General features: G+C 62.5%; 108 protein-coding genes and 1 tRNA gene (1 of these 109 only partly in view). 78 read left to right on the top strand and 31 right to left on the bottom strand.

Annotated elements, in window-relative coordinates; all coding sequences use genetic code 11:
* Positions 1–393: the 5' portion of a hypothetical protein gene (locus AC0L28_RS08760; protein ID WP_473476813.1), read on the bottom strand. It extends 342 nt beyond the left edge of the window; 393 of the gene's 735 nt are visible here — the first part of the coding sequence; the start codon lies at positions 391–393; its stop codon lies beyond the left edge, outside the window.
* Between the two features lie 369 nt (positions 394–762).
* Between AC0L28_RS08760 and cckA the strand changes: the two genes are divergently transcribed.
* Together cckA and AC0L28_RS08750 are read left to right on the top strand one after the other, a co-directional pair.
* A complete protein-coding gene (gene cckA, locus AC0L28_RS08755; protein WP_128169037.1) occupies positions 763–3,333 on the top strand; it encodes a cell cycle histidine kinase CckA in 2,571 nt (856 codons plus the stop codon).
* Positions 3,334–3,520: 187 nt separating this feature from the next.
* Positions 3,521–4,231 (top strand): purine-nucleoside phosphorylase, encoded by a 711-nt coding sequence (locus AC0L28_RS08750; protein ID WP_128169038.1) that lies wholly within the window; start codon positions 3,521–3,523, stop codon positions 4,229–4,231.
* On the opposite strand, the gene AC0L28_RS08745 is transcribed toward AC0L28_RS08750, so the two are convergent.
* Entirely contained in the window at positions 4,228–4,533 is a 306-nt protein-coding gene (locus AC0L28_RS08745) for a ribbon-helix-helix domain-containing protein (protein WP_077384009.1), read from the bottom strand. The two genes, AC0L28_RS08750 and AC0L28_RS08745, sit on opposite strands and share 4 nt — an antisense overlap.
* A gap of 257 nt (positions 4,534–4,790) precedes the next feature.
* Here AC0L28_RS08745 and AC0L28_RS08740 point away from each other — a divergent pair, with 257 nt between their 5' ends.
* From AC0L28_RS08740 to AC0L28_RS08730, 3 genes are all read left to right on the top strand, one after another.
* Positions 4,791–5,186 (top strand): VOC family protein, encoded by a 396-nt coding sequence (locus AC0L28_RS08740; RefSeq protein ID WP_473476809.1) that lies wholly within the window; start codon positions 4,791–4,793, stop codon positions 5,184–5,186.
* A gap of 79 nt (positions 5,187–5,265) precedes the next feature.
* Positions 5,266–5,814: a gluconate 2-dehydrogenase subunit 3 family protein gene (locus AC0L28_RS08735; protein WP_473476806.1), complete on the top strand. Its 549-nt coding sequence runs from the start codon at positions 5,266–5,268 to the stop codon at positions 5,812–5,814.
* Between the two features lie 46 nt (positions 5,815–5,860).
* Positions 5,861–7,432, top strand: a complete 1,572-nt coding sequence (locus AC0L28_RS08730) for a GMC family oxidoreductase (RefSeq protein ID WP_473476803.1) — start codon at positions 5,861–5,863, stop codon at positions 7,430–7,432.
* Positions 7,433–7,500: 68 nt separating this feature from the next.
* Here AC0L28_RS08730 and AC0L28_RS08725 read toward each other — a convergent pair whose 3' ends face one another.
* Entirely contained in the window at positions 7,501–7,896 is a 396-nt protein-coding gene (locus AC0L28_RS08725) for a hypothetical protein (protein ID WP_023801150.1), read from the bottom strand.
* Between the two features lie 292 nt (positions 7,897–8,188).
* Here AC0L28_RS08725 and urtA point away from each other — a divergent pair, with 292 nt between their 5' ends.
* The 6 genes from urtA (at position 8,189) to AC0L28_RS08695 (ending at position 14,629) form a co-directional block, all read left to right on the top strand.
* On the top strand, positions 8,189–9,499 hold the full coding sequence (gene urtA / locus AC0L28_RS08720) for an urea ABC transporter substrate-binding protein (RefSeq protein ID WP_473476800.1): 1,311 nt from the start codon (positions 8,189–8,191) through the stop codon (positions 9,497–9,499).
* A gap of 124 nt (positions 9,500–9,623) precedes the next feature.
* A complete protein-coding gene (gene urtB, locus AC0L28_RS08715) occupies positions 9,624–11,240 on the top strand; it encodes an urea ABC transporter permease subunit UrtB (RefSeq protein WP_128169043.1) in 1,617 nt (538 codons plus the stop codon).
* Positions 11,237–12,481, top strand: coding sequence for an urea ABC transporter permease subunit UrtC (gene urtC, locus AC0L28_RS08710; protein ID WP_473476797.1), 1,245 nt, complete (start codon positions 11,237–11,239; stop codon positions 12,479–12,481). Before urtB ends, urtC begins: the two co-directional genes overlap by 4 nt.
* Positions 12,482–12,484: 3 nt before the next feature.
* Positions 12,485–13,231, top strand: coding sequence for an urea ABC transporter ATP-binding protein UrtD (urtD, locus tag AC0L28_RS08705; RefSeq protein ID WP_128172373.1), 747 nt, complete (start codon positions 12,485–12,487; stop codon positions 13,229–13,231).
* A 70-nt stretch (positions 13,232–13,301) separates the two neighbouring features.
* Entirely contained in the window at positions 13,302–13,997 is a 696-nt protein-coding gene (gene urtE, locus AC0L28_RS08700) for an urea ABC transporter ATP-binding subunit UrtE (protein ID WP_023801155.1), read from the top strand.
* 455 nt (positions 13,998–14,452) lie between these two features.
* Positions 14,453–14,629 (top strand): hypothetical protein, encoded by a 177-nt coding sequence (locus AC0L28_RS08695; RefSeq protein WP_473476794.1) that lies wholly within the window; start codon positions 14,453–14,455, stop codon positions 14,627–14,629.
* A gap of 31 nt (positions 14,630–14,660) precedes the next feature.
* On the opposite strand, the gene AC0L28_RS08690 is transcribed toward AC0L28_RS08695, so the two are convergent.
* From AC0L28_RS08690 to AC0L28_RS08670, 5 genes are all read right to left on the bottom strand, one after another.
* Complete coding sequence (locus AC0L28_RS08690) at positions 14,661–15,467, bottom strand: DUF72 domain-containing protein (RefSeq protein ID WP_473476791.1); 807 nt, start codon at positions 15,465–15,467, stop codon at positions 14,661–14,663.
* Between the two features lie 201 nt (positions 15,468–15,668).
* Positions 15,669–18,590 (bottom strand): excinuclease ABC subunit UvrA, encoded by a 2,922-nt coding sequence (uvrA, locus tag AC0L28_RS08685; protein ID WP_473476788.1) that lies wholly within the window; start codon positions 18,588–18,590, stop codon positions 15,669–15,671.
* 1,104 nt (positions 18,591–19,694) lie between these two features.
* On the bottom strand, positions 19,695–20,300 hold the full coding sequence (locus AC0L28_RS08680; RefSeq protein ID WP_473476786.1) for an ATP-dependent Clp protease proteolytic subunit: 606 nt from the start codon (positions 20,298–20,300) through the stop codon (positions 19,695–19,697).
* Positions 20,301–20,321: 21 nt separating this feature from the next.
* A complete protein-coding gene (locus AC0L28_RS08675) occupies positions 20,322–20,816 on the bottom strand; it encodes an SRPBCC family protein (RefSeq protein ID WP_473476783.1) in 495 nt (164 codons plus the stop codon).
* Between the two features lie 35 nt (positions 20,817–20,851).
* Positions 20,852–21,166, bottom strand: coding sequence for an ArsR/SmtB family transcription factor (locus tag AC0L28_RS08670; RefSeq protein WP_287214918.1), 315 nt, complete (start codon positions 21,164–21,166; stop codon positions 20,852–20,854).
* A gap of 235 nt (positions 21,167–21,401) precedes the next feature.
* On the opposite strand from AC0L28_RS08670, the gene AC0L28_RS08665 reads away from it, so the two are divergent.
* On the top strand, positions 21,402–21,920 hold the full coding sequence (locus tag AC0L28_RS08665; protein ID WP_091593708.1) for a single-stranded DNA-binding protein: 519 nt from the start codon (positions 21,402–21,404) through the stop codon (positions 21,918–21,920).
* Between the two features lie 131 nt (positions 21,921–22,051).
* Positions 22,052–22,477 carry an OsmC family protein gene (locus tag AC0L28_RS08660; RefSeq protein ID WP_287214922.1) on the top strand — a complete coding sequence of 142 codons (426 nt, stop codon included), beginning with the start codon at positions 22,052–22,054 and terminating at the stop codon, positions 22,475–22,477.
* Positions 22,478–22,564: 87 nt separating this feature from the next.
* Here AC0L28_RS08660 and AC0L28_RS08655 read toward each other — a convergent pair whose 3' ends face one another.
* Together AC0L28_RS08655 and AC0L28_RS08650 are read right to left on the bottom strand one after the other, a co-directional pair.
* Positions 22,565–23,194 carry a MarC family protein gene (locus AC0L28_RS08655; protein ID WP_287222143.1) on the bottom strand — a complete coding sequence of 210 codons (630 nt, stop codon included), beginning with the start codon at positions 23,192–23,194 and terminating at the stop codon, positions 22,565–22,567.
* A 78-nt stretch (positions 23,195–23,272) separates the two neighbouring features.
* Positions 23,273–23,809 carry a hypothetical protein gene (locus AC0L28_RS08650; protein ID WP_473476780.1) on the bottom strand — a complete coding sequence of 179 codons (537 nt, stop codon included), beginning with the start codon at positions 23,807–23,809 and terminating at the stop codon, positions 23,273–23,275.
* Between the two features lie 85 nt (positions 23,810–23,894).
* Between AC0L28_RS08650 and AC0L28_RS08645 the strand changes: the two genes are divergently transcribed.
* Together AC0L28_RS08645 and gyrA are read left to right on the top strand one after the other, a co-directional pair.
* On the top strand, positions 23,895–24,749 hold the full coding sequence (locus AC0L28_RS08645) for a helix-turn-helix transcriptional regulator (RefSeq protein ID WP_473476778.1): 855 nt from the start codon (positions 23,895–23,897) through the stop codon (positions 24,747–24,749).
* A 192-nt stretch (positions 24,750–24,941) separates the two neighbouring features.
* Entirely contained in the window at positions 24,942–27,752 is a 2,811-nt protein-coding gene (gene gyrA / locus AC0L28_RS08640) for a DNA gyrase subunit A (protein WP_128168116.1), read from the top strand.
* Between the two features lie 75 nt (positions 27,753–27,827).
* Here the strand turns inward: gyrA and AC0L28_RS08635 are convergent, their stop codons facing one another.
* Positions 27,828–27,980, bottom strand: coding sequence for a hypothetical protein (locus AC0L28_RS08635; protein WP_128168117.1), 153 nt, complete (start codon positions 27,978–27,980; stop codon positions 27,828–27,830).
* 325 nt (positions 27,981–28,305) lie between these two features.
* Here AC0L28_RS08635 and coaD point away from each other — a divergent pair, with 325 nt between their 5' ends.
* The 21 genes from coaD to glpK all read left to right on the top strand — a co-directional run bounded on the left by coaD (position 28,306) and on the right by glpK (position 49,356).
* Positions 28,306–28,806 carry a pantetheine-phosphate adenylyltransferase gene (gene coaD, locus AC0L28_RS08630; protein WP_027151950.1) on the top strand — a complete coding sequence of 167 codons (501 nt, stop codon included), beginning with the start codon at positions 28,306–28,308 and terminating at the stop codon, positions 28,804–28,806.
* A gap of 74 nt (positions 28,807–28,880) precedes the next feature.
* Entirely contained in the window at positions 28,881–29,471 is a 591-nt protein-coding gene (locus AC0L28_RS08625; protein ID WP_128168118.1) for a peptidylprolyl isomerase, read from the top strand.
* Positions 29,472–29,500: 29 nt separating this feature from the next.
* Positions 29,501–30,013, top strand: coding sequence for a peptidylprolyl isomerase (locus AC0L28_RS08620; protein ID WP_091593716.1), 513 nt, complete (start codon positions 29,501–29,503; stop codon positions 30,011–30,013).
* A complete protein-coding gene (locus tag AC0L28_RS08615) occupies positions 30,010–30,408 on the top strand; it encodes a hypothetical protein (protein ID WP_128168119.1) in 399 nt (132 codons plus the stop codon). Before AC0L28_RS08620 ends, AC0L28_RS08615 begins: the two co-directional genes overlap by 4 nt.
* A 12-nt stretch (positions 30,409–30,420) precedes the next feature.
* Entirely contained in the window at positions 30,421–31,533 is a 1,113-nt protein-coding gene (gene queA / locus AC0L28_RS08610) for a tRNA preQ1(34) S-adenosylmethionine ribosyltransferase-isomerase QueA (protein ID WP_473476773.1), read from the top strand.
* Positions 31,530–32,660, top strand: coding sequence for a tRNA guanosine(34) transglycosylase Tgt (gene tgt / locus AC0L28_RS08605; protein ID WP_473476771.1), 1,131 nt, complete (start codon positions 31,530–31,532; stop codon positions 32,658–32,660). Before queA ends, tgt begins: the two co-directional genes overlap by 4 nt.
* A gap of 180 nt (positions 32,661–32,840) precedes the next feature.
* Positions 32,841–33,077 carry an Lrp/AsnC ligand binding domain-containing protein gene (locus AC0L28_RS08600; protein WP_027151945.1) on the top strand — a complete coding sequence of 79 codons (237 nt, stop codon included), beginning with the start codon at positions 32,841–32,843 and terminating at the stop codon, positions 33,075–33,077.
* A 418-nt stretch (positions 33,078–33,495) separates the two neighbouring features.
* A complete protein-coding gene (locus tag AC0L28_RS08595; protein ID WP_473476769.1) occupies positions 33,496–34,908 on the top strand; it encodes a circularly permuted type 2 ATP-grasp protein in 1,413 nt (470 codons plus the stop codon).
* A 215-nt stretch (positions 34,909–35,123) separates the two neighbouring features.
* A complete protein-coding gene (locus AC0L28_RS08590) occupies positions 35,124–36,065 on the top strand; it encodes an alpha-E domain-containing protein (RefSeq protein ID WP_473476767.1) in 942 nt (313 codons plus the stop codon).
* Between the two features lie 61 nt (positions 36,066–36,126).
* A complete protein-coding gene (locus tag AC0L28_RS08585; RefSeq protein WP_287062681.1) occupies positions 36,127–36,921 on the top strand; it encodes a transglutaminase family protein in 795 nt (264 codons plus the stop codon).
* Positions 36,922–36,953: 32 nt separating this feature from the next.
* Positions 36,954–37,685: a proteasome-type protease gene (locus AC0L28_RS08580; RefSeq protein ID WP_023801179.1), complete on the top strand. Its 732-nt coding sequence runs from the start codon at positions 36,954–36,956 to the stop codon at positions 37,683–37,685.
* Positions 37,686–37,740: 55 nt separating this feature from the next.
* Positions 37,741–39,150 carry a pyridoxal phosphate-dependent decarboxylase family protein gene (locus AC0L28_RS08575; protein ID WP_473476763.1) on the top strand — a complete coding sequence of 470 codons (1,410 nt, stop codon included), beginning with the start codon at positions 37,741–37,743 and terminating at the stop codon, positions 39,148–39,150.
* A 125-nt stretch (positions 39,151–39,275) separates the two neighbouring features.
* Positions 39,276–40,043, top strand: coding sequence for a DeoR/GlpR family DNA-binding transcription regulator (locus tag AC0L28_RS08570; protein WP_128172387.1), 768 nt, complete (start codon positions 39,276–39,278; stop codon positions 40,041–40,043).
* A gap of 139 nt (positions 40,044–40,182) precedes the next feature.
* Positions 40,183–41,709 (top strand): glycerol-3-phosphate dehydrogenase, encoded by a 1,527-nt coding sequence (gene glpD, locus AC0L28_RS08565; RefSeq protein ID WP_473476760.1) that lies wholly within the window; start codon positions 40,183–40,185, stop codon positions 41,707–41,709.
* 28 nt (positions 41,710–41,737) lie between these two features.
* Positions 41,738–42,820, top strand: coding sequence for an ABC transporter ATP-binding protein (locus tag AC0L28_RS08560; RefSeq protein WP_287306975.1), 1,083 nt, complete (start codon positions 41,738–41,740; stop codon positions 42,818–42,820).
* Positions 42,821–42,832: 12 nt separating this feature from the next.
* Entirely contained in the window at positions 42,833–43,903 is a 1,071-nt protein-coding gene (locus AC0L28_RS08555) for an ABC transporter ATP-binding protein (protein ID WP_023801184.1), read from the top strand.
* Positions 43,904–43,905: 2 nt separating this feature from the next.
* Positions 43,906–44,772: a carbohydrate ABC transporter permease gene (locus AC0L28_RS08550; protein ID WP_473476756.1), complete on the top strand. Its 867-nt coding sequence runs from the start codon at positions 43,906–43,908 to the stop codon at positions 44,770–44,772.
* Between the two features lie 43 nt (positions 44,773–44,815).
* Complete coding sequence (locus AC0L28_RS08545; RefSeq protein ID WP_084833813.1) at positions 44,816–45,694, top strand: carbohydrate ABC transporter permease; 879 nt, start codon at positions 44,816–44,818, stop codon at positions 45,692–45,694.
* A 2-nt stretch (positions 45,695–45,696) separates the two neighbouring features.
* On the top strand, positions 45,697–45,978 hold the full coding sequence (locus tag AC0L28_RS08540) for a DUF2160 domain-containing protein (protein WP_023801186.1): 282 nt from the start codon (positions 45,697–45,699) through the stop codon (positions 45,976–45,978).
* A gap of 71 nt (positions 45,979–46,049) precedes the next feature.
* Entirely contained in the window at positions 46,050–47,774 is a 1,725-nt protein-coding gene (locus AC0L28_RS08535; protein ID WP_128172390.1) for an ABC transporter substrate-binding protein, read from the top strand.
* Positions 47,775–47,862: 88 nt separating this feature from the next.
* Positions 47,863–49,356: a glycerol kinase GlpK gene (gene glpK, locus AC0L28_RS08530; RefSeq protein ID WP_473476752.1), complete on the top strand. Its 1,494-nt coding sequence runs from the start codon at positions 47,863–47,865 to the stop codon at positions 49,354–49,356.
* Positions 49,357–49,438: 82 nt separating this feature from the next.
* On the opposite strand, the gene AC0L28_RS08525 is transcribed toward glpK, so the two are convergent.
* Entirely contained in the window at positions 49,439–50,005 is a 567-nt protein-coding gene (locus AC0L28_RS08525) for a BA14K family protein (RefSeq protein ID WP_287228640.1), read from the bottom strand.
* 263 nt (positions 50,006–50,268) lie between these two features.
* Between AC0L28_RS08525 and AC0L28_RS08520 the strand changes: the two genes are divergently transcribed.
* Positions 50,269–50,344, top strand: a tRNA-Lys gene (locus tag AC0L28_RS08520).
* A gap of 117 nt (positions 50,345–50,461) precedes the next feature.
* Here AC0L28_RS08520 and dprA read toward each other — a convergent pair.
* The 4 genes from dprA to AC0L28_RS08500 form a co-directional block, all read right to left on the bottom strand.
* Positions 50,462–51,586, bottom strand: a complete 1,125-nt coding sequence (gene dprA / locus AC0L28_RS08515; RefSeq protein WP_128168131.1) for a DNA-processing protein DprA — start codon at positions 51,584–51,586, stop codon at positions 50,462–50,464.
* Complete coding sequence (gene plsY / locus AC0L28_RS08510; protein WP_287376476.1) at positions 51,583–52,170, bottom strand: glycerol-3-phosphate 1-O-acyltransferase PlsY; 588 nt, start codon at positions 52,168–52,170, stop codon at positions 51,583–51,585. Before plsY ends, dprA begins: the two co-directional genes overlap by 4 nt.
* A 146-nt stretch (positions 52,171–52,316) precedes the next feature.
* Positions 52,317–53,603 carry a dihydroorotase gene (locus AC0L28_RS08505; RefSeq protein WP_473476748.1) on the bottom strand — a complete coding sequence of 429 codons (1,287 nt, stop codon included), beginning with the start codon at positions 53,601–53,603 and terminating at the stop codon, positions 52,317–52,319.
* Positions 53,600–54,565 carry an aspartate carbamoyltransferase catalytic subunit gene (locus AC0L28_RS08500; protein WP_128168134.1) on the bottom strand — a complete coding sequence of 322 codons (966 nt, stop codon included), beginning with the start codon at positions 54,563–54,565 and terminating at the stop codon, positions 53,600–53,602. Before AC0L28_RS08500 ends, AC0L28_RS08505 begins: the two co-directional genes overlap by 4 nt.
* A gap of 158 nt (positions 54,566–54,723) precedes the next feature.
* Here AC0L28_RS08500 and AC0L28_RS08495 point away from each other — a divergent pair, with 158 nt between their 5' ends.
* Positions 54,724–56,352, top strand: coding sequence for a DNA alkylation response protein (locus tag AC0L28_RS08495; protein WP_473476746.1), 1,629 nt, complete (start codon positions 54,724–54,726; stop codon positions 56,350–56,352).
* Between the two features lie 487 nt (positions 56,353–56,839).
* Positions 56,840–57,151 (top strand): DUF6105 family protein, encoded by a 312-nt coding sequence (locus AC0L28_RS08490; protein ID WP_128168136.1) that lies wholly within the window; start codon positions 56,840–56,842, stop codon positions 57,149–57,151.
* Here AC0L28_RS08490 and ruvX read toward each other — a convergent pair.
* Complete coding sequence (gene ruvX / locus AC0L28_RS08485; protein WP_128168137.1) at positions 57,118–57,603, bottom strand: Holliday junction resolvase RuvX; 486 nt, start codon at positions 57,601–57,603, stop codon at positions 57,118–57,120. The genes AC0L28_RS08490 and ruvX overlap by 34 nt on opposite strands.
* 100 nt (positions 57,604–57,703) lie before the next feature.
* Between ruvX and AC0L28_RS08480 the strand changes: the two genes are divergently transcribed.
* The 5 genes from AC0L28_RS08480 (at position 57,704) to AC0L28_RS08460 (ending at position 61,277) form a co-directional block, all read left to right on the top strand.
* Positions 57,704–58,411, top strand: a complete 708-nt coding sequence (locus AC0L28_RS08480; RefSeq protein WP_473476743.1) for a metal-dependent hydrolase — start codon at positions 57,704–57,706, stop codon at positions 58,409–58,411.
* 38 nt (positions 58,412–58,449) lie between these two features.
* On the top strand, positions 58,450–58,866 hold the full coding sequence (locus tag AC0L28_RS08475) for a hypothetical protein (protein WP_128168139.1): 417 nt from the start codon (positions 58,450–58,452) through the stop codon (positions 58,864–58,866).
* A 92-nt stretch (positions 58,867–58,958) separates the two neighbouring features.
* Positions 58,959–59,246: an Asp-tRNA(Asn)/Glu-tRNA(Gln) amidotransferase subunit GatC gene (gene gatC, locus AC0L28_RS08470; RefSeq protein ID WP_128168140.1), complete on the top strand. Its 288-nt coding sequence runs from the start codon at positions 58,959–58,961 to the stop codon at positions 59,244–59,246.
* A gap of 7 nt (positions 59,247–59,253) precedes the next feature.
* The gene (locus AC0L28_RS08465; protein ID WP_023801201.1) at positions 59,254–59,712 is read left to right on the top strand and encodes a GNAT family N-acetyltransferase; all 459 of its coding nucleotides are present in this window, start codon (positions 59,254–59,256) and stop codon (positions 59,710–59,712) included.
* On the top strand, positions 59,712–61,277 hold the full coding sequence (locus AC0L28_RS08460) for an amidase (protein WP_128168141.1): 1,566 nt from the start codon (positions 59,712–59,714) through the stop codon (positions 61,275–61,277). The genes AC0L28_RS08465 and AC0L28_RS08460 overlap by 1 nt, the downstream gene beginning before the upstream one ends.
* Before the next feature lie 188 nt (positions 61,278–61,465).
* Here AC0L28_RS08460 and AC0L28_RS08455 read toward each other — a convergent pair whose 3' ends face one another.
* Positions 61,466–62,221 carry a DUF599 domain-containing protein gene (locus tag AC0L28_RS08455; protein ID WP_023801203.1) on the bottom strand — a complete coding sequence of 252 codons (756 nt, stop codon included), beginning with the start codon at positions 62,219–62,221 and terminating at the stop codon, positions 61,466–61,468.
* A gap of 161 nt (positions 62,222–62,382) precedes the next feature.
* On the opposite strand from AC0L28_RS08455, the gene AC0L28_RS08450 reads away from it, so the two are divergent.
* The 4 genes from AC0L28_RS08450 to AC0L28_RS08435 all read left to right on the top strand — a co-directional run bounded on the left by AC0L28_RS08450 (position 62,383) and on the right by AC0L28_RS08435 (position 65,873).
* Positions 62,383–63,786 carry an L-serine ammonia-lyase gene (locus AC0L28_RS08450; RefSeq protein WP_128168142.1) on the top strand — a complete coding sequence of 468 codons (1,404 nt, stop codon included), beginning with the start codon at positions 62,383–62,385 and terminating at the stop codon, positions 63,784–63,786.
* 122 nt (positions 63,787–63,908) lie between these two features.
* Entirely contained in the window at positions 63,909–64,346 is a 438-nt protein-coding gene (locus AC0L28_RS08445; protein ID WP_023801205.1) for a DUF1489 family protein, read from the top strand.
* 97 nt (positions 64,347–64,443) lie between these two features.
* Positions 64,444–65,175 (top strand): VWA domain-containing protein, encoded by a 732-nt coding sequence (locus AC0L28_RS08440; protein WP_287174278.1) that lies wholly within the window; start codon positions 64,444–64,446, stop codon positions 65,173–65,175.
* Entirely contained in the window at positions 65,172–65,873 is a 702-nt protein-coding gene (locus AC0L28_RS08435; protein WP_198032858.1) for a DnaJ domain-containing protein, read from the top strand. Before AC0L28_RS08440 ends, AC0L28_RS08435 begins: the two co-directional genes overlap by 4 nt.
* 44 nt (positions 65,874–65,917) lie before the next feature.
* On the opposite strand, the gene AC0L28_RS08430 is transcribed toward AC0L28_RS08435, so the two are convergent.
* On the bottom strand, positions 65,918–67,240 hold the full coding sequence (locus AC0L28_RS08430) for a D-alanyl-D-alanine carboxypeptidase (RefSeq protein WP_287174276.1): 1,323 nt from the start codon (positions 67,238–67,240) through the stop codon (positions 65,918–65,920).
* Here AC0L28_RS08430 and AC0L28_RS08425 point away from each other — a divergent pair.
* The 7 genes from AC0L28_RS08425 to clpA all read left to right on the top strand — a co-directional run bounded on the left by AC0L28_RS08425 (position 67,218) and on the right by clpA (position 75,341).
* A complete protein-coding gene (locus tag AC0L28_RS08425; RefSeq protein WP_280809885.1) occupies positions 67,218–67,343 on the top strand; it encodes a hypothetical protein in 126 nt (41 codons plus the stop codon). The two genes, AC0L28_RS08430 and AC0L28_RS08425, sit on opposite strands and share 23 nt — an antisense overlap.
* 334 nt (positions 67,344–67,677) lie before the next feature.
* Entirely contained in the window at positions 67,678–68,007 is a 330-nt protein-coding gene (locus AC0L28_RS08420) for a phasin family protein (protein WP_023801209.1), read from the top strand.
* 144 nt (positions 68,008–68,151) lie between these two features.
* The gene (locus tag AC0L28_RS08415; protein ID WP_473476737.1) at positions 68,152–69,219 is read left to right on the top strand and encodes an ABC transporter ATP-binding protein; all 1,068 of its coding nucleotides are present in this window, start codon (positions 68,152–68,154) and stop codon (positions 69,217–69,219) included.
* A gap of 115 nt (positions 69,220–69,334) precedes the next feature.
* On the top strand, positions 69,335–70,360 hold the full coding sequence (locus AC0L28_RS08410; RefSeq protein WP_128168145.1) for an extracellular solute-binding protein: 1,026 nt from the start codon (positions 69,335–69,337) through the stop codon (positions 70,358–70,360).
* Positions 70,360–72,081 carry an ABC transporter permease gene (locus AC0L28_RS08405; RefSeq protein WP_473476735.1) on the top strand — a complete coding sequence of 574 codons (1,722 nt, stop codon included), beginning with the start codon at positions 70,360–70,362 and terminating at the stop codon, positions 72,079–72,081. Before AC0L28_RS08410 ends, AC0L28_RS08405 begins: the two co-directional genes overlap by 1 nt.
* Positions 72,082–72,542: 461 nt before the next feature.
* Positions 72,543–72,869, top strand: a complete 327-nt coding sequence (clpS, locus tag AC0L28_RS08400; RefSeq protein ID WP_023801212.1) for an ATP-dependent Clp protease adapter ClpS — start codon at positions 72,543–72,545, stop codon at positions 72,867–72,869.
* A 6-nt stretch (positions 72,870–72,875) separates the two neighbouring features.
* The gene (gene clpA, locus AC0L28_RS08395; protein WP_023801213.1) at positions 72,876–75,341 is read left to right on the top strand and encodes an ATP-dependent Clp protease ATP-binding subunit ClpA; all 2,466 of its coding nucleotides are present in this window, start codon (positions 72,876–72,878) and stop codon (positions 75,339–75,341) included.
* Between the two features lie 84 nt (positions 75,342–75,425).
* Here the strand turns inward: clpA and AC0L28_RS08390 are convergent, their stop codons facing one another.
* The 4 genes from AC0L28_RS08390 to AC0L28_RS08375 form a co-directional block, all read right to left on the bottom strand.
* Entirely contained in the window at positions 75,426–75,860 is a 435-nt protein-coding gene (locus AC0L28_RS08390; protein WP_023801214.1) for an HIT family protein, read from the bottom strand.
* Between the two features lie 118 nt (positions 75,861–75,978).
* Positions 75,979–77,196 carry a GNAT family N-acetyltransferase gene (locus tag AC0L28_RS08385; protein WP_128168148.1) on the bottom strand — a complete coding sequence of 406 codons (1,218 nt, stop codon included), beginning with the start codon at positions 77,194–77,196 and terminating at the stop codon, positions 75,979–75,981.
* 41 nt (positions 77,197–77,237) lie between these two features.
* Entirely contained in the window at positions 77,238–77,966 is a 729-nt protein-coding gene (locus AC0L28_RS08380) for a glycerophosphodiester phosphodiesterase (protein WP_023801216.1), read from the bottom strand.
* Between the two features lie 7 nt (positions 77,967–77,973).
* Entirely contained in the window at positions 77,974–78,438 is a 465-nt protein-coding gene (locus AC0L28_RS08375) for a RidA family protein (RefSeq protein WP_128168149.1), read from the bottom strand.
* Positions 78,439–78,575: 137 nt separating this feature from the next.
* On the opposite strand from AC0L28_RS08375, the gene AC0L28_RS08370 reads away from it, so the two are divergent.
* The 17 genes from AC0L28_RS08370 (at position 78,576) to lpxB (ending at position 95,529) form a co-directional block, all read left to right on the top strand.
* The gene (locus AC0L28_RS08370; protein ID WP_023801218.1) at positions 78,576–79,403 is read left to right on the top strand and encodes a cell envelope integrity EipB family protein; all 828 of its coding nucleotides are present in this window, start codon (positions 78,576–78,578) and stop codon (positions 79,401–79,403) included.
* Positions 79,404–79,502: 99 nt separating this feature from the next.
* A complete protein-coding gene (locus AC0L28_RS08365; RefSeq protein WP_473476731.1) occupies positions 79,503–80,801 on the top strand; it encodes a hypothetical protein in 1,299 nt (432 codons plus the stop codon).
* 101 nt (positions 80,802–80,902) lie between these two features.
* Positions 80,903–81,181, top strand: a complete 279-nt coding sequence (locus tag AC0L28_RS08360; RefSeq protein ID WP_027151900.1) for a DUF4031 domain-containing protein — start codon at positions 80,903–80,905, stop codon at positions 81,179–81,181.
* The gene (locus AC0L28_RS08355; RefSeq protein WP_287174260.1) at positions 81,178–81,789 is read left to right on the top strand and encodes a LysE family translocator; all 612 of its coding nucleotides are present in this window, start codon (positions 81,178–81,180) and stop codon (positions 81,787–81,789) included. The genes AC0L28_RS08360 and AC0L28_RS08355 overlap by 4 nt, the downstream gene beginning before the upstream one ends.
* 176 nt (positions 81,790–81,965) lie before the next feature.
* Positions 81,966–82,763 (top strand): 30S ribosomal protein S2, encoded by a 798-nt coding sequence (rpsB, locus tag AC0L28_RS08350; RefSeq protein WP_027151898.1) that lies wholly within the window; start codon positions 81,966–81,968, stop codon positions 82,761–82,763.
* Positions 82,764–82,880: 117 nt separating this feature from the next.
* Positions 82,881–83,804: a translation elongation factor Ts gene (tsf, locus tag AC0L28_RS08345; protein WP_473476727.1), complete on the top strand. Its 924-nt coding sequence runs from the start codon at positions 82,881–82,883 to the stop codon at positions 83,802–83,804.
* A gap of 320 nt (positions 83,805–84,124) precedes the next feature.
* Entirely contained in the window at positions 84,125–84,847 is a 723-nt protein-coding gene (pyrH, locus tag AC0L28_RS08340) for a UMP kinase (protein WP_023801221.1), read from the top strand.
* A 123-nt stretch (positions 84,848–84,970) separates the two neighbouring features.
* Positions 84,971–85,525, top strand: a complete 555-nt coding sequence (frr, locus tag AC0L28_RS08335; protein ID WP_077384157.1) for a ribosome recycling factor — start codon at positions 84,971–84,973, stop codon at positions 85,523–85,525.
* Between the two features lie 32 nt (positions 85,526–85,557).
* Complete coding sequence (locus tag AC0L28_RS08330) at positions 85,558–86,289, top strand: isoprenyl transferase (protein ID WP_023801223.1); 732 nt, start codon at positions 85,558–85,560, stop codon at positions 86,287–86,289.
* Complete coding sequence (locus tag AC0L28_RS08325; RefSeq protein WP_128168155.1) at positions 86,286–87,116, top strand: phosphatidate cytidylyltransferase; 831 nt, start codon at positions 86,286–86,288, stop codon at positions 87,114–87,116. Before AC0L28_RS08330 ends, AC0L28_RS08325 begins: the two co-directional genes overlap by 4 nt.
* A 116-nt stretch (positions 87,117–87,232) precedes the next feature.
* Positions 87,233–88,375 (top strand): RIP metalloprotease RseP, encoded by a 1,143-nt coding sequence (gene rseP / locus AC0L28_RS08320; protein ID WP_023801225.1) that lies wholly within the window; start codon positions 87,233–87,235, stop codon positions 88,373–88,375.
* Between the two features lie 217 nt (positions 88,376–88,592).
* Positions 88,593–90,938 carry an outer membrane protein assembly factor BamA gene (bamA, locus tag AC0L28_RS08315; RefSeq protein WP_473476722.1) on the top strand — a complete coding sequence of 782 codons (2,346 nt, stop codon included), beginning with the start codon at positions 88,593–88,595 and terminating at the stop codon, positions 90,936–90,938.
* 180 nt (positions 90,939–91,118) lie between these two features.
* Positions 91,119–92,177 carry a UDP-3-O-(3-hydroxymyristoyl)glucosamine N-acyltransferase gene (gene lpxD / locus AC0L28_RS08310; RefSeq protein ID WP_023801227.1) on the top strand — a complete coding sequence of 353 codons (1,059 nt, stop codon included), beginning with the start codon at positions 91,119–91,121 and terminating at the stop codon, positions 92,175–92,177.
* Between the two features lies 1 nt (position 92,178).
* Positions 92,179–92,637: a 3-hydroxyacyl-ACP dehydratase FabZ gene (gene fabZ, locus AC0L28_RS08305; protein ID WP_023801228.1), complete on the top strand. Its 459-nt coding sequence runs from the start codon at positions 92,179–92,181 to the stop codon at positions 92,635–92,637.
* Between the two features lie 13 nt (positions 92,638–92,650).
* Positions 92,651–93,484, top strand: a complete 834-nt coding sequence (gene lpxA, locus AC0L28_RS08300) for an acyl-ACP--UDP-N-acetylglucosamine O-acyltransferase (RefSeq protein ID WP_023801229.1) — start codon at positions 92,651–92,653, stop codon at positions 93,482–93,484.
* Complete coding sequence (locus tag AC0L28_RS08295) at positions 93,471–94,373, top strand: LpxI family protein (protein ID WP_473476719.1); 903 nt, start codon at positions 93,471–93,473, stop codon at positions 94,371–94,373. Before lpxA ends, AC0L28_RS08295 begins: the two co-directional genes overlap by 14 nt.
* Positions 94,363–95,529 (top strand): lipid-A-disaccharide synthase, encoded by a 1,167-nt coding sequence (gene lpxB, locus AC0L28_RS08290; RefSeq protein ID WP_473476718.1) that lies wholly within the window; start codon positions 94,363–94,365, stop codon positions 95,527–95,529. Before AC0L28_RS08295 ends, lpxB begins: the two co-directional genes overlap by 11 nt.
* A 144-nt stretch (positions 95,530–95,673) precedes the next feature.
* Here lpxB and gltA read toward each other — a convergent pair whose 3' ends face one another.
* Together gltA and gltX are read right to left on the bottom strand one after the other, a co-directional pair.
* Entirely contained in the window at positions 95,674–97,002 is a 1,329-nt protein-coding gene (gltA, locus tag AC0L28_RS08285) for a citrate synthase (RefSeq protein ID WP_473476716.1), read from the bottom strand.
* Between the two features lie 178 nt (positions 97,003–97,180).
* A complete protein-coding gene (gltX, locus tag AC0L28_RS08280; RefSeq protein WP_473476714.1) occupies positions 97,181–98,605 on the bottom strand; it encodes a glutamate--tRNA ligase in 1,425 nt (474 codons plus the stop codon).
* Positions 98,606–98,708: 103 nt separating this feature from the next.
* On the opposite strand from gltX, the gene AC0L28_RS08275 reads away from it, so the two are divergent.
* A complete protein-coding gene (locus AC0L28_RS08275; RefSeq protein ID WP_128168160.1) occupies positions 98,709–101,165 on the top strand; it encodes a ComEC/Rec2 family competence protein in 2,457 nt (818 codons plus the stop codon).
* On the opposite strand, the gene lexA is transcribed toward AC0L28_RS08275, so the two are convergent.
* From lexA to AC0L28_RS08245, 6 genes are all read right to left on the bottom strand, one after another.
* Positions 101,159–101,896, bottom strand: a complete 738-nt coding sequence (gene lexA / locus AC0L28_RS08270) for a transcriptional repressor LexA (protein WP_128172416.1) — start codon at positions 101,894–101,896, stop codon at positions 101,159–101,161. The two genes, AC0L28_RS08275 and lexA, sit on opposite strands and share 7 nt — an antisense overlap.
* A gap of 104 nt (positions 101,897–102,000) precedes the next feature.
* The gene (locus AC0L28_RS08265) at positions 102,001–103,206 is read right to left on the bottom strand and encodes a molybdopterin molybdotransferase MoeA (protein WP_473476712.1); all 1,206 of its coding nucleotides are present in this window, start codon (positions 103,204–103,206) and stop codon (positions 102,001–102,003) included.
* Positions 103,206–103,703 (bottom strand): cyclic pyranopterin monophosphate synthase MoaC, encoded by a 498-nt coding sequence (moaC, locus tag AC0L28_RS08260; RefSeq protein ID WP_473476709.1) that lies wholly within the window; start codon positions 103,701–103,703, stop codon positions 103,206–103,208. The genes AC0L28_RS08265 and moaC overlap by 1 nt, the downstream gene beginning before the upstream one ends.
* 66 nt (positions 103,704–103,769) lie before the next feature.
* Positions 103,770–104,621: an indole-3-glycerol phosphate synthase TrpC gene (gene trpC, locus AC0L28_RS08255; protein WP_128168163.1), complete on the bottom strand. Its 852-nt coding sequence runs from the start codon at positions 104,619–104,621 to the stop codon at positions 103,770–103,772.
* Positions 104,622–104,625: 4 nt separating this feature from the next.
* Entirely contained in the window at positions 104,626–105,636 is a 1,011-nt protein-coding gene (gene trpD / locus AC0L28_RS08250; protein WP_023801239.1) for an anthranilate phosphoribosyltransferase, read from the bottom strand.
* The gene (locus AC0L28_RS08245; protein WP_473476706.1) at positions 105,633–107,525 is read right to left on the bottom strand and encodes a SurA N-terminal domain-containing protein; all 1,893 of its coding nucleotides are present in this window, start codon (positions 107,523–107,525) and stop codon (positions 105,633–105,635) included. The genes trpD and AC0L28_RS08245 overlap by 4 nt, the downstream gene beginning before the upstream one ends.
* Positions 107,526–107,671: 146 nt before the next feature.
* Here AC0L28_RS08245 and tpiA point away from each other — a divergent pair, with 146 nt between their 5' ends.
* The 5 genes from tpiA (at position 107,672) to AC0L28_RS08220 (ending at position 112,886) form a co-directional block, all read left to right on the top strand.
* Entirely contained in the window at positions 107,672–108,439 is a 768-nt protein-coding gene (gene tpiA, locus AC0L28_RS08240; protein ID WP_091593810.1) for a triose-phosphate isomerase, read from the top strand.
* Between the two features lie 305 nt (positions 108,440–108,744).
* Complete coding sequence (gene secG / locus AC0L28_RS08235; protein WP_023801242.1) at positions 108,745–109,203, top strand: preprotein translocase subunit SecG; 459 nt, start codon at positions 108,745–108,747, stop codon at positions 109,201–109,203.
* A gap of 211 nt (positions 109,204–109,414) precedes the next feature.
* A complete protein-coding gene (locus AC0L28_RS08230) occupies positions 109,415–110,527 on the top strand; it encodes a L,D-transpeptidase (protein ID WP_473477076.1) in 1,113 nt (370 codons plus the stop codon).
* A gap of 148 nt (positions 110,528–110,675) precedes the next feature.
* A complete protein-coding gene (locus AC0L28_RS08225; protein WP_084833810.1) occupies positions 110,676–112,313 on the top strand; it encodes a CTP synthase in 1,638 nt (545 codons plus the stop codon).
* Positions 112,314–112,346: 33 nt separating this feature from the next.
* Positions 112,347–112,886, top strand: a complete 540-nt coding sequence (locus tag AC0L28_RS08220) for a DUF1697 domain-containing protein (protein ID WP_473476702.1) — start codon at positions 112,347–112,349, stop codon at positions 112,884–112,886.
* The last annotated feature ends 358 nt before the right edge of the window (positions 112,887–113,244 follow it).

Here is a 113,244-nt window from a genome sequence, read left to right as displayed (position 1 = left end):
TTGCCTCACTGGCGCGGGAGCCGGTTGCGGCGCGCGCGGCGGCGGTGCCGGCTGATGGCCGCCGCCATCTCCGGTCAGTGCAGGACGGCGTAGCGCCGACAGCCTGATGTCGCGTTCGACGACGACGTCGGTTGGGCCGCCGATCAGCAGCAGGTGCTCGATATCGTCGCGGCGCACCAGCACCAACCGGCGGTGACTGTCGACTGCGGTGGCGTCCATCACCGCCAGCCGCGTCTTGCGGTTCCTGCCGCCGGCAACGAATGTTCCAAAAGTCAGATTGCGGACCAGCTTGATGATGAGGAGAACGATGACCACAAGGACAAGCGCGACAACGGTCCACAGGATCGCCGCGGCATAACCGGGACCCGCCACGCTATCCAGCCACTGCAGCATTGGTGCACCCAAAATCAGCTTTCGAAGAAGACGCGACACTAGACTGTTGCGGCACGCGACTGCAAGTTACGTTTCGCGCTTCGTGAACAGCTTGAAACACCCATGTGGTGGATTTCAAGCTCCTGCGAATTGAGGGCGTCAGCGTCCCCACTTCAATCCACGACGCTGGATTTTCAGCAAGTTGCTGGCGTGATGAATCCAAAATTCGCTCGCGTCGGACCAGGAATGATGCGAATTTCGGATTCGCCGCACCAGGCGCCGAACGGGTGTCATTTTTAGCGGACAGTGGCCGCCAAGGCCTTTTCCGGACCCTGAGAATGTGATTCAACCGGGCAGGGGCAAGTACCGGACTTCACGAGCAGGGGGCACATGGCCAAGGAAGCGCGCGGCGATTTCTATCCGGTACCGATCGTCGACCAGAACACGCGACCGGGCGCGGTCACCCGGCTCATCGTCTTCATCGTTGTGCTGACAGGAGCGGCGATCGTTTTCGGCCTTTTCCGAGAACGTCTTGGCGATCCATTCCTGCTTGGAATGCTTGGCGTGCTTGCGATGATCGGTGTCGGCTTCCTGTTCGCCACCGCCATCGGCTTCGTGCAGATCACACCGCGCTCGACGAGTGACGAGCTGTCGAAAGCCTTCGTCGATTCAATGTCGCAAGGCCTCCTGGTCACCGACACCAAGGGTCGTGTCGTCTACGCCAATCGGGCCTATGCCGAGATGACGGGCGCGGCTTCTGCGGCGGATCTAAAGACCGTCGAAGGGTTGCTGTCCGATGTTCCCGAGGCCTCGGTGACCATATACCGGCTCGCCTCCGGCCTGCGCGACGGCCAGCCCGGCGACGGTGAGTTTAGGCTTGCCCAATCCATTCGACCCGGCGCTGAGCCGGGCGCGCGCTGGTACCGTGTCCGCGCCCGCGCCTTCAGCGTTCCGGGCCAGCGGCTGCCCTTGCTCGCCTGGCAACTCGCCGACATCTCGAAAGAACGGGCCGAGCAGGAGCGCTTCTTCCTTGATCTGCAGGAGGCCATCGACCATCTCGACCATGCGCCTGCCGGCTTCTTTTCGGCCGACCAGGAAGGCCGCGTCACCTACATCAACGCCACGCTTGCGGAGTGGCTGGGCATCGACCTGACGAGCTTCACGCCTGGTGCCGTCACGCTTGCGGAGATCGTCGCCGGCGACGGCATGGCGCTGGTCCGCTCGGTCAAGGCCGATCCCGGCACCACCCGCAATGCGGTCATCGATCTCGATCTGACGACAGTGAAGGGCGAGGCGCTGCCCGTGCGTTTCATGCATCGGGTTTCGGCCAGCCGCGAGGGCGCCAACGGTCCGACGCGCACCATCGTGCTCAACCGGACGCAAGGCGAGGACGCTTCCGCCGATCTGCGCGCCTCGGAGATCCGCTTCACCCGCTTCTTCAATTCGACGCCGATGGCAATAGCGGCCGTCGACAACCGCGGGCGCATCCTGCGCACCAACGCGCCTTTCCTGTCGCTGTTTTCCTCCGTCGTCGACGGGGACGCGGTCGATCGGCGCGTGCGGCTGGACACTGTGATCCATGAGCGTGACCGCCCCGCCTTTGCCGCGGCGTTCGAAAAAGCGCGACAACGGCAGGCCGATATCGAACCGATCGATACGCTGCTGCCCGGCAATGAAGAACGGCACATGCGCTTCTACGTCAACGCGGTTGCCGACGGCACCGGCGAGGGCGCCGAAGAATCGGCCATCGTCTACGCCGTCGAGACCACCGAGCAGAAGGCGCTCGAGGGCCAGATGGCGCAAAGCCAGAAGATGCAGGCGGTCGGCCAGCTTGCCGGCGGCATCGCACACGACTTCAACAATGTGCTGACCGCCATCATCATGGCGTCGGACCTGTTGTTGACCAATCACCGCCCGTCGGACCCGTCCTTCCCCGACATCATGAACATCAAGCAGAACGCCAACCGGGCGGCCTCGCTGGTGCGGCAGCTTCTGGCCTTCTCGCGCAAGCAGACGCTGCGGCCGGAGGTGCTCAACCTGACCGACGTGCTTGCCGATCTGCGGATGCTGCTGGCCCGTCTGGTCGGCAACGACATCAAGCTGAAGGTCGATCATGGCCGCGATCTGTGGCCGGTGAAGGTCGACATCGGGCAGTTCGAGCAGGTGGTGGTCAATCTGGCGGTCAATGCGCGCGACGCGATGCCGAACGGCGGCGAGCTCACCGTGCGCACCCGCAACGTGACCACACAGGAGAGCAAGAGCCTTCCCTACCGCGAACTTGCGCCTGCCGATTATGTGGTGGTCGAAGTTGAAGACACAGGCAGCGGCATCGCCCCCGAAGTGCTCAAGAAGATTTTCGAACCCTTCTTCACCACCAAGGAGGTTGGCAAGGGCACCGGCCTCGGCCTGTCGATGGTCTATGGCATCATCAAGCAGACAGGCGGCTTCATCTTCTGCGAGTCCGAGGTCGACAAAGGATCGGTGTTCCGCATCTTCCTGCCGCGCTACATTGCTGAGGCGAGAACGGCAGGCGAGCCCGGCGAGGCGCCGGCTGCACCGGCAAAGGTCGCCGACGCAGCCAAAGACCTGTCAGGTTCGGCCACGGTGCTGCTCGTCGAGGACGAGGATGCCGTGCGCATGGGCGGCATGCGGGCGCTGACGTCGCGCGGTTACACCGTCCACGAAGCGTCCTCGGGCGTCGAGGCGCTGGAAATCTTCGAGGCGCTCGGCGGCAAGATCGACATTGTCGTTTCCGATGTGGTGATGCCGGAAATGGATGGGCCGACGCTGCTTGGCGAATTGCGCAAGCGGCAGCCGGACATCAAATTCGTCTTCGTTTCCGGCTACGCGGAGGACGCGTTCGCCAAGAACCTGCCGGCAGACGCGCATTTCGGTTTCCTGCCGAAGCCGTTTTCGCTCAAGCAACTGGCCACAATCGTCAAGGACGTGCTGGAATCTTAATGCATGTCGCGCAAAAGTGTGCAGCGGTTTTGCGATAACGACATGCATAAAACGACAACCTAAAGCGCGCCGCATGAGGCCGGTCAAACGCGACGCGCTTTAGGGCTCACTAATTCGCACTTGCGAAATGGCGTGAGACTGCCATGATTATGGGGCCAAACAGACGGCGGGTTTTGGGGAGCATGCCGTGACGCCGCACAACGAGGCAGGCAAGGGTGATTATGCGGCAACAGTGCTGTTGCCGGGCGATCCGCAGCGTGCCGAATGGATGGCGGAAACCTTTCTCGAGGCGCCGCGTTGCGTCAACCGTCGAAGGCAGGCCCTCGGCTTTACCGGCTTGTTTCGCGGCAAGCCCGTCAGCATCCAGTCCACCGGCATCGGCGTCTCGTCGTTCCTGATCTACGCCCATGAATTGCTGGACTTCCATGGCGTGAGGACACTGATCCGCACCGGTACCTGTGGTGCCCTGACTGCCGCGGTCAAATTGCGCAGTTTAGTGATCTCGCAAGCGGTGCGGGGTGAAAGTGCCGAGAGCGGCCAGGTTTTTGGGCTTTATGGTGCTGATGCCGGACCCGATCCGGAGCTGGTTTCCCAAGCCCTGGCCCGGGCTGCCGAAATCGGCATCGAACATCAGGCCGGACTGACCATCTGCAGCGACATATTCTATCACCCCAAGGGGCGCGACCGCTTCGCCGAAGCGCAGGCACAGGGCGCGCTGGCCGTGGATATGGAGACCAGCGCGCTCTATCGCATCGCCGCGCATTTCGGCGCCAGGGCGTTGTCGATGCTGACTGTCGTCGACAATGTGGTGACCGGCGAGCAAACCGATTATTCCGAACGCCAGGCGCTCTTCACCGATATGACCCGCCTGGCGCTCGATGTCGCGGTCGAAAGTTAAGCTGCCTGCCGCTTCGGCGCCGTGTGTTCTTCGATGCCGGGCCGATGGCCGCGCAGATAGAGAGCACAGGTCGTGCGCAGCATCGAGGCGAAGTTCGGGATCTGGCCATTGATCTCGATGGCCTCGTCATAGAGCTTCGAGATGAATTTCGGCGTCGTCAGGCCCTGGCTGTCGGCGATCTCGTCGAGCAATGCCCAGAACGTCGCCTCGAGCTGGATGCTGGTCGAATGCCCGTCGATACGAATCGACCGGTTGATCTGCCGGTAGCCTTCCGGATCCTGCCCGGCAAAAACCCTGCACATCGTTACCTCCCGTTCTTATTGATCTGGCCGTTCTTATTGATTTTGGGCGCAATCAGCAGTGATTCGCGCCTTTGGCAGTGCCTTGTCGTGGCCAATTATCTTCAGCTGGAAAGCGGAAAACAGCAATCGGACTTTCGTCCTTAAGCGGTTTTCCCCGTCGTTAGATTAGCGCGTGGTAATCGGCTGCCACCACGTTTGCCGCAACCCGCGCATAATCACGCCGACGCGCACATCGCGCTTACCGCACGGAGTGTCATTTGGCGAAGGCGATCCACACCATGATCCGGGTTCTCGACGAGGCCCGGTCCGTCGACTTCTACCGGAAAGCGTTTGGACTGGACGTCGCCGAACGGCTCGATTTCGAAACCTTTACGCTCGTCTATCTGAGCAATGCCGAGGCGGAGCTCGAGGTCGAGCTCACCGTCAACAAGGGCCGCCAGGAGCCTTATGCGCTCGGCGACGGCTACGGCCATCTCGCGGTTTCGGTCGCCGATCTGGACAGCGAGCATGACCGGCTCGGCGCGCTTGGCCTGATCCCGAAGAAGATCGTCGAGTTCAACCGCGGCGGAGCGCTGCTCGCACGCTTCTTTTTCATCGAGGATCCCGATGGCTACAAGATCGAGGTCCTGCAGCGTCAGGGCCGGTTCAAATAGGAGATACGACGGCCGCGCCGGCCAGCGCGGCGCCAGCCAGGGCACCTTCGGGTGCAGACAGCAAGCAAGGGAGGAACAATTGGTCACAATTTATGAGAGCAAGCCGGTCCATGAAACGAAGCCGGTTCTATCGCGCCGCGAGCTACTGAAGCGCGGCGGTGTCGGCGCGCTGCTGGTCATTTCAGGCAGTGCCGTCATCAGCCCGGAACATGCCTGGGGTCTCGAAACATCCGCGCTCAAGCCCGAAACCATGGCGACCCTGATCCAGATGGCGCGCGACATCTACCCGCACGACCAAGTGCCTGACAAATATTACGCAATCGCCGTCAAGGCGCACGATGAGCAGGCCGGCAAGGACCCTGCCCACAAGGACCTTGTCGAAAAGGGTATCGCCGATCTCGACCTGAAATCGGGCAAGGACGGCTACACCGGTCTCGGCTGGGAGGAGCAGCGCGTTGCGGTGCTCAGGGATATCGAGGACACGCCGTTCTTCCAGGCCGTCCGCGGCGGGCTTGTCGTCGGCCTCTACAACCAGAAGAAGGTCTGGCCGATCTTCGGCTACGAGGGCGAATCCTACTCCAAGGGCGGCTACATGGCGCGCGGGTTCGACGACATCGAGTGGCTCTGAGCCCCGTCGTCGCAACCGCACACAACAGACATCATGGGAGGAAACCATGGCAGCACCATTTGATCTCAACAACGACGGCGTGGTCGTCATCATCGGCTCGGGCGCCGGCGGCGGCACGCTCGGCAATGAACTTGCGCAGAAGGGCGTCGATGTCGTCATGCTGGAGGCGGGCGCCCGTCACGAATACGAGGATTTCATCAATGACGAGTGGGATTCATTCGCCCAACTCGCCTGGACGGACAAGCGCACGACCTCGGGCGACTGGCGGGTGGCGAAGGATTTCCCCAACCTGCCGGCGTGGATCGTCAAGGCGGTCGGCGGCTCGACCACGCACTGGGCAGGCGCCTCGCTGCGCTTTCAGGAGCACGAATTCAAAACGCTTTCGACCTACGGAAAACTGGAAGGCGCGAACCTGCTCGACTGGCCGATCACGCTTGCCGAGCTCGAGCCCTACTACGCAAAGGCCGAAGACAAGCTAGGCGTGACGCTCACCAGCAACATCCCGGGCCTTCCCGGCAACAACAACTTCAAGGTGATGAAGGCCGGCGCCGACAAGCTCGGCTACAAGGAGTGCCACACCGGCCGGATGGCAATCAATTCCGAGCCGCGCGACGACCGCAATGCCTGCCAGCAGACCGGCTTCTGCTTCCAGGGCTGCAAATGGGGCGCCAAATGGTCGACGCTTTACAGCGAAATTCCCAAGGGCGAGGCGACCGGCCATCTCGAGGTCAGGCCGAATGCCATGGCCATCAAGATCAACCACGATGCGTCGGGCAAGGTAACCGGGGTCGTCTATGCCGACAAGGACGGCAGACTGAGGGAACAGAAGGCCCGCATCGTCGCGGTCGCCGGAAATTCGATCGAGAGCCCGCGGCTGCTGCTCAATTCGGCGTCGAGCCAGTTTCCCGACGGCCTTGCCAATTCGTCGGGGCAGGTCGGCAAGAACTACATGCGCCACACCACCGGCTCGGTCTACGGCATCTTCGACAAGCCGGTGCATATGTATCGCGGCACCACCATGGCCGGTATCATCCGCGATGAGGCCCGCAACGATCCCTCGCGCGGTTTCGTCGGCGGCTATGAACTCGAGACGCTGTCGCTCGGCCTGCCGTTCATGGCCGCCTTCCTCAATCCCGGCGGCTGGGGGCGTTCCTTCACCACGGCGCTCGACCACTACGACCACATGGCCGGCATGTGGATCGTCGGCGAGGACATGCCGCGCGAGGAAAACCGCATCACGCTGCATGCCGATATCAAGGACGAGCACGACATGCCGGTGGCGGACGTCCATTTCGACGACCATACCAACGACACGGCGATGCGCAACCACGCCTACAAACAGGGCTCGGCGCTCTACGAGGCGGTCGGGGCGACGCGGACCTTCCCGACGCCACCCTATCCGTCGACCCACAATCTTGGCACCAATCGGATGAGCGAGAAGGCGGCCGACGGCGTCGTCAACAAGCATGGCCAAGCGCACGATATCAAGAACCTGTTCGTGTCGGATGGCAGCCAGTTCACCACGGGCGGGGCTGAAAATCCGACATTGACGATCGTGTCGCTGGCGATCCGTCAGGCCGAGTACATTGCCGGACAAATGTCGGCCAAAAGCATTTAGCCATAGCCTCCCGACTGCCTGCTGGCGCGGAACCTCACAAGGTTTCGCGCCTCTTTCTTGTCGGCCGTTCAACGCTTCGTGCAGGTCGAGGCGGTGAAGGCGCCGTCAGGCTGCTTCATGATGATGTCGAAGGACGGGCTGGTTTGGCCGTCCAGGGTGGCTTGTGTGAGCGAGATCGAGTTGCCGCCGGTCGTGTAGCCGCCCAACGGGCCCAACCAGGTGATCTCGCCATTTGCATTCATCTGATAGTTGTAGCCCTGCCGGGCGGTTCCGAAGCTCACCGGGCCGCTATAGACATTGCCCTTGACGGTGATGTCGCCAAGGCTGAGGAACATGCCAAGCAGATAGACTTCGCAGTGATAGGTGCCGTCCGGCAATTTGCCATCGGTGAAGTCGGCGCGGGCACTGCCGGTTGCCGCAACCAGAAGCATGGTGCTGAAAATGCGAGAAATCCTGGAGGTCATGCGGTCGCTCTTTTGAAGATCGATCTTGCCCCATTTTCCTGCAGCGCCACAACAGTTCGCCGTCTTTTGCTCAAAATTCATGCATTAATTCGCGAGTGATCAAAAATTGGGCGATAGCGGGGGACTTTTTCTCAAGCAGAGCACTGGCAGCGGCGCTTATCTTTGGCGGCTAATATATTAACCGGCTGATAGGGCTAGGAAATCCAGACCCGCTTGATTTTGCTCCTGCGGTTGGCACAGCCGTTGCATGGTCTGTTCGCGATGCGATTAACCAGTCAGGGAGTTTTGAAATATGCGGGGCAGTTTCTCGACAATAACAAAAATGTTTTCGGCAGGCGCGGTCACGGCCGGCCTGCTGATGAGCGTCCCGGCCAGGGCGGCTGACGACACGATCAAGGTGGGTATCCTCCACTCGCTGTCGGGGACCATGGCGATTTCGGAGACGACGCTGAAGGACGCCATGCTGATGCTCATCGAAGAGCAGAATGCAAAGGGCGGCCTGCTCGGCAAGAAACTCGAAGCGGTCGTCGTCGATCCGGCTTCGAACTGGCCGCTGTTCGCCGAAAAGGCGCGCGAGCTGATCTCCAAGAACAAGGTCGCGGCGGTGTTCGGGTGCTGGACCTCGGTGTCGCGCAAGTCGGTGCTGCCGGTGTTCAGCGAACTCGACAACATCCTGTTCTACCCCGTCCAGTATGAGGGCGAGGAGAGCGAGCGCAACGTGTTCTACACCGGCGCGGCGCCGAACCAGCAGGCAATTCCGGCTGTCGACTATCTGATGAGCGAGGACGGCGGTTCGGTGAAGCGCTGGGTGCTTGAAGGCACCGACTACGTCTATCCGCGCACCACCAACAAGATCCTCGAAGCCTATCTGAAAGCCAAGGGCGTCGCTGCCGAAGACATCATGGTCAACTACACGCCGTTCGGCTTCTCGGATTGGCAGACCGAGGTCGCGGCGATCAAGAAGTTCGGCTCCGCCGGCAAGAAGACCGCCGTCGTCTCGACGGTCAACGGCGACGCCAACGTGCCGTTCTACAAGGAGCTTGGCAACCAGGGCATCAAGGCCGAGGATATCCCGGTCATGGCCTTCTCGGTCGGCGAGGAAGAGCTTGCCGGTCTCGATACCGCGCCGCTCGTGGGTCATCTCGCCGCCTGGAACTATTTTCAGAGCATCGATACGCCCGAGAACGCCAAGTTCATCGCCGACTGGCACAAGTTCATCAAGAGCGACAAGCGCACCACCAACGACCCGATGGAAGCCCATTATGTTGGCTTCAACATGTGGGTGAAGGCGGTCGAGAAGGCCGGCACCACCGATCCTGACAAGGTCATCGACGCCGTGATCGGCGTCTCGGTGCCGAACCTGACCGGTGGCTATTCGACGATGATGCCGAACCATCACATCACCAAGCCGGTGCTGATCGGCGAAATCCAGGCCGATGGCCAGTTCGAGACCGTCTCGCAGACGCCTGACCTGGTGATGGGCGACGAGTGGTCCGACTATCTGGCCGATTCGAAGGACCTGATTTCCGATTGGCGCGCGCCTCTGTCCTGCGGCAATTTTAATGTCGCCACCGGCAAATGCGGCGGCAAGGGAACCAACTGATCCTCCCGGGTCTGACGGTCGTGGATTTCTCCACGACCTGGACCGCGACGCGTCCGGGCGAACTCGTCCTCTCCTCCAGTTCGCCCGGACGCGAAGTTTCAACCCTCAAGAATCGCAGAAATCGATGATCCTCACCCGCGCGATCGGCCTGACGCTGCTGCTCCTCCTGGGGATGCTGTCGCCGTCGAACGCTGCCGAAGCGGATCTGCGCGCCATCATTGCCAAATTTGCCACTGCCTCGAATTTCTCGGCCACCGAAGCTGTCGTTCGCGAGCTGGCGGCCACCGGTGATACTGCCGTCGAACGTCCGCTTGGCGCGCTTGCCGAGGGCGATCTTTACGTCCGCAAGGCCGATTCGCTGGTTTTCATCGGCAAGGCAGCTGGCGGCAGCGTTGAGCTGCTCGACCCGCTGAGCGGTGAAAAATCCGGTGACGCGGCCAAAAGCGAGATCACCAAGATCAAGGTCAACAACACGCTGCGCCGCGCCATCCGCGATGCGCTGGGCACGCTGACGCTCGGCGCAAATGATCCGGCCGCGCGCATTGCCGCCGCCGACACCATGTTCAGGACGCCCGACGCGACAAACATCGAGCCGCTCGATGCCGCAATCGCCAGCGAGAGCGTGGCAAGCGTCAAAGCGCTGCTCGAACAGGCCCGCGCCGCATCGGTTCTGGTGTCCGACAGGCCGGAGACCGACAAACTGGCGGCGGTCGCCCTGATTGGCGGGCGCGGCGATCGCAACGCCCTGTCCCTGCTCACCGCCGTCGAGGCCAATTCCGAAGGCGCGGTCAAGGACGCGGCGACGGCGGCGATCGCCAACATCAATTCGACGCTGGCGCTGTGGGATGCGGGCCAGAACATCTGGTACGGCATTTCGCTCGGATCGGTGCTGCTGCTGGCGGCGATCGGCCTCGCCATCACCTTTGGCGTCATGGGCGTCATCAACATGGCGCATGGCGAAATGGTGATGCTCGGCGCCTACACGACCTTTGTCGTGCAGGAGGTGATCCGAACCTCCTTTCCCGGCCTGTTCGACTGGTCGCTGGTTATCGCGCTGCCGCTCGCCTTCTCGGTCGCGGCGCTCGTCGGCCTCGTCATCGAGCGGGGCGTGATCCGTTTTCTCTACGGCCGGCCGCTGGAGACGCTGCTGGCGACATGGGGCGTCTCGCTGATCCTGCAGCAGGCCGTGCGCACCATCTTCGGGCCGACCAACCAGGAGGTCGGCAATCCGTCGTGGATGTCGGGTTCGTTCTATATCGGCCAGCTTGCGGTGACCTGGAACCGGCTCTGGATACTGGTATTCGCGCTCGGCGTGTTCGCGGTGCTGCTTTATGTGATGAAGCGCACCCCCTGGGGCCTGCAGATGCGCGCCGTCACCGCCAATCGCCGCATGGCCGCTTCGATGGGCATCAGGACGCCGTGGGTCGACGCGCTTACCTTTGCCTTGGGATCCGGCATTGCCGGCATCGCCGGTGTGGCGCTCAGCCAGATCGACAATGTCTCGCCCAATCTCGGCCGCGGCTACATCATCGACAGCTTCATGGTCGTCGTCTTCGGCGGCGTCGGCAATCTCTGGGGCACGCTGGTCGGCGCCTTCTCGCTCGGCATCGTCAACAAGTTCCTCGAACCCTATGCTGGGGCGGTCCTCGGCAAGATCGTCGTGCTCGTCCTCATCATCCTGTTCATCCAGAAACGCCCGCGCGGCCTGTTCGCGCTGAAGGGCAGGTCGGTGGAAGCATGATCACCGGACGCTTCTTCGCCGCCGGCGCCGACCGCCGCATCGCCATCACGATCTTCATCCTTTTGGCGGTCGCCATCATCGTGCCGCTGCTCAATCTTGCGGTTTCGCCGACGAGTGCGTTCTACGTGCCGTCCTATGTCGTCGCGCTCACCGGCAAGTATCTCTGCTATGCGCTGCTCGCCCTGGCGCTCGATCTCGTCTGGGGCTATTGCGGCATCCTTTCGCTCGGCCACGGCGCCTTCTTCGCGCTCGGCGGCTATGCGATGGGCATGTATCTGATGCGCCAGATCGGCTCGCGCGGCGTCTACGGCAATCCGCTGCTGCCGGACTTCATGGTGTTCCTGAATTATGGGGAATTGCCGTGGTTCTGGTACGGTTTCGACCAGTTCTGGTTTGCCGCGATCATGGTTCTTGCGGTGCCTGGCCTGCTCGCCTTCGTCTTCGGCTGGTTCGCCTTCCGCAGCCGCGTCACCGGCGTCTATCTGTCGATCATCACCCAGGCGATGACCTATGCGCTGCTGCTTGCTTTTTTCCGCAACGACATGGGTTTCGGCGGCAACAACGGCCTGACCGACTTCAAGGATATTCTCGGCTACAACGTGCAGGCGGATGCGACACGCTCGGCATTGTTCGCGGCCAGCTCCGTCACGCTGGCCCTCGCCGTCTTCGTCACCTGGGCGATCGTCGGTTCCAAATACGGCAAGCTGCTGATGGCGGTGCGCGACGCCGAGAGCCGCACGCGCTTTCTCGGCTGGCGGGCGGAAAACGTCAAACTGTTCGCCTTCACCGTGTCGGCTGTCATGGCCGGCATTGCCGGGGCGCTCTACGTGCCGCAGGTCGGCATCATCAATCCAGGCGAGTTCGAGCCGTCCAATTCGATCGAGGTCGTGGTATGGGCGGCCGTCGGCGGGCGCGGCACCATCGTCGGGCCGATCATCGGCGCGCTCGTGGTCAATGCCGGCAAATCCTGGTTCACCGGCGTGCTGCCGGCGTTCTGGCTGTTTGCGCTGGGCGGACTATTCGTCGCTGTCACGCTGTTCCTGCCCAAGGGCATCGTCGGCATGTGGGATTCCTGGCGCGGCAATGCCAGGGCGCTGCGCGCAGCCTCGATCGCCGACCCGATCATTGGGGAGGCCGGCACCGATCCTGCCGTCCCGCCACCGCCGAAGATCGTTCGCTCGGCTGCGAGAACGCCGGGCGACCGGTCCGCATCCGGCCCCGAACCGCAGCCGGCGGAGTGAGCGATGCCGAAGAGCAACACCATCCTTTATCTCGACGGCGTCTCGGTTTCCTTCGACGGCTTTCGCGCCATCAACAATTTGTCGCTGGTGCTCGACAAGGGCGAGATGCGGGCGATCATCGGTCCCAACGGCGCCGGCAAGACCACGATGATGGACATCGTCACCGGCAAGACGCGCCCCGACTCGGGCGAGGTTTACTTCGACGGGCAGGTGGACCTGACGAAACATGACGAGGCCGAGATCGCCATGATGGGCGTCGGCAGGAAATTCCAGAAGCCGACGGTGTTCGAAAGCCACACGATCGAGGACAACCTGATGCTGGCGCTGAAGGGCCCACGCTCGATCTTCCCGGCACTGTTCCATCGCCGATCGGCGGCGGAGGCGCGGCGGATCGACGACATCCTCGGTATCATCCGGCTCGGTGACAAGCGCGACGAGCTTGCCGCCAATCTCAGCCACGGCCAGAAGCAATGGCTCGAGATCGGCATGCTGTTGGCGCAGGATCCGAAGCTGCTTTTGGTCGACGAACCGGTCGCCGGCATGACCGACGCCGAGACCGAGGAGACCGCGCGGCTGCTTAGGGATATTGCCCGCGACCACTCGGTCATCGTCGTCGAGCACGACATGCACTTCGTGCGCGAGCTCGGCGTCAAGGTCACCTGCCTGCACGAAGGCTCGGTGCTGTCCGAAGGCTCGCTCGATTTCGTTTCGGCCGACGAACGTGTCGTCGAAGTCTATCTGGGGAGATGATCATGGTCTGGCGCGTTCCGTTCCATCATTTCGATCTTTCGTTCTTCAAGCGCTGGAGAAGGCGCTGACCATGCTCGAAGTCTCCAACGCCACGCTGCACTACGGCGCCGCCCAGGCGTTGCGTGGCGTCTCGCTGAAGGCCGGCGCCGGCAAGATCACCTGCGTGCTCGGCCGCAACGGCGTCGGCAAAACCAGTTTGATGAGATCGATCGTCGGCCACCACCGGCTGACGAGCGGAAGCGTTGCCTTCGAGGGGAAGGCGCTCGACCGGAGCGCGGCGTATGATCGCGCCCGGTCGGGCATCGCATTCGTGCCGCAGGGCAGGGAGATCTTCCCGCTGCTCACAGTGCGGGAAAACCTCGAATCGGGCTTTGCGCCATTGAAGCGGGCCGACCGCAACATTCCCGGCCACGTCTTCGAATTGTTCCCGGTGCTGAAGCAGATGCTCGCGCGCCGCGGCGGCGACCTTTCCGGCGGCCAGCAGCAGCAGCTTGCCATTGGCAGGGCACTGGTGATGCGGCCGAAACTGCTGGTGCTCGACGAGCCGACCGAAGGCATCCAGCCGTCGATCATCAAGGATATCGGCCGCGCCATCCGCTATCTGCGCGACCAGGCCGATATCGCCGTGCTGCTGGTCGAACAGTATCTCGATTTCTGCCGGGAACTGGCCGACGAGGTCAACATCATGGACCGCGGCCTGATCGTCCACACCGGCCCGGCCGAGGATCTCGACCGGGCGGATGTGAGGAAGTTTCTTACGGTGTAGGGTCCATCCCGTCGTCATCCTGGGGCGAAGCAAGGAGCAAAGCGACGCGGCGCAGACCCCAGGATCCACGCCGTGCAGTCAGCCAAAGAGTGCAGCGGTCAAGAACAGAAGCCGTTTTCCAGCGTACACTTTCCTGGATTCTGCCCCGTGGCGACGCCCAGAAGCTACGGCATGGATCCTTGGGTCTTCGCGCCGCTTCGCATCGCTGCGCCCAAGGATGACGAAGTCGCGAATGCCCGCCCAGTCTTTCCTGAACGCCTTTGTTCCTGAACGCCTCTGGCGCGCTGAAGATTGCATGCTAGGCTTTACTTGGCCTTGTTGAGTCGGCCGCTTTCCGTATCAGTCACGTCGACAGATCAGGCGCAGGCTCAGCCGGCACGTTCCGTGCAAGCAGCCCCTTCCTGCGATCTGATCGTTGTTCAAACGCATTTGGGGCACTTGGGCCAGGGCAGCCGATGGAACGTTACGTCGAGGACCACCACAAACGACGGCTTACCGAGCGCGTCGACATCGTGACCGCCGTCGATATTCTGAAATCGCAAGGATACGACCACGACGAACTGATCGCGGAGCTCACCAAGGTGTTCTTCGTCGATCTCGATGCCTACAACGAAGTCGTGGTTGCGGCATGACCGAAGGGGTGGACGCGATGTGCCGCCAACATCAGCCTGTGACGCGCTTCATCAGCGCCATGGCGCCGAACGGCGCGCGGGCCTTGCCTTCGGTGATGAAGTAGACGAACACATCACGCGGTTTGAGCGGCGCTTCGGTTGAGGGATCGGCACGCGGCAGGTCGGCCGGCGCCTTGCCCTGGGCCCAGGTCTTTGCCCGCGCCGCCCATTCGTCGAGCGTCTTTGGCGTGTAGCAGTCGGGATTGTCGTCGCTGCCGGTCTGCAGCCGGGCATATATGAAATCGCCGGTGACGTCGGCTATTGCTGGATATTTGGCGTGGTCGGCATAGACGATCGCGACCTTGTATTGGCGCGCCAGGGCGGCGAATTCCGGCACGACGAAACTGTCGTTGCGCACCTCGACCGCATGGCGCAGCGCAACGCCGTCCTGCTTCTCAGGCAACAGCTTGAGGAAAGCCTCGAAATCGTGCGGGTCGAATTTTTTGGTTGGCGCGAACTGCCACAGGATCGGCCCGAGCTTGTCGCCGAGCGCGGCGACGCCCGATCCCAGGAAACGCGTCATCGACTCGCCGGCCTCACCGAGCACACGGCGGTTGGTGACGAAACGGTTGCCCTTCAGCGAATAGACAAAACCGTCCGGCGCTTCGTTTGCCCATTTGACGAAGGTCGGCTCCTTGAAACTCGAATAGTAGGTGCCGTTGACCTCGATGCTTGGCACCTGCCGGGTTGCATAGTGCAGTTGCTTCGCCTTGGATAACTTGTCCGGGTAGAAAGACTTGTCCCAGGGCTCGAAGGTCCAGCCACCCATGCCGGCGCGGATTTTTCCAGATTGAGTCATGGTCGTCCTCCCGAGTTGAAATGGATCAGACCGTAGCGAGCGTCTCGACAGCTTTAGCCATGTCGACAAGCGTCAGCCGGTGCGGATTGGGCGTAGGGCGCAAAGACGGCTTGCGTCAGCCGGACGACAGCATCAGGATCACCGGCAAGCGCTCTTCTGATCTTCATTTGAAGGTTCTTCCAAACGCCAGCCAGTCTTCACTCACTCCGCCGCTTCGCGCTTGCCTCCGGGGCGCCGCTCCAAAAGTTCCCTGAGGAACTGGCCGGTGTAGCTGCGTTTTTCGCGGACGATATCCTCCGGCGTGCCTGAGGCCACCAACTCGCCGCCGCCGTCGCCGCCCTCGGGACCGAGGTCGAGCACCCAGTCTGCGGTTTTAATCACCTCGAGATTGTGCTCGATGACGACCACCGTGTTGCCCTGGTCGACCAGCTCGTGCAGCACTTCCAAGAGCTTGGCGACGTCGTGGAAATGCAGGCCGGTGGTCGGCTCGTCGAGGATGTAGAGCGTCTTGCCGGTCGCCTTGCGCGACAGTTCCTTGGCCAGCTTGATGCGCTGCGCCTCGCCGCCCGACAAAGTCGTCGCCTGCTGGCCGACATGGATGTAGCCGAGGCCGACCTGCTTCAGCGTCTCCAGCTTGTCGCGCACGCCGGGCACGGCGGCGAAGAAATCGACGCCTTCCTCGACCGTCATGTCGAGCACGTCGGCAATCGACTTGCCCTTGAACAGGACGTCGAGCGTCTCTCTGTTGTAGCGCTTACCGTGGCAGACGTCGCAGGTGACATAGACGTCGGGCAAAAAGTGCATCTCGATCTTGATGACGCCGTCGCCCTGGCAGGCCTCGCAGCGGCCGCCCTTGACGTTGAACGAGAAGCGGCCTGGCTGATAGCCGCGCGCCTTGGACTCCGGCAGCCCGGCGAACCAGTCGCGGATCGGCGTGAAGGCGCCGGTATAGGTGGCGGGATTGGAGCGCGGCGTCCGCCCTATAGGCGACTGGTCGATATCGATGACCTTGTCGAGGAATTCGAGGCCCTCGATGCGGTCGTGCTCGGCCGGGTGCTCGCGCGAACCCCTGATGCGGCGCGACGCTGCCTTGAACAAGGTCTCGATCAGGAAGGTCGACTTGCCGCCGCCGGAGACGCCGGTGACGGCGGTGAAGGTGCCGAGCGGGATTTCGGCGGTAACATTCTTCAGATTGTTGCCGCGCGCGCCGACGATCTTCAGGCGCCGGTTCTTCTTGGCCTCGCGCCGCACCGCCGGCGTCGCCACTTCGAGCTCGCCGGACAGATATTTGCCGGTGATCGAGGCGGGGCTGGCCATGATCTGCTGCGGCGTTCCCTGCGCGATGATGTGGCCGCCGTGGATGCCGGCGGCCGGGCCGATATCGACGACATAGTCGGCATGCAGGATGGCGTCCTCGTCATGCTCGACGACGATCACCGTGTTGCCGATGTCGCGCAAATGCTTCAGCGTGTCGAGCAGGCGCGCATTGTCGCGCTGGTGCAGGCCGATCGACGGCTCGTCCAGCACATAGAGCACGCCGGTGAGGCCGGAGCCGATCTGCGAGGCCAGCCGAATGCGCTGGCTCTCGCCGCCCGACAGCGTGCCGGAATTGCGCGACAGCGTCAGGTAGTCGAGCCCGACATCGTTGAGGAAGCGCAGCCGCTCGCGGATTTCCTTGAGCACGCGCACCGCGATCTCGTTCTGCTTGTCGCTGAGTGCGGCGGGCAGCTCGGTGAACCATTGGTCGGCCTTGCGGATCGAAAGCTCGGTGACCTCGCCGATGTGCTTGCCGGCAATCTTCACCGCCAGCGCTTCCGGCTTCAGCCGGTAGCCGCGGCAGGCCGGGCAAGGCGTCGCCGACATGAAGCGCTCGATCTCCTCGCGCATCCAGGCGGATTCGGTTTCCTTCCACCGCCGTTCGAGATTGGGGATCACGCCTTCGAAGGTCTTTGTCGTCTGGTAGGAGCGCAGCCCGTCATCGTACTGGAAAGTGACCTCGCGCTCGCCGGTGCCGTGCAGGATGGCTTGCTTTGCCTCATCGCTCAGGTCGCGGAACTTGTCGCCGAGCTTGAAGCCATAAGCCTTGCCCAGCGCCTCGAGCGTCTGCACGTAATAGGGCGAGGTCGATTTCGCCCATGGGCTGACGGCGCCGGCGCGCAGCGACAGATTGTCGTCGGGCACGATCAGGCTGGCGTCGATGGCGCGCTGGCTGCCGAGGCCGTCGCAGGTCGGGCAGGCGCCGAACGGGTTGTTGAAGGAGAACAGCCTGGGCTCGATTTCGGGAATGGTGAAGCCGGACACCGGGCAGGCGAATTTTTCAGAGAACAGGATGCGCTCATGCGTCTCGTTCTTCGACTTGTTGACCGAATCCTCGCCGGTCTGGCTGGCGTCGAGCGGCCGGTCGGCGAATTCGGCCACCGCCAGCCCGTCGGCGAGCTTCAGCGCGGTCTCGATGGAATCGGCAAGCCGCGTCGCCAGATCGCCGCGCACGACGATGCGGTCGACGACGACGTCGAGGTCATGCTTGTACTTCTTGTCCAGCGCCGGCACGTCGGCGATTTCGTAAAAGACACCGTCGACCTTGACGCGCTGAAAACCCTTTTTCTGCAGCTCCAGCAGTTCCTTGCGGTATTCGCCTTTGCGGCCTCGCACCATCGGCGCCAGGATGAACAGACGCGTGCCGTCCTCGACCGCCAGCACGCGGTCGACCATCTGCGAAACCGTCTGGCTCTCGATCGGCAGGCCAGTGGCCGGCGAATAGGGGACGCCGACGCGCGCGAACAGCAGCCGCATATAGTCGTAGATCTCGGTGACGGTGCCGACCGTCGAGCGCGGGTTCTTCGACGTGGTCTTCTGCTCGATGGAGATGGCCGGCGACAAGCCGTCGATCTGGTCGACGTCAGGCTTCTGCATCATTTCGAGGAACTGCCGCGCATAGGCCGACAGGCTCTCGACGTAGCGGCGCTGACCCTCGGCATAGATGGTGTCGAAGGCGAGCGACGACTTGCCTGACCCCGACAGGCCGGTCATGACGATCAGGCTGTCGCGCGGCAGGTCGAGATCGACATTCTTCAGATTGTGTTCGCGCGCCCCGCGAATGGAAAGATATTTATGGTCGGCCATCGCCGCTCGCCGCCTCAGATCTGGAATCTCGTGGGATGGCGGGTTGTCCCGGCCATCTCCCATGTAGGTATTTTCGCCGCCGTTTCGAGAGAACTCTCGACCCAAGCCTTTAACCGTCTTTCGCGTGGGCGAGCAAGCGGAAAGAACAAAGGCCGAACACGCTCCTGACAAATGCGCCCACGTATCCACAGCCGACGTCGCGCTGCTCAAAATGGATGCAAATTTCGGATTCGCCACACAAGCGATCACGTTTTTGGTAAATCGGCTATCCAACTGTTGACGTCTACGCGTCAGGGAGTCAGACTCCAGACGTCACCGAAGCCGACTATCTTTCGATGGCCTCGCCGCCTAAGGCGGCCTGCACGAGTTGCAGGCTTTTGCGATATGCGCTTCGGCGACACCAGTCGCAATGGACAGAAGAGGAGAGCAGAGGAATGACTCCACCGGACAGTCCCTTGAGGCTCCACATGTCGTTGGAGCCGCGGCAGGCATAAGTGCCAGGGCCAGGCGTATGCGCCGCCCGACAAACCGTGACCTGCCGATCCCAATGAAAATCAGAGACTACTAGTCGGATCGTCGGCCGAACCCCGCGAAGCATCCGAGATCGAAAGCCGGCAGTGCGCTCCCGGCAATTGGATTTCAGATCCAAGAAAGCCCCGACCGTTTGCGGAAGCAGCGGCGGGGCTATTCGATTCAGTGGCGCAAGCGCAGCACGAATGCCGACACTCCTGACATTGTGGCAGCGATGATGGACGATGTGCCATCGCCGGGGGTGGTAATAGCGCGGTCTTGCCTTCTCCCCTTGTGGGAGAAGGTGGATTGGCGCGCAGCGCCAAGACGGTTAAGGGGTGTTGGACGGAGTGCTCTTGGTGCCAAGCTGGAGCACCCCTCATCCGCCCGAGCTTCGCTCGGCCACCTTCTCCCACAAGGGGAGAAGGGGAGCCCGCCGTGCCGCGACGGCGATACCGACAATCAGCCGGTTCAAGCAAATGCGTGAAATCCTGCACATCGGCGGACTGTATTGCCGCACTCTGGCCGAAGCCAGATCGGTGGCGATCAAACTGGCCGAACGGCCTGGCTGCTATCGCTCATGGCGTTCGGCTTTCAAGCCGCCTGTTTGCGGGTATCAAAAATATGATCGACAAGGCCCCAGGTCTTTGCCTCCGCGGCGGTCATGAAATGGTCGCGGTCGAGCGTGCGTTCGACCTCTTCGAACGTGCGACCGCAATGGTGCGCGTAAAGCTCGGTCATGCGCCGCTTGGTCCTGAGGATGCCTTCGGCGTGGCGCTGGATGTCGGAGGCCTGGCCCTGGAAACCGCCTGACGGCTGGTGCAGCAGGATGCTGGTGTTGGGCAGCGCGATGCGTCGCCCCGGGGTGCCGGCCATCAGCAGGAAGGAGGCCATCGACGCAGCAAAGCCCATGCAGACGGTCGATACCGGACTGCTTATATACTGCATCGTGTCGTAGATGGCGAAACCGCTGGTCACCACGCCGCCCGGCGAATTGATGTAGAGGGAAATCTCCTTATCGGGATTGTCGGATTCCAGCGACAGGAGCTGGGCACAGACCAGCGCCGACACATTGTCGTCGATCGGACCGTTGATGAAGACGATGCGCTCGCGCAACAGCCGCGAAAAAATGTCGAAGGCGCGTTCGCCGCGGCTCGACTGCTCGATCACCATCGGCACCAGATTGGCAAAACCGCTCATCGCTTTTCTCCGTTGTGCTGCTCAGGCCGCGCGCAGGACGAGGCGAGGCGTGTTTGCGGCTATGGCCTGTCTGGGGTTTTGTGCGTTGAGCGAAAGCCGGCAACCGGCGCCGGCAACCGCAGGCGTAGCTACCCGCGCAAATCCCCCGTGGACGATGCGCAGATGCGTGCCGCCCGACACGGTGCGGTCGAGCGTGAAGGTGACAATGCTATCCATTGGGCTATCCATTGGGCTATCCGTTGGGCTGTCACGCGGGCTGGTGAGCGGATCCGCAGCGTTGCCAGGCGCTGGCCGCTCCCGCCAGGAGTAGCGCAGCAGGCGTTCGGGCTCGGCGTCGAGGATTTCGCACTCGATCGGTGCATCCGCCTTGGCAAAGGCAAAGCGGCTGCCGATCTCGGGCTTGATGTCGTTCGGCATCATCCAGGCCGCGAGCAGGTCCGGCACCGTCAGCGCCCGCCACACTTTTTCCGGCGGGTCTGGAAGCTCGCACTCGAACTCGATCGAGTCTGCCGTCATGTCTGAATGCTGTTTTTCTGAATGCTGTTTTGCCGTCATTGGTCCATATCCTTCAAAACCGCCTTGAGCCGTTCGATACGCTCGGGCCAGAACGCACGGTAACGCTCGATCCAGCCAAGCAGTGGGTCGAGCCCTTGCGGATCGGCGCGATAATAGGCGTTGCGGCCGGCTCGTCGCTCGGCCACCAGGCCGGCGCCGCGCAGCACTGCGAGATGCTGCGAGACCGCCGGTTGCGACACGCTCATGCCGCTGCGCAGTTCCGATACGGTCATCTCGCCGGCGGCGAGCCGTTCGTAGACGGCGCGGCGCGTCGGGTCGGCAAGCGCTCGAAAAATCTCGGCTTCGATCATAGCAAAGCATAAGTCTACACTTATTGATTTGGCAAGCAGTCTTTTCGCGCCCATATGGAACGGCACGGCGGAACCCATCGATTGCTGACATTCCTTGACAAAACGGATTGATGGTTTTAGAACGAAAAGAGAACAAAAACCTTGTGGGAAAAGCCAGCCACGGCAGGCGGGGAATGTCCGCAGTCTATAAGGTGAGAGCGAGAAAATTTGTTTCGGATGAGCGCGGAGAAGTATCATGGCGGGTAGCGTCAACAAGGTCATTCTGGTGGGCAATCTCGGGGCGGACCCGGAAATCCGCCGTTTGAATTCGGGTGAGCCGGTCGTCAACATCCGCGTCGCCACGTCGGAAAGCTGGCGCGACAAGACTTCCGGCGAGCGCAAGGAAAAGACCGAGTGGCACAATGTCGTGATCTTCAACGAGCAACTCGCCAAGGTCGCCGAGCAGTATCTGAAGAAGGGTGCCAAGGTTTATGTCGAGGGCCAGTTGCAGACGCGCAAATGGCAGGACCAGACCGGCAATGACCGCTACACGACCGAAATCGTGCTGCAGAAATTCCGTGGGGAACTGCAGATGCTCGACGCACGCGGGCAGGGCGAGGGCGGTCAGGTCGGCAGCTATGCCGGTGGCGGCAGCAGCCGCGGTTCCGATTTCGGCCAGTCCGGCCCGGGCGAGAGTCTCAATCGCGGCGGCGGTGGCGGCAACAAGGGTGGCGGTGGTTCGTCGCGCGAACTCGACGACGAAATTCCGTTCTGATCCCTCGGAGCGAGCGGCTCTGCGCCAACTGACACCCAGCTATTTGAGGCCACGCATTGGCGTCCCGAAATCTGTCTCGGATTTTCGGGACGTTGTGCGTTTGAGCGGTGTGCGGTGAAAGGACGTATCAGGTGAAAGCACGGGTCAAATGGGTCGAGGAGCGCACTTTCGTCGGCGAGTCCGGCAGCGGTCACAAGATGGTGCTGGGAACCGCGTTCGGACCGGATGGCAAGACGCCGGGGCCGAGCCCTATGGAACTGGTGCTGCTCGGCACTGGCGGCTGCTCGGCCTATGATGTCGTCCACATTCTCGAAAAGGGCCGCGAGGCGGTCGAGGACTGCGTGGTCGAACTCGATGCCGACCGGGCGGAGAAGGAGCCGCGGGTGTTCACCCGCATCCATATGCATTTCATCGTCAAGGGCCGCGCGCTTTCGCATGACAAGGTCAGGCGGGCAATCGATCTTTCGATCGAAAAATACTGCTCGGCCTCGGCAATGATGGCCAAGACCGCCGAGATCACCCACGACTTCGAAGTTATTGATACGACGGCGAAGTAGGATAGCGCCCGCCAGTGGCGGTTCGTTGCGCGAGATGGACAACGAAAATGACGGCCTCGGCAATCAAGCGCGAGGCCGCTTTCATTTTCATGCTGCCATCAACGCCTTGACGCCGTCGGCGACAAACTGCACGGCAAGCGCCGCCAGGATGACGCCGAGTAGCCGGGTCAGGATCGAGCGGCCGGTCTGGCCGAGGACCCGGTCGATGCGCTCGGCCAGCACGAACACCAGGTAAGTGATGACAAGGCAGATCGCGATGATGCCGACAAGGGCTGCCTGCGCGCCAAAACCTGGAAACGAGCCGGACAGCAGGACGGTCGCTGAAATTGCGCCCGGACCGGCGATCAGCGGGATCGCCAGCGGAAAGGCGGCGATGTTGTGGATCATGTCCTTGGTGATGGCGACGTCGCCGATCTTTTCCTTGCGGTCCTGCCGGCGCTCGAACACCATTTCGAAGGCGATGAAGAACAGCAGGAACCCGCCGGCGACGCGGAACGCCGGCAGCGTGATGCCGAACACCGACAGGATCGATGCGCCGGCGATTGCAAACACCGCCATCACCAGGAAAGCGATGATCGAGGCACGCACGGAAACCTGGTTGCGCTCCTCGCGGTTCATGCCGCGCGTCACGGCGAGGAAGAGCGGCGCCAGGCCAGGCGGGTCGATGGTCACCAGAATGGTGACGAAGGCGTTGAACAGGCTGTCGAAGCTCGGCATCTCTGACCCTCCCCGCCGGGCCGTGCCCGAGATCCCAGCATTGGTAGAGCAAAGCGGCGTCAGGGGGAACCGTGCAGGTCAGGCGCTGGCGACGCGCCGCGCCAGGAACTCGACTTCGAGCCGCCAGGTCGCGCCATCGTCCTGCGAGCGTTCGCCCAGCCAGCGGAACGAATTTTCGGTGATCCGAGAAAAGCTCCAGCGCACCGAGGCGCCGGTGCCGTCGGCGCCTTGCTGGACGATGGTGTCGCCCTCGGCGCGGCCGAGCTGGCGGCTGTAATACTGGGTGCGCGGATCGCTCCAGAAAATATGCCAGGCGTCGACGCCGGGGTCATAGACGCGCAGTGTCGTGCCATAAAAGGTCCATTTGCCGAGCGAGTTCTGTGCGCCACTGTTCCGCGCGGGCAAGATCCATACGTCCTGGATCGCGCAGCCCTCGAGCACCCAGCCGAAATGCACCTCGCCGCGTCCGGTCAGCACCTGGCCGTCTTCGAGATGGCGCGTGGCATCGAACGTCCAGGCGCCGACGAAGCGGCCGTAAAGGTTCAGTTTTTCGGCAAGGCCTGCGGATGGCCCGTCACTGTGCAGGGCTTCGGCAAAGGAGGATGAATTGAACATGGTTTCTGCCCACATTGTCAGGAGACCGGGAAGAATAGGCCCTGGCAGTCTTCTTGCGCTTGGGAAAAATTGCTATCTTTCGACCATGACGAGGAGCGTGCATACACTGGCGTCGGGAGAAGGCTGGCGGGTGTCGGACGTGGTCTGCACTGCCGGCGTCGCTGATCGCCCGTTCGAGGAAGAGCATCGCAACTTCTGCGTCGCAGTGGTGACCAACGGCACCTTCCGCTACCGCGCACGCCAGGGCACGGCGATGTTGACGCCGGGCGCAATTCTGCTCGGCAACCCGCGCACTTGCTACGAGTGTGGGCACGAGCATGGCGCCGGCGACCGCTGCATCTCCTATCATTTCAGCCCGGCCTATATGGAGCAGATCGTCGCCGATGTGCCGGGCGCGAAGAAGCTGGCCTTCAAGACGCCGCTTCTGCCGCCCTTGCCGGCGCTGGCACGGCTGCTGGCCGAGGCGGAAGCCGCGCGCGAGATGGCCGACATCGAGGCGTTCGAGGAACTCGGACTGCGGATTGCCGGCGCAGCCGTCGCCTCCGGTGTCACGTCCGCTGCCCGGTCACCGAGCCGCCGCGATCAGAAACGCGTTGCGGAGGCGGTGCGGCGCATCGAAAAGGATGCCGAAAGGCCGGTCTCGCTCGCCGAGCTTGCAAGCGAAACGGCGACCAGTCCTTATCATTTCCTGCGCAGCTTCCGGCATGTCGCGGGCATGACGCCCTACCAGTTCGTGCTGAAAACCCGGCTGCACAGGGCGGCGGTGCGGCTGCGCATGTCGGACGAGGCGATCTCGACGATCGCCTTCGAAGCTGGGTTCAACGATTTGTCGACCTTCAACCGCCGTTTCCGCCGCGTGATGGGGGAGGCGCCCGGTGCCTACCGGCTCCGGCGGCGAGGCGATAAATTGCCGAACGCGTCCGTGGTTCCGGCTTTGTGAAGCAAAAAATTGGCCTGACAATGAGCTTTGCCTCGGCGGCCATGAAAGCGCCTCGGCCATATCGTCGCAATCAGTGATATCCTTTTGAAATCACCACAAAAACCGCCACTGGAAAACTGCCGCGGACGTTGGAGTTTCGGCCCGGCTTCCTATATAAGCACCGAGTGATTCCCGATTTGATTGTGACCTGATTTGACCGACCAGAAGACACCGCGCGGCGCTGACGGCGGCCCCACCGGCATCGAGCCGATATCCATAATCGAGGAGATGCAGCGCTCCTATCTCGATTACGCGATGAGCGTGATCGTCAGCCGTGCGCTGCCCGACGTGCGCGACGGGTTGAAGCCGGTGCATCGCCGCATCCTCTACGCCGCCCATGAGAGCGGCTACCACTGGAACCGCAAATATGTGAAGTCGGCTCGCCCGGTCGCCGACGTGATGGGTAAATACCATCCGCATGGCGACGCCTCGATCTACGACGCCTTGGTGCGGATGGCGCAGGACTGGTCGCTACGCGTGCCGCTGATCGACGGGCAGGGCAATTTCGGCTCGATCGACGGCGATCCGCCGGCGGCGATGCGTTACACCGAATCGCGGCTGACCAAGGTCGCGCATGAGTTGCTGGAAGACATCGACAAGGACACCGTCGATTTCCAGGACACTTATGATGCGTCCGGCAGCGAACCGAAAGTCCTGCCGGCGCGCTTTCCGAACCTGTTGGTCAACGGCTCCGGCGGCATCGCCGTCGGCATGGCCACCAACATCCCGCCGCACAATCTTGGCGAGGTCTGCAACGGCGCCATCGCCCTCATCGACAATCCGGCGATCGATCTGCCGGCGCTGATGGAGATTATTCCAGGGCCGGATTTCCCGACCGGCGGCATCGTGCTCGGCCGCTCCGGCATCTACAGCGCCTATTCGACCGGCCGCGGCTCGATCGTCATGCGCGGCCGCGTCAACGTCGAGGCGCGCGGCAACGACCGTGAATCGATCGTCATCACCGAAGTTCCCTACCAGGTGAACAAATCATCGATGATCGAGAAGATGGCCGAGCTGGTGCGCGACAAGCGCATCGAAGGCATTTCCGATATCCGCGACGAGAGCGACCGCCAGGGCTACCGTGTCGTCATCGAACTGAAGCGCGACGCGGTCGCCGACGTCATCCTCAACCAACTCTACCGTTTCACGCCGCTGCAGACGTCGTTCGGCGCCAATATGGTGGCGCTGAACGGCGGCAAGCCGGAATTGCTGACGCTGATCGACATGCTGAAGGCGTTCGTCGCCTTCCGCGAGGACGTGATCAGCCGGCGCACGAAATTCCTGCTGCGCAAGGCGCGCGACCGTGCCCATGTGCTGGTCGGCCTTGCCATAGCCGTCGCCAACATCGACGAGGTGATAAAGCTGATCCGCAGCGCGCCGGATCCGCAGACGGCGCGCGAGCAGTTGATGGAGCGGCGCTGGCCCTCCGGCGACGTCGAATCGCTGATCCTGCTGATCGACGATCCGCGCCACCGCATCAACGAGGACGGCACCTACAATCTGTCCGAGGAACAGGCGCGCGCCATCCTCGAACTGCGCCTGCAGCGGCTGACCGCGCTCGGCCGCGACGAGATCGCCGACGAGTTGAACACGATCGGCGCGGAAATTGTTGATTATCTTGACATTTTGTCGTCCCGCGCGCGCATCCAGCAGATCGTCAAGGACGAGCTTGCCGCCGTGCGCGACGAGTTCGGCACGCCGCGCCGCACCGAGCTGTCCGAGGGCGGGGCGGATATGGAAGACGAGGACCTGATCCAGCGCGAGGACATGGTCGTGACGGTCAGCCATTCCGGCTATATCAAGCGTGTGCCGTTGTCGCTCTATCGGGCGCAGCGCCGCGGCGGCAAGGGCCGCTCCGGCATGTCGACCAAGGAAGAGGATTTCGTCACCCGGCTGTTTGTCGCCAATACGCACACGCCGGTGCTGTTCTTCTCCTCGCGCGGCATCGTCTACAAGGAAAAGGTGTGGCGCCTGCCGATCGGCAACCCGCAGTCGCGCGGCAAGGCGCTGATCAACATGCTGCCGCTGGAGCAGGGTGAACGCATCACCACCATCATGCCGCTGCCCGAGGACGAGACCAGCTGGGGCGAGCTCGACGTGATGTTCGCCACGACGCGCGGCACGGTGCGCCGCAACAAGCTGTCGGATTTCGTCCAGGTCAACCGCAACGGCAAGATCGCTATGAAGCTGGAAGAGGAGGGCGACGAGATACTCGGCGTCGAGACCTGCACCGACAATGACGACGTGCTGCTGACTGCAAGCTCCGGCCAGTGCATACGCTTCTCGGTCAGCGACGTGCGCGTTTTCCAGAGCCGCAACTCGGTCGGCGTGCGCGGCATCGCCATGGCTGCCAGCGACCGGGTGATCTCGATGGCGGTGATCGAACATGTCGATGCGTCGCCGGCCGAGCGCGCCGCTTATCTCAAGCGGGTGGCGGCCGAACGGCGGCTCGCCGCCGGCATTGCGGCGGGCGAGGACGAAGACTTCCAGCTCACCAATGAGGAGGTCGGCGAGGAGACGGAGCTTTCCGACGAGCGCTACGAATTCCTCAAGGCACACGAGCAGTTTGTGCTGACGGTGACGGAATATGGCTACGGCAAGCGCTCGTCTTCCTATGATTTCCGCCAGATAGGGCGCGGCGGCAAGGGCATCCGCGCCACCGATGTGTCGAAAGTGGCTGAGATCGGCCGCCTGGTGGCGACTTTCCCGGTCGGCAATGACGACCAGATCATGCTTGTCTCGGATGGCGGCACCGTCATCCGGGTGCCGGTCAACGGAATTCGCTTCGCCAGCCGCGCCACCAAGGGCGTAACCATCTTCAACACGGCCGACGGCGAGAAGGTCGTTTCGGTGGAGCGGATAACGGAACCGCAGTCGGACGAGGAAGCCGAAGAGAGTGTCGAGGGCGACGCAACTCTGGATACCGGTATCGAAGGCGCTGGCTCGGACAATAACGCCGAGTAGGTCTTGAACGCCGAGTAGGTCTTGATGGGCGATGCCGGCCCGATGGACCGGCGCCGTCAACAGGGGGCGACCGGTCTAGAAGTGGCGTGAAGGCTTGCGGATACCGAAGCCTCCGAATCGCTTGGCATTGGACTTGGCGCGGACGCGCTCTGCTTCCTGATGCAGCCCGAATACGGTGGCGATCAGCATGGCGACGGTCATTGCGGTGGCGAGCATGTAGATCAGCATGTGCGTGTTCTCCTGCACCTAGCAACGATCAAATGGGATTTTGGTTTCATCTTCTGAAGCTGCAATCTAATGAAGGCTGCGTGAAGCCATCGTGATCGGCCCATTCATTGGTCGTTCATCTCGGCCAAAAGGTTCACTCAAAGCGCATCGCGATTACCGTGGCTCAGGCGATGCGCTTTGAAGTCCTGTTTTGGGTGGATGCCGTTGTTCCAAACGGCTGTGCACCTCGGGTCAGGCCCCGAAGGCAGGCGTTTGCGGCGACTTGCATTGGCGGCTCGCCGATCGGATTTGCCTTTGCGAGAGAGGCTCGCTAGAAGCACCTGCCATGACCGAACGCATCGCCCTTTATGCCGGCTCCTTCGACCCGCCGACCAACGGCCATCTCGACGTGCTGAAGGCGTCGCTGGCTGTGGCGGACACCGTCTATGCAGCGATCGGCATTCATCCCGGCAAGAAACCGCTGTTCTCGTTCGAGGAGCGGGTCGGCCTCATCGAAGCTGCGACGAAGGCCGAATTCGGCCGCGACGGCGCGCGCATCAAGGTCGTCGCTTTCGACGGGCTGGTCATCGACGCTGCCAGGAAGCAGGGCGCCTCGATCATGATCCGTGGCCTGCGCGACGGCACCGATCTCGACTACGAGATGCAGATGGCCGGTATGAACGAGACCATGGCGCCGGAACTGCAGACGGTTTTTCTGCCCGCCAGCCCTTCGGTGCGAACCATTACCGCCACACTTGTCCGTCAGATAGCCTCGATGGGCGGCGACATTCGCCCCTTCGTGCCGGCGGCCGTGGCTGGCGCACTCACCGCCAAATTTGCGAAATAATGCATGTCGCCCAAACGTGGAACCCGGTTTGGGGCAACGACATGCGTGAAACAAAGGTTTTCGGAGAAAGATCCATGCAGCTCAAAAGGCTCGCCACCTGTTTTGTCGTTCTTTTCGGTCTTGTGACCGCCTCCGTTTCGGCGTTCGCCGCCGATCCGGAAAACACGATAATCATCACGCTTAAGGACGGCGACGTGACCGTCGCGCTCAGGCCCGATCTCGCGCCGAAGCATGTCGAGCAGATCAAGAAGCTGGTGCGCCAGGGCGCTTATGACAACGTCGCTTTCCACCGTGTCATCGACGGCTTCATGGCGCAGACCGGCGACGTGAAGTTCGGCAACATGAAGAACGGCTTCAGCGCCGACGCTGTCGGCACCGGCGGTTCCGATCTTCCCGACCTGCCGGCCGAATTCTCTCAGACCGAGCGCTATCAGCGCGGCGTGGTCGGGATGGCCCGCTCGCAGGACCCGGATTCCGCCAATTCGCAGTTCTTCATCATGTTCGCGCCGGCGCCGCCGCTCGATGGCCAGTACACCATCGTCGGCAATGTCGAGAACGGCATGGAGTTGGTGGACAAGATCAAGAAAGGCGACGCGGCGCAGAACGGGGTCGTCACCGATCCCGATCGCATGATCAAGGTGCGCATCGCCGCCGACGGCAAGTAAACCCATTTATTTCAAAAGGATATTCTGACATGGCCGAGATCAAGGACCGCGAGAACGCGCTCATCATGGAAACGACCAAGGGCAAGGTCGTCATCGAACTGTTTCCCGATCTGGCGCCTGGCCATGTCGGCCGCATCAAGGAACTGGCGCGCGAAGGCGCTTATGACGGCGTGGTGTTCCACCGCGTCATCGACGGTTTCATGGCACAGACCGGCGACGTGAAATTCGGCAATTCCAGCAAACCCTCTTTCGCACCGGCGCGTGCCGGCACCGGCGGCTCCGACAAGCCCGACCTGAAGGCGGAGTTCTCCAACGCCAACCATGGCCGCGGCACCTGCTCGATGGCGCGCTCGCAGAACCCGAACTCGGCCAATTCGCAATTCTTCATCTGCTTCGACGATGCCGCCTTCCTCAACCGCCAATACACGGTCTGGGGCCAGGTCATCGAAGGCATGGACAATGTCGACAAGATCAAGCGCGGCGAGCCGGTGCCGGATCCCGACAAGATCGTGTCGCTGAAGGTGGCGGCCGACGTAAAATGACCTACCGAGCTGTCGCGGCGATCACTCTGATGCTTGTCGCGGCGGCTACTCCGGCGCTGGCGACAGAATCGATTGTTTGCAGCGCTGAGGGCAACGCGGCATCGATCGACGTCCTGATGGGGCACACTGCCGTCATCGCGGTTGCGCGCGTATGGCTTGATGCCGGCGGCAGGAACTGGACCACCGACGGTCAGCCGGGTTCGACGAAAGTCATCGTCGGACAGGCATTCGAGGACGACCAGCAGATGGCGATCGATCTCACCGATGAGGGCATCAGCTCGATCGTAGCCAAATTGCGACTGGTCAAGGCCAGCGAACAGTCCAATTTCGCAATGGGCGGCACGCTGAGCATCGACGGTGTTGGCGCCTGGGCGGTGACCTGCCCGGAATTTTGAGGCGGGGTTTTCTTGCGCGTCGATCTATTCGACTTCGATCTGCCGGAGGAGCGCATCGCGCTTCGACCGGCGGAACCGCGCGACAGCGCCAAAATGCTGGTTGTCAGACCGGGTGAGGGACTTGAGGACCGGACGGTGCGCGAGCTGCCGTCGCTGCTCGAGACCGGTGACGTGCTGGTCTTCAACGACACCAAGGTCATTCCGGCACAGTTGAAGGGCATCAGGCGGCGCGGCGAAGCGGCGGCGCAAATCGAAGCCACGCTGCACATGCGGGTGGCGCCGGACCGCTGGCTGGCTTTCATGCGGCCGGGCAAGCGCATCGCCGCCGGTGACCGCATCCATTTCGGCCATGACGCCAATTCCTGCTTTCTCGGCCAGCTCGATGCCACGGTGATCGAAAAAGGCGAGGCCGGCGAGGCTTTGCTTGGTTTTGACCTCTCAGGTGCGTTTCTCGACGAGGCGCTGCACGCCGTCGGCCACATTCCGCTGCCGCCTTATATCGCTTCGAAGCGCGACGACGACGAACGCGACCGCAGCGACTACCAGACCATATATGCCAGGGACGAGGGGGCTGTGGCTGCCCCCACTGCCGGCCTGCATTTCACGCCCGAGCTTTTCGCCGCCCTCGATGCCAAGGGCGTCGAACGGCGCTTCGTCACCCTGCATGTCGGCGCCGGCACGTTCCTGCCGGTGAAAGTCGACGACACCGCCGATCACAAGATGCATGCCGAGATCGGTTCGGTCAGTCCGGAAACCGCCAGGGCGCTGAACGCGGCAAAGGCGCGTGGCGGGCGCATCATCGCCGTCGGCACGACATCGTTACGCCTGCTGGAGAGCGCCGCGCGGAAGGACGGCATGCTGGCTGGATGGTCGGGTCCGACCGATATCTTCATCACACCCGGCTATCGCTTCAAGGCCGCCGACATGCTGATGACCAATTTCCATCTGCCGCGCTCGACGCTGTTCATGCTGGTTTCGGCGTTTTGCGGTCTGGAAACGATGCGTGCGGCCTATGCGCATGCCATCGAGAATCGCTACAGGTTCTACTCCTACGGAGATGCAAGTCTGCTGCTCAAGCAGGAGAACGATGGACGCGCGCCCGGTATAGAACAAGGAATTCAATGACTAAAGCGTTCACCTTCAAGGTTCTGGCGACCGACGGCAAAGCGCGGCGCGGCTCCATCACCATGCCGCGCGGAGAAATCCGTACGCCGGCCTTCATGCCGGTCGGCACCGGCGGCACGGTCAAGACCATGTATATGGATCAGGTGCGCGGCGTCGGCTCGGACATCATCCTTGGCAACACCTATCATCTGATGCTGCGGCCGGGCGCCGAGCGTGTGGCGCGGCTTGGCGGTCTGCATGAATTCGCCCGCTGGCCGCACCCGATCCTGACCGACAGCGGCGGCTTCCAGGTGATGTCGCTGTCGAAGCTGAGGAAACTGACCGAAAAGGGCGTCACCTTCCGCTCCCATATCGACGGCGCCGCCTATGAGATGTCGCCCGAGCGCTCGATCGAAATCCAGGGACTGCTCGGCGCCGACATTCAGATGCAGCTCGACGAATGCACCGCGCTGCCGGCCATGGAGAAGGAGATCGAGCGGGCGATGGAGCTGTCGCTGCGCTGGGCCGAGCGTTGCAGGACGGCGTTCGGCGACCAGCCGGGCAAGGCGATGTTCGGCATCGTCCAGGGCGGCGACATAGCGGCCCTGCGGCTGCGCTCGGCGCAGGCGCTGAAAGCGATGGACCTCAAGGGCTACGCGATTGGCGGGCTGGCGGTCGGCGAGCCGCAGGCGGTGATGCTCGAAATGCTCGACATCACCTGCCCGGAGCTGCCGGCGGGCAGGCCGCGCTATCTGATGGGTGTCGGCACGCCCGACGACATATTGAAATCGGTGGCGCGCGGCATCGACATGTTCGATTGCGTGATGCCGACACGCGCCGGCCGTCATGGCCTCGCCTATACAAGGCGCGGCAAGGTCAATCTGCGCAACGCCCGCCATGCCGACGATCGGCGGCCGCTGGACGAGGAGAGCGACTGCCCGGCCGCCAGAGGTTATTCACGCGCCTACCTGCATCATCTGGTCCGCTCGCAAGAGGCGTTGGGAGCGATGCTTCTGACCTGGAACAATCTTTCCTACTACCAGAAGCTGATGCAGGATATTCGTGCCGCCATCGAAGCCGGCGCGTTCGAGGCGCGGGCGGCAGAGATTTCCGAGGGCTGGGCTAGGGGCGATATCCCGGCGATGTGATCGAGCCCTCAGGTGCTCAGCAGAGATGCACGGTTTCAGCGCCCGCGTACATCCGCCGTTTGGCTGCACTAAGGCTTCCCCCAGGTCGGTTTCTGCCTGAGCGCTGTCCTGATGCTTGAAAGCCGGGCGGCAGTCTGCCACAAGGGCGGCCTAAGCGGGCAAGCTGAGCAGGATCGGGCAATGAAGGCATTTTTCGTGCAGATAAAGTGCGATCTGGGCAAGTCCTATGACGTTGCCGGCGCATTGGCCGATGCCGAGATCGCCTCGGAAATCTACTCGACAGCCGGCGACTACGATCTGCTCGCCAAATTCTATGTCGACGACGATGAAGACATCGGCCACTTCGTCAACGAGAAGGTGCAGATTCTTCCCGGCATCAAGGACACGTTTACGGTCGTCACCTTCCGGGCGTTCTGAGAGACCGTTTGGAAACTCTACTCTGGCGGCCATCTGATGGCGTTTTCTGCGCTTCCGGTGCTCACGGACCAGCGCATGACCCCGGAAACCGATTTCGGTTTCCGGAAAGGATCATGCGCAAATGCAGTGTGTTAGAGCGTCCTTTGCGCGTCCAATTGGACGCGCGGCGCTCTAATGTCCGCTGCTCGCCGGTTCTCGAAACCACCACCATATGACTCGCCAGAGCGAATTTCGAAACAGTCTCTGAGCGACGCCTGCCACCTGCCCGGGCACAAGGCAAAGCCTGACCCAGCCATATCGGCGCTGCCCTAATTTTAGGCAGGTCGCGACATACTGATCGCCAACATCCTCCAAATCACCGATTGCGCTTGATTTTCTCCGGTGACGCCAGTGAAATGGCCTCACAGGGAGTAAGCGATTGGCAGCGTTCGACGAAATGCTTCCGGAAATCTCCGGATTGAGAAAACCGTATTCGGCTTACGATCGCTGGCTGAAGGAGCAGGATCCGGCCAGGCTTACCGAAAAGATGCAGGACGCCGAACGCGTCTTTCGCAAGACCGGCATCACCTTTGCCGTCTATGGCGAGCAGGAAGCCTCCGAGCGCCTTATCCCCTTCGACATCGTTCCGCGCATCATTTCCGGCAATGAATGGCGACGGCTGACGCAAGGCATCGAGCAGCGCGTCCAGGCGCTGAACGCCTTTCTCGACGATATCTACCACCGCCAGGAGATTTTGCGCGCCGGGCGCGTCCCCAAGGAATTGATCGCCAAGAACGAGGCATTCCTGCCGGAGATGATCGGAGTGAGGCCGCCGGCCGGCGTCTACACCCATATCATCGGCGTCGATATCGTTCGCATCAGCGAGAACGAATTCTACGTGCTGGAGGACAATGCGCGCACGCCGTCCGGCGTCTCCTACATGCTGGAGAACCGCGAGACGATGATGCAGCTCTTTCCCGAGCTGTTCCAGCAGATCAAGGTGCGGCCGGTGGAAAACTATCCGCAGCTCTTGCGCCAGTCGCTGGCGGCAGTGCGGCCGCAAGGCACCAAGGGCGCGCCGACCATTGCCGTGCTGACGCCGGGCAGCTTCAACTCCGCCTATTTCGAACATGCCTTCCTTGCCGACCAGATGGGTGTGCAGCTTGTCGAGGGGCAGGATCTGCGCGTCATCGATGGCCACGTCGCGATGCGCACGACCGAAGGCTACAAGCAGATCGACGTGCTTTATCGAAGGGTGGACGATTCTTTCCTCGATCCGCTGACCTTCCGTCCGGACTCGGCACTGGGTGTGCCGGGCATCATGGATGTCTACCGTGCCGGCAACATCACCATCGCCAATGCCCCGGGAACCGGCATCGCGGACGACAAGGCGATCTATTCCTACATGCCCGAGATCGTTGAATTCTACACCGGTCGTAAAGCGATCCTCGGCAACATCCCGACCTGGCGTTGCTCGGAGCCGGACAGCCTGAAATACGTGCTCGAACATATCGACGAGCTGGTGGTGAAGGAGGTGCATGGCTCCGGCGGCTACGGCATGCTGGTCGGGCCGGCGGCAACCAAGAAGGAATGCGAGGATTTTTCCAAGAAACTCGCGGCAAAACCGTCGAACTACATCGCCCAGCCGACGCTGGCATTGTCGACCTGTCCGATTCTGACCGACAAGGGACTGGCGCCGCGCCATGTCGATCTCAGGCCCTACGTGCTGGTATCTGATCGCATCCAGATCGTGCCGGGCGGGCTGACGCGTGTGGCGCTGAAGGAAGGCTCGCTGGTGGTCAATTCGTCCCAGGGCGGCGGAACGAAGGATACTTGGGTGCTGGATGATTAGAGTGGGAAGTAGAGAGTAGGGAAAAGCGAGTAGTGAATAGTGAATAGTGAATAGTGAATAGTGAATAGTGAATAGTGAATAGTGAATAGATAAGGATGACATGTCGTTGATGTTGGTGAAATGCCCTGAAGTGAAGCACGCGGCGTCGTGCCCTGGAAAAATTTGGCCATTCACCATTCACCATTCACTACTCACCGTCCGAAGGACCGCGTAGAATGCTTCTCGGCCGCACCGCCAACGGGCTCTACTGGATGAACCGCTACATCGAGCGGGCGGAAAACATGGCGCGGCTGGTCGATGCCGGGCTGCGCATGGCGCTGACCCGAACCCAGAACGCTTCCGAAGAGTGGAATTCGGTGCTGCTCAGTGCCGGTTCGGACGCCGCCTTCACGCAGAAATATCAGGACTATACCGCCGCCAACGTTGCCGATTTCCTGCTGCGCGACACATCCAACCCGTCGAGCACGATGACGTCGATCGAAACGGCCCGTAACAATGCCCGCATGGTGCGCACCGCATTGACGCGCGAGACCTGGGAGAGCATCAACGAAGCCTGGATGTCGCTCAAGCGCATGCTGGCCAAGCCGATCGACGAACGCGACCTACCCAGCGTGCTCGACGCGATCAAGCGCGAAACGGCACTGATCCGCGGCTCGTTCTACGGTACCATGCTGCGCAACGAGATCTTCGATTTCTCGCAGCTCGGCACTTATGTCGAACGCGCCGACAATACGGCGCGCATCCTGGACGTGAAATACTACGTGCTGTTGCCGTCGATCTCGTGGGTCGGCTCCACGCTCGACAACTACCAGTGGGAATCGATCCTGCGTTCGGTGTCGGCGCATCGCTCCTATCGCTGGGTCTACGAGGCCGACTACAAGCCGAGCAACATTGCCGACTATCTGATCCTCAACGTTCGCATGCCGCGCTCGCTGACCTTCTGCTACCGTTTCCTGACGGAGCATCTCAGATTCCTGGGCGACGATTATGGTGAGCGCCATGCCTGTCATGTGACAGCCGGCAAGACCCAGGCCATGCTGGCCGCCGGCTCGATCAAGGACATATTCGACGCCGGCCTGCATGAATTCCTGGCCAATTTCATCCGCGACAACATCAGGCTCGGCGACGAGATCGCGCAGGACTACAGGTTTAATTGAGCATGATCCCGGAAAGTGGAAGCCGGTTTCCGGGAAAGATCATGCTCAGGGGACGAGAGCAATGCGGCTGAAGATCACTCACCGGACCGAGTACCGCTACGATGCGCCGGTGCACTATCTGTTACAGCGGCTGCGGCTGCTTCCAGTGAGCGGACCGACACAGACCGTCTTGTCCTGGGCGCTGAAGATCGAAGGGGCACGCGAAGAGGTGCGCTTCACCGACCATTTCGGCAACGACACGCGGCTTTTGAGCGTCGAAGGTGAGCGCGATTTCATCACCGTCGAGGCATCGGGCGAGGTGGTGACACGCGACACATCAGGCGTCAGCGGGCCACATCAGGGCTTCGCGCCGCTGTGGTTGTTTGGCCAGGAAACGCCGTTGACCACGATAGGCGGCGGTATTCGCGAACTCGCGGCCTCGGTCGGCGAGGGGGCCGATATCGAAAGGTTGCACCGGCTGATGGCGGTGATCGGCGAGCGCGTCGCCTATACGCCGGGCACCACCAACGCGGCGACCCCGGCCGAGGACGCGCTGGCGCTCAAGACCGGCGTCTGCCAGGACCACAGCCACATCTTTGCCGCCGCCGCGCGGGCCATGGGGTTTCCGGCCCGCTACGTCAGCGGCTATTTGATGATGGATGCGGCGGTCGAGCAGGCGGCGAGCCATGCCTGGGCCGAAGCGCATGTTGCGGGCCTTGGCTGGGTCGCGTTCGACGTCGCCAACGGCATTTCGCCCGACGAACGCTATGTGAAGGTGGCAACCGGCCGTGATTACCGCGATGCCACGCCCGTTTCAGGAATTCGACTGGGACAAGCGGAAGAACAGCTTGCGGTGACCGTCACCGTGGAGCAGTAATCCCCGGCAAGATTTGCTGCCAAAGGGATTCGATGACCTATTGCGTCGGCTTGAAGATCGATCGCGGGCTCGTGTTCATGTCGGACACGCGCACCAATGCCGGCATGGATTCGATCTCTACCTTCAAGAAGATGCATGTCTGGGAGCAGCCGGGCGAGCGCGTCATCGTGCTGATGTCGGCCGGCAATCTGGCGACGACGCAAGCTGTCGTCAGCCTGCTCGACGAGCGCACCAAGGCGGTGGCCGATCGCCACGCCACGCTGCTTGAAACGCCGTCCATGTACCAGACGGTGCGGCTGGTCGGCGACACCGTCAAGGAAGTCATCGCCAGTTCGTCGCCGGCGGGCGAAAAGGCCGATTCTTACTTCAATGCCTCCTTCATCCTCGGCGGCCAGATCAAGGGCAGCGCGCCGCGGCTGTTCATGATCTACCCGGAAGGCAATTTCATCGAATCGACCGAAGACACGCCGTTCTTCCAGATCGGCGAGACCAAATACGGCAAGCCGATCATCATCCGCGCCTATGAGAAGGCGATGAGTTTCGCCGAGACGGTGAAACTGCTGCTGGTGTCGTTCGACTCGACGCTGAAATCGAACCTGTCGGTCGGTCTGCCGCTCGACCTGCTGTTCTACGAAAAGGACGCCTTCAAGGTCAGCCTGAAGAAGCGGATCGCCCAGGACGACCAATATTATCGGACGATCTCGGACGGCTGGTCGAATGCACTGAAGGCTGCTTTTGCGAGCCTGCCTGACTTTCCCGAGTGAAAGCCTCCGTTTTTCGTGCTCTTTGATCGCTAGGCCCGATGCGACGGAGAGCAAGATGAATAGCAACGAATTCCGGGAATGGTCGCTCCGCGCGGCCGAATGGGGTGCCGACTACAGGAGCACACTTCGCGAAAGACCGGTGCGGCCGCTCGTCGAACCGGGCGAAATCTCCAGAAGCATCGACGTCTCGCCGCCGGAACATGGCGAAACGATGCAGGCAATCTTCGCCGACTTCGAGCGCAAAATCCTGCCCGGCATGACGCATTGGCAGCATCCGCGCTTCTTCGCCTATTTCCCGGCCAATGCCGCACCGGTCTCGGTGGTGGCCGAATATCTGGTCTCGGTTATGGCCGCGCAATGCATGCTCTGGCAAACTTCGCCGGCAGCGACCGAACTCGAGACGCGCGTCGTCGACTGGATGCGTCAGGCGCTTGGCCTGCCGGAAGGGTTTTCCGGCGTCATGCAGGATTCGGCATCGTCGGCGACGCTCGCCGCCGTGCTCACCATGCGCGAGCGCGCGCTCGACTGGCAGGGCAACAAGAAGGGCCTGCAAGGCCAGCCGATATTGCGCGTCTATTCTTCCGATCAGGTCCACACCTCCATCGACCGGGCGATCTGGGTGTCGGGCGTCGGCGAGGACAATCTCGTGCGTATTCCGGTTGCCGGCCGCTTTCGCGCCATGGATGTCGCAGCTCTCGAATCGGCTGTCGTTGCCGACCGGCAGGCGGGCATGCTGCCGGCCGGCATCATCGCCTGCGTCGGCGGCACCAGCACCGGCGGCACCGATGATATCGCCGGCGTCGCCGCGGTGGCGAAACGGCACGGCCTCTATCTGCATGTCGATGCCGCCTGGGCCGGATCGGCGATGATATGTCCGGAATACCGGCATTTCTGGGCGGGCGTGGAGCAGGCGGATTCCATCGTCTTCAACCCGCACAAATGGCTGGGCGCGCAGTTCGACTGCTCGGTGCAGTTCATCCGCCGGCCGGAAGACCTGGTGCGGACGCTGGCCATCAAACCGGACTACCTGGAGACGCATGGGCGCGACGGCATCATCAACTATTCCGAATGGTCGGTGCCGCTCGGGCGGCGCTTTCGCGCACTGAAACTCTGGTTCCTGCTGCGCGCCCACGGGCTGGAAAATCTGCGGACCATGATCCGCAACCATGTCGCCTGGAGCGAAGGGCTGGCCGAGCGGCTGGCCAGGGAACCGGATTTCGAGATCGCCTCGGAGCCGATGCTGTCGCTGTTCTCGTTCCGGCATCGGGCGGCCGGCACCGATTCGGACGAACACAACCTGCGGCTGGTCAACGCGATCAACGACGATGGCCGCATCTACCTGACGCAGACACGGGTGGACGGGCAGGTCGCGATCCGCTTTCAGGTCGGCCAGTTCGAGACGACGGCGGCGGATGTCGACACCGCATTCGGGGTCATCACCGAAATCTCCCGCCGGCTGGCCTGAATTGGTCGGCGAAGTTGCGTCGAGGTTTGTCTTTGGACGCATGCATTTTTCGTTAGCCGCCCCATGCCTTTTCACCGCTTTCGTTTTTCGCTATAGACAAGGAAAACGAAAACGGAAGGTCCCCAATGTATCTGTCGCCGCGTCATTCCGAGATCATCCAGATGGCCAAGGACAATGGCCGCGTGCTGGTCGAGGATCTGGCAACGCATTTCAACGTGACGCCGCAGACCATCCGCAAGGACCTCAACGATCTGTGCGACCAGCGCCTGCTTTCCCGTATCCATGGCGGGGCGCTGTTCCCGTCCGGCATCGAAAACATGGAATATGAGGCGAGGCGCAAGATCGCCGCCGACGAGAAGGAGGCGATCGGCCGCGCCGCAGCCAGGCTGATCCCGGACAACGCCTCGCTGTTCATCAATATCGGCACCACGACGGAGTCGGTCAGCAAGGCGCTTCTCGATCATGCCGGCCTGATGGTCATCACCAATAATATCAATGTTGCGAACAGGATGCGCATATATCCTTCCATCGAAGTTGTTATTGCCGGCGGCGTCGTGCGGGGTTCCGACGGCGGTGTGGTCGGCGAGGCGGCGGTCGATTTCATCAGGCAGTTCAAAGTCGACTACGCGGTGATCGGCGCCTCGGCGATCGACCATGACGGTGCGTTGCTCGATTTCGATTTTCGCGAGGTGAAGGTGGCGCAGGCGATCATCGCCAATGCCCGGCATGTCATCCTCGTTTCCGACCAGACCAAGTTCGAGCGGACGGCGCCGGTTCGCATCGGCCACTTGTCGCAGGTCAACACTTTCATCACCGACCGCTGCGACATCCCGTCGGTGCGCAAGATCTGCCAGGAAGCAGAGGTTCAACTGATCGAAACCTCGCTCTCCTAGATGGGACCGTTGATGGTGCCGTTGCGGCAACTCCCGCTGTTTAGATTTCGTTTGACATTCGTTCCTATTTCGAAATAATCCCGACACGGTTTCGTAAAAACCTAAAAATGCTGCAATGCGAAATCCGGGAGGACTTTTTGTGAGCGCATCCCCGATCCATGACATCTTCGTCATCGGTGGCGGTATCAACGGCTGCGGCATTGCCCGCGATGCGGTTGGGCGCGGCTTCTCGGTGTTCCTTGCCGAGATGAACGATCTGGCCAGCGGCACGTCCTCGGGCTCGACCAAACTGATCCATGGCGGCTTGCGCTATCTGGAGTTCTATGAGTTCCGCCTGGTGCGCGAGGCGCTGATGGAGCGCGAGATCCTCTGGAAGAACGCGCCGCACATCATCTGGCCGATGCGCTTCGTGCTGCCCTATGCCAAGGGCCTGCGCCCGGCCTGGCTGATCAGGCTCGGCCTTTTCCTCTACGACCACATTGGCGGGCGCAAATTGCTGCCGGCGACCAAGACGCTGGACATGGCGAACGACCCAGCCGGCAAGCCGCTGAAGCCGTTGTTTCGCAAGGCCTTCGAATATTCCGACGGCTGGGTCAACGATGCGCGGCTGGTGGCGTTGAACGCCCGCGACGCCGCCGATCGCGGCGCAACGATCCGAACCCGCACGAAAGTCGTCGGCGCACGCCGTGAAGGCGAGTTTTGGACGGTCAGGCTGCAAAACACGCAGACCGGCGACACCGAGGAGGTCAAGGCGCGGCTTTTGGTCAACGCCGCGGGCCCATGGGTCGACCACGTGCTGTCAGCTACCGTCGGCTTGAACGACGTGCACAATGTCCGGCTGGTACAGGGCAGCCATATCGTCATCAGCAAGAAATTCGACGATCCGCGCGCCTATTTCTTTCAGAACAAGGATGGCCGCATCATCTTTGCCATCCCCTACGAAGAAGAGTTCACGCTGATCGGCACCACCGACCAAGACTTTTCCGGCGACCCGCGCGACGTGAAGATCAGCGATGCCGAGATCGATTACCTCTGTGCTGCGGCGAGCGAATATTTCGCGCAACCGGTCAAGCGTTCGGACATCGTCTGGACCTATTCCGCCGTGCGCCCGCTTTATGACGACGGCGCCTCGAAGGCGCAGGAAGCGACCCGCGACTATGTGTTGAAGACCGACGGCGGCGAAGGCACGGCGCCGATCGTCAACACCTTCGGCGGCAAGATCACCACCTATCGCCGGCTTTCGGAATCGATGCTCGAGAAAATCGAGGGTTTACTCGGCAAGCGCGGCAAGCCGTGGACGGCAAACGCGCCGCTGCCGGGCGGCGATTTCCCGGCGCGCGGCTTCGACGCCGAAGTGGCGAAACTGAAGACGGCCTATCCGTTCCTCGATGCGCGTCTGGCGCGCCGCCTGACCCGGCTTTACGGGACTCGCGCAAGGATGCTGCTGGGCCTCGCCAGGTCGAATGCCGACCTTGGCCGCAACTTTGGCGCCGATCTCTACGAGGCCGAGGTGCGCTACCTCGTTCAAAATGAATGGGCGATGACGGCCGAAGATGTATTGTGGCGCAGGACCAAGCGCGGCCTGCAACTGAGCCGCGAGCAGGCGGCAGCGCTCGACGAATTCATGCGCGGGATAAGCCGGCGCCATGTCGCGGCTGCCGAATAGTCATGCAGAAAGCCTGGGAGGAGGCATCATGCTGGAACTGAAAAACGTGTCGAAGACGGTCGGCGCGGCGGAGCACATACGCGACGTGTCGCTGACGCTTCAGCACGGCTCGCTCAACGTCCTGCTCGGGCCGACGCTTTCCGGCAAGACCAGCCTGATGCGGCTGATGGCCGGCCTTGACGTGCCGACATCCGGCTCGGTCTGGTTCGATGGCAAGGATGTCACCGGCATCCCGGTGCAGAAGCGCAACGTCGCCATGGTCTACCAGCAGTTCATCAACTATCCGGCTATGACCGTTTACGAGAATATCGCCTCGCCGCTGAGGGTGGCCGGTGCCGAGCGGGCAAAGATCGACAAGGAGGTACGCAATGCCGCAGCCCTTCTCAAGCTGACGCCCTTTCTCGACCGCACGCCGCTCAGCCTCTCCGGCGGCCAGCAGCAGCGCACCGCGCTGGCACGCGCCATCGTCAAGAACGCCAGCCTCGTGCTGCTCGACGAGCCGCTCGCCAACCTCGACTACAAGCTGCGCGAGGAGTTGCGCGCGGAATTGCCGAAGATTTTTGCGGCAACCGGCACCATCTTCGTCTACGCCACGACCGAGCCGCACGAAGCCTTGCTGCTCGGCGGCAACACGGCGACGCTTTCCGAAGGCCGCATCACCCAATTCGGCCCGACGATCGACGTCTTCCGCAGGCCGAACGACCTTGTCACGGCCAGGACGTTCGCCGATCCGCCGCTCAACACGATCGTGCTGAAGAAGAGCGGTTCGAGCTTCCTTCTTGAAGGTGGGGTGAGCCTCCCGGTGCCGGCTGAACTCGTCGGTATTGCCGATACGAGTTACACGATCGGCTTCCAGCCCCACCATCTCTCCCTTGCCCGGCCGAGCCCGTCGGCGGTGGCGGTGAGAGCCAAGGTCTCGGTCACCGAGATCACCGGTTCTGAAAGTTTCGTGCATCTCGACTTCGCCGATGTCCGCTGGGTCATGCTTGAGCACGGCATCCTGGTGTTCGAGCCGGACCAGACCATCGAGGTGTTCATCGACCCGCGGCACATCATGGTGTTCGACGCGAACGGCCGCTCGGCCGCGCCGCCACAGATGCTGGCGGCTTGAGGAGGAGGGCACATGGCGCGCATCGACTGCAATCACATCCGCCACGCCTACGGGCCGCATCCGAAGTCGGACAAGGACTATGCGCTGAAGGAGGTGCATCACGCCTTCGAGGACGGCGGCGCCTATGCGCTGCTGGGGCCGTCGGGCTGCGGCAAGACCACGCTGCTCAACATCATTTCCGGCCTGTTGTATCCGTCGCACGGCGAGCTTCTGTTCGACGGCAAGGACGTGACCAATCTGTCGACGCAGGAGCGCAATATAGCTCAGGTGTTCCAGTTCCCGGTCATCTACGACACCATGACCGTCTACGACAATTTGGCCTTCCCGCTGCGCAACCGCGGCGTTGCGGAACCCGACGTCGACCGCAAGGTGCGTGAAACCCTTGACATGACCGGTCTGGCCGACATGGCCAAGCGAAAGGCGAGGGGGCTGACGGCTGACCAGAAGCAGAAGATCTCGCTCGGACGTGGGCTGGTGCGCTCCGATGTCAACGCGATCCTGTTCGACGAGCCGCTGACCGTCATCGACCCGCATATGAAATGGGTGCTGCGTTCGCAGTTGAAGCAGTTGCACAGGCGCTTCGGCTTCACCATGGTCTACGTCACGCACGACCAGACCGAGGCGCTCACCTTCGCCGAAAACGTCGTCGTCATGTATGAGGGCGAGATCGTTCAGATCGGCTCGCCAGCCGAACTGTTCGAGCGCCCCAAGCATACATTCGTCGGCTATTTCATCGGCTCGCCGGGCATGAACGTCATGCCGGTCGCGGTCGAAGGCAGGAGCGCGCGGCTCGGCAGCCAGACGATCGAATTGCCGGGCGCGCCCAAGGCCGGGATCACCGGTGCGATCGAGCTCGGCATCCGCCCCGAATATGTCAGGCTTGGCGCCAGCGGCATGCCGGTTTCAATCCGCAAGGTCGAGGATATCGGCCGCCACAAGGTGGTGCGCGCCAGCTTCGAAGGCCGCGACATCGCGGCGATCATCGGCGAGGACGAGGACATTCCCGCCGATCCGAAGATCGCTTTCGACCCGGCCGGCATCAACATCTATGCCGATTCCTGGCGCGTCGAGATGGGAGGCTGAGCATGGAAAGGACCTGGAACAACAAGGCCTGGTTCATGGTGCTGCCGGTGCTGTTGCTGGTGGCCTTCTCGGCGATCATCCCGCTGATGACGGTCGTGAATTATTCGGTGCAGGACACTTTCGGCAACAACGTCTTCTTCTGGGCGGGTTCGGAATGGTTTGAGGAAATCCTGCATTCCGACCGGTTTTGGGAAGCGATGGGCCGCAACCTGATTTTCTCGGCCATCATCCTGGTCATCGAGATTCCGCTCGGCATCTTCATCGCGCTCAACATGCCGAAGAAGGGCTGGGGCGTTCCGGTCTGCCTGGTGCTGATGGCGCTGCCGCTGCTCATCCCGTGGAACGTTGTCGGCACGATCTGGCAGGTGTTCGGCCGCGTCGATATCGGCCTGCTCGGATATACGCTGCGGGCGCTCGGCTTCGACTACAACTATGTCAACGACCCGTTCGACGCCTGGATCACCGTCATTGTCATGGACGTCTGGCACTGGACGAGCCTCGTCGTCCTGCTCTGCTACGCAGGGTTGGTCTCGATCCCCGACGCCTATTACCAGGCGGCCAAGATCGACGGCGCCTCGCGCTGGGCGATCTTCCGCTACATCCAGCTGCCGAAGATGAACCGGGTGCTGCTGATCGCGGTTCTGTTGCGCTTCATGGACAGTTTCATGATCTATACCGAACCGTTCGTCGTGACCGGCGGCGGGCCCGGCAACACCACCACTTTCCTGTCGATCGATCTGGTGAAGCTGGCCATCGGCGAGTTCAACCTCGGTGAGGCGGCGGCCATGTCGATCATCTATTTCCTGATTGTCATGCTCCTGTCCTGGGTGTTCTACACCGTCATGACAGCCTACGATGCGGAGCGGTGAGATGGCGCGCCTCGACGAAACCACGGCCAACGAACGAACGCTGATGCGGCAGACCCCCGCTACAGCGGAAGCGCAGACGGCGAACGCCGCGCTGGCCCGCAAGATGCGGCGACGCGGCGAGGAGTCACGGTTCTGGTGGCTGGTGCCGACGATCTACATCATCTTCCTGATGCTGCCGATCTATTGGCTGGTCAATATGAGCTTCAAGACCAACCAGGAGATCCTCGGCGCCTTCTCGCTTTGGCCGAGAAACCCGACGCTTGCCAATTACGCGGTCATTTTCAATGATCCGTCGTGGTACAGGGGCTACATCAACTCGATCATCTATGTGGTTATGAACACGGTGATTTCCGTCGCCGTGGCGCTTCCGGCAGCCTATGCCTTCTCGCGCTACCGCTTCCTCGGTGACAAGCACCTGTTTTTCTGGCTGCTGACCAACCGCATGGCGCCGCCGGCGGTGTTCGCGCTGCCGTTCTTCCAGCTCTATTCGGCTTTCGGCCTGATCGACACCCATATCGCCGTGGCGCTGGCGCACTGCCTGTTCAACGTGCCGCTGGCGGTCTGGATCCTTGAAGGCTTCATGTCGGGCGTGCCGAAGGAAATCGACGAGACCGCCTATATCGACGGCTATTCCTTCCCGCGCTTCTTCCTGAAGATATTCATGCCGCTGATCGCGAGCGGCGTTGGCGTCGCGGCCTTCTTCTGCTTCATGTTCTCGTGGGTGGAACTGCTGATCGCGCGGACGCTGACCACGACCGCGGCAAAACCGATAGCCGCGATCATGACGCGGACGGTTTCGGCCTCGGGCCTCGACTGGGGCGTGCTGGCCGCAGCCGGCGTGCTCACCATCATACCGGGTGCGCTCGTCATCTGGTTCGTGCGAAATTATATCGCCAAGGGCTTTGCCCTGGGGAGGGTGTGATCATGAGCTTCTCCTGGATGGCCTGGACCTGGCCGACCGCCGCCTTCTTCGGCACCATCTTCCTGCTGCTCTGCGGCATGGCGGTCTGGGAATACGCCTCGCCTGGCGGCAATCCGCGCATCGGCGTCTTGCGCTTCGAGACGACGCGCGGCGACCGTCTCTTCCTATCGCTGCTTGGCAGCGCCTTTATCCATCTCGCTTGGCTGGGTCTTGTCGGACCCAACCTGTGGTGGGCTCTCGCTCTCTCCGTGGTCTACGCCATCGGCGTGTTCCGCTACGTATAGAGGGGGAAACTGTTGGAGCGTGCCCGGGGCTGCTCCAGATAGCACTTAGAACTGAACAGTGGAGGAAACACATGCGAAGGCAATTTCTGACGTCAACGACTGCTCTGGTCCTGCTCCTCGGAGCCGGCCAGGCCTATGCTGGAATGGACGAAGCCAAGGCGTTTCTCGACGCCGAGATCAAGGACATGTCGACGCTCGACCGCGCCGCCCAGGAAGCCGAGATGCAGTGGTTCATCGATGCTGCAAAACCCTTTGCGGGCATGGACATCAAGGTCGTCTCGGAAACCATCACGACGCACTCTTATGAATCGACGACGCTGGCCAAGGCGTTCGCCGACATCACCGGCATCAAAGTCACCCATGATCTGATCGGCGAAGGCGATGTTGTCGAAAAGCTGCAGACGCAAATGCAGTCGGGCGAAAACATCTACGACGCCTATGTCAACGACTCCGACCTGATCGGCACCCATTGGCGCTACCAGCAGGCACGCAGCCTGACCGACTGGATGGCGAACGAGGGCAAGGACGTCACCAACCCGAACCTCGACCTCGCCGACTTCATCGGCACCAAGTTCACGACGGCTCCGGACGGCGACCTTTACCAACTGCCCGACCAGCAGTTCGCCAACCTCTACTGGTTCCGCTACGACTGGTTCAACGACGAGAAGAACAAGGCGGACTTCAAGGCGAAGTACGGCTACGACCTCGGCGTTCCCGTCAACTGGTCGGCCTATGAGGACATTGCCGCCTTCTTCACCGGCCGCGAGATCGACGGCAAGAAGGTCTACGGCCATATGGACTACGGCAAGAAGGACCCGTCGCTCGGCTGGCGCTTCACCGATGCCTGGCTTTCGATGGCCGGCAATGGTGACAAGGGGCTGCCGAATGGTCTTCCGGTTGACGAATGGGGCATTAAGGTCGACGAGAAGTCGCGGCCCGTCGGCTCCTGCGTGGCTCGCGGCGGCGACACCAACGGTCCGGCGTCGGTCTATGCCATCCAGAAATATCTCGACTGGATGAAGGCTTACGCTCCGGCCGCGGCCCAGGGCATGACCTTCTCGGAATCCGGACCGGTTCCGGCGCAGGGCGAAATTGCCCAGCAGATGTTCATGTACACGGCCTTCACCGCCAACATGGTGGAGGACGGCCTTCCCGTCGTGAACGAGGACGGTACGCCGAAATGGCGCTTCGCTCCGTCGCCGCATGGCGTGTACTGGAAGGACGGCATGAAGCTCGGCTACCAGGACGTGGGTTCCTGGACGCTGCTCAAGTCGACGCCTGACGACCGCGCCAAGGCAGCCTGGCTTTACGCGCAGTTCGTCACCTCGAAGACAGTCGACGTTAAGAAAGCCCATGTCGGCCTGACGCTGATCCGCGAGAGCACGATCCAGCACAAGAGCTTCACGGACCGCGCCCCGAAGCTCGGCGGCCTGATCGAGTTCTACCGCTCGCCGGCCCGCGTCCAGTGGTCGCCGACGGGTACGAACGTCCCTGACTATCCGAAGCTGGCACAGCTTTGGTGGCAGGCGATCGGCGACGCCTCGTCGGGTGCCAAAACTCCGCAGGAGGCGATGGACTCGCTCTGTGCCGAGCAGGAAGAGGTGCTTGAGCGCCTCGAGCGCGCCGGCGTGCAGGGCGACATCGGACCGAAACTCGCCGAGGAAAAGACCCTGGAGGAGTGGAACGCCGATGCCGTCGCCAAGGGCAATCTCGCGCCGCAGCTGAAGATCGAGCCGGAGAAGGACAAGCCGCAGACCATCAACTACGACGAGCTGGTCAAGAGCTGGAGCAACTGAGCATCGGTCCGGGCGTTCGCGCCCGCATCGCACCAATCGGGGGAGGCGGCATCTTGCCGTCTCCCCTGTTTGCGCCGAGGGAGTGAGAATGACTGGCTTTATCCTAGCAATCGACCAGGGGACGACATCGAGCCGGGCGATCCTGTTCGACGGTGACATGATGGTCGTGGGCAGCGGCCAGAAGGAATTTACCCAGCATTATCCGGCCTCCGGCTGGGTAGAGCATGATCCGGAGGAAATCTGGTCGAGTGTCGTGGCGACGGCGAAGGCTGCGCTGAAGAGCGCCGGCCGCGATGCGTCGGATGTCGCGGCCATCGGAATCACCAACCAGCGCGAGACCGTCGTCATCTGGGACAGGGCGACCGGCAGGCCGATCCATAACGCGATCGTCTGGCAGGACCGCCGCACCGCGCCGCTGTGCCAGAAATTGAAGAAGCAGGGGTTGGAGAAGAAGTTCACCAGGAAGACCGGCCTGCTGCTCGATCCCTATTTCTCCGGCACCAAGATCGCCTGGATGCTGGACAAGGTGAAGGGCGCCAGAAAACGCGCCGAGAACGGCGAATTGCTGGCCGGCACCATCGACAGCTTTCTGATCTGGCGGCTGACCGGCGGCAAGGTTCACGCCACCGATGCCACCAACGCCTCGCGCACGCTGGTCTACAACATCGAAAAGAATGGATGGGACGACGAGCTCCTGGCCATTCTTGGTATACCGGCAAGAATGCTGCCGCAGGTGAAGGATTGCGCCGACGACTATGGAATCACAGAGAAAAGCCTGTTCGGCGCAGAGATAAAGATCCTCGGTGTGGCTGGCGACCAGCACGCGGCGACCATCGGCCAGGCCTGTTTCGAGCCGGGCATGATGAAATCGACCTATGGCACCGGCTGCTTCGCGCTGCTCAACACCGGCAGCGATCTGGTGCGCTCGAAGAACCGTCTGTTGACGACCATTGCCTACAGGCTGAACGGCAAGACCACCTATGCGCTGGAAGGGTCGATCTTCATCGCAGGTGCTGCCGTGCAATGGCTGCGCGACGGCATCAAGGTGATCGGCAAGGCCGAGCAGAGCGGCGTGCTGGCGGCGAGCGCCGACCCGACCCAACAAGTCTACCTGGTGCCGGCTTTCGTCGGGCTTGGCGCGCCGCACTGGGACGCCGAGGCGCGCGGCGCCATCTTCGGGCTGACCCGCAATTCGGGCCCGGCGGAATTTGCCCGTGCCGCACTCGAATCCGTCGCGTTCCAGACGCGCGACCTGCTCGATGCGATGCGCAGGGACTGGAAGAGCGCATCAGCGAAGACCGTTCTCAGGGTCGATGGCGGCATGGTGGCGTCGGACTGGACGATGCAGCGGCTTGCCGACATCCTCGATGCGCCGGTCGACCGCCCGACCATCCTGGAGACGACGGCGCTCGGCGCGGCATGGCTAGCCGGCTCGAAGGCCGGCGTCTGGCCGAAGACAAGGGAATTCGCCAGGAGCTGGGCGCTGGAGCGACGGTTTCGACCGGACATGGATGCATCGGTCCGTTCCGCAAAGCTGGCGGGTTGGCGCCATGCTGTGCGACGGACACTGAGCACGCTGTAGATTCGCGCTCCGAAAAGAAAAGCCTGCGCCGTTGCCGGCGCAGGCTTTTCAAGAAGCTTTATTCAACTCTGCCCCTGGCTTATCAATAGGGCGAGATGCACTGCCGGCGGGGGCCGTAGTAAGGCTTAAACGTGTTGTCGTAGGCCCGGTAAGATCTGTAGCGGCTATAGCACCACTCCACGTGGGCATCGCCGCGATAGATGCGGCGGCTCTGGTTGTTGATGATCGCGCCGGTGATCAGCGCGCCGGTAGCGAAGGCCGCCAGCGGGAACCAGTAGTCGTTGTAGCGACGATAGCCAGGACGATAATAGCGATAGCCGCGATAGCCGCGATAGTACCTGAAATCGTCGTTACCGGCGAAACGACGAAAATCGCGGCGGGAAAAATCGCGGCGGGAGAAATCGCGACGGAACTCGCGGCGAGAAAAATCGCGACGGAAATCACGGCGAGAGAAATCGCGACGGAAATCGCGACGCGAGAAATCCCGGTTCCTCCACCTCCACCGTTCATCCTGAACTGTCTGGACATCCGACGAGACGTTCTGACCCAGCGGCACGTAGATGGGCTGGGCGTTGACGGGCACGATCTGCGCTACAGCGAATGATGCTGACAGCACGGTCGCCAGCAAGCCCGACATGATCCTGTTCATGGCCTTCTCCTTGATAGCGTCGTCCCTTGTAGCGATAAAAACGGGCAGGTTGCGCAATTGTTCCGCGAAGAATAGCAAGCTGCTGATTCGTAATGCGTCTCGGCTTTTGTGCGAGACAGCCACTCCGGTCTTGTCGAGACGGTTTGCGAGGCGTCAGCAGACCGCGAAAAGTCCGGCTCGCGAGGCCTCTTTTTCCGGTTGACCGTTCGAGACACTCTCCCTATGTTCCGCGCAATTTCGAGGGCGGCATCCTGAGCCCGCGGGAGCGCGTAGCTCAGCCGGTAGAGCAACTGACTTTTAATCAGTAGGTCCAGGGTTCGAATCCCTGCGCGCTCACCACTTTTTTTCTGAAAATCAACAGGTTAGCGTTCCTGTTCCCGGTCTAAAGCGAGATGCTTCATGACGCCTTGGGTTTTCCAGCGGCGTCGAGCCAGGTTCTCTCAAGAATCGTCTCGATCACACCAGCGAGACATTGCCGCCGGCGTGGCGCTCCAGCCGGCCGGCTAAGTCGAGTTCCAGCAGCACCATGAAAACCTGGGCGGGATGCAGGCCGGTGTGGCGGATGATTTCGTCGATCGCCACCGGCGTTGGGCCGAGCGCTTCGATGACGCGGGCGCGGTCGTCTTCGCCGGGTGGCGGTGTTGCCGAAAAGTCGGGCGGCTCTTCGAGCAGCGGCGTTCTTGGCGCCAGTTTGCCGACCAGCGGCGCGATCGCAGCGGTAATGTCCGCTGCTTCGGTGACCAGGGTGGCGCCGTCCTTGAGCAAGGCGTTGGCGCCGGCGGCGCGCGGATCGAGCGGCGAGCCGGGGACGGCGAAGACCAGCCGGCCCATCTCGCCGGCAAGCCTGGCGCTGATCAGCGAGCCGGAGCGCAGCGCCGCCTCGACCACGACCAGCCCCAATGCCGCACCGGCGACAAGGCGGTTGCGGCGTGGAAAATCCTGGGCGCGCGGCTGCCAGCCGAACGGCATCTCTGAAATGATGGCACCGCCGCGCTCGGCAATCTCGTTGCACAATGCGGCATTCTCGGGCGGGTAGGGCAGGTCGAGGCCGCCGGCCAGCACACCGATCGTGCCTGACGCAAGGCTGCCCTGATGGGCTGCCGTGTCGATGCCGCGCGCCAGGCCGGAGACGATGCCGAAGCCGTCGCGGCCGAGTTCGGCGGCGAGCGTCCGCGCCATCTTGATGCCGGCCAGCGAGGCGTTTCGGGCGCCGACTATGGCGACCGCCGGCAGCCGGAACACCGCGCCTTCGCCCTTGACCGCGAGCAGCGGCGGCGGATGGTCCATGCTTTTCATCAGCGGCGGATAGTCGGCCTCGCCAATGCCGACGAAGCGGGCGCCGGCGCGCCGTGCGGTCTCCAGTTCCGCCTCGGCCTCGGCCACCGTCGGGATGCGGACGGCCTTTCTGGCGCCGCCCGAAACCATCAGCTCGGGCAGCATCTCGAGCGCCGTCTCGGCCGAGCCGAAGCGGTTGATCAGGTCGCGAAAGGTGGCCGCACCGACATTCGGCGTGCGGATCAAACGAAGCCAGCTCAACCGCTGCCGGTCGCTGAGCCGCGTCCCGGCGGCGCGCTGGCTCACTCCCTGGCTCCGATCTTGTTCTCAGTGCCGGCCAGCAGCCGGGTAATGTTGGCCCGGTGTTTTATGATGGCGATCAGGCTCATCAGCGCGAACAGCCCGGCAATCTCGGGCGTGCTGAGGACATAGAGCGCGATCGGCACGACGATTGCTGCCGTCAGCGCCGCCAGCGAGGAATAGCGGAACAGGAAAGCCATGGCCAGCCAGACGACGGCAAAGATCAGCGCCACCTGCCAGCCAAGAGCGATCAGCACGCCGAGATAGGTGGCGACCCCCTTGCCGCCCTTGAAACCGAGCCAGACCGGGAAGAGATGGCCGAAGAAGGCGCCTAAGCCGGCCCAGAGCCCGAGCTCCGGGGCAAAGTAACCGGCGATCAGCACCGCCGCCGTGCCTTTCAGCGCGTCGAGCAGCAGCGTGGCGGCAGCCAGGCCCTTGTTGCCGGTGCGCAGCACATTGGTGGCGCCGATATTGCCGGAGCCGATGTTGCGGACGTCGCCAAGGCCGGCGGCACGGGTGATCAGGAGGCCGAACGGGATGGAGCCGAGCAGATAGCCGAACACCAGCGCCAAGACGATGCCGTAAGCCATTGTTCCCCCGGATATGCCCTAAAGCGCGTCGCGTTTGACCGGCCTGATGCGACGCGCTTTAGGTTGCTGTTTTATGCATGTCGTTATCGCAAAACCGCTGCGCACCCTCGGGTCAGGCCCGAGGGCATGCTTTTGCGCGACATGCATTAGGCCGAAAACACTGTGCGGCCCGCCACCATCGTTTGCAAGACCTTGCCCTGCAGCCGCGCGCCTTCGAAACAGGTGTTTTTCGAGCGCGAACGGATGCCGCTTTCGCTGACGATCCATGGCTCGTCGAGATCGACCAGCGCAAGGTCGGCGACCGCACCCGGCTTCAGCGTGCCGCCGGGCAGGCCGAACAGTCTTGCCGGCGCAGTGGACAACGTCTCAACCAACCTGAGCAGCGTCATATCGCCATTGTGGTAGAGCCGCAGCGCCGCGCCGAGCAGCGTTTCCAGTCCGATGGCACCGGCCGCGGCGTCGGCGAAAGGCAGCCGCTTGGTGTCGACGTCCTGCGGGTCGTGCGAGGATACGATGATGTCGATCGTGCCGTCCTTGACCGCCTCGATCATCGCCAGCCGGTCCTCCTCGGCGCGCAGCGGCGGCGTCAGCCGGAAGAAGGTGCGGTATTCGCCGACATCGTTCTCGTTGAGCGACAGATTGTGGATCGAGACGCCTGCTGTGACTTTGGCGTCGTCGGCCTTGGCCCTCGTTACCGCGTTTGCCGCCATCGCAGTCGAAATCTTGGCCGCGTGATAGGCGCCGCCAGTCAGCCGCGCCAGCGCAAGATCGCGCTCCAGCGGAATGGACTCGGCCTCGCGCGGAATGCCGGCAAGGCCGAGCCAGCTGGCATAGAGGCCTTCGTTCATGACGCCTGACGAAGCGAGGTCGGCGTCCTGGGTTTCATGCGCGATCACGCCGCCGAAATCGCGCGCATAGGTCAGCGCACGGCGCATCACCAGTGCGCTTGATATGGTGTGCCGGCCGTCAGTGAAGGCGATCGCGCCGGCCTCGCGCAGCAGGCCGAATTCGGTCATCTCGCGGCCTTCGAGCCCCTTGGTGATCGCCGCCGCCGGAAAGATATTGACGACGGCAGTGTCCTTGGCGGTGCGCAGCACGAATTCGACCAGCGCGACATTGTCGATCACCGGGTCGGTGTCGGGCATCATGACGATGGAAGTCACGCCGCCGGCCGCCGCCGCCACGCTGGCCGAAGCGATGGTCTCACGGTGCTCGCCGCCCGGTTCGCCGATGAAGACGCGCGCATCGATCAGGCCGGGAATAATTGCCTTGCCGGCGCAGTCGATGACATTAGCATCTTGCGCAGCGCCCTGGTTCAAGGCCGCCTTGCCGGCAGCGACGATCTTGCGGCCCTCGACAATGACGGTGCCGACCTCGTCAATGCCGCGCGACGGATCGATGATGCGGGCCCGGCTGAACACCGTTGTGCTCATGCGCCGCGGCCTTCATAATTGCGGCGGGGATCGAGCAGCGCTTCCATCACCGCCATGCGAACGGCAACACCCATCTCCACCTGTTCCTGGATGACGCTCTGCGGACCGTCGGCGATTTCCGAGGCGATCTCGACGCCGCGGTTCATCGGGCCGGGGTGCATGACCAGAGCGCCGTCCTTGGCCGCCTTCAGCTTCTCGGCGTCGAGGCCGAAATAGTGGAAATACTCACGCACCGAAGGCACGAAGGCGCCTTCCATGCGCTCGCGCTGCAGCCGCAGCATCATCACCACATCCGCGTCCTTGAGCCCTTCGGCCATCGAACGGGTGACGATCACGCCCATTTTCTCGATGCCGGCGGGCAAAAGCGTCGACGGCGCCACGACGCGCACCTGCGCGCCGAGCGCATTGAGCAGCATGATGTTGGAACGCGCCACGCGCGAATGCAGGATGTCGCCGCAGATCGCCACGATCAGCTTCGACAGCGGGCCCCTGGCGCGGCGGATGGTCAGCGCGTCGAGCAGCGCCTGCGTCGGGTGCTCATGGGCGCCGTCGCCGGCATTGATCACCGAGCAACCGACCTTTTGCGCCAGCAGCGCGGCGGCACCCGCCGACTGATGGCGGATGATCAGGATGTCGGGATGCATGGCGTTCAGCGTCATCGCCGTGTCGATCAGCGTCTCGCCCTTCTTCACCGAAGAACTGGCCACCGACATGTTCATGACGTCGGCGCCGAGCCGTTTTCCGGCCAGTTCGAACGACGATTGCGTACGGGTCGAAGCTTCGTAGAACAGGTTTATCTGGGTGCGGCCACGCAGCGTCGAGGCTTTCTTCTCCGACTGCCGCGAGATCGCGACCGACCGGTCCGCCCTGTCCAGCAAAAGCTCGATGTCGGCGGGGGAAAGATCGCGGATGCCCAGAAGATGGCGGTGGGGGTAGAGTGGCAGGGACGAAGCGTCGGTCATCTCAAGGCGCTGCTATAGGGTGGAGGACCTTTGGCTGCAAGCACCAGCTTTGGATTGCGGCCTTTCTCCCCGGTATTTTCGTCGCGCTCGTTGCGCGGCTTGGGCTATATCTAGCTGATGGCTTCGGATTCGTGGCCTTGTGATGATAAGGACAGTGTGTGACCGACGACGTGACGAACCAGCCGCCGCCGCTGGCCGGCGGCAACGCCTGGCGAGGCGATCCGTTGCTGATCCAGCTTGCCGAGCGTTTTTCCGATCCGGTGCGCAAGGATATCGATGGGCTTGGCCGTTTCGTGCTGACGCAGGAGGCGCAGGAACTGGCCCGCCTCGCCAATGTCGAGACGCCGAAGCTCAGGACCCATGACCGCCAGGGCAGGCGCATCGATCTGGTCGAGTTCCATCCAGCCTATCATGCGCTGATGCGCCGGTCGGTGGCGAACGGGCTGCATTCGTCGGTCTGGGAAAATGGCGATGCCGAGATCGGCCGCCGCCATCAGGTGCGCGCCGCCCGTTTCTACCTGACGGCGCAGCTCGAAACCGGGCATCTCTGTCCTATCACCATGACCAGCGCCTCGCTGGCAGCGCTGATGGCAAGCCCGAAACTGTTTCGCGAATGGGCGCCGCGGGTGACGACACGCAAATACGACCAGAGCCAGAAGCCGCCGGTCGAAAAAGCCGGGCTGACGCTCGGCATGGGCATGACCGAGAAGCAGGGCGGCACCGACGTCCGCGCCAACGTCACCAGGGCCGAGCGCGCCGGCAGCAGCTTTTATCGGCTGACCGGCCACAAATGGTTCATGTCGGCGCCGATGTCGGATGCGTTCCTGGTGCTTGGACAGGCGCCGGAAGGACTGTCGTGCTTTCTCGTTCCCCGCATCCTCGGCGATGGCTCGGGCAACGGCTTCCGCTTCCAGCGGCTGAAGGACAAGCTTGGCAACCGCTCCAACGCCTCGTCCGAAGTCGAGTTCGTCAATGCCATCGGCGAGATCGTCGGCGAACCCGGGGCAGGCGTCAAGACGATCATGGATATGGTGACGCTGACCCGGCTCGACTGCGCGATCGGCTCGTCGGCGATCATGCGAGCCGGGCTGGCCGAAGCCGTCCACCACACCCGTCACCGCCAGGTGTTTGGAACCAATCTGATCGAGCAGCCGCTGATGCAGCGCGTGCTGGCCGACATGGCGCTCGACGTCGCCGCCGCCACCGCGCTGTCATTCCGACTGGCGCGCTCTTTCGACGAGGCGGCCGGCGACCGCGGCGAGGCGGCTTTTGCGCGCGCCATGACGCCGGTCGTCAAATACTGGGTCTGCAAGATCGCACCGCCGCTGCTCTATGAGGCGATGGAGTGCCTCGGCGGCAATGGCTATGTCGAAGAGGCGCCGCTCGCCCGCTACTATCGCGAAGCTCCGGTCAACGCGATCTGGGAGGGATCCGGCAACGTCATGGCGCTCGACGTGCTGCGCGTGCTGGGGCGTGCACCCGGCCTGTTCGAGGAGGTGCTGGCCGGCATCGATCGCGATCTCGGCGCCGGCGGGCGCGGCACCGTCGGTGTGCTCAAGGCAGCAATGCAGGTCGCGGCAACCGATGAGGGCTCGGCGCGTCTGCTCACCGAGCAACTGGCGCTGTCGGCGGCGGCGGCGGAGCTTCGCAGGCTGGGGGCAGGGCGGATCGCCGACGCCTTCGTCGAGACGCGCCTCGCCGGCCAGTGGCGCAACACCTATGGCATGCTCGATTCACGCCATGACGCGCGCATGATCATCGACACGCTGTACCCACCGGTCACCTGAAGCGACTTCGGCAAGGTTTCTCGTCGTTTGTCGCGCCGCTAGATGATTGCGAGAGCACAGGGGCGCCGTTGATCGATGGTACGACTTCGAGCAAAAAGCCACGGAAGAAGCGTTGAAGACCTGGTGCGCGGATAACGACATCAAGGTCAGCAGCTGAAGTTGAGGTATCAAGCGTCTGGTGGTGTCAGGATCGTTCCGATGACTGGCCCAGGGCCTATTGGGGAGCGGGCGAAATCCACGTCCAAGCCACGGTATCAGGCGAGATAACGCTCACCGCCGCTGTGGATGACCGTTAACCTTAACAAATGGTTTCCATTGCAGCGGCAGGCCGCAAAGCCCACTGTCCTGTCTACGGAAGCAGGAACGCTATGCGGCATATATTGAGCTCCTCGATGGCGAAGGCGGCGGCGCACAACTCGGCGCTCTCGCGCATTTCAGGCAGCCTGGACGCGACCTTGTGGCCGGACACGAACTTGAGGGACCGCTGATGCGCACCTTGTTCGCGCTATGGGCGACGCCGCTCGCCTTATTCTGGGGCTGGTTCTTCCTGTCGCTCAACGACATCAATTTCGGCTACGTCATGCTGAGCCGCCAATTGCATGACCTCGTCTTCCAGCTCTATGGCGAGATGCTTGGCATCGATCCGGCGCTCATTCCGGGCATGGTGGCAAAGGCCTGCATCCTCGACAGCCTGCTGCTCATGGCGTTTTGGGCGTTTCGCCGACGCCGGGTGATCGGTGGCTGGATCAGGATAATGCGCGACCGCTATTTCGACCAGGCGTCGACGCCGAGCGTCTGAAGCCGGTCGAGCGCGCCCTGCAGAATGAAGGCCGCCGCGGCCGAATCGATCTTGCCGGCGCGTTTGCGGCGCGAAAAATCCATCTCGATCAGCGTCCGCTCGGCCGCCACCGTCGACAGCCGCTCGTCCCACAAAACGAAGGGCAGGTCGGTCACACCAGCCATGTTACGGGCGAAGGCGCGGGATTTCTGGGCGCGCGGGCCTTCCGACCCGTCCATGTTGACCGGCAGGCCGAGCACCACGGCCCCGACATTCTCTTTCTCCAGCAAGGCGAGCAGCACTGCGGCATCCAGCGAGAATTTCCTGCGCATGATGACGGGACGCGGGTGGGCGAAGGCAAAGCCCCTGTCGGAAACCGCCACGCCAATCGTCTTGTCGCCAAGGTCGAGCCCGGCCAGCGTCTTGCCGCCGCCGAGCCGCGCCGGCAACTCCTCGATGGTGATGATGCTCAACGGCTTTCCTCGGACCATACGCCGCAAAGGACGCTGTGGGACTTTAATTCCACTGCCGGCGTTCTATCCTTTGGCGAAGCAAAAATCGAGGAAGGCATTCATGAAACTGACCTGGTACGGACATTCCGCGTTTCGCGTCGAAACCGCCGAGGCGAAAATCCTCATCGATCCCTACCTGATCGGCAATCCGTCATGGACGGGCGGCTGGGAAGAGCCGGCGGAAGGGGTCACGCATGTTCTGTTGACCCACGGCCACAGCGACCACATCAGCGGTGCGCTCGAAGTGCTCGGGAAAAGCGGCGCCATGCTGGTCGCCAATTTCGAGGTCTGCATGTACCTGGTCGGCAAGGGCGTCAGCGACAAGAAGATCAATCCGGGCAATATCGGCGGCACGATCGATTGCGGCGGCTTCACCACCACCTTCGTCCAGGCGCTGCATTCCTCGTCGTTCCCGGGCGATGAAGGCCAGAACACCTATCTCGGCAATCCCGGGGGCCTCGTGCTGCATTTCCAGGAAGACAAGACGCTCTATCATATGGGCGACACCGACATCTTTTCCGACATGGCGCTGATCAACGAACTGCACGAGCCGAAGATCGGCATCGTGCCGATCGGCGACCGCTTCACCATGGGCGGCGCGGTGGCAGCCCTTGCCTGTCGGCGCTTCTTTCAGTTCGAGACGGTCATTCCCAGTCACTTCGGCACGTTTCCGATCATCGACCAGACCGCCGACAAGTTTGTCGCGGGGCTGGAGGGTGCCGGCGTGAAGGTGGCGTTGCCGGAGATCGGCGGGACGATTAGCTTGTAGAAGACGCTAGGTATAAGGGGCCAAAATGGAGTGAAAACATGGTTTTGAGGGGCTTTCTTTTCATTTCTGTTCTTTCTGTGGCCTCCCCGGCTCCCGCCGCGGAGGACTTCATCAAAGGCGTCTATCTCCAGTCCGATGAGCTTTGTACGCAGGCCAAGAAGTACACACTGGAGGCGCTGATCGACGCCGGCAACATCGTGCTCTCGGCGCGTGGCCTGCAAAGCGTCGAATACGATTGCGAGTTCCTTCAGATCAGCAAGGCGACGCTATCGCCGAGTTGGGCGGTGACAGCCATATGTCAGGAGCCGGGACATGTCTTTCCGGACGTTCTCTCCGTAACGCAATTGAGCCCGAAGCAGATCGATCTGGTTTCGGTCCGACCTGCGGAAGACGAAAGCGAGGCGAGCGGCAACAGCGGCAGCTTTTTCCTCTGCGACGGTGTGGCCCTGCCATAGACCTTCTGGCTGAGTTCTCGGCACGATGCATGTTGCGCGGCACGCGCCGCGCCGCTATAGCGCGGACTGGTTTTCCCGAGGCACAAGCAAATATGTCCGTTGATCTGCAGACAGTGAAGCGCGTCGCGCGTCTCGCCCGCATTGCGGTGAGCGAGGCGGATGCCGAGCGCATGACCGGCGAGTTGAACGCCATTCTCGGCTTTGTCGAGCAGTTGAACGAGGTCGACGTCGCCGGCGTCGAGCCGATGACGTCGGTCATTCCGATGGAGATGAAGAAGCGCCCGGACGTCGTCACCGACGGCAGCAAGGCGGCCGACATCGTCGCCAACGCACCGGCGACCGAAGAGAATTTCTTCCTCGTTCCGAAGGTCGTGGAGTAGCGGGCCGATGGCAATCGAGATCGCCATCGAAACGCCGCTGCAGGACGACGTGCGCGGGCTGGTCAAGGAGCTCAACGACACGCTGCTGGAACTGACGCCGCCGGAGCACTGCTCCCACATGACCGTCGAGCAGATGGCCGACAACGACACGACTGTCTTCATCGCTCGTGACAACGGCCTCGCCATCGGCTGCGGCGCGCTGAAACGCCATGACGGCGCCGTCGGCGAGGTCAAGCGCATGTACACGCGGCCTTCGCATCGCGGGCAGAAGATCGGCGCCGGGATCGTCGAGCGAATCGAGGCGCTGGCGCGCAATGAAGGACTGAAGCGTCTGGTGCTGGAAACCGGCGACCGCCATCCGGCTGCGTGGACCGTCTATGAACGCGCCGGATTTTCGCGCTGCGGCCCGGTGCTGGACTATCCCGATTCCGGGTGGTCGGTGTTTTACGAAAAGAGCCTTGCCTGATGAGCGACCTGACCCACCTGACGATTTCGCAGGCCCGCGCCAAGCTGCGCGCCCGGGAAATCACCGCAACCGAGATCACCGAAGCCTATCTCCAGGCAATCGAGCGGGCCAATCCGGCGCTCAATGCCTATGTCGTCGTAACCGATGACAAGGCGCGCGACATGGCCAGGGCCTCGGACGCAAAGCTTGCGAAGGGCGAGGGCGGGTCGCTCGAAGGCATTCCGCTCGGCGTCAAGGACCTGTTCGGCACCGAAGGCATCCACACCCAAGCCTGCAGCCATGTGCTGGACGGCTTCAAGCCGCACTACGAATCGACCGTCACTGCCAATCTGTGGGCCGACGGCGCCGTCATGCTCGGCAAGCTCAACATGGACGAGTTCGCCATGGGCTCGTCCAATGAGAGCTCCTACTACGGCCCGGTCGTCAATCCATGGAGGCGTTCGCGCGTCGACACGATGGTGATGCCGACCACGCATCAGGGCGATGGCGGTTTTGTCTCGGCCGGCGGCACCAGGACCGCGCGTACGCTGGATAACGCCCAGCTCGTGCCGGGCGGCTCGTCGGGTGGCTCGGCCTCCGCCGTTTCGGCGTTCCTGTGTGCCGGCGCCACCGCCACCGACACCGGCGGCTCGATCCGCCAGCCCGCCGCCTTCACCGGCACGGTCGGCATCAAGCCGACCTACGGCCGCTGCTCGCGCTGGGGCATCGTCGCCTTCGCTTCGTCGCTCGACCAGGCCGGTCCGATCGCCCGCGACGTGCGTGACGCCGCGATTCTCTTGAAATCCATGGCCTCGGTCGATCCGAAGGACACCACCTCGGTCGACCGCCCGGTGCCGGATTACGAGGCGGCGATCGGCAAGCCGATCAAGGGCATGAAGGTCGGCATCCCGAGGGAATACCGCGTCGACGGCATGCCCGACGAGATCGAGGCGCTGTGGCAGAAGGGCATTGCCTGGCTGAAAGATGCCGGCGCCGAGATCGTCGACATTTCGCTTCCGCATACCAAATATGCGCTGCCGGCCTATTATATCGTCGCGCCCGCCGAAGCCTCGTCGAACCTAGCCCGCTATGACGGCGTCCGCTACGGGTTGCGCGTGCCGGGCAAGGACATCGTCGACATGTACGAGAAGACCCGCGCCGCCGGCTTCGGCCGCGAGGTCAAGCGCCGCATCATGATCGGCACCTATGTGCTCTCCGCCGGCTACTACGACGCCTACTATCTGCAGGCGCAGAAGGTGCGCAACCTCATCAAGCGGGATTTCGAAAATGCATTCACTGCCGGCGTCGACGTCATCCTGACGCCGGCGACGCCGTCGGCGGCCTTCGGCATCGCCGACGAGGACATGGCCGCCGACCCGGTCAAGATGTACCTCAACGACATCTTCACGGTGACCGTGAACATGGCCGGACTGCCGGGCATCGCCGTGCCCGCAGGGCTCGACGCCAAGGGCCTGCCGCTCGGCCTGCAGCTCATCGGCCGGCCGTTCGACGAGGAAACCTTGTGCCAGACCGCCCATGTCATCGAACAGGCTGCGGGTACGTTCCAGCCGGAAAAGTGGTGGTAGTGTCGTCTCCCACCTGAAGGGGTGAGGGATGTTCTAACATCTTTCCAAGGTCTTCTGGCTCCTCGTCCAGCCGTTGAATCTGGCGATCCGCACCTCCGGCAAGGAAGGCATCGGCCTGTCTCGCGACGATCCCTTCGTTTCGCTGCAGCTACCAGCACGGCGGTCCGCGAATGGACCGGGCTCGTCGCCTACCGGCTGTCGGGCCGCATCGATCGGCTTTTTCCCGGACCGGGTGTCGGCTCGGGCGGCTGACCAATCACGGCTTGCCGCGCCGCCGAGAAGAACTGGCGACGCACCAGAACCGCCAGCAACAGCAGCGTCGACAGCACGAATACTTTTGGGTCGACGAACCAGCCGAGATAGCCGATCGAGAAGAACACGCCGCGCATGCCGGAATTGAAATGTTTTCCGGCCAGCATGTTCATGCGCGCCGCCCGCCATACCGCCGTCTCGCTGACCGGGTTGCGTGAAGCCTCGCCGTGCGGGATCGGCACCGCACCGATCAGAATCGAGCAATAGTTGAACAGCCGGTAGGCCCAGCCGAACTTGAAAAAGGAATAGGCAAGGATCAGCACCAATCCGAACACCTTCATCTGAAAGGCGGAGCGGGACGACGTCGCGCCGAGCGGCAGGTCGCTCAGCACCGAAACAACCTGATCGGAGGCGCCGAGCAGGGCAAAACAGCCGCCGATCGCAATCAGCGAACTGGAGGCGAAGAAGGCGGTTCCCTGTTGAAGGCCGGCCATGATGGCGGTGTCGACAATGCGGACCTCGCGTTCGGCCATGTTCCGCATCCAGGCTTGACGCTGGACGTTCATCGCCGTCGTCAGCGACATGCGCCTGACCAGCTTTCCGTCGGAGGCGAGCGTATGCAGCACCCACACGAAAACGAAGAAGGCAAGCGCAACGAGGTCTGCCGTCGACAAATGGAAGGAATCGCCCATGCAACCCTCTTACCACAAGCGGTGGCGGCGCTTCGATGGCGGAACGCAACGATGTCGCTGCCGGAGCAAACAAGGTCGGCAGGTGCAGCGCCGCAATCTTCGAAAGAGCGGAAACATCACAGGAATTCCTATATATAGATTCCAACAGGAGAGAGCGGCGCGTGTTCCTTTCGGTTTTCGACCTGTTCAAGATCGGCATTGGACCATCGAGTTCGCACACGATGGGACCGATGACGGCTGCGCGGCGTTTTCTCGACGAGGTCGCGGGAGATGACTGGCCACGCCCGGTCGGCGCCAAGGTCGACCGCATCGCCGCCAGCCTGCACGGCTCGCTTGCCTATACCGGCATCGGCCATGGTTCAGATCGCGCCGTCGTGCTCGGGCTTGCCGGCCAGACGCCGCAGACGGTAGACCCCGATCAGGCGGACGGCATCGTCGACCGCATCGCCGCCGAGAAGCGGATTTCGCCGCCCGGCCATCCGTCCTATCGCTTCGACCCGGCGACGGATCTGGTGCTGGATCGCAAGACGCCGCTTTCCGGCCACGCCAACGGCATGGCTTTCTCTGCCTATGATGCCGACGACCGCCTGCTGCTCAAGCGCATCTACTATTCGATCGGCGGCGGCTTCGTGGTTTCCGAAGAAGAGCTGCAGCGGATGAAGGCGAAGGGCTCGGTGACGACGGAAGGCAAAAACGTTCCATACCCCTTCAAGAACGCTGTCGAGATGCTGTCGATGGCCGCGAAAAGCGGTCTTTCCATCGCCGACATGAAGCGCGTCAACGAAGAGACGCAGATGTCGCGCGAAGAGCTCGACGCCGGCCTCGACGGCATCTGGAGCGCGATGAAGAGCTGCATCGAGCGCGGCCTGTCGCAGGACGGCATCATGCCGGGCGGCCTGAAGGTGCGCCGACGCGCGCGACAATTGCATGACAAGCTGCAGGAGCAGTGGCGGCAGAACCGGCCCAATCCGCTGCTCGCCAACGACTGGCTGTCGATCTATGCCATGGCGGTGAACGAGGAGAACGCCGCCGGCGGGCGCGTCGTCACCGCGCCGACCAATGGTGCTGCAGGCACGCTGCCGGCGGTGCTGCGCTACTGGCTGCATTTCCATCCCGAGGCCGACCAGCCGAGCATCCGCGATTTCCTGCTGACCGCAGCAGCGGTCGGCGGCATCATCAAGACCAACGCTTCGATCTCGGGCGCCGAGGTCGGCTGCCAGGGCGAGGTCGGTTCGGCCTCGGCGATGGCGGCAGCGGGGCTGTGCGCCGTGATGGGCGGCACGCCTGAGCAGGTCGAGAACGCCGCCGAGATCGCGCTTGAGCATCATCTCGGCATGACCTGCGATCCGGTCGGCGGGCTGGTGCAGGTGCCTTGCATCGAGCGCAACGCGCTCGGCGCCGTCAAGGCGGTGACTGCCGCGTCGCTGGCCATCAAGGGCGACGGCGTTCATTTCGTGCCGCTCGATGCCGCGATCGAGACCATGCGCCAGACCGGCCTCGACATGAACGAGAAATACAAGGAAACCAGCCTCGGCGGACTGGCCGTCAATATCGTGGAATGCTGAGCCAAACCTTGCACTGTGGATTGGCGCCGTGGAGAACAGCGGCACTGTGGAGAAAGTCGGCACTGTGGAGAAAGTCGATTGGGCCAGTTGACGCCTTCGCGCGCCGGACTAAACCTTGATCCATGTCCCTCAATCTCATAAAGCTCTGCGTTGGCTGCGACAGCGTCGAAGATCTCGAAGAGTGGATCGCGTTCCGCCTCGACGAACGGCGGCGCGCCGGTGAACCGGTCGAGCACTACCACACCACCCGCATGACGCCGACGCGCAGCGCCGAGGTCACCGATGGCGGTTCCCTCTACTGGGTAATCAAGGGCAACGTGCAGTGCCGCCAGTTGATCACCGAAATCCGTCCTTTCACCGATGACGAGGGTATCGGCCGCTGTCACCTGATCCTCGATCCCGCGGTCGTGCCGACTGAATGGCAGCCGCGCCGCGCCTTTCAAGGCTGGCGCTATTTGAAACCGTCGGACGCACCGGCCGATCTCTCCAAGGGCAAAGCGGGATTGGTCGAAATGCCGCCGAAACTCAGGCGCGAGCTTGCCGATCTCGGCCTTCTCTAGGAAGGCCCCAAAATTCAAAGCTGCGGTGATCGCCGGCCCTCCAGATAGCCTCATGCTGGGCTTGCAAGCTGTGCGACAACGCCACATCTTGAATGTCATGAGCGACAAGAAGCAGCCCGTGCCCGCAAAGGCCAATCCTGCGCCGGTCGAATCCCAATCGAGCACCGGCGAGATCGACGCGTTTATCCGTCAGGCAAGGACGCTGGCTGCGTCCGCGACCGGTACTGGCAGGCTGATCCTTTCCCTCGACGCGACCATGAGCCGCCAGCCGACCTGGGATCTCGCCTGTGCGCTGCAGGGCGAGATGTTCGACGCCGTCGGCAAGGCCGGGGCGCTCAAGGTCCAACTGGTCTATTTTCGCGGTTTTGGCGAGTGCCGCTCATCCGCATTCGTCACCGATACGAACGCGCTGAAGCAGCTGATGACGCGGATCGAATGCCGCAGCGGCCACACCCAGATCGGCAAGGTGCTCGCCCATGCGCTGAAACAGACGGCGGCGGCCAAGGTCAACGCCCTGGTCTATATCGGCGACGCGATGGAGGAAAATATCGACGATCTGGCGGAAAAGGCCGGCAGCCTCGGCCTGCACGGCGTTCCTGTCTTCGTCTTTCAGGAGGGCCATGATGCCGGCGCGGAAAAGGCGTTCAAGGATATTGCGCGGCTGTCCAAAGGCGCCTGGTTCCGATTTGATCGGCGGGCCGCCGCAACCTTGGCCAGCCTGCTATCGGCGGTTGCGGTGTTTGCGACGGGCGGGCTGAAGGCTCTGGAGGCCAGGGGCAGGCCGGAAGACCGGCTGCTGATCGAGCATCTGCGGAGCGGCAGGAAATGATGGGCGCGACTATCGCATTCGTGGCGTTGCTTTTGGTGCTGCTCGGCGTGGCCATGGTGTTTCTGCGCTCCGACCCCGCGAAACTCGCAAGCTGGATGAGGACGCTTGGGCCTGTCCTGCTGGCGCTGATCGGCGTCGCCGCGCTTCTGGTTGGACGCGCAGGCATCGGCGGCTTGATCCTGTCGACGGCGCTCGCCTGGTATGGCTCGATGCGGATGAAGCGGCCGACGGCGAAACTGGAGCCGGGCAAGTATTCGACGGTGCGCACCGCGGCCCTCGAAATGGAGCTTGATCACGATACCGGCAATCTGGAGGGGCTCGTGCTCGCCGGCCGCCATGAAGGCAAGATGCTAGGCACGATGAGCCTTGCGGAATTGCAGCAGCTTTATCGCGAACTCCCCGGCGACCCGGAGAGCCGCCAGCTGCTAGAGACGTATCTTGACGGCAGATTTCCCATCTGGCGCAAAGACGCGGAGGCGAATGGTGGCGACGGGCTGGGTGTTTCGCCAGGTTCGGGCGCCATGACTAAGGAGGAGGCCTACAAGATCCTTGGTCTTGAAGCGGGGGCCGCCGCGGCGGATGTCCGCAAGGCGCACCGCCGCCTGATGCAGCGCCTGCACCCCGATCTCGGCGGCACTTCGTTTCTGGCGGCGCGGATCAACGAAGCCAAGGACGTCTTGCTCTCCAATCACAACTAGTCTCCTTCGACGCAGAATTCTTCCGGGAGATGTTTCGACGCCGCCTACTGGTGGACGGCGTAGCACTCGATTTTCTTTTTCTTCAGGGCGTTGCAGGCTTTCGAGGCGGCAGTCTTCGAGCCAAAGCCGAACCGGGCGCGGTAGTAGGTGACGCCGCCCTTCTCGAAGGCGACGGTGAAGCCCACAGCATCGGCCAGGACCGAAGGCGCCTGTTTGCTCGTCTCGTCCAGGAGAGCCTGGGCTTCGGACTGTTTTGGCGAAGAGGCGACCTGGACTGCCCAGCCGGACGGCACCGATGCCGTGTTGACGGGATCGACCGTTGCCGGTTCGCCATAGGCTGCTGCGACCCGTGCGGTCGCCACATCGTCCGCCGTAGCGGCGGCCACTGTTTCGACCTTCCTGGTCTGGGAGACGGGCCTGGTCTCAACGACGGGGGTGGCTTCTTCAACGACGGGCTCGGTTTCCTCCACCAGGGAGGCAATGGCATCGCCGTCCGGGGCCTCGTTGTACGCCGCATCGTCGTCCGGCCTGCTGTCCGGCGTCGGCGCGTCGCGCTTGGGCAGGAATACTTTCGCCAGCGCGGTGATCGGGTTGCCACCACTGGCCTTGGCGATCAGCATGCCGCTGCCGCGCGACGACGCCTTCGGCAGGTAGGTTTTGATCAATGCGGCCATCTGGTTGTCGCGGCTGCCGCCGGATTTCCCGCCTATGACCACCGCGACGATGCGGCGATCGCCGTCGTCGACCGAGGAAACGAGATTGTAGCCGGAGGCGCGGGTGTAACCAGTCTTGATGCCATCGACGCCCTTGATGCGTCCAAGCAGGCGGTTGTGGCCGTTGATGCGCCTGCGGCCGTAGAGAAAGGAACGCTGCGAGAAATAGCTGTAATACTGGGGAAAATGCTCCCGCAGCGCGATGCCGAGCACCGCCATGTCGCGCGCGGTGGTGAACTGACCGGGATTTGGCAAGCCGTGGGCGTTGCGGAAAACAGTCCCCTTCATGCCCAGGGCCCGCGCCTTGGCCGTCATCATGTGGGCGAAATTGGCTTCATTGCCGCCGAGAAGTTCGCCGATTGCGGTTGCCGAGTCGTTTGCCGACTTGGTCACCATCGACAGGATCGCGGTCTCGACCGTGATCGCGCCGCCCCGTTTGACGCCGAGTTTGGTCGGCGGTTCGGCAGCGGCATTGGCCGAGAAGACGACCCGGGAGTTCTTGCCGATCTTGCCGTTCGCCATGGCCTCGAAGGCCAGGTAAAGCGTCATCATCTTGGTGAGCGAGGCGGGATAGCGTCGGCCATCGGCATTCGAAGAGTAAAGCACCTTGCCGGTCTTGGCGTCGATGACGATGGCCGCCGACCTCGCCGCCATGGACGAAGCAGCTCCGGCAACGACGAATGTCATCGCCAAAGCGAGGATCATGATCGTTTTCAAGGAGGACGCGGATTTGGAGAGAATGCCCGACAACGCCTGACGCACCGATGGTTCCTTTGAATTTTTGTTGCGGTGGAGGCGGCAAAGGGGTCCTGCCTCACTTCAAGCCAAGCTATCGCGGCCAGCGTTACCAATCCGTTTATGGTAACCGCGGCGTTCACCATTTTCTTCGAGCTTGAGCTTTTCTTTATTCGAATCTTAGCCATTTCCCGACGGTTGCGCCGATCTGCTGGCCGGATGGCACTTGGTGAAACCCAGAGTCGGTGAAACCTTGACTTTTGTGCAGTGCACAATATATTACTTGCATTGCACAACGCGGCCCCGAGAAAAGGCCGCGTCCACCGCTCAAGGACAACTGGCAAGGGATTGCGTGAATGACCCAGACCTATGAAGATTTCAGCAAATACGGCAAGGAGTTTGCGGATAGCGGCTTGAAGAGCTTCGCATCCCTTTCCAAGGGCGCGCAGGCCATCGCCACCGAGGCGGGCGAGTACACCAAGAAAAGCTTCGAGGCCGGCAGCGCAGCAGCCGAGAAACTTTTGTCGGCCAAGTCGCTGGAGAAGGCGATCGAGATCCAGTCCGATTTTGCCAGGCAGTCGTACGAAGCCTTCGTCACCGAAGCCACCAAGATCGGTGACCTCTATGCCGAACTCGCCAAGGAAGCCTACAAGCCGTTCGAATCGATCGTCGCAAAGGCGAAATAATCTCGCTACAAGATGTGAACACGGCCCTTGGGCCAGCAAGACGGACCCGGTCGCGAACGTGCGGCCGGGTTTTTTCATGGCAATTAAGTTTCCAGCCGATCGACGCTGATCTAAACAGCTATGAGCCAGCGTGTCGGAGGGCGAATGATGCATGGGTCGATAAATGATGCCGGCGCTCCGCTAACGCTGGAACACATCAGCCGATGCTTCGGCGACACCCAGGCGCTGGATGACGTTTCGCTGTCGATTGCGCCTGGAGAGATCGTCTGCCTGGTCGGCCAGTCCGGTTGCGGCAAATCCTCGCTTTTGCGGATCATTGCAGGCGTCGATACTGCGGACAGCGGAAGAATTCTGCTCAATGGCATTGAGATCGCGGGCGCGAACAGCTTTGTCGAGCCCGAAGACCGCAACATCGGATTCATGTTCCAGGATTATGCCCTGTTCCCGCACCTGACCGTCGAGGAGAACGTGGCCTTCGGCCTCAAGCGGCTGTCGCGGCGCGAGGCGAGCGCCCGTGCGGCCGAGGTGATCGCCCGAATCGGCATCCAGGCGCTTTCCGGCCGTTACCCACACACGCTTTCAGGTGGCGAGCAGCAGCGAGTCGCACTGGCGCGGGCGCTTGCCCCAAAACCCGTCATCCTGCTGATGGACGAGCCTTTCTCGAACCTTGATCGTGGCCTGCGGGAGCGGGTGCGCGAGGAGACCACTTCAACGTTGAGAGCCTTGGGGACGACGGCGATCCTCGTCACGCACGACCCGGAGGAGGCCCTTTCCGTCGGTGACCGGGTTGTGCTGATGCAGGAGGGGCGGGTTGTGCAGGTCGGGACGGGCTACGATATCTATGATCATCCCAACTCACTCTACGCCGCCGAATTCTTGTGCCCGTACAACAGGGTAGAGGGCATCTACCGCGATGGCCGGGTCGAAACGGTGCTGGGCACCTTTCCAGCCCGGCTCGATCTTCCGGAAGGCGGCAAGGCGTTTGCCTGCATCCGCCCGCAGGCTGTCTGCCTTTCAGGTTCCGACGAAGGTCTGCCGGCGCTTGTCGTCAACCGCTCTTTTCTGGGTGAGATCGAACAATTGCTGGTCAGGATCGAGGGCGTTGCTGACCTCTTGCGCTTGCGCACCACCAGCCGGATCGATGTAAAGCCGGGTGAGCCGATCCATCTGACCATAGATCCAGGCGGCGTGCTGATATTCGCTGCGGCATAAGTCGCAAGCGCTTTGGTCGCAAAGTAACTTGACTAAATTACTCACATATGATCGAGCAATTCCCGGGCTGTCAACCAATGCCGGCCGCACCAATCAATTAATGGAGGACCGCTTCATGAAGAGCCTTTCCACATTGCGACTCGCCCTGGTGGGCGGCGTCTTCGCCCTCGCTGGCGGGGCCAGCGCCATGGCGGCCGAACTGAACATCTACACCACGCGTGAGCCTGGGCTGATCCAGCCGCTGCTTGACGCCTTCACCGCCTCGAGCGGCGTCAAGGTCAATACAGTCTTCATGAAAGATGGTCTGGCGGAGCGTGTGGCCTCGGAAGGGGAAAGCTCACCTGCCGATATTCTCATGACGGTCGATGTCGGCAACCTAGCTGACCTGGCCGAAAAAGGCCTGACGCAGCCGGTCGAGTCCGATGTTCTGAAAGCCGCGGTCCCGGAGAACCTGCGTGACCCGGCCAACAACTGGTTTGCTCTGTCGATGCGGGCCCGCGTACTCTACGCGGCCAAGGATCTCGATCTTGCCGCGTTCAACTACGAGGACCTGTCCGATCCAAAATGGAAGGGCAAGGTCTGCATCCGGTCCGGCCAGCATCCCTACAACACCGCTCTTTTTGCCGATTACATCGCACATAACGGCGCCGAGGCGACGGAAGCATGGCTTGCCGCCGTCAAGGGGAATCTCGCCCGCAAGGCGGGCGGCGGCGACCGCGATGTGGCCAAGGACATCCTCGGCGGCATTTGCCAGATAGGCATCGCCAATTCCTACTACGTCGGACTGATGCGCTCCGGCAAGGGCGGTGAGGAGCAGGTCGCCTGGGGCGACGCGATCAAGGTCGTCCTGACAACGTTCAAGGATGGCGGCACGCAGGTCAACGTCAGCGGCGCGGCCGTCGCAAAGCATGCGCCGAACAAGGGTGAGGCGGTCAAGCTGCTGGAATATCTGGTTTCCGACGACGCCCAGACACTCTATGCCAAGGCAAATTTCGAATACCCGGTCAAGGCCGGCGCTCCGATCGACCCGATCATCGCCTCGTTCGGCGCGTTGAAAGTCGATCCAGTGCCGATGACGGAAATCGTCAAGCATCGCAAGCAGGCAAGCGAACTGGCCGAGAAGGTCGGCTTCGACAACTGATGGGCGATCCGGGCGTGGGCAGTGCTGCGCCCGGTGATCTCCCGATGTCGGATGTCGACCTGCGAAGAGCCTCCACTGTGAAGGTCGCCCGGTACTGGTCCGGGCGACTGTGGTTCATGGCGACCGTGCTTGTCGCTGTGCTGGTGGCGACTCCGGTTCTCGCCCTTATCTGGCAGGCGCTGCGGGGATCGAGCGGGCTCTGGCCGCATCTCCTCGCCTATGTGCTGCCACAGGCCTTCCAGCAGACCACGGCGCTACTCATCGGCGTCGGTGTCCTCGTCACGCTTCTTGGCACCTCGACGGCCTGGCTTGTCACCGCCTATGACTTTCCCGGCCGCAGGTTTCTCGAATGGGCGCTGCTCCTCCCGCTCGCGGTGCCGACCTACATAATCGCCTACGTCTATCTCGATCTTCTCCATCCGATCGGCTTGGTCCAGGGTGCGCTCAGAGTGGCACTTGGCTTCACCAGCCCACACGAATTCCGCCTTCCCGACATCCGGTCGATGGCCGGCTGCATCGTGCTGCTCGGCTTCGTGCTCTATCCCTATGTGTACCTGACGACGCGGGCGATGTTTCTCACCCAGGCGGCCAATCTAGTCGAGGTGTCGCGCACGCTTGGAAGTGGCAAAGGCGGCGTCTTCTGGCGCGTTGCGCTGCCGCTGGCACGTCCGGCGATCGCCGTCGGCGTCAGCCTCGCGCTGATGGAGGCGCTGAACGACATCGGTGCCTCGGAGTTCCTGGGCGTGAAGACACTGACGGTCTCTGTCTACACGACATGGGTGACGCGGTCCGACCTGCCGGGCGCGGCGCAGATTGCGCTCGCCATGCTGTCATTGGTGGTCGCGCTCGTCACCATCGAGCGTTGGGCGCGCCGTCGTCAGCGTTATTGGTCGAGCGCACAAAAGGCGCGGAGTTTCACACCGCATCGTCTCGGCACCGTTTCGGGTCTGGTGGTTTTTGCGCTCGGCCTTCTGCCGGTGTTCATCGGGTTCATCGCCCCGGCGAGCTATCTTGTCGTCGAGGCGTGGAAGCGCGTCCGTTTCGCAGGGCTGTCGCCCCGGCTCTTGTCGGAAACGCTCAACACCGTCACCCTGTCGGCCATGGCCACGCTCGCAATCCTGCTCTTCGGCGTGATCATCGCCTATACGGCGCGCTCGCTTCCCGGCCGCGTCACGGCGGCTTTGCAGAGGATTTCCACGGTCGGCTATGCGATGCCTGGCACCGTGGTGGCCATCGGAATATTGTTGCCCGTCGCGGCCCTCGATCAGATGATCGACCGAACCGCGCTAGCATGGCTGGGCGCGCCAACCGGCCTGCTGCTGATCGGGTCAGGAGCAGCGCTCGGCTACGCCTATGTCGCACGCTTCCTGGCGATTGCGGTCGGTTCGGTCGAGGCGGGCTTCAGCCGCATTCCGCGCTCGTTCGATCACGCCGCGCGCAGCCTTGGCCAGAATGTGACTGGCACATTCCGGCATATTCTTCTGCCGCTTTCGAAACCGTCGCTCGTCGCTGCGGGCTTGCTCGTGTTTGTCGATTGCATGAAGGAGTTGCCGGCGACGCTTCTGTTGAGGCCGCTTAATTTCGAGACCCTGGCGACGCATCTCTACGGCGAGGCGGCGCGCGGGACCTACGAGGAAGCCTCGATCGCGGCACTTGCCATAGTCCTCGTCGGCACCTTGCCTGTCGCTGTTCTCGCTCGTGTTGGACGATGGAAATCCTAAGTGTGTCCGGCCTAAACAGACTCGCTGGCACCTAAAGCGCGTCTGAAGGGATCATGCGACTCCAGGTTCGTTATTCAGATGCATGTTGTTTCGTTAGCTGACGCATCTACGATAAATCGTAAGTGCTCCACGCCTATCGGATCGTGCCGCCAAAGCGACGGGTCGGAAAACCGCTCAACCTATCGACCGAAGCAGTGGGCAGCATGACAGAGTTCAGGCTTCGTTTTCCCTTGCCGTTGACTAGCGTACTTTCGATGCGATGCCCTCAATTTGAAATCAGGGGCTCTGCTGCCTTCACGATTTCGAAAAATCGGTCAAGTTTGGCCACCTAGCCATATTGTCAGCTAAACAGAAGGGCTTAAAATCGTTCATCGAAGACCTACATGTCGAACTCATATGGGGATTCGAAAAGGCAGGGTTACGTGACGACAGGTTTGACTGCCACAACAGATGTGGTGCGGATGCAAAACGGCAGCGACGGCAACGAGACCGGTCGCGGCACGGCCGTCATCACGCGCACCAAAACCAAGACCAAGAAGCCTAGCCTTTATCGGGTCCTCATTCTCAACGACGACTACACACCCATGGAATTCGTGGTTCACGTGCTGGAGCGCTTTTTCCAGAAGGACCGTGAAGCCGCCACACGCATCATGCTTCATGTTCACAATCATGGAGTGGGCGAGTGCGGGGTCTATACATTCGAGGTGGCCGAGACCAAAGTGTCTCAGGTCATGGATTTCGCCCGACAGAATCAGCATCCGCTGCAATGCGTGATGGAGAAGAAGTGAGGTAACATGCCGGCTTTCTCCCAAGGCCTGGAAAAGGCGCTTCACCAGGCGCTGACGCTCGCCAATGAGCGGCACCACGAATACGCAACCCTTGAGCATTTGCTGCTCGCGCTCATCGACGACACCGAGGCGGCCGCGGTCATGCGCGCCTGCAACGTCGATCTCGACGAGTTGAAGCACACGGTTCTCACCTACATCGATACCGAGCTTGACAATCTCGTTACCGGCTATGACGAGGATTCCAAGCCGACGGCCGGTTTCCAGCGCGTCATCCAGCGCGCGGTGATCCATGTGCAGTCGTCCGGCCGCGAGGAAGTCTCCGGCGCCAACGTGCTCGTTGCCATCTTCGCCGAGCGCGAGAGCCATGCCGCCTATTTCCTGCAAGAACAGCAGATGACCCGCTACGACGCGGTCAACTACATCTCGCATGGCATCGCCAAGCGGCCCGGCGCGTCCGAGACGCGGTCGCCGCGTGGCGCCGATGACGAGCAGGGCCAGAGCGGCGCCGAGCCGCAAGAGGACAGCGGCAAGAAAAAGCAGCAGCAGGACGCGCTGACCGCCTATTGCGTCAATCTGAACAACAAGGCCAAGGCCGGCAAGATCGATCCGCTGATCGGCCGCGAGTCCGAGATCAACCGCACCATCCAGGTGCTGTGCCGCCGCTCCAAGAACAATCCGCTCTATGTCGGCGACCCCGGCGTCGGCAAGACGGCGATCGCCGAGGGCCTCGCCAAGCGCATCGTCGAGGGCGACGTGCCGGAAGTGCTGCACAACGCCACCATCTTCGCGCTCGACATGGGAACATTGCTGGCCGGCACCCGCTATCGCGGTGATTTCGAGGAGCGGCTGAAGCAGGTCGTCAAGGAGCTTGAGGATTATCCGGGCGCGGTTCTGTTCATCGACGAGATCCACACCGTGATCGGGGCAGGAGCGACGTCTGGCGGCGCCATGGATGCATCGAACCTGTTGAAGCCGGCGCTGTCGTCCGGAACGATCCGCTGCATCGGCTCAACCACCTACAAGGAGTTCCGCCAGTTCTTCGAGAAGGACCGCGCCTTGGTGCGGCGCTTCCAGAAGATCGACGTCAACGAACCGACCATCGAGGACGCTATCGAGATCATGAAGGGTCTCAAGCCGTATTTCGAGGAGTTCCACAAGGTTCGCTACACGGCTGAGGCGATCAAGGCTTCGGTTGAACTGTCGGCGCGCTACATCAACGACCGCAAGCTGCCGGACAAGGCGATCGACGTGATCGACGAGACCGGCGCCTCGCAGATGCTGGTGCCGGAGGCCAAGCGCAAGAAGACCATCGGCATCAAGGAGATCGAAGCGACGATCGCCACCATCGCCCGCATTCCGCCGAAGACGGTTTCCGCCGACGACGAGAAGGTGCTGGCCGGTCTCGACATCGAGCTGAAGCGCGTCGTCTACGGTCAGGACACCGCGATCACGGCTTTGACCTCGGCGATCAAGCTGGCGCGGGCCGGCCTGCGCGAACCGGAGAAGCCGATCGGCTCCTACCTGTTCTCGGGACCGACTGGCGTTGGCAAGACCGAAGTGGCAAAGCAGCTCGCCGCCTCGCTCGGTGTCGAGCTGATCCGCTTCGACATGTCCGAATATATGGAACGCCACACCGTCTCACGGCTGATCGGTGCGCCTCCCGGCTATGTCGGCTTCGACCAGGGCGGCCTGTTGACCGACGGCGTCGACCAGCATCCGCATTGCGTGCTGTTGCTGGACGAGGTCGAGAAGGCGCATCCGGATCTGTTCAACATCCTGTTGCAGGTCATGGACCATGGCAAGCTGACCGACCACAACGGCAAGCAGATCGACTTCCGCAATGTCATCCTGATCATGACCACCAATGCGGGCGCCTCGGATGCGCAGCGCGCGGCTATCGGTTTCGGCTCGACCAAGCGTGAAGGCGACGATGTCGAGGCGATCAACCGGCTGTTCACGCCGGAGTTCCGCAACCGTCTCGATGCGATCATCCCGTTCGGCTCGCTGCCGGTGCCGGTCATCCACCAGGTGGTGCAGAAGTTCGTCATGCAGCTCGAGGCCCAGCTCTCCGAGCGTGGCGTCACCTTCGACCTGTCGCAGGAGGCGATCGCCTGGCTGGCCGAGAAGGGCTATGACGAGCGCATGGGAGCACGGCCGCTCGGCCGCGTCATCCAGGAGCACATCAAGAAGCCGCTGGCCGACGAGGTGCTGTTCGGCAAGCTTAAGAAGGGCGGCACGGTGCGTGTCACCGTCGACAAGAAAGAGACCGGCGAAACCGGGCTGAAGCTCGAGTCGCTCGCCGACGAGGCGCCGGTCAAGCCGAAGAAGGAAGAACCGGACGACACGCCGAAGCCCAGGAAAGCTGCCGGCAAGAAGCCGGCCGCGAAAAAGGCGGTCGCGCAGAAGGCGGAGCCCAAGGGCAAGGACGGCAGCAAGCGCAGCCTGGTGCCGCAACTGCCCCGCAAGGGATGATGGCCTGAAAGCTAAAAAAGCCCCGGAAACGGGGTTTTTTTGCTTCGAGGGGCTGGTGGGCGGCCGGACGTGCGACGCCCGACATCAGTTTGTCAGCGCCGTCCGTATCTTGCCAGCATTCTCAGCCAACACTTCCGGCTTCTCCATCTGCCCACTATGCGGCTTCAATGGGATGCCCTCGAAGCGTGGAATGACGTGGACATGGAGGTGGTAGACGGTCTGGCCCGAAGCGGGCTCGTTGAACTGCAGGATGGTGACGCCATCGGCGCCGAAGGCCTTCTTCACCGCCACCGCCACCTTTTGCACGACGGCGAAGAGTGGGCCGAATGTTGCCGGATCCGCGTCAAGCAGGTTGCGCGACGGCGCCGTCGGCACAACCAGCGTATGACCCGGACCTTGCGGCATCACATCCATGAAGGCGACAACCGCGTCATCTTCATAGACGCGATGCGACGGGATTTCACCGCGCAGGATTTTCGCGAAGATATTGTTGCTGTCGTAGGTGGTTTGTTCGGCCATGGCGTGCGCTCCGGATTGTGCCTTGCTCCTACCGCATCGACCCGACAATCGGAATCGATTTTCGGAAACTACGATGCTTTCGAGCGTGCTTTGTGCGTCCAATTGGACGCACGTCGCTCTAATCGTCCGCCAGATCCTTGCGGAACGGGGTGTGCTCTTCGAGATAGCCGGCCATCCGCTCCAGTTCGCGGCGCTCGCGCCTGAGATAGTCGGCGACCGCGTTACGCAAGCCGGGATGCGCAATGTAATGCGCCGAATGCGTGGTCACCGGCCTGTAGCCGCGCGCCAGCTTGTGCTCGCCTTGTGCGCCGGCTTCGACCACCTTCAGCTTACGGTCGATGGCGAAGTCGATCGCCTGGTGATAGCAGACCTCGAAATGCAGGAAAGGGTGGTCCTCGATGCAGCCCCAGTTGCGCCCGTAGAGCGCATCGGAACCGATGAAATTGATGGCACCGGCAATGTAGCGTCCATTGCGCCTGGCCATCACCAGCAGGATGTCGTCGGCCATGCGCTCGCCGATCATCGAGAAAAACGCGCGGCTGAGATAGGGCCGCCCCCATTTCCTGCTCCCGGTATCCATGTAGAAGGCAAAGAAGTCGTCCCAGACCCTTTCGGTCAGGTCCTTGCCGGTCAGCCAGTCGATCGAGATGCCGTGACCGAGCGCCTCGCGCCGCTCCTTCTTCATCGCCTTGCGCTTGCGCGATGCCAGCGTGGCGAGAAAATCGTCGTAGGTCGAATAACCTTCATTGAAGAAGTGGAACTGCTGGTCGGTGCGGTGCAAAAAACCCGCCGCTTCCAGCGCTTCGACATCCCTCAGCTGCGCGAAAGTCACATGCGCGGAGGAAACGCCGAGTTTTTCCGTCACCGCCTTCAGGCCGACTGCCAGGCCGGCCTTCACGGCGCGACTGTCCTCGCCCTTGTTGACCAGCAGGCGAGGGCCGGTGACCGGCGTGAACGGCACGGCGCATTGCAGTTTTGGATAGTAACGCCCGCCAGCGCGCTCGAACGCGTCCGACCAGCCGTGATCGAATACATATTCGCCCTGGCTGTGCGATTTCAGGTAGCAGGGAGTGGCACCGAGCAGCTTTCCCTGCGCTGTCTCGAGCCTGAGATGATGGCCCTGCCAGCCGGTGCGCCGCACGGCGCAGCCGGAATCCTCAAGGGAGCTCAGAAAAGAGAATGAAACGAGGGGGTTGTATCCGTTTTCTATATCGTCGCGTGCGGTCCCGCCGAGGCCATCCCATTCGGCGCAGGTGAAGGCTCCGATGCCGGAGGCAACCCGGATCGCATACTCTCCATTCGCCGTTTGCCCGTCGCCTTCATCGCCTTGATCCATGAGGCCTATTTAAGCTCCGTGCCGGTCCATGCAAGCTCAGTTCAAGCGACCTGCACAAGATCCGGCTCAAATCCTTCGAACGTCATCTGGTCGGCATATCTGAAGGTCAGGTCGACCGCCGGTTGGTCGAGCACGGTCCAGGTGATGACCGGCATTTTGAGCCTTTCGCGCACGAAACTGACAAACTGGTTCGGCAGGTCGCCGGCGGCGTAGGAGGCGAAGGCGATGTCGTGCGCCAGCATGGCGAAATGCGCCTCGATCAGCTTGACTTCGTTGCCATAAGCGGTCAGCCCGCCCGGAATGCCGGGCGCGTGTTTTGGGAAGTCGCGGATCAGCCAGTGGTCGAACGACATGATCGCCGCCTTGCCCCTGTAGTTCTTGAGCATCTTGCCGACGCTTTCCACCAAGCCTTCGTCACGGCCGGGAACCCCTTTCAACTCGACGACCACCGGCACGCGACCATCGACCAGGTCGAGGGCCTGCTGCAGCGTCGGCAGACGATCTGATGTGCCGCCGATCTTGAGGGCCGTCATTTCTGCTGCCGTGCGCTGCCAGACGAAACCGTCCTGGCCGGTCAGCCGCTTCAGATCGCCATCGTGGATGATCACCGGGATGCGGTCTGACGACAGATGCACATCGCATTCGATCGCATAGCCGCGTTCAGCCGCAGCGGCAAAGGCGGAAAGCGTGTTCTCCCAGCGCGTCTTGTTCATGTCGTGGAGGCCGCGATGGGCAATGGGTCGGGCGGTCAGCCATGAAAGGTCGGTCATGCCGGGCTCATTCGACTTCGAAGATGGCTTCGATTTCCACTGCGGCATTAAGCGGCAGGGAGGCGGCACCGACGGCGGCGCGAGCATGCTTGCCGGGATCGCCGAGCACTGCAACCAGTAGATCCGAGGCGCCGTTGGCAACCAGGTGCTGCTCGAAAAAATCCGGCGCCGAGGCGACGAAGACGGTGATCTTCACCACGCGGCGGATTTTCTCGAGATCGCCAAGTGCTGCCTTGGCCTGCGCCAATATGTTGATCGCGCAGTATTTTGCCGCTTCCTGGCCGGTTGCGATGTCGACATCACGGCCGAGCAGGCCGCTCGCCTGCAGCTTGCCCTGCTTGAGCGGCAGCTGTCCGGCGATGAACAGCAGATTGCCTGATCTGCAACAGGGCACGTAGTTGGCGGCGGGCGCGGCAGCGACCGGAAGCGTCACGCCGAGATCGCTTAGCCGCTTTTCGATTGTTTCACTCATGGTATTTCCCTATTGCTTGATGACGCTGCGCAGGCCGGGCCGAAATTGCAATTTTTGCCTCGCTTCCGCCACGACTTTTTTTAAGCTGGACCCTCTTTCCTGCGGCCTGCCATCAGGCGCGATGATCGGAGCCCCTCATGCGCGCAACACGCCTCGCATTCCACGCTGTCCTGCTGCCAGCGGTGTTCTCGATGGCGCCGGCTTTTGCCGTACCGGCGCTGCAGGCGCATCGCGCGGTTTACGATCTGACCCTGGACAAGGCCTCCGACCGCTCCGGCATCACCGGCATTTCCGGCCGCATGGTCTATGAGTTCAACGGCTCGCCTTGCGAAGGCTATACAGTGAAGTTCCGTTTCGTCACCCAGATCGTCACCAACGAGAATACAAGGCTGACCGACCAGCAGACGACCACTTTCGAGGACGCCGAAGGCAAGACCTTCTCGTTCGTGACAAAATCCTTTGTCGACCAGACTCTCGACAAGGAGGTCAAGGGCACCGCGACGAAGGAGACAAACGGCCTCAAGGTCGACATCGACAAGCCGGAGAAGAGCAGCGTCGAACTGCCGGCCACACAGTTTCCGACGCAGCATCTGGCCGAACTGATCGACAAGGCCGAAAAGGGCGAAAATTTCTACGAAACCAACCTGTTCGACGGTTCGGAAGATGCCAACAAGGTGATGACCACCACCGTCGTCGTCGGCAAGAAAGCCGATGCCGACAAGACCGATCCGGAAGTGCCGGCACTGGCAAAACTCGCCACCGACAAATACTGGCCAGTCGACATCGCCTATTTCGACAGCACCGACAAGTCAGGCGAGGAGGTGCCGGAATACCGGATCAGCTTCAAGCTGCATGAGAACGGCATCACGCGCGACCTGCTCATGGACTACAACGATTTCTCGATGACCGGCAAGCTGGTCAATCTTTCGCTGTTCGATCAGACGAAACCCTGTCCGCCGAAATAGAGCCTTGGGTTAGCCACGCCCGCAGGACGGCGGCGAATGACTTGAACACGCCGCAATTGCATTTCAACCTCTGCGCCGAGGGATCGATCGGGGGGTGGGTTGAGCAAAATCGATGTGTTCGTGGCGCCGACGCCCAATCCGGCGCTGATCAGGATCATGACTGTCGTCAACCGGGTCGTCATGCTGCGTGGCATTCCCGGGTTTCGCGACCTGTTGCCGTTCAACCGCGTGGCCGGATTGCGCGGTGTCGCCAATGTCCGCCATATCGACTTTCCCGACGACGACCGGCAGCGGCTGAAGGCCTGTTGCGGCGCAGGCAACGCAACGTTCATCACGCCCAATCATCCGGAATTCTTCACCGACTGGATGATCGACAAGGAGATCGTCTCGAGGGTCAGTCCGCTCGCGGCATCCTGGGCCACGCATGGCGTCGTCAACGGCCTCGGCCGGATCATGCAGAAATTCTGGCTGGCCAACAATCTGATCGCCCAGATACCCGGCAACAGCGGCGCTGCCAAGGAACACTCGATCGCCTGGGCGCTGAAAGGGCATGGCGTTCTCTTGCATCCCGAAGGCGGCGTCGGCTGGCATGGCAATGTCGTCGCTCCGCTTCTTCCGGGGGCGGTCGAGATGGGGTTCGAAGCGCTCAAGCGCGGTCGCGTCACGGATCAGGATTTCAAAGTCTGGATCGCGCCGGTTGTCTGGAAGCTCGCCTTCACCAAAAATGTCGAGCCGGCGCTGGCGCAGGAATGCGCCTATGTCGAGAAGAGCCTGAAGATTGAGCGTCGTGCCGCCGATACGCTGCCGGAGCGCGTCCACCATATCTATGCGACGCTGCTGTCGCGCGATGAGATTGCCTGCGGCATGGCGCCCGACGAACGGGCTACGTATGCTACGCGGCACAAGCAATTGCTGCTCGAATTGAGCCGGCGCCTGGGGGAGGGTATTTCGGTCGATCCCGGCGCCAGCGAGATCGCCGAGCTTTTGCGCCGGGCGCGCCGCTGGCTGCGGGAAGGCACTGGCGACGCCGAGCGACAAAAACAGATCCGCTCGCTGGCGGACACTATCCAGCGTCTCCAACGCGTCGGACCGTGGGCCTCAGCCAATCCGCGCATTGCGAAAGAGGAGATCGCAGAGCATCTGAAGCGTATCCGCAACGATTATTGCAAGGGCACGCTGCGCGACACGGTCAATTGCTTCGTACCGCAACCGGCCGGGCCGCGCTGCGCGCATATCCGGGTGCCGGAGCCGTTGGGATTGCACGCCTTTCCGGGCTCTATCGACGATGCCCTCGCCGAACTGCACCGGCGCATGCAGGAGACCATCACCACGACCGTGGCCGAACTCGAAGCCGCCGGCAGCTTCATTTTCTATCCGAATCCCTTCTATCATCGCTAGGATTGGCATCTCTAGCATTGGCATCGCTGACGTTGGATCTCGGCTGCGGGTGAACTGCGGCTCCGCTGGTCGGCGCAAGATGAAGGAGTGCGGCAAGCCTCATGGCGGTCTATGTCGACGCGGCGATCTGGAAATGGGTCGGCCACCGCTGGTGTCACCTGCTGGCCGACGACACCGACGAGCTGCATCGTTTTGCAGCACAGCTCGGCGTCAAGCGCTCGTCCTATCAGGGGCCGCCGAAGACATCGGCGCCGCATTATGACATAACCGGCTTCGAGCGCGACCGCGCGGTGCGGCTAGGCGCCGTCGAATGCAGCCGCGAGGAGATCGTTGCTGTTTTCCGGCGGGTCCGGGTGCCGAAGGGGAAGATACGACCATGACGTTGACGGCATTTCTGGCTTACTGCGCTGCGATCACATTTGCCGCCGCCACGCCTGGCCCGGCGGTATTCACGGTCATTGCCAACGGCGTCTCGCGCGGCTTCGTTCGTGCCTTCCTGGCTGGCCTCGGTATCGCCGCCGGCGACGCGGTGCTGGTGACTTTGGCGCTGCTCGGCCTCGTGGCACTGGCACAGACCTTCGAATGGGTTTTTCTCATCCTGAAATATGCGGGTGCAGCCTATCTGATGTTTCTTGGCGTCAGGATGTGGAGATCGGCTTCCGCGCGATCGAATGGACTGGAGGTTACGCAGGCAAGACTGTCTCGATCGTTTTACCTCGGCATCTCCATCGCATTGGGCAATCCCAAGGCGATCCTGTTCCACGCCTCCATCATGCCGTTGATCCTCGATCTCAATGCAATGAACTTCGCTGAGGGGCTGCTCGTGGTTACGGTCGTGATCGGCGTCAACATTATCACTATGGGCGTCTATGCGGTGCTTGCCGGGCAGGCTTCGGGCTGGTTCAAGACGCCAAGGCGGATGCGCTTGATGAACAGGTTTGCCGGCGGCGCCATGATCGGCACCGGTGCGCTGATCGCCGCACGCTGAGCCGCAAGATACCGCAGCGCTTGCGTTTGCCGCGCATCCCCTCTATATGCGCGCTCATTCCACACACGGACTTTGGTGTCTGCCCGGGAGAATCCGGCTGAAACCTCCGGTGGCGTTCGAGGACAAAGTCCAGAAATGCCTGTGTCCGTGGAGGCTAACCGGAAAAGGACATAACAATGGCTCTGCCTGATTTCAGCATGCGCCAGCTTTTGGAAGCTGGCATTCACTTCGGCCACCAGACCCACCGCTGGAACCCGAAGATGGCGCCCTATATCTATGGCGCCCGCAACAACATCCACATCATCGACCTCTCGCAGACGGTGCCGCTGCTGCACCAGGCGCTGAAGCAGGTTTCCGACACCGTCGCCAAGGGTGGCCGCGTGCTGTTCGTCGGCACCAAGCGCCAGGCGTCCGACATCGTCGCCGACGCCGCACAGCGCTCGGCCCAGTACTATGTCAACTCCCGCTGGCTCGGCGGCATGATGACCAACTGGAAGACGATCTCGAACTCCATCCAGCGCCTGCGCAAGCTTGACGAGATGCTGGCTGGCGAGGCCCAGGGGCTCACCAAGAAGGAGCGCCTCAACCTCGACCGCGAGCGCGAGAAGCTCGACAAGGCGCTGGGCGGCATTAAGGACATGGGCTCGACGCCCGACCTGATGTTCGTGATCGACACCAACAAGGAAGCGATCGCCATCCTCGAGGCCAAGCGTCTCGGCATCCCGGTCGTCGCCATCATCGATTCCAACTGCGACCCGGACAAGATCGATTTCCCGATTCCGGGCAATGACGACGCGGCCCGCGCCATCCAGCTCTATTGTGATCTGATCGCCAAGGCTGCAATTGACGGCATTGCTCGCCAGCAGGGCGCGCTTGGTGTCGACGTCGGCGCTTTGGCCGAGGCTCCGATCGAGCCGGCACTCGAGCCGACGCCGGCCGCCGAGACACCGGCCGCCCAGACACCGGAAGCGTAACAGCGAAGGCCGGTTTCGGCCTTCATCTTTCTCATATTTTGGCGCGCTGAGCGCTGGCGCCAGGCGCATCATCGAGGACCGGTGGTGCGTCGGTGCATTTTAAACGAAGAGGCGACAATGAGCATTTCGGCTGCACAGGTCAAAGAACTCCGCGACTTGACCGGCGCGGGCATGATGGACTGCAAGATGGCGTTGAACGAGACCAACGGCAACATGGAAGAGGCCGTCGACTGGCTGCGCAAGAAGGGCATCTCCAAGGCCGACAAGAAGGCCGGCCGTACCGCGGCCGAAGGCCTCATCGGTGTCGATTCCGGCGTGCGTGAGGCGGCGGTCGTCGAGGTCAATTCCGAGACCGACTTCGTTGCCCGCAACGCTGCCTTCCAGGAGATCGTCGCCAACGTCGCCAAGGTGGCGCTCGCCTATGGCGGCAAGACCGAGGCCGTCGCAGCCGCCCCGTATCCGGGTTCCGCCAAGTCGGTTGCCGACACCATCAAGGACGCTGTCGGCACCATTGGTGAGAATCTTGGCTTCCGCCGTTCGGCCAAGCTCACCGTCGAGCAGGGCGCCGTCGCAACCTACGTCCACAACGCGGTTGCCGACGGCCTTGGCAAGCTCGGTGTGCTGGTCGCCATCGAGACATCTGGCAACGCGCAGGCCGCCAACGCCTTTGCGCGTCAGGTCGCCATGCATGTCGCCGCCACCAACCCGATGGCGCTGACCGCTGAAGAACTCGACCCGGCGGCGGTCGAGCGCGAGAAGGCGATCTTCGCCGACCAGGCGCGCCAGTCCGGCAAGCCGGAAGCGATTATCGAGAAGATGGTCGAGGGCCGCCTGCGCAAGTTCTACGAAGAGGTCGTGCTGCTCAAGCAGGCTTTCGTGCTCAATCCCGACATCACCGTCGAGAAGGCGCTGCAGGATGCCGAGAAGGAAATCGGCGCACCGGCCAAGATCACTGCCTATCTGCGCTTCGCGCTCGGCGAGGGCATCGAGAAGGACGAGACCGATTTTGCGGCGGAAGTCGCGGCGGCGGTCAAGAAGTAAAACGCACTCTATCTTTCTGAAAGACTTTACGGCCGGGTGTCCGCGAGGATGCCCGGCCGATTTCTTGCGCGGTATCGATGAAGGCCAGGCGTCGGCGACAGGCCGGCTGGCTATCTGCTCATGCCCGGATCTGCTCATGCAAGGATCTACATGCACAAGTTGCATTTGCCGGTGTAAGCCAAGGGCTGGAAGAGCGTTTGCCGGTTCCGGCGCCGCGTGACATCGCAGCGCCCTTCGTGTATCGGAACGCCAAATGTTTCGGGGCAGCGCCTGCGCGGGAAGCCGCCCCGGCGCGTCACACGCATAATGATGAGGACCAGATGACGGTGAAGCCCCTCTACCGACGTGTCTTGCTGAAAGCGTCGGGCGAAGCGCTGATGGGTGAGCAGCATTTCGGCATCGACGTGTCGGTGGTCGATCGCATCGCCGCCGACATCGCCGAGGCCCGCACCCTTGGCATCGAGGTTGGGGTTGTCATTGGCGGCGGCAACATCTTTCGCGGCGTCGCCGTTGCCTCCAAGGGCGGAGATCGCGTCACCGGCGACCACATGGGCATGCTCGCCACCGTCATCAACTCGCTGGCGCTGCGCACCTCGCTGAACAAGATCGGGGTCGACGCGGTGGTGCTGTCTGCAATCGCCATGCCTGAGCTTTGCGAGAGCTTTTCGCAGCGCCAGGCGACCGCCTACATGAACCAGGGCAAGGTTGTCATCTTTGCCGGCGGCACCGGCAATCCGTTCTTCACCACCGATTCGGCCGCGGCGCTGCGCGCGGCGGAAATCGGCGCCGACGCGCTGTTCAAGGGCACCCAGGTCGATGGCGTCTATTCCGCCGATCCCAAGAAGGACCCGCATGCGACCCGCTTCGAGCGCATCAGCCATGGCGAAGTCATAAAACGCGGTCTTTCGATCATGGATACGGCCGCGATTGCACTTGCGCGCGAAAACAACATCCCGATAATCGTCTATTCGATCCACGAGAAGGGTGGTTTCGGTGATATTCTGAGGGGCGGCGGACGTTGCACGGTCGTTACGGACGACTGATCGGGAGCCCGATGCCGAACCGAAGGTTTTCCGTAGGCGAAAAACGGGAACCGGTTTTCGGATCGAGGCTTGAATACGGGTTACCCTGAAGTGAATCCGGCTAACGGGGTCGAGGAGACGATGATGAGTGGCGAATACGATGATCTCAAACGGCGCATGGACGGGGCGATCGCTGCGTTCAAGCACGATCTGGCTTCGCTGCGGACCGGCCGCGCGTCGAGCAACCTGCTCGATGCGATCCAGGTGCAGGCCTACGGCACCACCATGCCGATCAACCAGGTGGCAAACGTGTCGGTGCCGGAGCCGCGCATGATTTCGGTTTCGGTCTGGGACAAGTCGATGGTCGGTGCGGTCGATCGCGCCATCCGTGAATCCAATCTCGGCTTCAATCCGATCGTCGACGGCACCAATCTCAGGATTCCGCTGCCCGAGCTCAACGAACAGCGCCGCAAGGAGTTGGTCAAGATCTCGCATGGTTATGCCGAGAATGCGCGCATCGCCGTGCGCCACGTGCGCCGGGACGGCATGGAATTCCTCAAAAAGGCGGAAAAGGACGGCGATATCAGCGAGGACGATCATCGCAAGCGGTCCGACCAGGTCCAGAAGCTCACCGACGAGATGATCGGCACCATCGACCATCTGCTTTCCGATAAGGAAGCTGAAATCATGCAGGTTTAGGGTCTGGCCACTGCTGGCTCGAAAGCGAGAACATGACAAGCCCTGCGCATGTCGCAATCATCATGGACGGAAACGGACGCTGGGCCAAGGCGCGTGGCTTGCCACGGCTTGCTGGGCATCGTGCCGGCGTCGAGGCGCTGCGCAACACGGTGCGCGCCGCTCCTGGCCTTGGCATCTCGTTCCTCACCGTCTACGCCTTCTCGTCGGAAAACTGGTCGCGGCCGAAGTCCGAAGTCAGCGACCTGATGGGCCTGTTGAAAATCTTCATCCGCCGCGACCTCGCCGAACTGCACCAAAATGGCGTGCGGGTCAGGATCATCGGCGACAGGGCAGGGCTGCAACCTGACATCAGGAGCCTGCTTGAAGAGGCCGAAACGCTGACCGTCCGCAACGACGCTCTGACCCTGGTCATCGCTTTCAATTATGGCGGACGCGACGAGATCGTGCGCACCGCGCGCAAGCTTGCCTCTGCGGTGGCGCGCGGCGAGCTCGACAGCGAGGCGATTACGGCCGAATCCTTTGCCGGCTCTCTCGACACCCAGGGTATTCCGGATCCGGAACTGGTCATCCGCACCAGCGGTGAGCTCAGGCTGTCGAATTTCCTTTTGTGGCAAGCGGCTTACAGCGAACTTGTCTTCCTGCCTTGCTACTGGCCCGATTTCAGCCGCGAGCATTTGGCTGACGCATTGCGCGACTTTGCCGGTCGCGAGCGCCGTTTCGGCGGGCTTGGCGCTGAAGGCGTCGCCGTGACAGCCAAGGGATGAGCAACCTCCAGCTTCGCGTTATTTCTGCCGTCGTGCTTGCGGTCGTCACGCTCGGCCTGACCTGGCTCGGCGGACTGCCCTTCCGGTTGCTTTGCGCCGCCATGACGATCCTGATCTTCTACGAATGGACGCGAATGTGCCGCCCGGTCGCCGCCACGGGTCTTGGTCTTCTGCCGGAAGCGCTGCTTCTGGTTTTCGTCGGCGCCTTGGTCGCCGGCCTGCCGGCGTCCTGGCTGCTGCTTCTTGTAGCGGTGATGGTCGTTGTCACCGTGGTCGTGGCTTCGATGCACCAGACTTCGATGCATCAAACGGGACAGTGGGACGCGTCCGGCCTTGCCTATGCCGCCATTTCCGGACTGTCACTTGCTCTTTTGCGCGACGGCGACCATTCCGGCCTCGTCGCCATTCTCTTCCTGTTCGCGGTGGTTTGGGCGACCGACATAGCAGCTTATTTCGTCGGCCGCGCTGTCGGCGGGCCGAAGCTGGCGCCATCGATCTCGCCGGGCAAGACGCAGAGCGGTGCGCTCGGCGGCGCTGTCGGCGGCGTGGTTGCCGGGCTGCTTCTGGCCGCTGCGGCCGGAGCCGGCAATCTGGCAGTGCTCGGCGTCGTCGCGCTGGTGCTTTCGCTCGTCTCCCAAGCTGGCGACCTTTTCGAATCATGGGTGAAGCGGCGCCACAACCGCAAGGATTCGGGCATGCTGATACCGGGCCATGGCGGCGTCATGGACCGGGTCGACGGGCTTGTCGCGGCGGCGTTCGCCCTGTACGTCATCGGTTGGATTTCGGCGACCGCCGACCATCCGGCGCAGGGGCTGTTTCCAGCTTGATCGGCATCGATTCCGGGCCTGGTTTCTTGACCTGCGCAGGATGCGCCATGGATTCGCCTGGATTGATGCCACAGTCGCGGTACCACCGTGCTGCGGACGAATTTTGAGGACATGAGTTGAACGAGATTCTTCACGCGGTTTTCAGCACGGAGGGCTTTGTCCTCGGCACGCTGGTGCCTTTCCTGTTCGTGCTGACCGTCGTCGTGTTCGTTCACGAGATGGGCCATTATCTCGTCGGCCGCTGGTGCGGCATCGGCGTGAAGGTCTTTTCGATCGGCTTCGGCCCGGAGCTCTTCGGCTTTAATGACAGCCATGGCACGCGCTGGAAACTCTGCGCCATTCCACTTGGCGGCTACGTCAAATTCGTCGGCGACATGAACGCCACCTCGAGCCAGCCCAGTTCGGAGGAGATCGAAACGCTGACGGCTGCCGAACGCAAGGTCGCTTTTCACACGCAGCCGGTCTGGAAGCGCGCGGCAACTGTGGTGGCTGGCCCGCTGTTCAATTTTCTGCTGACGATCGCCGTCTTTGCGGTGCTGTTTTCCGCCTATGGCCGGCCCGTGCTGGAGCCAATGGTGGCTGAAGTCACTGCGGGCAGCCCAGCGGCCAGGGCCGGCATCCTGCCCGGAGACCGCTTCGTCAGCGTCGACGGCAGCAAGGTCCAGACCTTCGCCGACGTCCAGCGCCGGGTCTCGGGCCGCGGTGGCGACCCCATCACCTTCGTCATGCTGCGCGACGGCAAGGAGATCACCGTTACGGCGACGCCGGAATTGATGGAGCAGCAAGACGGGCTGGGCAACAAGGTCAAGGTGGCGGTGATCGGCGTCGTCAACAACCAGGAATTCGGCCAGCCCAGGCTGATCACCTATAACCCGGTCGGAGCGGTAGGGGCAGCGGTCGAGGAGACCGGATACATCATTCAGCGCACCGGTCAGTTCCTGCAGCGTTTCGTTGTCGGTCGCGAAGACAAATGCCAGCTGGGCGGCCCAATCAAGATCGCAAAGATGTCGGGGCAGGCGGCAAAACTCGGCTTCGACTGGCTTGTGCAACTTGTCGCCCTGCTGTCGGTCGGGATCGGTATTCTGAACCTTTTGCCGATTCCTCCGCTCGACGGCGGCCATCTCCTGTTCTACGGCGTGGAGGCCATCATTCGGCGACCGGTGTCGGAACGGATGATGGAGTTGGGCTACAGGGCTGGCCTGCTTCTCGTCTTGGGCTTCATGGGGTTTGTTTTCTGGAACGACCTGTTTGGATGCTGAAATCATGAAGAAATTTGGCTTCGGCACAGCCAATGTTGAGACGCCGTTTACCATGCGTGGGGATATGCGTGACGCGAAAGCCACGCAATTGGGTTAAGTAAATACAAATTAACCAGGAGCCTTGCGTGTAGGGAAAATCCGGTTAATACGGTAGGGGAAATTACCGCACGTCCGGTTTTCTCGCCGTGGGGACTTCGAGAAAAGGTACAAAAGCCCGATGAAGGCAGCATCCAAGTTTCTGAGCGCCGCGTCCGCGGTGGCCCTGTCCGCCGCCCTGGTCGTACCAGGTGCGGTCGCAGTGCAGTTCGTTGCCACATCGGCGGCCGAGGCCGCTGTTGTTTCAAGAGTTGAAGTCAGCGGCAATCAGCGTGTCGACGCCGAGACGATCCGCAACTACGTCACGATCAAGCCCGGCAGGCCGTTTTCCAGCGCCGATATCGACGAGGCGGTCAAGGCGCTGTTCGGCACCGGGCTGTTCTCGGACGTCCAGATCAACCAGGTCGGTTCGACGCTGGTCATCAAGGTTTCCGAATATCAGGTCGTGAACCAGGTGCTGTTCCAGGGCAACAAGAAGCTCAAGGACAACGCGCTGGCGGCGGCGGTCCAGTTGAAGCCGCGTGGAACGTTCTCGCAGCAGGCGCTCGATGCCGATGTCGAGGCGGTCAAGGCCGCCTACAGGCGTATCGGCCGCGACGACGCCGCCGTGACCACCCAGATCATGGATCTCGGCGACAACCGCGTGAACGTGGTGTTCAACATCAACGAAGGCGGCCGCACACAGATCGCCGCGATCAATTTTGTCGGCAACAGCGCCTACTCGAGCCGTCGCCTGTCCGATGTCATTTCGACCAAGCGCTCGACCATCCTTTCGTTCGTGCTGCGCGACGACGTCTATGACGAAGACAAGCTCAACGCCGACCAGGAATTGCTGCGCCGTTTTTATTACAATCACGGCTATGCCGATTTCCAGGTGATTTCCGCGGTCGGCGAGCTCGACGAAACCACCAATAAATACACGGTGACCATCACCGTGCAGGAGGGCGAGCGCTACACCTTCGGCGACATCAGCGTCGAGAGCACGATTCCCGAAGTCGAGGGCGCATCGCTGCAGTCGGTGGTCGAAACCCACAAGGGCGATGTCTACAACGCCGAGAACGTCGAAGACACCATCATTGCATTGACCGAGAGGGTCGCCGGTTCCGGCTATCCCTTCGCCCAGGTGACGCCGCGCGGCGACCGCAATTTCGAGAACCACACCATTTCAGTGGTCTATACGATCGACCAGGGCACCAAGGCCTATGTCGAGCGCATCGAGATCCGCGGCAACGACCGGACACGCGACTATGTCATTCGCCGAGAATTCGACGTGAGTGAGGGCGATGCATTCAACCAGGTTCTCATCCAGCGCGCGAAGAAACGGCTGGAAGCGCTCGATTTTTTTGAGAAAGTCGAGGTTTCGACCGTGCCCGGCTCTGAGCCTGACCAGGTGGTGCTGGTGGTCGACGTGGTCGAGAAGTCGACCGGCGAGTTCTCCGTCGGCGCCGGCTATTCGAGCGGTGGCGACACCGAAGGCCCGACCATCGAAGGATCGATCAGCGAACGCAACTTCCTCGGACGCGGCCAGTTCATCAGGCTTTCGGCGGGCGGCGGCAAGAATTCGCGCGACTACAGCTTCTCCTTCACCGAGCCCTATTTCCTCGGGCGGCGCATTGCCGCCGGTTTCGATGTCTTCAACCGGACCAGGGAATACGACGACTACAAGAGCGAGACGCTAGGCGCGACAGTGCGTTTCGGCCTGCCGATCACCGACGACATCTCGACGCAGCTGGCGTATAATATCTCGCAGGAGAAGTACAAGCTCGACGATGATTGCGATCTCCCTGGCTGCACCGTCTCTACGGCTATCCTAAATGGCATTGCGGAAAGCCCGTGGCTCAAGTCGTCGGTCAGTCTCGGCCTGGTCTACAACACCATCGACGACATGAAGAACCCGCATGAAGGCATCTTCGCCAATGTCACCACGGAATTCGCCGGCCTCGGCGGCGACGCCAAATTCGTCAAGGTGACAACGCGCGGCAGCGTCTATCAGACGTTGTCGGAGCAGCTTGATCTGGTTGGTTTGATTTCGGGCGGGGCTGGCCATATCCAGGGCTTCGGCAACGACGACCTGCGCATCTTCGATCATTTCCAGAGCAGCGACCGCATGATCCGCGGCTTCGCCTATGGCGGCATCGGTCCTGTCGACAACCAGGGCTTTGACGACCATCTCGGCGGCACCACCTATTTCAACGCCTCGGCGGAAGCTCAGTTTCCGATGCCGATCATTCCGGAGAGCTTCGGCCTGCGCGGCGCGGTCTTTGCCGATGCGGCGACACTTTATGGCAACGATGTGGCGGGTGTTGATCCATCGACAACCAGCATGGAATGGCGTGCCTCGGCCGGCGTCGGCTTGATGTGGGCGTCGCCTTTTGGCCCGATCCGCATCGACTATGCGATCCCGGTCCTCAAGGAGGACACCGACGACGTGCAGGAATTCAACTTCGGCATATCGTCCCGGTTCTGATCGGCGGGCAACGATACGTCCGGGCCGTAGCGGTCCGGAAGAAAGTAATTCGACACTACGGCGCCGCGTGTCCTCCTGGACGCGCAAAGGACGCTGCAGGACTTTGATTTTGCGCATTATCCTTTCCGAAAATCGATTCCGATTTTCGGGGTCGTGCGCTAGCTGGATATAGCTTCTGGAATGACCGATCCGGTGTTCTTCGCGCCATCACGCCGGTATACGGCTGGCGAAGTCGCGAATCTGACCGGCTCGGTGCTTGTCGATTCCGACCTCTCCGATAGATCGATCGAAGCCTTGGCGCCGGCAAGCGAAGGCGGCGAGCACGCTCTTGTCTTTGTCGATGGCAGACGCAACTTCGCGCTAATGCAATCGCTGCGAGCAGCGGCGGTTCTATGCCCCGCCGAATTTGCCGGCAAAGCGCCGGCGGGTATCGCGGTTCTGATCCATCCGCGCCCGCAACAGGCTTTCGCGATGGTCGGCCGCCTGCTTTTCCCGGCGGCTGCGACACCGGCGCCGATGACCGGCGAAACCGGTATCTCGCCGCATGCCCATATCGATCCATCGGCGCGCGTCGAGGCCGGCGCGATCGTCGAGGCCGGCGCGATCATCGGCCCTCGCGCTTCTATCGGCAGCGGAACCGTCATTGCTCCTCATGCCGTTATCGGTCCCTCCTGCCAGTTCGGCCGCGACGGCTATGTCGGCCCAGGCGCCAGCATCCAGTACGCGCTGATCGGCAACCGCGTCATCATTCATGGCGGCGCCCGCATCGGCCAGGACGGTTTTGGCTTCGTGGCCGGGGCCAAGGGTCCGGAGCGCGTGCCGCAAATCGGCCGGGTCGTCATCCAGGACGACGTCGAGATCGGCTCCAATACCACGGTCGATCGCGGCGCCATGTCCGACACGATTATCGGTCAAGGCACCAAGATCGACAATCTGGTCCAGATCGCTCATAACGTCCGCATCGGCCGCAATTGCATAATCGCCGGCCTTTCGGGTATTTCCGGTTCCGTAACGGTGGGCGACAACGTCACCATGGGTGGCGGTGTCGGTCTTGCGGATCACTTGACGGTAGGGACAGGGGCCAAGCTTGCTGCAAGAAGCGGGTTCATGAGCAACGTCCCCGCAGGCGAGATTTGGGGAGGGTACCCGGCGCAGCCGATGGCGGAAGCCATGCGGGAGATCGCAGCTCTGCGAAGACTGGCCAGGGCGCGCAAATCGGGCGACGGAGGGAAGAGCTGAGATGGTTGCGGCGACAACGCTCGAGGCGGTCGACATATTGGGGCTGATGAAGCTCCTGCCGCATCGCTATCCGTTCCTGATGATCGACCGCATCATCGATATCGATGGCGACGAGTCCGCCACCGGCATCAAGAACGTGACCATAAACGAGCCGCATTTCCAAGGTCATTTCCCGGATCAGCCGGTCATGCCCGGCGTGCTGATCGTCGAGGCGATGGCGCAGACGGCCGGCGCCATCTGCATCCGCAGCCTAGGCACCGAAAAACCGTCGCTGGTCTATTTCCTGACCATCGACAACGCCAAATTCCGTAAACCGGTCGTTCCCGGCGACCAGTTGAAGATCCATGTGAAGAAAATCAAGAAACGCGGCAACCTTCTCAAATTCGCCTGCGAGGCTCTCGTCGACGGCGTCAAGGCCGCGGAAGCCGAGATCTCGGCGATGATGGTCGCGAGCGACTGACGATCGAATGCTTATGAAAATCCAGACAGTCATCCATCCATCGTCGGTCATCGAGGCCGGCGCAAAAATCGGCGAAGGCGTCCGCATCGGGCCATTCTGCCACATCAGCGCCGACGCGGTGCTCGGCGACCGCGTCGAACTGGTCAGCCACATCTCGGTGATGGGCGCGACCACCATCGGTGCGTCGACCAAGGTGTATCCGATGGCGACACTGGGCGCGCCGCCGCAGAATACCAAGCACAAGGGCGGCCGCACCACGCTGGTCGTCGGCGAGAACTGCACGATCCGCGAAGGCGTGACCATGCACCTCGGCACCGATTCCAGCCGCGGCGAGACGACGATCGGTGACAACGGCAACTTCCTTGCCTACGCCCACATCGCCCATGACTGCATCGTCGGCAAGAACGCCACTTTCGCCAATCAGGCGACGTTGGGCGGCCATTGCGAGATCGGCGACAACGTCTATATCGGTGGTCTCAGCGCCGTTCATCAGTTTGTCCGCGTCGGCGACAACGCCTTTCTCGGCGGTTGCTCGGCATTCGTCGGCGATGTCATTCCCTACGCCATCGCCGTCGGCAATCGCGCCAGCCTTCGCGGCCTCAACATCATCGGCCTGAAGCGCGCCGGCCTGCCGCGCTCCGAGATCCACACGCTGCGCAAGGCCTACAAGACGATCTTCGATCGCTCCCGAACCGTCGGCGAAAACATCGAGTTCGCCAAGGCGGAATTCGCCTCGTCACCGACCGCCATGAAGATCATCGATTTCATCGCCAGTCGCGGTAAGCGGCACTATGCCGTCCCGTCGCTCAAGGCTGGCGGCGGCGACGATGCCGATGACGAAGATTGAGGGCACCCGGACGGGCCTTGATCTCGCGCCAGACGCCAGGGTCGGCATCATCGCCGGCGGCGGCAGTTTGCCGGTCGAAGTCGCCAAGGCGCTTGCTGGGCAAGGCAAGTCTCCCTTCGTGGTAATAGTGGCGGGCGAGGTCGACCGGATAGCCGACTTCGACGCCTATGAGCAGGCGACGTTGAGGCTGGAGGATGTCGGCTCACTGCTGCCGACGCTCAAAAATAGTCATGTTACCCATTTGGTGACAGCGGGCCATATCACACGCCGCCCCAGGCTGAGCGCCATGCGCCTCAATCTCGGCCTGCTCGCCTGGGTGCCCAGCCTTCTTGTCGGCGTAACCCAAGGCGACGACACCGTGTTGAAACTGTTCGTGCGAAGGGTCGAGCGCAGCGGCATCAAGGTGGTCGGCGCCCATGAGATCGTGCCGGAACTGGTCGCCGCCGAAGGCGCGCTGACCAAGGCAGCGCCGCGGAAATCCGACTGGCGCGACATCAAAGCGGCCCACGCAGCGGCAATGGCCATCGGCGCGCTGGATATCGGCCAGGCGGCTGTTGCGATCGGCGGCCGCGCCATCGCGCTGGAAGGCATCGAGGGTACCGACGGATTGCTCGATCGAACACGGCAGTTGCGCGGCCATGGCAGGCTGGCCGGCAGAACGCGCGGCGTCCTGGTCAAATGCGCCAAGCCTGGCCAGGAGTTGCGCGCCGATCTGCCCTCCATCGGCCCGCAGACGATCGAGGCGGCGCATGCCGCCGGACTTGCCGGCATTGCCGTCGAAGCCGGCCGCTCGCTGGTTCTCGAAGGCCCGACAGTCGTCGCTCGCGCCAACGCGCTCGGCATGTTCGTGATCGGCCTGCCTGCTGCGGAGCCGGTGCATGGCGACTGAGCGACCGCTGAAGATCGCCATCGTCGCCGGCGAGGAATCCGGCGACCTGCTTGGCGCCGACATCGTAGAGGCGCTCAAGCGCGTGACCGGCCGCGAGGTCCGGCTCGTCGGCATCGGCGGCCGGCATTTGCAGGCGCTCGGCCTCACGCCGCTGTTCGACGGCGGCGAGATCGCGCTGATGGGATTGAGCGCCATCCTGCGCGATCTGCCGCGCCTGATACGACGGATCAGCCAGACGGCCGGTGCGGTCGCCAATGAAAAGCCGGACTGCCTCATCACCATAGACAGCCCGGATTTTTCGCTGCGCGTGGCGAAAAAGGTGCGTGCCGCCGATCCAGCAATCCCGATCGTCCACTATGTCTGCCCGAGCGTCTGGGCATGGCGGCCGGGCAGGGCGGTGGCGATGAAACCGTATGTCGACCACATCCTCTGCATCCTGCCTTTCGAAGTGAGGGAACTCGCCCGCCTCGGCGGTCCGACCGGCACCTATGTCGGCCATCGCCTTACCCACGATCCGGGCGTGCTCGGCGCCGCCAAGGCGCAAAGCCTGCCGCGCGACCTGTCCGACGATCGTGTGAAGACACTGCTTGTGCTGCCCGGCTCGCGTCGCGGCGAGGTGCGACGGCTGGCCGGCCCGTTCGGCAAGACGATCTCGATCCTGCGTGCTCGCGGACACCGCTTGCGCCTGCTGTTGCCGACGGTGCCGCATGTCGCCGACCTGGTCAGGGCTTCGGTGGCAAGCTGGGACGAGAAGCCGGAGATCATCCTTGATCCCGAGCGCAAATGGCAGGCCTTCGGCAAGGCCGACGCAGCGCTGATCGCATCGGGAACGGTGTCGCTGGAACTGGCGCTGTCGGGTGTGCCGATGATCTCCTGCTACCGGCTCGATCCGGTCATGCGGATGGCCCAACGCCTGGTCACCGTATGGAGCGCCTCCTTGCCCAATCTCATCGCCGACCGCCCGATCGTGCCGGAGAGCTACAACGAATATGTGCGACCGCACTATCTGGCGCGGCAGTTGGAGGCGCTGTTTTCCGACACCGCCTATCGCGCATGGCAGAAGGGCGGTTTTGCCGAGGTGGCCAGACGCATGGCCGTCGACAGACCGTCTGGCGACATCGCTGCAGGGGTCGTGATGAGGTGTATCAAGCGGTGAATGGTGAAGTGGTGAATAGTGAATGGTGAATGGTCAAAATCCTGCTTGAGCATAGGCCACAAAGAGACCCTGCTTCACTATTCACTATTCACTATTCACTATTCACTATTCACTATTCACTATTCACTATTCACTATTCACTATTCACCGTTTAGCAATCGGCACGTAGTCGCGTTCCGGCGCACCTGTATAGAGCTGGCGCGGGCGGCCTATCTTCTGGTGCGGATCCTCGATCATCTCCTTCCACTGCGCGATCCAGCCGACGGTGCGGGCGACCGCGAACAGCACGGTGAACATGGTGGTGGGGAAGCCCAGCGCCTTCAGCGTGATGCCGGAATAGAAATCGACGTTCGGATAAAGCTTCTTCTCGATGAAATAGGAATCGGTCAGAGCGATCCTTTCCAGTTCCATGGCGATATCGAGCAGCGGATCGTCCTTGATGCCGAGTTCGCCCAAGACCTCATGTGCGGTCTTCTGCATGATCTTGGCGCGCGGATCGTAGTTTTTGTAGACGCGGTGGCCAAAGCCCATCAATCGGAACGGATCGTTCTTATCCTTGGCGCGGGCGATGAACTCCGGGATGTGGTCGACTTGGCCGATCTCGCCCAGCATGTTCAAGGCTGCCTCGTTAGCGCCGCCATGGGCCGGTCCCCACAGGCAGGCGATGCCGGCGGCGATGCAGGCGAACGGATTGGCGCCCGACGAGCCGGCGAGGCGGACGGTCGAGGTCGAGGCGTTCTGCTCGTGATCGGCGTGCAGGATGAAGATGCGCTCCATCGCACGCGCCAGCACCGGGTTGATCTTGTATTCCTCGCACGGCACGGCAAAGCACATATGCAGGAAGTTGGCCGCGAAATTCAGCTCGTTCTTCGGGTAAATGAAGGGCTGGCCGATGTGGTATTTATAAGCCATCGCCGCGATCGTCGGCATCTTGGCGATCAGCCGCATCGATGCGACCATGCGCTGGTAGGGGTCCGAGATGTCGGTGGAATCGTGATAGAAAGCTGACAGCGCACCGACCACGCCGCACATCACCGCCATCGGGTGGGCGTCGCGGCGAAAGCCGGTGAAGAAGCGCGACATCTGCTCGTGCACCATGGTGTGGCGCGTCACCCGGTAGTCGAAATCGTCCTTCTGCGCCTTGGTCGGCAGTTCGCCGTAGAGCAAGAGATAACAGACTTCGAGGAAGTCGCCGTGCTCGGCCAACTGGTCGATCGGATAACCGCGATGCAAAAGGATGCCGGCATCGCCATCGATGAAGGTGATTTCCGACTCGCAACTTGCCGTCGAGGTGAAGCCGGGATCATAGGTGAAGGCCCCGGTGGTGCTGTAAAGCGCGCCGATATCGATGACATCAGGTCCGACCGAGCCGCTTCGCACCTTGAGTTCGTGAGTTTTGCCGCCGAATTCAAGTTTCGCGGTCGACGCGTGGGTTTTGCCGCCAAATTCCTTTTTTGTCGCAGCTTCGGACATTGCAAACTCCTTTTTGTTTTCTCATGTCGGCAAAGGCAAAATTTCTGCAAGCAACACGTCGAAAGTATCGGAGTTCGCGCGTTGCGCCCGCAATTGGATTGCGTGCCAAATTGGGCCAAGATCTAATGTTGCACTGCGAAACCCACCTTTCAATGCCAATCTTCTTGGGCCAGTTTTGCTAATCGATTTGATCCGCGACGCGCGCCAGGCTTTCCTCGCGGCCAAGCACGGCAAGCACGTCGAACACGCCGGGCGAGGTGCTTTTGCCGGTGAGCGCGGCGCGCAAAGGTTGGGCCACTGCGCCAAGCTTATGACCGCCGGCCAGCGCATATTCGCGGATCGCCGCTTCCGCCGCTGCGGCCGTCCAATCCCCTGAAATCGCCTTCAGCGCCGCATGGGCGCCCCGCAGGATCTCGCGCGCCTCGCCGCCGAGCAGCGCCGCCGCCTTCTCGTCGATCGGCAGCGGCCGCTCGGCAAACAGGAAGGCGGCACCGTCGACCAGCTCGACCAGCGTCTTGGCGCGCTCCTTCAAGCCGGGCAGGGCGGCCAGCAACTGCGCCTTGCGTGTGTCGTCGAGGCGCGCTGCGATCGCCGGGCCGCCTTCGAGATAGGGCAAGGTGTTGATGAAGATATCGAGCAATTCGGGCTCGTTCATGCGCCGCATATGCACGCCGTTCAGCGCCTCGAGCTTGGCGAAGTCGAAGCGGGCGGCCCCCTTGTTGACATCGCCGATGTCGAACCACGCAATCATGTCGGTGATCGATATGACCTCGTCGTCGCCGTGGCTCCAGCCGAGCCGCGCCAGGTAGTTGAGCAGTGCCTCGGGCAGATAGCCCATGGCGCGATAGGCTTCAACGCCGAGGGCGCCGTGCCGCTTCGACAGCTTGGCGCCGTCGGCGCCATGGATCAGCGGGATATGCGCGATTGACGGCACCTCCCAGCCCAAGGCTCGATAGATCACCATTTGGCGGGCGGCATTGGTCAGATGGTCGTCGCCGCGGATGATGTGGGTGATGCCCATGTCGTGGTCGTCGACGACGACGGCATGCATATAGGTCGGGTTGCCGTCCGAGCGCAGGATGATGAAATCGTCGAGGTCCTTGTTGGGGAAGCGGACTTCGCCCTGCACGCGGTCATGCACCACCGTCTCGCCTTCGGCCGGCGCCTTGATGCGGATCGCGCCCCTGGCGCCAACCGGCGCCTCTGACGGGTCGCGGTCGCGCCAGCGGCCGTCATAGCGGGGAGGCAAGCCCTTGGCCCGCGCACTCTCGCGCATCGCCTCCAGCTCAGCCGGCGCGGCATAGCAGTAATAGGCTTTGCCGAGGCGCACCAGCTCCTCGGCGACCGCGCGGTGGCGCGGCGCTCGCTCGAACTGCGATACCGGCTCGCCGTCCCAGGTGAGGCCGAGCCAGGAGAGCCCATCGAGGATGGCAGCGGTTGCCGCATCGGTCGAACGCTCGCGATCGGTGTCCTCGATGCGCAGCAGCATCCTGCCGCCGGTGTGTTTCGCATACAGCCAGTTGAACAGCGCCGTGCGCGCCCCGCCAATATGCAGGAATCCGGTGGGCGAAGGGGCAAAACGGGTGACGACCTTGTCGGACATGGAACTCTCGGGGCAAGCGCAGGAAACGGATGTGGCTGCGCGGACTTTCGCGCGTCGCGCGTTCATGTAGCATAGGAGGTCAAGGGCGCAAGGGGCGAACCCTATGGCTGGACCAGGCCGCGGCGTGGACGAGAGCGAGGGCGCGACCGCAAGCGTCAGCGAACGATCGCTGTTTGCCGACGTTCCTCACACTGAGTCGCTACCCGTTTCGCTGCCTGCGTCGCCGCTGAGCATCCAGCCTCTTTCGCCGGATCGCCCGGCGCCGATACCGGCTTCAGCACCCGGCCCTGTCATTCGTTTTCGCCGACAGCTCAGCCATCTTTCACCATCCGGTGTCCGCAACAGCGTGGCCGCGGCAGCCGGCCTGGAACTCGACCGGGGCGTCGCCTTCCTGCTGGTGCCGGTTTTCCTGGCATGCGGGGTGATCGTCTATTTTTCGCTTGCCGTCGAACCGGACTTTGCCCAGCCCATCGCCGTCGTGGTCCTTACGGCATTGTGTGCGGCCGTCACGCGCTCACGCCGCAAAACGCACCTGTGCTTCATGGCAGCGTTGCTGTGCGCGCTTGGTGTGCTCGCCGCCAAGGTTGAAACCTGGCGCGCCGGAACGAAGATGCTCGGTTCGGAAATCCAGACCCGGCTGACCGGCCGTGTCGTCAGGCTCGACCAGATGGCGAACGGCCGGATCAGGCTGACCATCGACGTGATGTCGACCGCCCGGCCGACACTGCGTTATGCACCCGAACGTGTCAGGGTGTCGGCACGCAAGATTCCCGCTGAGATGACCGCAGGCTCGGTGGCAACCGGCTATGTGAGGCTTCTGCCTCCGACTGGCCCGGTCAGACCGGACAGCTTTGACTTTTCCTTTGACAGCTATTTCGCCGGCATCGGTGCCAGTGGCTTTTTCCTCGGCAGTCCAAAGATCGTCGTCTCCGAAGATGCACCGTTAACCGCACGCCTTTCTTCGTCGATCGAGAAGGCGCGCGAAACCATCGCCGACCATATCAGGGACAGCATCGGTGGTGCCGAGGGGGAGATTGCCGCTGCGCTGATCGTCGGCGTGCGTGCCGGCATCCCCGAAGAGATAAACGAATCGATGCGGCGCACCGGCATCTACCACATCATCTCCATTTCCGGCCTGCACATGGCGCTTGTCGCCGGCACCGTCATGGGATTGCTGCGCGGCGCCTTTGCGCTGTTTCCCGACTTTTCGTCGCGCCGGCCGGTCAAAAAATATGCGGCTGCTGCTGCACTCGTCTCCATCGCTGCTTATCTGATCTTTTCCGGTATCGTGGTCGCGGCTGAACGCAGCTTCATCATGCTGGCGGTAATGCTTGTCGCCGTGCTGTTCGACCGGGCGGCACTCACCATGCGCAACCTGGCGATTTCGGCCATCGCCGTCATCGTCGTGTCGCCGCACGAGGTGGTCGGCGCAAGCTTCCAGATGTCGTTCGCCGCGACTGCGGCTCTCGTGGGCGCCTATGCCGGTTGGTCCGACTATCGTGCCGACAAGGCCAAGGCGCCGCGACAGCGACGGTCACCGGTCGCTTTCGTCACGCGCAAGCTCGTCGCCGGGGCAGGCACCATCGCAATGACCTCCATCATTGCCGGCAGCGCCACCGCGCTCTTCGCCATCTGGCACTTCCAGCGCGTCTCGCCGCTCAGCCTGTTCGCCAATCTGGCCGTCATGCCGATCGTCACGATCGTCATGTTCCTGGCCGTCCTCAGCGCCTTGGCAATGCCTTTCGGCCTCGACGGCCCTTTCCTCTACATGATGGGCAAGGGCCTGACGGCGATGATTGCAATTTCGGGATGGATCTCGGAGCGTTCGCCGGTCGATGCAGTCGGCCTGATTTCGTTGCAATCGGTTCTGCTGGTGACGGTCGCCTTAGTCATCGCCACGATGGCGACGACATGGCTGCGGCTTGCGGCACTTCCCTTTGCGCTCGCCGGCCTGCTGACGATTTCCGAGACGCGCACCCCCGACGTGCTGATCTCGGAGGATGCGCATCTGGTGGCGCTGCCGATCGGCGGCGGCGAACTTGCCGTCAACCGGATGCGTTCGAACGAATTCACCACCGACAACTGGAAACATGCGCTGGTTTCAACAACGATCGTCGAGCCGGAGACATTCGAAAAAGGAGATGTGCGGTTCGACATCGCCGATCCGGCCGACCTGCCGCCGGGAGCGCCTTTCACCTGCACTGCCGGCCTGTGCCTGGCCCGGCATCCGTCCGGCGCGCTCATCGCGCTCGCCGACAACCGCAAAACCGCGCGGCCGGCCTGTGCCTTTGCGGATTTGATCGTCATCGACGATGCCACAGCCTATTACAAACCCTGCCGCAACCCGCTGGTTCTCGTCGTCACCAAACGGCAGCTCGCTCGCATGGGCAGTGCCGCCGTCTTCTTCGATCCGCTATCGGCGAAGACGCGCGCAGAAATCCGTTTTGCCGTCAGACAGCCATACAGGCCTTGGCATGAGCAGCGGCGATTTTCGCGCGAGGCGAGGGGCCTGCCGCCATACCGCAGGGCCGAGAAACCCAAGAAGCCTGCCGTTCAGTAACGCCGGATCAGTCCGACGAGCTTGCCCTGCACCTTGACCCGGTCCGGCCCGAAGATGCGCGTCTCGTAGGCCGGATTGGCGGCTTCCAGTGCGATCGAGGCACCTTTGCGGCGGAATCGTTTCAGCGTCGCTTCCTCCTCGTCGACCAGAGCGACAATGATCTCGCCAGGCTGGGCGGTTTCGGCGTTGCGGATGATGACCGTGTCGCCGTCGAAGATGCCGGCCTCGATCATCGAATCACCCTTGACCTCCAGCGCGTAGTGCGTGCCGCCGGTGATCATGTCCGGTGGCACCGAGATCGAATGCGTCTGGTGCTGGATGGCGTCGATCGGCACACCGGCAGCGATGCGGCCCATCACCGGTATGGAGACGGTGGCAACGACGTCGTCGTCATTGCCGGCAGCACGCATGCGCGAAGGCGCCGGCTTGATCTGGCGTCCGAGGCCGCCCTGCCCAAGGGAGCCTTGAATGACGCTCGGCGAGAATTTGCGCGCCGCATTGAGGCCCGGCGCGATCGAATCGGGCAGGCGCAGCACCTCCAGCGCGCGGGCGCGGTTGGGCAGGCGGCGAATGAAACCGCGTTCCTCCAGCGCCGTGATCAGCCGGTGGATCCCTGATTTGGAGGCGAGGTCGAGCGCTTCCTTCATCTCGTCGAACGAGGGCGGAATGCCGCTTTCCTTCAGCCGTTCGTGGATGAACATCAGCAGTTCATGTTGTTTGCGTGTCAGCATCGCGACCCCCAACAGAATCAGAAAAACAAACCCAGAACAAACACTATCTGTTCCAGTTGTGTTCCGCAACCATTTAAAGTTTAATGAATGTGTTGACGTTTTGTTCAGCGTAGCATCAGCACGCTGCAGGCGGCGCCGGCTGCGGCTGCGGGAGCGAATGGCTCGCGTACGACCAGTCCGTTGGCGTCGGCCAGCATTCTGAGCATCGAGGAATCCTGGATACTGAACGGCGTTGCCTCAAGCGTGCCAGCTTCTTCCTTCACCACCGCGCGTACATAGTCCTGCCTGAGATCGTTAGCCGGCATGGCGGCGCCGAGCCGCGCCAGACGCATGTCCTGGCGGAAGGCGCGGCCGCCGAGCCGCGCCAGCAGCGGCTTCAGAAAGAGCTGCGTGCAGACCAGGCTGGCCACCGGATTGCCAGGCAGGCCGATGCAGCGGATGGCGCCCAGCCGCCCGAACATCAGTGGCTTGCCGGGCCGCATGGCGATTTTCCAGAAATCGAGCGCCATGCCTTCGCCGGTCAGCACGTCATGGACGAGGTCATGGTCCCCGACCGAGGCGCCGCCCAGCGTGACGATGACGTCCGCGCCTGCGTCGACGGCTTTTGTCACCAGCGCGGCGATCGCGTCCTTGCGGTCGGCGGCGATGCCGAGATCGAGTGCGCTGGCGCCGACCGAGCGGGCCGCGGCGGCGACGCCATAGGCATTGGAGGAGATTATCTGGTCGGGGCCAAGGTCGCTGCCCGGCGGCAGCAATTCGTCGCCGGTGGCGATGATGGCGACCAGCGGCCGTTTCACCACGCGGACCTGCTGGTGGTTGGCCGACGCCGCCAGCGACAATGCCGCCGGATCAAACAGGCGGCCTTTCTCCAGCAGCATGTCGCCCTGCGAGAAATCGAGCCCGAGGCGGCGGATGTTGCGGCCTTCAACCGTCGGCGCGGTCACTTCGACCATGCCGCCGCCGAGGTCGCGGACATTCTCCTGGATGACGATGGTGTCGGCGCCTCCGGGAAGCGGCGCGCCGGTGAAGATGCGCACGGCCTGCGCCGCGCCGACTGTTCCGGCAAAGCCTCGTCCGGCCGGCGCCATGCCGATCACCGAAAGTCTCGCGGGCACGGACGCGACATCGTCGGCCCGCACGGCATAGCCGTCCATGGCCGACGCGTTGAATGGCGGCTGGGTGCGGAGCGCCATGAGCGGCTCCGCCAGCACGCGGTCGGCGGCATCCATCAGGGCGACGCTTTCAGCCTGCAAGGGCGCAGCATCCGCAAGCAGGTGCTCGAGCGCCTCGGCGACCGCAAGCAGCGCCATTATTGGCCTGCCCCCTCGGCATCCGCCTTGTAGTCGCCGGATTTGCCGCCGGTCTTTTCCACCAGCCTGATGCCGGAGATGGCCATGCCGCGATCGACCGCCTTGGCCATATCATAGATGGTCAGGCAGGCGACCGAGACGGCGGTCAGCGCTTCCATCTCGACGCCGGTCTTGCCGGTGACGCGGGCCAGCGCCGTGACCTTCAGGCCGGGCAGCGTCGCGTCAGGTTCGATGTCTACCGATATCTTGGTCAACAGCAGCGGATGGCAGAGCGGGATCAGCTCATGCGTCCTCTTGGCCGCCATGATGCCGGCGATGCGCGCCGTACCCAGCACGTCGCCTTTCTTGGCATCGCCGTCGAGAATCATTTTCAGCGTTTCGGGCCGCATCGAGACAAGACCTTCGGCGATTGCCGTGCGGGTCGTCTCCGCCTTGTCGCCGACATCGACCATATTGGCTTCGCCTTCCGCGCCAAGATGGGTGAGGGCGGCCGACATCGTCAGGTCACCCTGGAGCGACGTGCGTCCGTTTGGACGCACAAACTACGCTCTAACGCTTTGTATCTATGCATCATGCTCTCCGAAAATCGATTCCGACTTTCGGGAAGATGCATTGGCGGGCGCCTTGCCCATCAAAAGCAGGTGCGTCGCAGTGGCCACGTCCTGTTGCCGCATCAGGCTCTCGCCGACGAGGAAAGTGCCGATGTCGCTCCGTTCCAGCCTGCGGCAGTCCTGGTGCGAGAAAATACCGCTCTCGCTGACCAGCAGCCGGTCGGCCGGCACCATCGCCGCGAGCCGTTCCGATGTCTCGATGCTGGTTTCGAACGTCCGCAGATTGCGGTTGTTGATGCCGATCAGCCGCGACGACAGTTTCAGCGCGCGTTCCGTCTCGGCCTCGTCATGCACCTCGACCAGCGCATCCATGCCGAGCTCGAACGCCGTCGTCTCGAGTTCCCTGGCCACGGCGTCATCGACGCTCGCCATGATGATCAGGATGGCGTCCGCGCCCCACGCACGGGCCTCGAACACCTGATAGGGCTCGAACAGAAAATCCTTGCGCAAAGCCGGCAATGTCACGGCGCTGCGCGCATTGGTGAGGAATTCAGGCGCCCCTTGGAAAGACGGCGCATCGGTCAGCACCGAGAGGCAGGCAGCCCCACCTTTGGCATAGGCCCTGGCCAGCGCCGGCGGATCGAAATCGGCGCGGATCAGGCCCTTGGACGGGCTCGCCTTCTTGATCTCGGCGATCAGCGCGAAACTGCCGGATTTGCGTTTGGCTTCAAGGGCCGAGAGAAAGCCGCGCGGTGCATCGGTAGCCCTCGCCCGTGCCTTGATTTCGGCAAGCGGCACCCGCGCCTTCGCCGCCGCGATCTCGTCGCGCTTGTAGGCTTCGATCTTGCGCAGGATATCAGACACGGCGCTATCCGTTTGAAATCTCGACCAGCCGGTCAAGCACCTTTAGCGCCCGGCCGCTGTCGATGGCTTGCGCCGCCGTCGCCATGCCATCGGCAAGCGTCGTCGCCTTTCCCGCCACCACCAATCCGGCGCCGGCGTTCATCAGCACCGTATCGCGAAAGGCGCCGGCAGCGCCGCCCAGCATGTCGCGCAGCGCCTGGGCGTTGTAGGCGGCATCGCCGCCGCGCAACTCATCCTTGGTATGCCGCTTCAGCCCGACCGCTTCCGGGGTCAGCGTAAAGCTGCGGATCTCGCCGCCGACCAGTTCGGCGACTTGGGTTTCGCCGGTGGTGGTGATCTCGTCATAGCCGTCGCCATGGGCGACCCAGGCGTGGTCGGCGCCCAGTGCCTTCAACGTCTCGGCCACCGGCATGATCCATTCCGGCAAGAAGACGCCAACCATCTGCCTGACGACACCAGCCGGATTGGAGAGCGGGCCAAGCAGGTTGAAGATTGTGCGGGTGCCGAGCTCGGCGCGGATCGGGCCGACATGCTTCATCGCCGGATGATGCGCCGGTGCGAACATGAAGCCGACGCCTGCGTCGTGGATGCAGCGGCCGATCGTTTCCGGCGGGATGTCGAGCTTGACGCCAAGCGCGGTCAGCACGTCGGCGGCGCCGGTCTGCGAGGACAGTCCGCGATTGCCGTGCTTGGCCACCGGCACGCCGCAGGCGGCGATGACGAACGCGGATGCGGTCGAGATGTTGACGCTGTGCGAATTGTCGCCGCCGGTGCCGACGATGTCGATGGCGCCAGCCGGCGCGTCGACGCGCAGCATCTTGGCGCGCATGGTGGCGACGGCGCCGGAAATCTCGCTCACAGTCTCGCCGCGCACGCGCAGCGCCATCAGGAAGCCGCCGATCTGGCCGGGCGTAGCGTCGCCCGACATGATGATGTCGAAGGCATCGCGCGCTTCCTCGAAGGAAAGGGAGCTGCCAGCGGCGACCTTGGCGATATGGGTCTTGAGCGCGCTCATCTGGTCAGGGCTTGGGCAACGGCGGTTTGGTCGATGCGAACGTCATATTGCGTCTGCAGCTGCGCCACCAACTGGTCGAGAAGGTCGTCGGACATGCCGGCGGTGAACGATTTCTGCTCGTCGTCCGGCACCGAGCTGGCGTCGGCTCCGGCAGGCTCGAACACTTCGGCAATCCTGAACAGGATCTGTCCGTCGCCGGTGGGCGAGGGGATCAATCCGGTCCCGCCTTCGCCTTCGCCGAACATCGCAGCCGCCCCTTCCTTGCCGAAATCGGCGTCGTCCGCCCCGCGCTTGACGCCGCGCTTGGTCTGCTTCTCAAGCTTGAGCTCGCTCGCGATCACGTCGAGCGTAGTGCCGGCCTCGAGACGCTTTTCGAGCTCCTGCGCTTTTGCGGAGAGCCGCTTGGTCGTTTCCGCCGCGGTCCAGTCGGCCACCACCTTCTGGCGGACTTCATCCAGCGTGCGGTCGCGGGCCGGCGTGACCGAATCCACCTCGTAGAACACGAAGCCGTTTTTGGCAGTGGTGAGGTCGGGATTCTCGGTACCGGGTTCGGCATCGAACACCGCCTTGATCAGCTCTGGCGATTCCGGCAGATCCTTGACGATGGCGCCGTCCGGCCTCAGGCCGGTGCGATCGATCGCGTCGACGGTGACGACCTTCAGCTTCAGTTTTTCGGCCGCTTGCTCGAGCGTGCTGCCCGAAGCGCGGCTGTCTTCGTAACTGTCATGCACGTCGAGCAGAATGCGGCTTGCCTCGCCCAGCGCCAGGTCCTTGCGGATGTCGGCGGCCACTTCGGCCAGCGGCTTCACCACTTCGGGCTTGATCTCGGTGACGCGCAGCAGCACCGGACCGAAGGCGCCCTGAACGACCGGGCTGACTTCGTTGACGTTGAGCGCAAACGCCGCATCCGCCACCGCCTTGTCGGCGATCTTGTCCTTGGACAGCGTGCCGAGCAGCGTGTCGGCCTGCGTCTTGCCCTCGGCGGCGACGAGTTTGTCGAATGTCGCGCCGGTCTTGAGTGAATCGAGCGCGGCCTTCGCGGCATCGGGCGTTTTGAACACGAGCTGTTCGATGGTGCGCGTTTCCGCCGTGGTGTAGCGCCCCTTGTTCTTGTTGTAGTCGTCGCTGACCTGCTGGTCGGTCACGGCACTCACATCCATGATGTCTTCCGGCTCGAGCCTGACATAGGAGAATTTGCGGTATTCGGGCGCCGCATAGGTCTTCTTGTTTTCCTCGAAATACGCCGAAAGCGTAGTGTCGGATGGCGCTTCGATCGGTTCGACCAGCGATTTCGGCAAGGTCAAATAGTCGATGGTGCGGTCTTCGCCACGATAAAGCGCGACCGCCTTCAAGAACGTATTCGGGGCCTTGAGGCCGTCCGAAACCGCCTCGACGATCTGCTGGCGCACAGCCACCTGGGCGCGATTCCTGAGATAGTCTTCCGGCCGCATGCCGACCTGTTGCAGTATGTATTCGAAAGTCCTTCTGTCGAAGTTGCCGCCGGGACCCTTGAAGGCCGGGTCTTCATGCGTGAGTTGGGCCAGCCGGTCCTTGGACAGCCCAAGCCCGAGCTTGCGGGCCTGCTCATCGAGGACTGCCCCCGACACGAGTTGCGCCAGCACCTGGTTGTCGAGGCCGAGCGCCGTCGCCTGCTCGCGGCTGATGCGCTGGCCGAATTGCTGCGACATCACGCTGATCTGCCGGTCATAGGCCAGCCGATACTCGTTGATCGACACTTTGGTGCCGCCGGCCGTGACAACCGCGTCGTGGCCTGCAAAACCACCGACCATCTGTCCGGAAATGCCCCAGACGGCGAAGCTCAACACCAACAATATCAGCAGCGCTTTCGCGATCCAGGTCCCCGCGGCGCTTCTCAAGATACCAAGCATGGTCACTTCCGATTTTTTCGCGCATTTTCGCATGCGCCGAGTCTGAAACAAGCGCAATAGCGTCCTTCCGGCCCACTGTCGATTGCTTTGTGGGCTGAGTTTGGTAGTGAGGACGCAGCCGAATATTGCCCGGAGAAGCAAATCCCATGACGCCTGGAATCCGCCCGCTGGTCGCTGGCAACTGGAAAATGAACGGCACCAGCGCCTCACTCAACGAACTCAGGATGATCGGCAACGGCTTCATGAGCGGGCTCGATGCCGAGACCGAAGCGCTGGTCTGCGTTCCGGCGACGCTGCTTGCGCATGCCGCGGAGATCTTGTCGCGCACGCCGGTCCGGGCCGGGGGCGAGGATTGCCACAGCAAGGAGAGCGGCGCCCATACCGGCTGTATTTCGGCCGAGATGCTGAAAGATGCGGGCGCCAGTCACGTCATCGTCGGCCATTCCGAACGCCGCGCCGATCAAAACGAGGACGACGCCATTGTCCAGGCAAAGGCGTCCGCCGCGTGGCGCGCCGGGCTGGTTGCCATCATCTGCATCGGCGAGACGAGAGCCGAGCGCGAGGCGGGCGCCACGCTCGACGTGCTGTCGCGCCAGGTCGCCGGCTCGGTGCCGCCGAATGCAACGGCATCGAATACCGTCATCGCCTACGAGCCGGTATGGGCGATCGGCACGGGGCTGACGCCGACTGCCGCCGACGTTGCTGAGGCGCATGCGCATATTCGCGAAAAACTGTCGGAAAAGCTTGGCAGCGCAGCGGCAAAGATGCGCATCCTCTATGGCGGCTCGGTCAAGCCGTCGAACGCGGTCGAACTGCTTGGCGTAAAAAATGTCGACGGCGCGCTGGTCGGCGGCGCCAGCCTGAAGGCGGCGGACTTTCTCGGCATTGCCGAAGCCTATCGAAACATCTCCTAAAGCGCGTCGCGTTTGGCCGGCCTAATGCGACGCGCTTTAGGTTGTTGTTTTTACGCATGTCGTTATCGCAAAACCGCTGCACACCCTCGGGTCAGGCCCAAGGGCATGCTTTTGCGCGACATGCTTTAGCATCGAAAGGCTGTCGGGCACTTCGGATACTGTGCCGCAGCGGAAAATGTTGCAACGGCGGCATTGCTTCCCATATTCCGGCCACGGGCTTGGAATTGCCGTCAAAGCATTGTATTGAGCCGCCTCCAAATCACCGGTCGTATCTGCGGCCGCGCAAGGCTTTGCCAGGATAAATTATGGAAACCGTACTGATCGTCGTCCACCTCATGGTTGTGCTCGCTCTTGTCGGCGTGGTGCTGCTGCAGCGCTCCGAAGGCGGCGGCCTCGGCATCGGCGGCGGATCGGGCTTCATGACCGCGCGCGGCGCCGCCAACGCGCTGACGCGGGCGACGGCGATCCTGGCGGCGGCGTTCTTCGCCACCTCGCTGACCTTGTCGATCGTCGCCCGTTACGGCGAGAAGCCGATCGACATTCTCGATCGCGTGCCTGTGACGAACGGCGGGGGCGGCGTGCTCAACCAGTTGCCTGGCACCACGACGCCGACACCGCCGTCCGGCAATACGGCGCCAACGCCGCCTTCCGGCAATGATGCCGCAGCCCCGGCCCCCGCTGCACCGCCAGCGGCGGGAGCGACCACGCCGCCGGCCACAAACGGCGCCACCCAGCCAGTAACGCCGCAGGTTCCAAACCAGTAATCAGCAGACGTCCGGCGCCGCGATCTGTTGTTGTTTGAACACAGTCGCGGCAAATGCCGCACGATCGCGAGGATTCGACCGGGCGCGGCACGCCAGGGCGCTTGAGGCGTCTCCGATTAATCGATTATAGATTGCGCGCGGCACATTCGGGGTCCTTGGGGGACGCCGGGCAACGCCGTGGCAACAAGCATTGAACGATCGGATCTTCGCCATGCAGCTTCGCAGCTTCATTTCAGCCGGCCTTTGGGCCGTGCTCAGCCTTGGTGCGCCCGCTTACGCGGCCATGCCGGCGGGCAATTCGGCCCCTGCAATCACAACTGACGTCGTCAACGTCGCCGCCAAAAGCGATTCGGCGCAACTAAAACTCCTCAAGAAGAAAAAAGACCCGACCGCGGCCGATCTTGCCCAGATCAGGAAGCTCGAAGCCAAGATCGCGGCTGGCAAGCAGGCTGCTCGAGTAAAGGCCATCGAGGCAAGGAAGCTGGCGATGCGCGAGGCGGCCAAAGCCAAGTCGGACGCGGAACGGCAGGCGTTTCTTGCCAAAAAGGGCCTCGTCAAGAAGGATAAGTCCGCTGGCCAAGCCAGGCTGGCCAATGCCAGGCCGGTCAAGATCATCGACCCTATGCAACCCATCGCAGCAGTCCAGTCGGCCGAGGCCATTCCCGCCGAGGCCATGAACGTCGCGCTGACCGGCAACAACGGCGAATTGCGTAGCGAGCCGGTCGGACAGAAGCCGCAGCGCGTCGGGCTGTTCGCCGGCCTGTTCGGCGGCACGTCCTCGTCGATGTCGTTGCTGCCCGAGACCCGCGCCCTCGATGCCGCGCTCGCCAGCAAGGAAGCCAGGAAGCAGTTCAAGGTGAGGCCGGAGTTCGTGCCGCAAGAGGTCGAGTTCACCGGCTATAGCCCCGGCACCATCGTCATCGATACCAGTGCGCGCCGCCTCTATCTCGTCGAATCCTCCTGGACCGCCCGCCGTTATGCGATTGCGGTCGGTCGTGACGGCCTGCAGTTCAAGGGCACGGTCGCCGTCGGCGACAAGCAGGAATGGCCCCGCTGGATCCCGACGCTCGACATGCAGAAGCGTGAGCCGAAGAATTACGGCCGGTACAAGGATGGCATGCCCGGCGGCGGCGATAACCCGCTCGGCGCGCGCGCCATCTATCTCTACGACGGCAGGAAGGACACCCATCTGCGTATTCACGGCACCATTGCACCGCAGTCGATCGGGACGAGCTCCTCCAACGGCTGTTTCCGCATGATCAACGAGCACGTCATGGACCTTTATCGCAGGGTGAAAGTGGGCACCAAGGTCGTCATCATCTGACGCCTTGACGGGTCAAACAAAAGGGCCGGCCTCGCCGGCCCTTTTGTATTGGTGGTGGGCCAGCTTGGGCATCACCAGGTCGCCTTCTCTGGAAAAAGCCTTCGCGGCGGTTTTTTCTCTGGCGGAATCAATTCGGCCGCGTTAAGCGATGACTCCCATGGCGCGATATGTATTCATCACAGGCGGCGTGGTTTCCTCACTCGGAAAAGGCATCGCTGCAGCGGCCCTTGGGGCTCTCTTGCAGGCGCGAGGCTATCGCGCGCGCATCAAGAAGCTTGATCCCTATCTCAATGTCGATCCCGGCACGATGTCGCCATACCAGCATGGCGAAGTCTTCGTGACGGATGACGGCGCCGAGACCGATCTCGATCTTGGCCATTATGAGCGCTTCACCGGCCGCTCGGCCAACCAGCAGGACAACATCACCACGGGTCGCATCTACAAGAACATCATCGAGCGGGAGCGACGCGGCGATTATCTTGGCGCCACCGTGCAGGTCATTCCGCATGTCACCGACGAGATCAAGAATTTCATTCTCAACGGCAATGACGACTATGACTTCGTCCTGTGCGAGATCGGCGGCACCGTCGGCGACATCGAGGCGATGCCGTTTCTGGAGGCGATCCGCCAACTTGGCAACGACCTGCCGCGCAACAACGCCGTCTACGTGCACCTGACGCTGATGCCCTATATTCCAACGGCGGGCGAATTGAAGACCAAGCCGACCCAGCATTCGGTCAAGGAATTGCGCGGCATCGGCATCGCGCCCGACATCCTGCTGGTCCGCGCCGACCGCCCCATCCCCAGGGAAGAGCGCCGCAAACTGTCGCTGTTCTGCAATGTGCGCGAGAGCGCCGTCATCCAGGCGCTCGACGTGCCGCACATCTACGACGTGCCGATGGCCTATCACAATGAAGGACTGGATTCGGAAGTGCTCGCCGCTTTCGGCATCGATCCGGCGCCGAAGCCGCGGATGGAGCCGTGGCAAGCGGTGTCCAAACGCATCCACAACCCGGAAGGCGAGGTGACCATCGCCGTCGTCGGCAAATATACCGGCCTCAAGGACGCCTACAAATCGCTGATCGAGGCGCTGTCGCATGGCGGTCTCGCCAACCGCGTCAAGGTCAAGCTCGACTGGATCGAGAGCGAGATATTCGAGAAGGAAGACCCGGCGCCGTGGCTGGAAAAGGTCCACGGCATTCTGGTCCCCGGCGGTTTTGGCGAGCGCGGCGCTGAAGGCAAGATCCTTGCGGCGAAGTTCGCCCGCGAGCGAAAAGTGCCGTATTTCGGCATCTGCTTCGGCATGCAGATGGCCTGCATCGAGGCAGCGCGTTCGCTGGCCGGCGTCAATCATGCCTCGTCGACCGAATTCGGTCCTACCGAGGAACCGGTCGTCGGCCTGATGACGGAATGGCTGAAAGGCAACATGCTGGAGAAGCGCAGGGAAACCGGCGACCTCGGCGGCACCATGCGGCTCGGTGCCTATCAGGCGGACCTCGCCAGGGGCTCGAAGATCGCCGAGATCTATGGCGACACGCAGATTTCCGAGCGCCACCGCCACCGCTACGAGGTCAATGTCGACTACAAGGAGCGGCTCGAGGATTGCGGCCTGGTTTTTGCCGGCATGTCGCCGGACGGCGTGCTGCCGGAAACGGTCGAATATCCCGACCATCCCTGGTTCATCGGCGTGCAATATCATCCCGAGTTGAAAAGCCGGCCGCTAGACCCGCACCCGCTGTTTGCCAGCTTCATCGAGGCGGCGGTGGAGCAGAGTCGCTTGGTCTAAATCGACAGGCTATCGTGAGATATCCGGGCTAGCATGCAAACCTACGTCGCTTTGCTTTACAGCATCGTCCTGGGCGAGGGGCGGCGTGTCGTCATGTCCGATCTCAGGGCCATGACAGAAGGCCTGGGCCTGAACAACCCGCGCACGCTGGTGGCGACCGGCAATCTGGTTTTCGAAACGAAAGAAACAGAGATTGCCGCGCTGGAGCGCCGATTGGAGACGGCGTTCCAAAAGACCTTCGGCCGCCATGTCGACATCATCGTACGCCGCGCAGATGACTGGTTGAAGCTTGCGGCCGGCAATCCGTTTCCCGCCGAATCGGCTGCCGCCGCGGATCGGGTAGCGGTGCGCGTGATGCGCAAGCCCGTTCCCGCTGAGGCCGTCGCGGCGCTGGAGGCCTATATCGGCAAGGATGAGCGGATGCAGGCCGTCGGCGGTGACATCTGGATCTTCTTTTCGCGCGAGACGCCAAGCTCGCGTCTTTTGGCGGGGATAAGCCATAAACGGCTCGGCATCGGCACCTCGCGCAACTGGAACACCGTGCGCAAGCTAGCCGAGATGGTCGGCGGATAGGGCTTCCCCTTCTCCCAGGGAGAGTATAGCGACGGGGAGAAAGACGCCTTGGCCAAAGATTTCGCCAATCTGCAGCGCTGCAGAAAGGGGCGCCGATGTTGCGGCCAGCCCCCTTCTCCCCGTCACTATACGGGGAGAAGGTGCCGACAGGCGGATGAGGGGCGGCGCTGACATCGACACCCCAGGACAACTCCACCTCCGGGAAATCGCCTCAGGTGGCGCTGCCCCTCATTGCCCTGCCGGGCATTTCTCCCCGTATAGAGACGGGGAGAAAGACGCCTTGTCCGAACCGGATAGATAGGTAACAGAATGGACTGATTGCATGGGTGACAGTTTTCTCCTTCGCCGGGAGGACCGG

The sequence above is a fragment of the Mesorhizobium sp. WSM4847 genome, assembly GCF_055811335.1.
Note: the sequence above shows the minus strand (reverse complement) of the source record. Positions and strands in the feature narration are given on the sequence as shown.

What these genes read in the sequence shown, in the direction of transcription:
- cckA (WP_128169037.1), top strand. Translation starts at nt 763, where the DNA reads ATGGCCAAGGAAGCGCGCGGCGATTTCTATCCGGTACCGATCGTCGAC.
- AC0L28_RS08745 (WP_077384009.1), bottom strand. Translation starts at nt 4,533, where the DNA reads ATGTGCAGGGTTTTTGCCGGGCAGGATCCGGAAGGCTACCGGCAGATC.
- AC0L28_RS08730 (WP_473476803.1), top strand. Translation starts at nt 5,861, where the DNA reads ATGGCAGCACCATTTGATCTCAACAACGACGGCGTGGTCGTCATCATC.
- AC0L28_RS08725 (WP_023801150.1), bottom strand. Translation starts at nt 7,896, where the DNA reads ATGACCTCCAGGATTTCTCGCATTTTCAGCACCATGCTTCTGGTTGCG.
- urtA (WP_473476800.1), top strand. Translation starts at nt 8,189, where the DNA reads ATGCGGGGCAGTTTCTCGACAATAACAAAAATGTTTTCGGCAGGCGCG.
- urtB (WP_128169043.1), top strand. Translation starts at nt 9,624, where the DNA reads ATGATCCTCACCCGCGCGATCGGCCTGACGCTGCTGCTCCTCCTGGGG.
- urtC (WP_473476797.1), top strand. Translation starts at nt 11,237, where the DNA reads ATGATCACCGGACGCTTCTTCGCCGCCGGCGCCGACCGCCGCATCGCC.
- urtD (WP_128172373.1), top strand. Translation starts at nt 12,485, where the DNA reads ATGCCGAAGAGCAACACCATCCTTTATCTCGACGGCGTCTCGGTTTCC.
- urtE (WP_023801155.1), top strand. Translation starts at nt 13,302, where the DNA reads ATGCTCGAAGTCTCCAACGCCACGCTGCACTACGGCGCCGCCCAGGCG.
- AC0L28_RS08695 (WP_473476794.1), top strand. Translation starts at nt 14,453, where the DNA reads ATGGAACGTTACGTCGAGGACCACCACAAACGACGGCTTACCGAGCGC.
- AC0L28_RS08690 (WP_473476791.1), bottom strand. Translation starts at nt 15,467, where the DNA reads ATGACTCAATCTGGAAAAATCCGCGCCGGCATGGGTGGCTGGACCTTC.
- uvrA (WP_473476788.1), bottom strand. Translation starts at nt 18,590, where the DNA reads ATGGCCGACCATAAATATCTTTCCATTCGCGGGGCGCGCGAACACAAT.
- AC0L28_RS08680 (WP_473476786.1), bottom strand. Translation starts at nt 20,300, where the DNA reads ATGAGCGGTTTTGCCAATCTGGTGCCGATGGTGATCGAGCAGTCGAGC.
- AC0L28_RS08675 (WP_473476783.1), bottom strand. Translation starts at nt 20,816, where the DNA reads ATGACGGCAGACTCGATCGAGTTCGAGTGCGAGCTTCCAGACCCGCCG.
- AC0L28_RS08670 (WP_287214918.1), bottom strand. Translation starts at nt 21,166, where the DNA reads ATGATCGAAGCCGAGATTTTTCGAGCGCTTGCCGACCCGACGCGCCGC.
- AC0L28_RS08665 (WP_091593708.1), top strand. Translation starts at nt 21,402, where the DNA reads ATGGCGGGTAGCGTCAACAAGGTCATTCTGGTGGGCAATCTCGGGGCG.
- AC0L28_RS08655 (WP_287222143.1), bottom strand. Translation starts at nt 23,194, where the DNA reads ATGCCGAGCTTCGACAGCCTGTTCAACGCCTTCGTCACCATTCTGGTG.
- AC0L28_RS08650 (WP_473476780.1), bottom strand. Translation starts at nt 23,809, where the DNA reads ATGTTCAATTCATCCTCCTTTGCCGAAGCCCTGCACAGTGACGGGCCA.
- AC0L28_RS08645 (WP_473476778.1), top strand. Translation starts at nt 23,895, where the DNA reads ATGACGAGGAGCGTGCATACACTGGCGTCGGGAGAAGGCTGGCGGGTG.
- AC0L28_RS08635 (WP_128168117.1), bottom strand. Translation starts at nt 27,980, where the DNA reads ATGCTGATCTACATGCTCGCCACCGCAATGACCGTCGCCATGCTGATC.
- coaD (WP_027151950.1), top strand. Translation starts at nt 28,306, where the DNA reads ATGACCGAACGCATCGCCCTTTATGCCGGCTCCTTCGACCCGCCGACC.
- AC0L28_RS08625 (WP_128168118.1), top strand. Translation starts at nt 28,881, where the DNA reads ATGCAGCTCAAAAGGCTCGCCACCTGTTTTGTCGTTCTTTTCGGTCTT.
- AC0L28_RS08620 (WP_091593716.1), top strand. Translation starts at nt 29,501, where the DNA reads ATGGCCGAGATCAAGGACCGCGAGAACGCGCTCATCATGGAAACGACC.
- AC0L28_RS08615 (WP_128168119.1), top strand. Translation starts at nt 30,010, where the DNA reads ATGACCTACCGAGCTGTCGCGGCGATCACTCTGATGCTTGTCGCGGCG.
- tgt (WP_473476771.1), top strand. Translation starts at nt 31,530, where the DNA reads ATGACTAAAGCGTTCACCTTCAAGGTTCTGGCGACCGACGGCAAAGCG.
- AC0L28_RS08600 (WP_027151945.1), top strand. Translation starts at nt 32,841, where the DNA reads ATGAAGGCATTTTTCGTGCAGATAAAGTGCGATCTGGGCAAGTCCTAT.
- AC0L28_RS08590 (WP_473476767.1), top strand. Translation starts at nt 35,124, where the DNA reads ATGCTTCTCGGCCGCACCGCCAACGGGCTCTACTGGATGAACCGCTAC.
- AC0L28_RS08585 (WP_287062681.1), top strand. Translation starts at nt 36,127, where the DNA reads ATGCGGCTGAAGATCACTCACCGGACCGAGTACCGCTACGATGCGCCG.
- AC0L28_RS08580 (WP_023801179.1), top strand. Translation starts at nt 36,954, where the DNA reads ATGACCTATTGCGTCGGCTTGAAGATCGATCGCGGGCTCGTGTTCATG.
- AC0L28_RS08575 (WP_473476763.1), top strand. Translation starts at nt 37,741, where the DNA reads ATGAATAGCAACGAATTCCGGGAATGGTCGCTCCGCGCGGCCGAATGG.
- AC0L28_RS08570 (WP_128172387.1), top strand. Translation starts at nt 39,276, where the DNA reads ATGTATCTGTCGCCGCGTCATTCCGAGATCATCCAGATGGCCAAGGAC.
- AC0L28_RS08560 (WP_287306975.1), top strand. Translation starts at nt 41,738, where the DNA reads ATGCTGGAACTGAAAAACGTGTCGAAGACGGTCGGCGCGGCGGAGCAC.
- AC0L28_RS08555 (WP_023801184.1), top strand. Translation starts at nt 42,833, where the DNA reads ATGGCGCGCATCGACTGCAATCACATCCGCCACGCCTACGGGCCGCAT.
- AC0L28_RS08550 (WP_473476756.1), top strand. Translation starts at nt 43,906, where the DNA reads ATGGAAAGGACCTGGAACAACAAGGCCTGGTTCATGGTGCTGCCGGTG.
- AC0L28_RS08545 (WP_084833813.1), top strand. Translation starts at nt 44,816, where the DNA reads ATGCGGCAGACCCCCGCTACAGCGGAAGCGCAGACGGCGAACGCCGCG.
- AC0L28_RS08540 (WP_023801186.1), top strand. Translation starts at nt 45,697, where the DNA reads ATGAGCTTCTCCTGGATGGCCTGGACCTGGCCGACCGCCGCCTTCTTC.
- AC0L28_RS08535 (WP_128172390.1), top strand. Translation starts at nt 46,050, where the DNA reads ATGCGAAGGCAATTTCTGACGTCAACGACTGCTCTGGTCCTGCTCCTC.
- glpK (WP_473476752.1), top strand. Translation starts at nt 47,863, where the DNA reads ATGACTGGCTTTATCCTAGCAATCGACCAGGGGACGACATCGAGCCGG.
- AC0L28_RS08525 (WP_287228640.1), bottom strand. Translation starts at nt 50,005, where the DNA reads ATGAACAGGATCATGTCGGGCTTGCTGGCGACCGTGCTGTCAGCATCA.
- plsY (WP_287376476.1), bottom strand. Translation starts at nt 52,170, where the DNA reads ATGGCTTACGGCATCGTCTTGGCGCTGGTGTTCGGCTATCTGCTCGGC.
- AC0L28_RS08505 (WP_473476748.1), bottom strand. Translation starts at nt 53,603, where the DNA reads ATGAGCACAACGGTGTTCAGCCGGGCCCGCATCATCGATCCGTCGCGC.
- AC0L28_RS08500 (WP_128168134.1), bottom strand. Translation starts at nt 54,565, where the DNA reads ATGACCGACGCTTCGTCCCTGCCACTCTACCCCCACCGCCATCTTCTG.
- AC0L28_RS08490 (WP_128168136.1), top strand. Translation starts at nt 56,840, where the DNA reads ATGCGCACCTTGTTCGCGCTATGGGCGACGCCGCTCGCCTTATTCTGG.
- AC0L28_RS08480 (WP_473476743.1), top strand. Translation starts at nt 57,704, where the DNA reads ATGAAACTGACCTGGTACGGACATTCCGCGTTTCGCGTCGAAACCGCC.
- AC0L28_RS08475 (WP_128168139.1), top strand. Translation starts at nt 58,450, where the DNA reads ATGGTTTTGAGGGGCTTTCTTTTCATTTCTGTTCTTTCTGTGGCCTCC.
- gatC (WP_128168140.1), top strand. Translation starts at nt 58,959, where the DNA reads ATGTCCGTTGATCTGCAGACAGTGAAGCGCGTCGCGCGTCTCGCCCGC.
- AC0L28_RS08465 (WP_023801201.1), top strand. Translation starts at nt 59,254, where the DNA reads ATGGCAATCGAGATCGCCATCGAAACGCCGCTGCAGGACGACGTGCGC.
- AC0L28_RS08460 (WP_128168141.1), top strand. Translation starts at nt 59,712, where the DNA reads ATGAGCGACCTGACCCACCTGACGATTTCGCAGGCCCGCGCCAAGCTG.
- AC0L28_RS08455 (WP_023801203.1), bottom strand. Translation starts at nt 62,221, where the DNA reads ATGGGCGATTCCTTCCATTTGTCGACGGCAGACCTCGTTGCGCTTGCC.
- AC0L28_RS08445 (WP_023801205.1), top strand. Translation starts at nt 63,909, where the DNA reads ATGTCCCTCAATCTCATAAAGCTCTGCGTTGGCTGCGACAGCGTCGAA.
- AC0L28_RS08440 (WP_287174278.1), top strand. Translation starts at nt 64,444, where the DNA reads ATGAGCGACAAGAAGCAGCCCGTGCCCGCAAAGGCCAATCCTGCGCCG.
- AC0L28_RS08435 (WP_198032858.1), top strand. Translation starts at nt 65,172, where the DNA reads ATGATGGGCGCGACTATCGCATTCGTGGCGTTGCTTTTGGTGCTGCTC.
- AC0L28_RS08425 (WP_280809885.1), top strand. Translation starts at nt 67,218, where the DNA reads ATGGCCGCCGACCTCGCCGCCATGGACGAAGCAGCTCCGGCAACGACG.
- AC0L28_RS08430 (WP_287174276.1), bottom strand. Translation starts at nt 67,240, where the DNA reads ATGGCGGCGAGGTCGGCGGCCATCGTCATCGACGCCAAGACCGGCAAG.
- AC0L28_RS08420 (WP_023801209.1), top strand. Translation starts at nt 67,678, where the DNA reads ATGACCCAGACCTATGAAGATTTCAGCAAATACGGCAAGGAGTTTGCG.
- AC0L28_RS08415 (WP_473476737.1), top strand. Translation starts at nt 68,152, where the DNA reads ATGATGCATGGGTCGATAAATGATGCCGGCGCTCCGCTAACGCTGGAA.
- AC0L28_RS08410 (WP_128168145.1), top strand. Translation starts at nt 69,335, where the DNA reads ATGAAGAGCCTTTCCACATTGCGACTCGCCCTGGTGGGCGGCGTCTTC.
- AC0L28_RS08405 (WP_473476735.1), top strand. Translation starts at nt 70,360, where the DNA reads ATGGGCGATCCGGGCGTGGGCAGTGCTGCGCCCGGTGATCTCCCGATG.
- clpS (WP_023801212.1), top strand. Translation starts at nt 72,543, where the DNA reads ATGCAAAACGGCAGCGACGGCAACGAGACCGGTCGCGGCACGGCCGTC.
- clpA (WP_023801213.1), top strand. Translation starts at nt 72,876, where the DNA reads ATGCCGGCTTTCTCCCAAGGCCTGGAAAAGGCGCTTCACCAGGCGCTG.
- AC0L28_RS08390 (WP_023801214.1), bottom strand. Translation starts at nt 75,860, where the DNA reads ATGGCCGAACAAACCACCTACGACAGCAACAATATCTTCGCGAAAATC.
- AC0L28_RS08385 (WP_128168148.1), bottom strand. Translation starts at nt 77,196, where the DNA reads ATGGATCAAGGCGATGAAGGCGACGGGCAAACGGCGAATGGAGAGTAT.
- AC0L28_RS08380 (WP_023801216.1), bottom strand. Translation starts at nt 77,966, where the DNA reads ATGACCGACCTTTCATGGCTGACCGCCCGACCCATTGCCCATCGCGGC.
- AC0L28_RS08375 (WP_128168149.1), bottom strand. Translation starts at nt 78,438, where the DNA reads ATGAGTGAAACAATCGAAAAGCGGCTAAGCGATCTCGGCGTGACGCTT.
- AC0L28_RS08370 (WP_023801218.1), top strand. Translation starts at nt 78,576, where the DNA reads ATGCGCGCAACACGCCTCGCATTCCACGCTGTCCTGCTGCCAGCGGTG.
- AC0L28_RS08360 (WP_027151900.1), top strand. Translation starts at nt 80,903, where the DNA reads ATGGCGGTCTATGTCGACGCGGCGATCTGGAAATGGGTCGGCCACCGC.
- AC0L28_RS08355 (WP_287174260.1), top strand. Translation starts at nt 81,178, where the DNA reads ATGACGTTGACGGCATTTCTGGCTTACTGCGCTGCGATCACATTTGCC.
- rpsB (WP_027151898.1), top strand. Translation starts at nt 81,966, where the DNA reads ATGGCTCTGCCTGATTTCAGCATGCGCCAGCTTTTGGAAGCTGGCATT.
- tsf (WP_473476727.1), top strand. Translation starts at nt 82,881, where the DNA reads ATGAGCATTTCGGCTGCACAGGTCAAAGAACTCCGCGACTTGACCGGC.
- pyrH (WP_023801221.1), top strand. Translation starts at nt 84,125, where the DNA reads ATGACGGTGAAGCCCCTCTACCGACGTGTCTTGCTGAAAGCGTCGGGC.
- frr (WP_077384157.1), top strand. Translation starts at nt 84,971, where the DNA reads ATGAGTGGCGAATACGATGATCTCAAACGGCGCATGGACGGGGCGATC.
- AC0L28_RS08330 (WP_023801223.1), top strand. Translation starts at nt 85,558, where the DNA reads ATGACAAGCCCTGCGCATGTCGCAATCATCATGGACGGAAACGGACGC.
- AC0L28_RS08325 (WP_128168155.1), top strand. Translation starts at nt 86,286, where the DNA reads ATGAGCAACCTCCAGCTTCGCGTTATTTCTGCCGTCGTGCTTGCGGTC.
- bamA (WP_473476722.1), top strand. Translation starts at nt 88,593, where the DNA reads ATGAAGGCAGCATCCAAGTTTCTGAGCGCCGCGTCCGCGGTGGCCCTG.
- lpxD (WP_023801227.1), top strand. Translation starts at nt 91,119, where the DNA reads ATGACCGATCCGGTGTTCTTCGCGCCATCACGCCGGTATACGGCTGGC.
- fabZ (WP_023801228.1), top strand. Translation starts at nt 92,179, where the DNA reads ATGGTTGCGGCGACAACGCTCGAGGCGGTCGACATATTGGGGCTGATG.
- lpxA (WP_023801229.1), top strand. Translation starts at nt 92,651, where the DNA reads ATGAAAATCCAGACAGTCATCCATCCATCGTCGGTCATCGAGGCCGGC.
- AC0L28_RS08295 (WP_473476719.1), top strand. Translation starts at nt 93,471, where the DNA reads ATGACGAAGATTGAGGGCACCCGGACGGGCCTTGATCTCGCGCCAGAC.
- lpxB (WP_473476718.1), top strand. Translation starts at nt 94,363, where the DNA reads ATGGCGACTGAGCGACCGCTGAAGATCGCCATCGTCGCCGGCGAGGAA.
- gltA (WP_473476716.1), bottom strand. Translation starts at nt 97,002, where the DNA reads ATGTCCGAAGCTGCGACAAAAAAGGAATTTGGCGGCAAAACCCACGCG.
- gltX (WP_473476714.1), bottom strand. Translation starts at nt 98,605, where the DNA reads ATGTCCGACAAGGTCGTCACCCGTTTTGCCCCTTCGCCCACCGGATTC.
- AC0L28_RS08275 (WP_128168160.1), top strand. Translation starts at nt 98,709, where the DNA reads ATGGCTGGACCAGGCCGCGGCGTGGACGAGAGCGAGGGCGCGACCGCA.
- lexA (WP_128172416.1), bottom strand. Translation starts at nt 101,896, where the DNA reads ATGCTGACACGCAAACAACATGAACTGCTGATGTTCATCCACGAACGG.
- AC0L28_RS08265 (WP_473476712.1), bottom strand. Translation starts at nt 103,206, where the DNA reads ATGGCGCTGCTTGCGGTCGCCGAGGCGCTCGAGCACCTGCTTGCGGAT.
- moaC (WP_473476709.1), bottom strand. Translation starts at nt 103,703, where the DNA reads ATGTCGGCCGCCCTCACCCATCTTGGCGCGGAAGGCGAAGCCAATATG.
- trpD (WP_023801239.1), bottom strand. Translation starts at nt 105,636, where the DNA reads ATGAGCGCGCTCAAGACCCATATCGCCAAGGTCGCCGCTGGCAGCTCC.
- AC0L28_RS08245 (WP_473476706.1), bottom strand. Translation starts at nt 107,525, where the DNA reads ATGCTTGGTATCTTGAGAAGCGCCGCGGGGACCTGGATCGCGAAAGCG.
- tpiA (WP_091593810.1), top strand. Translation starts at nt 107,672, where the DNA reads ATGACGCCTGGAATCCGCCCGCTGGTCGCTGGCAACTGGAAAATGAAC.
- secG (WP_023801242.1), top strand. Translation starts at nt 108,745, where the DNA reads ATGGAAACCGTACTGATCGTCGTCCACCTCATGGTTGTGCTCGCTCTT.
- AC0L28_RS08230 (WP_473477076.1), top strand. Translation starts at nt 109,415, where the DNA reads ATGCAGCTTCGCAGCTTCATTTCAGCCGGCCTTTGGGCCGTGCTCAGC.
- AC0L28_RS08225 (WP_084833810.1), top strand. Translation starts at nt 110,676, where the DNA reads ATGACTCCCATGGCGCGATATGTATTCATCACAGGCGGCGTGGTTTCC.
- AC0L28_RS08220 (WP_473476702.1), top strand. Translation starts at nt 112,347, where the DNA reads ATGCAAACCTACGTCGCTTTGCTTTACAGCATCGTCCTGGGCGAGGGG.